Genomic DNA, 103,827 nt, shown 5'->3' on the forward strand with positions numbered 1-103,827 from the left:
GCCGAACTAAATTTGATAAAGCCGTGTTCCCCGGACAGAAGTCCGGGGAATACGGCTTTTTTGTTTTTCTGACGCCGGCCACCCCTCTGCACAGCCGTCTGACAACTGACGGTAAGGTCAGGGGGCATCATTGGCTCGTTCCACACAGGAGGCCCCCGGGTGGAGGTCCAGGAGACCCGCGTCCAGACGGACCGGGTCCTCACCATCCCGAACATCCTCAGCATGGCGCGCCTCGTCGGCGTGCCCCTCTTCCTGTGGCTCATCCTCAGGCCAGAGTTCGGCGGGCCCAAGAGCGACGGCTGGGCGTTGCTCGTGCTCGCGCTGAGCGGAGTCAGCGACTACCTCGACGGCAAGCTGGCCCGGCGGTGGAACCAGATCAGCAGTCTCGGCCGGATCCTGGACCCGGCGGCCGACCGGCTCTATATCCTCTCGACGCTCGTCGGCCTCACCTGGCGGGAGATTCTTCCCCTCTGGCTGACCGCGGTGCTGCTGCTGCGCGAGCTGGTTCTGCTGGTGATGGTCTGGATCCTCCGTCGCCACGGGTATCCGCCGCCGCAGGTGAACTTCCTCGGCAAGGCCGCCACGTTCAACCTGATGTACGCATTTCCGCTGCTTCTGCTCAGTGACGGAAGTGGCTGGATCCATACACTCGCTGCTATTTTCGGATGGGCGTTCGCCGGATGGGGTACAACTCTGTACTGGTGGGCAGGGATCCTCTACGTGGTTCAGGTCCGCCGACTTGTCAAGGCGGATGCCAAGGCCGATTGAGCCTGCCGATATGGCGGCTGTTGAGGCTCGAAGGCCCGTAACTGACTGAACGGGCCAATCCAGGCGGGCTGAGTCGGCTAGATCGTCGTCTATCAAGGAGGACGTTTCCGACATGAAGGCCGTCGTTATGGCCGGGGGCGAAGGCACGCGTCTGCGCCCCATGACCTCCAGCATGCCCAAACCGCTCCTGCCGGTGGCCAACCGGCCGATCATGGAGCACGTGCTGCGCCTGCTGAAGAGGCATGGGCTCACCGAGACCGTAGTGACAGTCCAGTTCCTGGCGTCACTGGTCAAGAACTATTTCGGCGACGGTGAAGAGCTCGGTATGGAGCTCACCTATGCCAATGAGGAGAAGCCACTCGGCACCGCGGGCAGCGTGAAGAACGCCGAAGAGGCCCTGAAGGACGATGCCTTTCTCGTCATCTCCGGTGACGCTCTGACCGACTTCGACCTCACAGACCTGATCCGCTTTCACAAGGAGAAGGGCGCGCTTGTCACCGTCTGTCTGACACGCGTTCCCAACCCGTTGGAATTCGGTATCACCATCGTCGATGAAGAAGGCAAGGTCGAGCGCTTCCTGGAGAAGCCGACCTGGGGCCAGGTCTTCTCCGACACGGTGAACACCGGCATCTACGTCATGGAACCCGAGGTCTTCGACTACGTCGAGGCCGATGTGTCCGTCGACTGGTCGGGCGACGTCTTCCCGCAGCTCATGAAGGAAGGCAAGCCCGTCTACGGGTACGTCGCCGAGGGCTACTGGGAGGACGTCGGCACCCACGAGAGCTATGTGAAGGCCCAGGCAGACGTACTGGAAGGCAAGGTCGACGTCGAGCTCGACGGCTTCGAGATCTCGCCCGGCGTGTGGGTCGCCGAAGGCGCCGAAGTGCACCCCGACGCCGTCCTCCGCGGACCGCTGTTCGTCGGTGACTACGCCAAGATCGAAGCGGATGTCGAGATCCGTGAACACACCGTCGTGGGCTCGAACGTGGTCGTGAAGAGCGGGGCCTTCCTGCACAAGGCGGTTGTTCACGACAACGTCTACATCGGGCAGCACAGCAATCTGCGGGGCTGCGTCGTCGGCAAGAACACCGACATCATGCGGGCCGCCCGCATCGAGGACGGCGCTGTCATCGGTGACGAGTGCCTGGTGGGCGAAGAATCGATCGTCCAGGGCAATGTGCGGGTCTATCCGTTCAAGACCATCGAGGCCGGCGCCTTCGTCAACACCTCGGTCATCTGGGAGTCCCGCGGGCAGGCGCACCTCTTCGGAGCACGCGGTGTCTCCGGCATCCTGAACGTGGAGATCACCCCCGAACTCGCCGTGCGCCTTGCCGGTGCGTACGCGACGACGCTGAAGAAGGGCTCCACCGTCACCACGGCACGTGACCACTCCCGTGGCGCGCGAGCACTCAAGCGAGCGGTGATCTCCGCGTTGCAGGCCAGCGCCATCGACGTACGCGATCTGGAGAACGTGCCGCTGCCCGTCGCGCGGCAGCAGACGGCGCGCGGCAGTGCCGGCGGCATCATGATCCGTACGACGACGGGGGTGCCCGACTCCGTCGACATCATGTTCTTCGACGGGAACGGAGCGGACCTCTCGCAGGCGAGCCAGCGCAAGCTCGACCGGGTGTACGCGCGGCAGGAGTACCGGCGCGCCTTCCCCGGGGAGATCGGAGACCTGCACTTCCCGTCCAGCGTCTTCGACTCCTACACCGGGTCGTTGCTGCGGAACGTCGACACGACGGGGATCGCCGAGTCGGAGCTCAAGGTCGTCGTCGACGCGTCCAACGGCAGTGCCGGGCTCGTACTGCCCAGCCTCCTCGGGAAGCTCGGGGTCGACGCGCTGACGATCAACCCCGGGCTCGACGAGTCGCGGCCCACCGAGTCGGCCGACGCGCGCCGGTCGGGGCTGATGCGGCTCGGGGAGATCGTGGCGTCGGCGCGAGCGGCCTTCGGAGTGCGCTTCGACCCGGTGGGTGAGCGCCTGTCGCTCGTCGACGAGAAGGGGCGGATCGTCGAGGACGACCGGGCCCTGCTGGTCATGCTGGACCTGGTGGCGGCGGAGCGGCGCAGCGGGCGGGTCGCGCTGCCGGTGACGACGACACGGATTGCCGAGCAGGTCGCCGCGTACCACGGCACACAGGTGGACTGGACGACCACGTCGCCGGACGATCTGACCCGGGTGGGACGCGGCGATTCGACGATCTTCGGCGGGGACGGGCGTGGCGGGTTCATCGTGCCGGAGTTCAGCAGCGTGTTCGACGGTACGGCGGCCTTCGTAAGGCTCATCGGACTGGTGGCGCGTACGCAGCTCACGCTGAGCCAGATCGACGCCCGGATTCCGCGGGCGCACGTCCAGCGGCGCGACCTCGCCACGCCGTGGGCCGTCAAGGGCCTGGTGATGCGGCGTGTCGTGGAAGCCGCCGGCGACCGGTCCGTGGACACGACGGACGGCGTGCGGGTCGTGGAGGCCGACGGGCGGTGGGTGCTCGTGCTGCCCGACCCGGCCGAGGCCGTGACGCACCTGTGGGCGGAAGGACCGGACGACGCGTCGGCCCAGGCGCTGCTCGACGAGTGGGCGGCCGTCGTGGACAGCGCCGGGCACTGATGGCGCAAATGTGCCGGACAGCACCCGTAAGTGGCGCTGTCCGGCACGCCGGTGGGGCCATTCGGAGGTAGCGCCCGCGACGTGCGACGATGTGCGGCATGCCGCAGCAGCCCCCCGTTCGGAGCACCGTCTCGCGCCCCAGGCGCCCGGACGCCTCCATGTCGCTGCTCACCACCGTCATGGACCACAGCCTCGACGAGGGGTACGCGGAAGCCGCCGCCCGCAAGAGGGAAACCGGCACAGGTGGCGTCCCGAAGCCGTTGCGGGCCAAGCTGGGGCTCGCGGCCGGTCTGGTGCTCGCCGCGCTCGTGGTGACCGTGGGCGCGGCCCAGGCGCGCGTCGAGGCCCCGGTCCTCGCCAAGGAGCGCTCGGAACTGATCGACCGGGTCGAGTCGGCCACCGCGGACGCGGACAAGCTCGAGGACGAGGTCGACGACCTGCGTGACGACGTGAGCGCGCGGCAGCGGGCGGCCCTCAAGAAACACGGCGGCAGCCAGGCCGAGTTGGTGTCGCTGCTCTCCGGCGCCACGGAAGTGCACGGGCCCGGCGTGAAGCTCGTGGTCGACGACAAGAAGGAAGCCGACCAGGGCGGTGGCGGCCCCCGGGAGAGCTCGGGGTTCTCCGACACCGGCCGGGTGCGCGACCGCGACATGCAGCGGGTCGTGAACGGCCTGTGGGAGTCGGGCGCCGAAGCCGTCGCGATCAACGACCAGCGGCTCACCGCGCTGTCGGCGATCAGGGCGGCCGGTGACGCGATACTGGTCGACAACAAGCCGCTGGTGCCGCCGTATACGGTGCTCGCGGTGGGCGACGGCCAGAAGCTGAGCACCAGGTTCCAGAACAGCCGCGACGGTCAGTATCTGCACGCCCTGCACGAGAACTTCGGCATCCGGACCAGCATCTCCCCGGTGGACGACGTCCGGCTGCCGGCCGCGCCCAGTGTGACCGTACGTACAGCAGAGCCGAAGGCAGGAAAGGGCACAACGTGATCGCCGTACTGGGCCTCGTCGTGGGAGTCGTGGCCGGATTGCTGGTTCGGCCCGAGGTTCCTGCGGTGGTCGAGCCGTATCTTCCGATCGCTGTGGTGGCCGCGCTCGACGCGGTGTTCGGCGGTCTGCGCGCGATGCTCGACGGCATCTTCGACGACAAGGTCTTCGTGGTGTCGTTCCTGTCGAACGTGGTCGTGGCCGCGCTGATCGTCTTCCTCGGCGACAAGCTCGGCGTGGGCGCCCAGCTCTCCACGGGCGTCGTCGTGGTCCTCGGCATCCGGATCTTCTCCAACGCCGCGGCGATCCGCCGCCACGTCTTCCGGGCGTGACGGCGATGAGCCCCATGGACCCCACGAATCCCAGGAACCCCGGCGATGGGGACAACACGCCCGACGACGGCCGGCGCAGGGAACTGCCCGCCGAGGTCCCGGTGCCGCCCCCCGCGTCCGACGACGGGGCGGCACAGACCGAGCAGGGCGGGCCACAGACGGAGCAGAGTGGTGCACAGGCCGGGCCGGGCAAGGGCAAGTCCCTGACCGGCCGTCAGCGGCTCGTGAAGGGACTGTGGCCACCGCGCCTGACCCGCGCCCAACTCATCGTCGCCCTGCTGCTGTTCGTGCTCGGCCTCGGACTCGCCATCCAGGTGCGGTCCACCAACGACAGCAGCGCGCTGCGCGGCGCACGGCAAGAAGATCTCGTACGCATCCTCGATGAACTGGATGACCGTACTCAGCGTCTGGAAGATGAGAAGCGGCGTCTGGAGGACCAGCGCACCGGTCTCGAGAGCAGCTCGGACCAGGCCGAGGAGGCCCGCAAGCAGACGGTCGAGAGGGAACGGCAACTCGGCATTCTCGCGGGCACCGTGGCGGCGCAAGGTCCTGGCATCACGCTGACGATCGACGACAAGAAGGGGACGGTGGAGGCTGACATGCTGCTCGACGCCATCCAGGAGCTGCGCGCCGCCGGCGCGGCGCGCCGCCGGCGCGGAGGCCATCCAGGTCAATGACGTCAGGGTGGTGGCCGGCACCCACCTGTCGGATGCGACGGGCGGTGGTGTGCGCGTGGACGGCCGGAAGGTCGCCGCGCCCTACCGCTTCAAGGTCATCGGCAAGCCGCAGGACCTGGAACCGGCGCTGAACATCCCCGGCGGAGTGGTGCAGACTCTGGAGAAGGAGCAGGCCACGGTCACTGTCGCACGTACGGAGAAGATCGTCGTGGATGCCTTGCGACCGGCGAAGCGGCCTGACTACGCTCGGTCGTCCTCCCAGTGAGGCGGGGGCGCATGGGGGCCGCGGGTCCAGGGCATGAGGTTGCGGGGGGTCGGCGCACCGTAGACGGGGTGCGTGGTGGAAACTGTTTTGCGGCCGCGGACGTTGTGAGGATGTCCGTGGTGCCGCCGTACGAGGGTGTGTGCAATCAGGGTTCGTCCTGCCCCACGGGCGGGTCTGTTTCGGTCAAGGGGAATCGCCCGTGAAGTTGTTTGCGAAGTTGTTCGGCAAGAGCGCACGTGAGGACGCACGTCATCGTGCGCCGCGCGCTGGAGACGTGCCCGAGACACAGGTGGGCGAGCGCCCCCTGTTCCGGGACCAGGTCGGTGGAGACATTTCGGGCGGACAGGGCGCGTCATCTGTTGACCCTGCTACTTCCGGACGCATAGGTTTCGGGGAACCGTCAACCTCAAGTACGGGTGGAGGGTTTACGCCCGACCCGTACGCGTCCCATGCCCCAGCGGGGCAGCCGCGGCAGGAGGATCCGTCCATGTCGGCCCTGGTGTGTACGAGGTGCGGGAACCGCAACGCGCAGGCAAGCCGCTTCTGTTCCAACTGCGGTGCGCCGCTGCGGGCCGGAGCGGTCGCCGAGCGTCCGTCCGAAACCACTTCGACGATCTCCATCTCCGGTCTTGAGGCGTACGACGCCGAGGTCACGGGGCAGACGCCGTCTCCGGCGCTCTCTCCCGAGGCCCAGGCGGCCGTCGACGCGCTGCCGCTCGGCTCGGCGCTCCTTGTGGTGCGGCGCGGCCCGAACTCGGGCAGCCGCTTCCTCCTGGACGGCGAACTGACGACGGCGGGACGCCACCCGCAGAGCGACATCTTCCTGGACGACGTGACCGTGTCGCGCCGCCACGTGGAGTTCCGTCGCCTCGCGGACGGCTCCTTCACCGTCGCCGACGTGGGCAGCCTCAACGGTACGTACGTGAACAGGGAGCGGATCGACTCCGTCGCCCTGTCCAACGGCGACGAGGTGCAGATCGGCAAGTACCGGCTGGTCTTCTACGCGAGCCAGCGGGGCATCTGACCCGTCAGGAAGGTCCATGCTGCACACACCGAGGGGCGGTGCCGGGAGCGGCACCGCCGCTGCGGACCATCGGCTGATGAGCATCGGCACCGTGCTGAACGTGCTGAGTGACGAGTTTCCCGAGGTCACGATCTCCAAGATCAGGTTCTTGGAGTCCGAGGGGCTCATCGAGCCGCAGCGCACGCCGTCCGGCTATCGCAAGTTCAGTCCGGAGGACGTGGAGCGGCTCGCCCACGTCCTGCGGATGCAGCGCGACCACTACCTGCCGCTCAAGGTGATCCGCGAGCAGCTCGACGCCCCACAGGGCGGGGAGGATCCCGCCCTGCCCCTGCCCGCGCAGCAGACCGAGTCGGCGGCCGACGGCGAGCCGGCCGAGGCCGACGAGGAGCGCACGGCCGCGCGGCTGGGGCGGGACGCCCTGCTGGCCGCGGCCGAGGCCGATGAGCGCCAGCTCGCCGAGTGGGAGACGTACGGCCTGGTCACACCCCTGGCGGACGGCAGCTACGACGCGGACGCGGTGACGGTCGCCGCGCTCGTGGTCGAACTCGGCCGATTCGGTATCGAACCCCGCCATCTGCGCGCCATGAAAGCGGCGGCCGACCGGGAGGCAGGTCTCGTCGACCAGGTCGTCGCGCCGCTGCGCAGGCACCGCAATCCGCAGACCAGGACCCACGCGGAGGCCCGAACGCGGGAGCTCGCGGGGCTCACGGGCAGGCTGCATGCGGCGCTCGTGCACAGTGCCCTCGGCGTCCGGGTGCGCTGACTCGATCGGTGCCCGACTACCCAAACCTGCCGGGCACGTCCTAGGGTTGCTGTGTGAACGAGCTCGACGTCGTAGGTGTCCGGGTCGAAATGCCCTCCAACCAGCCGATCGTGCTCCTGCGTGAAGTGGGAGGCGACCGGTACCTCCCCATCTGGATCGGACCAGGGGAGGCGACCGCCATCGCCTTCGCACAGCAGGGCATGGCGCCCGCACGGCCGCTGACGCACGACCTTTTCAAGGACGTGCTGGAGGCCGTGGGCCAGGAGCTCACCGAAGTGCGCATCACCGACCTGCGGGAAGGCGTGTTCTACGCCGAGCTGGTCTTCGCCAGCGGGGTCGAGGTGAGCGCACGTCCCTCCGACGCCATAGCGCTGGCGCTGCGCACGGGAACCCCGATCTTCGGCAGCGACGGGGTGCTCGATGACGCCGGGATCGCCATTCCGGACGAGCAGGAGGACGAGGTGGAGAAGTTCCGCGAGTTCCTCGACCAGATCTCGCCCGAGGACTTCGGCACCAACAGTCAGTGAGCCGCAGCCAGTGAGCCGCCGTCGGCCGTCAGCCGGCAGCCAGTGCTCGCCGTCGTTCAGCCGGTGAGCCCCTTCCGGGAGGCCGTCCCCGGATCATTCGGCTAGCCTTTCCCCGCAGCATGGGAGGGGAAACCACTCGCAGGGTGATTATCACTCGGCGTGCCGAGTGTGGCGTTCGTTGACGAGCCCCTGGTGACTGCCTACCGTCGAGGAGGCAGGTCAAGGACGGAGGTCGGCGTGAGAAGCAGCGGCGACGGCACAGCGGTGGGCGGTCCGTACCCGCTTCACAGCAGCTCGGCCGATCACTCTCCGAAGCGCCCGGTGGCAGTGCCCGGTGGTACCTCCGGACCGGAAGGTCAGGCGGAGGGCCCCGAGCAGGACCGGGTCGGATATCGGGGGCCCACGGCGTGCGCCGCCGCGGGCATTACGTACCGCCAGTTGGACTACTGGGCGCGGACCGGGCTCGTCGAGCCGAGCGTGCGCGCGGCCGGCGGTTCCGGCACCCAGCGGCTCTACAGCTTCCGTGACGTGGTCGTTCTGAAGATCGTGAAGCGGTTCCTCGACACGGGGGTCTCGCTGCAGAACATCCGCACCACGGTTCAGCACCTGCGGGACAGCGGTTTCCGTGATCTTGAGCGGACGACGCTGATGAGCGACGGAGCGACGGTCTACGAATGCACCTCGCCCAGCGAGGTGCACGATCTGCTCCAGGGCGGGCAGGGCGTCTTCGGGATCGCCGTGGGTGTTGTCTGGCGCGACGTGGAGGCCGCGTTGTCGCAGCTTCACGGGGAGCGGGTCGACACGGGGGAGACCCTGGTGGGGAACCATCCCGCGGACGAGCTCGCGAGACGGCGCAACCGGGCCGTCTGAGACCGCACGGCGGTGGGCCGGCCGGTCACGGCGGGGGGATTGTCAGTGGCGTAGGGCAGCATCGGAGATGTGAGAACCGCGCCGACGATTCTGCATCTCGACATGGATGCCTTCTACGCGTCCGCCGAGCAGGCGGCGAAGCCGAGCCTGCGCGGAAAGGCCGTGATCGTCGGCGGGCTCGGGCCGCGCGGCGTGGTGGCCACCGCGTCCTACGAGGCGCGCCGGTTCGGGGTGCATTCGGCGATGCCCATGGGGCAGGCGCGACGCCTTGCGCCGAACGCCGCGTATCTGGTGCCGCGGTTCTCGTTCTACCGGGAGATCAGCGAGCAGGTGATGCGGCTGCTGCGGGAGCTGTCGCCGCTGGTGGAGCCGCTGAGCCTGGATGAGGCATTCGTGGACCTGGAGGCGGGCGGCGTCGCGTCGGACGAGGCGTCGGCGCGGGCCGTGGGGGAGCGACTGCGGGCGGACATCCTGCGGGTCACGGGGCTGAGCGGGTCGGTGGGCCTCGCCGCGTCCAAGATGCTGGCGAAGATCGCCTCCGAGCAGGCCAAACCGGACGGCCTGGAGCTCATAAGACCCGGCACGGAGCGGGAGCTGCTCGGGCCCATGTCGGTGCGGACGCTGCCCGGGGTGGGGCCCGCGACCGGGGACCACCTGCGGCGGGCCGGGATCACGACCGTCGAGGAGATCGCCGAGGCCGGCGAGGACGAGCTGGTACGCCTCCTCGGCAAGGCCCACGGAGGGGCGCTGCACGCGATGGCGCTGGCCCGGGACGAGCGGCCCGTGGTGGCCGAGCGGGACACCAAGTCGGTGAGCGTCGAGGACACGTACGACGTGGACATCCACGACCGGGTGCGGGTCCGGATGGAGGTGGCGCGCCTTGCCGACCGGTGTGTGCAGCGGCTGCGGGCCGCGGGGCACTCCGGGCGGACGATCGTGCTGAAGGTGCGGCGGTTCGACTTCTCGACGCTGACGCGGTCCGAGACGCTGCGGGGCCCCACGGACGACCCAGGGGTGGTGCGGGAGGCGGCCGCGCGGCTGCTCGAGTCCGTGGACACGACGGGTGGGGTGCGGCTGCTGGGCGTGGGGGTCAGCGGGCTGGCCGACTACACGCAGGAAGATCTGTTCGCGCAGGCCCAGGCGCAGGCCGCCGCCGAGGCCGCCGCGGAGGCTGACGCGCAGGCGCAAGCTGCCTCCGAGGCGGACGCGGGGGCCCGGGCGGATATGGCGCCTGGAGCCGCAGAGGACGGCGGCGGGGCGCCGGTGGAGGGCGTCGGTGACGAGAGGGCGGGCGGGGGCGAGGCCGGGAGTGAGGAGGCCGTCTCGTCGGCTGAGCGCCGGTGGCATGCGGGGCATGACGTGCGGCACGCGGTGTTCGGGGCGGGCTGGGTGCAGGGGAGTGGCCTGGGGCGGGTGACCGTGCGGTTCGAGACGCCGGGGTCGGCTCCGGGGCGGGTGCGGACGTTCCGTACGGATGATCCGGAGCTTGAGCCGTCGGAGCCGGTGCCGTTGGTGGCGGCCGTGGCGGTAGTGGAGGGCGCGGCAGCCGTGGAGGACGTCTCACCCGGGGTGGAGCAGGGCGTGGCCGGCGCGGCGGTGGGCGTCGGCCGTGGAGAGCCCGGCGTGCCTCGCGTGGAGGCGGCCGGAGGGAGGCGGCAGGGGGAGCGCGGCTGAGGGGCGCATCGGAGGGCGTGCAGCGGTCTCAGGGGGCATCCCATGGAGTCCTGAGGCAGAGCTCCTGGGGCGCTGGGGCCCGGCCCGTGGGTGGTTGTGAGGCACGGCGACGGTGCAAGCCCCAGCGGCGCAAGGCAGCAGATGTGGCAGTCACCCAGCAGGCAGCGCCTCAGGGCAGCCATCAGCACGGGGTCTCGGCCGCATGTCTCGCCCAGGCAAGCAATCCGACCCTCCGCCGGAGGACGCCTCGGCCGTCACTTGCGTACCAGTCGGCCCCCGCTCAAGCGTCAGAAGAATTGGCCGTATGCCCGAAGTCCACATCCGGAGGCGGGGGCGGCGGGGCCAGATCCAGGCCGTAGTGGCGGTAGAGCTGGAGCTCTTGCTCCGGAGACAGATGGCGGCCGACGCCGAAGTCGGGGGCGTCCTTGATCAGAGACCGGTCGAAAGGGACCCGCAGGCTGCCGTCCTTGACCAGCTCGCTAGGCTCCAAGGGCACGAAGGCATCCCTGCTGAACAGGCCCGTCCGTATCGCGGCCCACTCCGGGGCGCCGGTGGCGTCGTCGAGATAGACCTCGTCGATCGTGCCGATCTTGGCTCCGTTGCGGTCGAACGCCTTGCGGCCGATCAGGTTGCGCGGATCGATATCGGTCTGCACGGGCCCTCCAACTGGTCGCAAGCCGTCGCATACTCGTCCAGCTCATCCAGATTTCGCTCGTAATGACTACGAAAGAGCACATCGGGGCAGGCGGCCACTCGAGGGATCGGGCGGGGTCCTCGCTGGTAGGCTGGCAAGCGGCTGTTGACCCCGTGCGGGAGAGCTCTTCGGTGGAAACGCCGGAGGCGCCGAAGGAGCAACTCCTCCCCGGAATCTCTCAGGCCCCTGTACCGCACGGACGAGGTCACTCTGGAAAGCAGGGCGGGCGTCGGGCGGGCACGTTCGGAACCCTTCCTCACCGACGGTGAAAGCAGTGCTGCCCCCAGGGCGGAGCTGTGAAGCTCTCAGGTTGAGATGACAGAGGGGGAGGCCGTCCGGGTACCCGCGCCGTGGTGCCCCTCGCAGGTCGTGTCAGACCAGGAGGCCTCCGCAATGACCGCCACCCCTCGTACTCCGCTCTCGCAGCTCGAGCAGGGCATCCCCTTCGAACAGCGGCACATCGGACCCGATGCAGAAGCCCGCGCCAAGATGCTCGCCCAGGTCGGGTACGGCTCCCTCGACGAGCTCACGGCCGCCGCGGTGCCGGATGTGATCAAGAACGCCGACGCCCTGGAGCTGCCCGGCGCCCGGACCGAGGCCGAGGTGCTCGCCGAGCTGCGCTCCCTCGCCGACCGCAACCAGGTGCTCGACTCGATGATCGGGCTCGGGTACTACGGGACGTTCACGCCGCCCGTGATCCTGCGGAACGTGATGGAGAACCCGGCGTGGTACACGGCGTACACGCCCTACCAGCCGGAGATCTCGCAGGGCCGCCTCGAAGCGCTCCTGAACTTCCAGACCGTCGTCGCCGACCTCACCGGACTGCCCACCTCCGGTGCCTCGCTGCTCGACGAGGGCACCGCCGCCGCCGAGGCCATGGCCCTCTCCCGGCGCATGGGCAAGGTCAAGGACGGTGTCTACCTCATCGACGCCGACGTACTGCCGCAGACCATCGCCGTGATCCAGACCCGCGCCGAGCCGACCGGTGTCGAGGTCGTCGTCGCGGACCTGAGCGACGGCATCCCGGCCGACATCGCCGAGCGCGGTGTGGTCGGCGTGCTGCTGCAGTACCCGGGCGCCTCCGGAGCCGTGCGCGACATCAAGCCGCTCATCGACCGGGCGCACGAGCTCGGAGCAATCGTTTCTGTCGCCGCCGACCTCCTTGCGCTCACGCTGCTCACCTCGCCCGGCGAGCTCGGCGCGGACATCGCCGTCGGCACCACGCAGCGCTTCGGTGTCCCGATGGGCTTCGGCGGGCCGCACGCCGGCTACATGGCGGTGCGTGAGAAGTTCGCCCGCAGCCTGCCCGGCCGGCTCGTGGGCGTGTCCGTCGACGCCGACGGCAACAAGGCGTACCGGCTCGCGCTGCAGACCCGCGAGCAGCACATCCGCCGCGAGAAGGCGACCAGCAACATCTGTACCGCGCAGGTGCTGCTCGCCGTCATGGCCGGGATGTACGCCGTCTACCACGGGCCCGAGGGGCTCAAGGCGATCGCCCGGCGCACCCACCGGTACGCCACGATCCTCGCCGCGGGCCTCAAGGCCGGGGGCGTCGAGGTCGTGCACGAGGCGTACTTCGACACGCTGACCGTCCGCGTGCCGGGCAAGGCCGCCGACATCGTCACCGCGGCCCGCGAGGGCGGCGTCAACATCCACCTCGTCGACGCCGACCAGGTGTCGTTCGCGTGCGACGAGACCACGACGCGGGCGCAACTGGCCGCACTGTGGACGGCGTTCGGGGTCGAGGCCGACGTCGAGGCGCTCGACGCGTCCGTCGCGGACACCCTGCCCGCCGGGCTGCGGCGCTCCGACGCGTTCCTGGCGCACCCCGTCTTCCACCAGCACCGCTCCGAGACCGCGATGCTGCGCTACCTGCGCCGGCTCGCCGACCGTGACTACGCGCTCGACCGCGGCATGATCCCGCTGGGCTCCTGCACCATGAAGCTCAACGCCACCACGGAGATGGAGCCGGTCACCTGGCCGGAGTTCGGCGCCCTGCACCCCTTCGCGCCCGCCGAGCAGGCGCAGGGCTATCTGACGCTGATCCGTGAGCTGGAGGAGCGGCTCGCCGAGGTCACCGGCTACGACAAGGTGTCGCTGCAGCCCAACGCCGGTTCGCAGGGCGAGCTCGCCGGGCTGCTCGCGGTGCGCGGCTACCACCGCGCCAACGGCGACGACCAGCGCACCGTGTGCCTGATCCCGTCCTCCGCGCACGGCACCAACGCCGCCAGCGCCGTGATGGCCGGCATGAAGGTCGTGGTCGTGAAGACCGCGGACGACGGCGAGATCGACGTCGAGGACCTGCGCGCCAAGATCGAGCAGTACCGCGAGCAGCTCGCCGTCCTGATGATCACGTACCCCTCCACGCACGGCGTCTTCGAGGAGCACGTCGCCGACATCTGCGCGCAGGTGCACGACGCGGGCGGCCAGGTGTACGTCGACGGCGCCAACCTCAACGCCCTGGTGGGCCTCGCCAAGCCCGGCCACTTCGGGGGCGACGTCTCGCACCTGAACCTGCACAAGACGTTCTGCATCCCGCACGGCGGCGGTGGCCCCGGCGTCGGCCCGGTGGCCGTGCGCGGGCACCTCGCCCCGTACCTGCCCAACCACCCGCTGCAGCCCGCCGCGGGCCCCGAGACGGGCGTCGGCCCGATCTCCGCGGCGCCGTGGGGCTCGGCGGGCATCCTGCCCATCTCCTGGTCGTACGTCCGCCTGATGGGCGGCGAGGGCCTCAAGCGCGCCACGCAGGTGGCCGTGCTCTCGGCGAACTACATCGCCAAGCGCCTGGAGCCGCACTACCCGGTGCTCTACACCGGCCCCGGCGGCCTGGTCGCGCACGAGTGCATCATCGATCTGCGGCCGCTGAGCAAGGCCACGGGCGTCAGCGTCGACGACATCGCCAAGCGCCTCATCGACTACGGCTTCCACGCGCCGACCATGTCCTTCCCGGTCGCCGGCACGCTGATGATCGAGCCGACGGAGAGCGAGGACCTCGACGAGCTGGACCGTTTCTGCGAGGCGATGATCGCCATCCGCGGCGAGATCGAGAAGGTCGCGAGCGGCGCCTGGTCCGCCGACGACAACCCGCTGCGCAACGCCCCGCACACCGCCGCCGCGCTCGGCGGCGACTGGGAGCACGGCTACAGCCGCGAGGAGGCCGTCTTCCCGGCCGGTGTGGTGGCCGCCGACAAGTACTGGCCGCCGGTGCGCCGCATCGACCAGGCGTACGGCGACCGGAATCTGGTCTGCTCCTGCCCGCCGCTGGATGCGTACGAGGACTGATGCACGGGCTGCACGGGCGACGCCGGCACCCGGCGTGAGGTGTCGGCGGACATGAGTCAGGGCCGGTTCGGACAGTGCGTCCGGGCCGGCCCTTCGATTCGTGGTGGACGGCTCAGGCGGCCGTCATCACCTGGCTGGTGCCCAGCGGTCGGTGCGGGGCGATGATCTCCCCGTTCGGCAGCAGCTCACCGGTGTCCTCGAAGAGGAGGACGCCGTTGCACAGCAGGCTCCAGCCCTGCTCCGGGTGGTGCGCCACGAGGAACGCGGCTTCCCGGTCGGCGGATTCGGCTGTCGGGCACGGTGGCTGGTGCTGGCACATGGATGGGTTCTTTCGCTGCGTCGTGATGGTGGTGAAGTCTGTTCCGCGGCTCGATGTGTTGGTCATGGCCGCTCCCCCGTTTCGTCGGTCCGGTCCAGTGTTGCCCTACGAGCGCGATTCCGCAGGGATTTTGCTGCAGCGGTTCCTACTGCTTAATGACGTATCACCCGCCCGGACGGTTCAGTCCAACTCCCCTGTCCCTTCGGGTGGTTCGAGGTAGCCGAAGTGGGCTAGTCCGGATGGCCCTGCTCGGAGCCGGACACGGTCAGGCGTCGGGCGGGGCGGGCATGTCGGGCATGGTCGTGCCCCGCGGCCCGGGCGGGGCGGCGGGGCACGAGGAAGCCGGCGGGTGGCCGGGGTGGCCGGGGCGGGCCGCCGGGTCAGGCGGGCGAGCCCAGGAGCGGGGCCGGGGTCAGCCGGTGGGTGAGCAGGGGCAGCAGGTCGGCGGCGCGGTGCGGGCGGTGGGCCGCGATGCCGGGAGGCGCCGGGGCGAGGGGCACCAGGAGGTCGCCGGGGGCGAGCGCGCCGCTCGCGCCGTCGTCGGTGCAGTCGGCGTGCAGCCACAGCGTGAGCATGTAGAGCTCGGGCACGGAGAGGAGTCGGGGCTGGTATGCCTTGGGCATGGCCTCGGCATGGCGCAGAGCCAGCTCGGCGGAGGTGATGTACGGGCCCTCGCAGAAGTGCGAGAAGGCCCAGCCGTCCGGGGTGAGCATCGTGTCCGCCGCGGCCACCGCGCGATCGCCGCAGCGGATCAGGAAGCGCCAGCCGGTGAGCCTGGTCGGGGACGTGCCTGCCGCCGTGACGTGGTCCAGCTCATGGACGGGCAGCGGAAGTTCGGGGCTCGTGGGACCCTGGGCGGCGCGCAGGGTCGGGGTGCGGGCCTCGCGGACGGCGGTCGGGGAACCGAGGGCCGTGAGGACGCTGCGCAGGGCGGGCGCTGGAGCCGGGGGGACATGCAGGGGCATGGTGGGTCGCCTCTCTCATTCGACAGGCACAGTGGAGCGGGGGCAGGTGCGGACGGCGCTGTCAGCTCTGGGTCAGAGGGGCGGGGGCAGGGGGACCGCGAGCGCCAACTCTCTGCCTCAACCGCGGAGTTTATACGACGTGTGTTCAGGGGGTGTTTCAGCTAGCCGCTTCGAATATGGCGGGCAAGTCGCTATCCGGTCGTTCTCATGGGGGTTTTCACCCGATTCCGGATCGCATCCCGAGTGGTGACCTCGGCATTTCCCGTGAACGCGGTCGGCCGATTCTCGTCGGTTTTTTTCACCACAACCGGAGCATCGGAAACCGCCCGCTCAGTCATGCCCGGCGAATGTGCCGCGCGGCAACTCCGTCAAGGGTACCGGTCGATGGTCCCGCGCGGGGCGTTATGGATCACATCGGCTGGGCATCATCCCCCGTACACAGCGGCCGGGCCGCCGGCGGCCCATCCGAGGAGGGACGCTTCGATGGGTGAGAAGGTCGTGGCAGGAACGTTCGACCTGTCCGATCGCCACCAGTACCGGATCAAGCTCCGGCAGTGTCTGGACGGGCTCGGCCGGCTCCTCGAGGAGCAGCGGTTCGACCGGCCCAAGAATCTGATGGGACTGGAGATAGAGCTGAATCTGGCGGGGCCCGACGGCATGCCGAGAATGATGAATGCGGAAGTTCTCGAGCGCATCGCGAGCCGTGATTTCCAGACCGAGCTCGCAATGTTCAATCTGGAAGTGAACATTGCCCCGCACCGCTTGGGCGGGCGCGTTCTCGACCGGCTGGCCGAAGAGCTGCGCACGGGCCTCGCCTATGCCCACAGGAAAGCGAACGAGGTGGACGCGGGCATCGTGATGATCGGTATTCTGCCGACACTCTCGCGCCACGACCTGGTCTCCGCGAACCTCTCCGCCGTCGATCGCTACGCGCTGCTCAACGAACAGATCGTGGCGGCGCGCGGCGAGAGCTTCGCGCTCGACATCGAGGGCGTGGAGCGCCTGACGTGCACGTCCGGGTCGATCGCGCCCGAGGCGGGCTCGATCGCGCCCGAGGCGGCGTGCACGTCCGTGCAGCTGCACCTCCAGGTCACGCCGGGGAAGTTCGCCGATGTGTGGAACGCGGCGCAGGCCGTCGCCGCCGCGCAGGTCGCGGTGGGCGCCAACGCGCCGTTCCTGTTCGGCCGTGAGCTGTGGCGCGAGTCCCGGCCGCCGCTGTTCCTGCAGTCCACCGACACCCGGCCGCCCGAGCTCCAGGCGCAGGGGGTGCGGCCGCGCACCTGGTTCGGGGAGCGGTGGATCTCCAGCGCGTACGAGCTCTTCGAGGAGAACCTGCGGTACTTCCCGGCCCTGATCCCGCTGTGCGAGGACGAGGACCCGCAGCGCGTGCTCGACGTCGGCGGTGTGCCGCAGCTCGCCGAACTCGCCCTGCACAACGGCACGGTGTACCGCTGGAACCGTCCGGTGTACGGCATCGCCGAGGGCGTACCGCATCTGCGCGTGGAGAACCGGGTGCTGCCCGCGGGGCCCACGGTGACCGACGTGATCGCCAACGCCGCCTTCTACTACGGGGTGGTGCGGGCGCTCGCCGAGGAGACGCGGCCGGTGTGGTCGCGGCTGCCGTTCGACGCGGCGGCCCGCAACTTCGACACCGCCTGCCGCTACGGCATCGAGGCCCGCCTGGAGTGGCCGCGGCGCGGGCGGTACGGCGGCATGACGAAGGTGGCGGCCGTCGATCTCGTACGCGAAGAGCTGCTGCCGCTGGCCGCGGCCGGGCTCGACGCGTGGGGCGTGGAGCCGGCCGACCGGGACCTGTACCTCGGCGTGATCGAGGAGCGGTGCCGCAGGCGGGTCAACGGCGCCTCCTGGCAGGCGGCCACCTATCACCGGGCCCTGGAGCGGGGCCTTGAGCGGGACGCGGCGCTCGCGGCGACCACGCGGCGCTACTGCGAGCTGATGCACGCGGGAGAGCCGGTGCACATGTGGCCGGTGGGGCTGCCGGAACCGGCGCTGCCGCTGGGGTAGTCGAGGCGGATGGCCCGCGCCCTCACTGCCGCTGGGGTAGCGAAGCGCCCGGCCCGCGCCCTCACTGTCGCGTGCCCGCCTGCATGATCGCCTTGAGGATCACCGAGTGGATCTGCGCCGGGTCGTCGACCTCGTGGCCGGAGCCGCCCGTGGCGCGGGCCATCTGGTCGACCTCCCGCTCGTCGGCGTCCGGGCCGACCGCGATCGCGATGATCGGCAGCGGCTTCTCGGGGTCGGCGAGGGCGCGCAGGCGGGAGACGAGTTCGGTGCGCGTGATGCTGCCCGGGTCCTGGTTCACGCCGTCGGTGAGCAGGACGAGGGTGTTGAACCTGCCGTTCACATAGCCCTTGCGGGCCTTCTCGTACGCGGCCAGCGTGGTGTCGTACAGACCCGTGGCCCCGCCCGGCACGGGCCGCAGGGCGCCGAATGCCCGGGTGAGCCGGTCGCGCTGGGTGCCGTCGCCTCTGCGGTCGCCGAGGCGGCCGGTGGGCACCAGCTCGCGGTAGTCGCGCGCGCCGTCCAGGCGGGTGGCGAACTCCCACAGGCCGATCTCGTCCTCGTCCGTGAAGCCCGAGAGCGCCTGCAGCAGGGCGGACTTCGTGACGTCCATGCGGGACTCGCCGCGCCCCGGCACGAGCTGCCGCATGGAGTCCGACGCGTCGACGACCGTGATGAACCGGGCGCTCTGCACCGTGATCGTCCACATGCCGAGGGTCTCCTGCACCTCCTTGTCGGAGGGGGTGTCGCCCGGCTCCTGCGTGTACGGCTGCGGGGTGCGGCCGCCCGCCGCCGTGACGAGCGCCGCCGACGGCTTCGACCCGTCCGTACGGAAGCCGTGCTCCCGCAGGATGCGCCGCCCCGCGTCGTCGCTGAACAGCGTCATGAACCGCAGCGCGGCCCGGCTCTGGTCGGTGGAGAGGTCGTTCTCGCGGATCAGCGTGTACGGGTAGTCCAGGACCGGTGAGCCGTCCTTGGGGTAGAAGAGGTCGAGGGCGTGCTTCTCGTCCTCCGCCGCGTTGTGCGCGAACGACGCCTGCTCGGAGAGGATCAGCGCCTGGTTGCGGCGCGGGTTGCCGCTCTCGGTGCCGGACGCGTCGCGGGCCAGTGTGTCCAGGAGCCGGCTGTCGCTGTCGGACGTGCGGGACGACAGCGCCTTGGCCGTGGCGGCGGCCCGGGTGTCTGCATCTTTGGAGCCGGACGCGCGCGCCGAGGCCCCGAGTTTGGTCAGGGCGAGCAGACCGCTCGCGCTGCGCGCCGGGTCGGCCGCGCCCAGGCGCAGCTTGTCGCCGCCGGTCGCCGCGCCCGCCAGCTCGGCCCAGGTGTACGTCTTCCGGGGCCAGCCCAGCGACTCGGCGGCGGACTTCACCATGCCCACGCCGATCGGCGACGAGGCGATGTTGCCCGCGGGCGACACCTCCGTCCGGCCGCCGCCGAGCCCGGCGCGCTGCACCCACAGGCCGGAGTCGGGCACCCACACGTCGTACGCCGGTTTCGCGCCGTCCAGGCGGAGCTCGTCGGCGACCTTGTACGGCTCCCGGGCGGTGACGCGGATGTCCATGCAGTGGCCGTCGGAGGTGACGTCCTTCTCGCGTACGTGGTCGGCGGCGTCGCGCAGGGCGGGGGCCACGGCGGGCGCGGCGACGACGTCCAGGCGCACCGCGTCGTCGCGGCAGTCGTCGCCGAAGGGCAGGAATCCGGCGCGGGCGGCGACCGCCGTGCCCGCCGCGACGCTCAGCACGAGCGCCGTGGCGAGGGCGACGGAGCGGCCGCGCCCGCGTGGTCGCGGGTCGGCTGCTCCCGTCCGGTGCCCATCAGGCAAGCTGTGACGTCCCATGGCGGTGCTGCCCCTCCCGGGGCCGGTCCGCCACGGTCGGCGTCCGTCCCCCTCGGCCTGTCGCGCACGTGGTTCGTAAGTTCTTTCGAGACCCTAGCGGCACGGGGACGGGGATGAGGCGGGATTACTCAACTGGAGGCAGGAGTGCAAGCGGAGCCGGGGCCAATGGCCGGTTCTTTTCCTGAGGAGGGGCTCTCACGACGATTCTTGCGGGACGAGACACTGCTCGTCCTGGCGCTCTCGCTGGGCGCGAGCGGAGTGTCCGCGCTGATCAGCTTCATCGGCTCGGTCACCAGGCCGGGCGGTCTGAAGGATCAGGCGGCGACCCTCAACTCCTCCGCCGCGCCGGGGCGTCCCTGGCTCGATCTCGCGTGGCAGCTGTTCGGTATCTCGACCGCCCTGGTGCCGGTGGCGCTGGTCGCGCACTTCCTGCTGCGCGAGGGTACGGGGCTGCGGGCCATCGGCTTCGACCGGAGCCGCCCCTGGCCGGACCTCGGCCGGGGGGCGGTGGTGGCCGCGGGCATCGGCTCCACCGGTATCGCCTTCTATCTGGCGGCGCGCGGGCTCGGCTTCAACCTCACGGTGGTGCCGGAGGACCTGCCCGACGTGTGGTGGAAGTACCCCGTCCTCGTGCTCTCCGCGCTGCAGAACTCCGTGCTCGAGGAGGTGATCGTCGTCGGCTATCTGCTGCGCAGGCTGGACCAGTTGGGGTGGACGCCGATGGCGGCGCTGGCCGGGAGTTCGGTGCTGCGCGGCTCGTACCACCTGTACCAGGGCGTCGGCGGGTTCGTCGGCAACATGGCGATGGGGGTCGTCTTCGTGCTCCTGTACCGGCGGTGGGGGCGGGTCGGGCCGCTGGTGGTGGCCCATTCCCTGTTGGACATCGGGGCGTTCGTGGGTTACGCGCTGCTCGCGGGCAAGGTGGGGTGGCTGCCGACGGCGTGACGCCCGCGAGCGTGTGCGGCCGCCGTCAGGCCAGCAGGTCGCCCTCGATGACGGTGACGGCTCGTCCGGTCAGGAGGGTGCGGTCGCCGCGGAGGTCCGTGCGGACGAGGCCGGAGCGGGGCGATGCCTGCAGGCCGGTCAGGTCGGTGCGGCCGAGACGCTCGGTCCAGAACGGGGCGAGCGCGGTGTGCGCGCTGCCGGTCACGGGGTCCTCGTCGATGCCGACGCCCGGGAAGAAGCCGCGCGAGACGAAGTCGTAGCCCCGGCTGGGGTCTTCGGCGAGCGCGGTCGCGATGACGCCGCGCTCGGAGTGCTGGGCGAGCGCCCGGTGGTCCGGCGTGAGCGCGCGCACCGTCTTCTCGTCGGGCAGCTCGACCAGCAGGTCGCCCAGGTGCGGGCCCGTGTCGTGGGCGGAGAGCGGCTGGGCGCCGAGGGCCTCGACCGCGCCGGCCGGGAGTTCGGCCGGGGTGAGCGGGGCGGTCGGGAAGTCGAGGGTGAGGTCGCCGTTGTCGTGGGCCGTGGCGACGAGCACTCCGGCGCGGGTGGCGAAGCGCACGGGGCCGGCGGCGGCGCCGGTGGTGTGCAGGACGTGCGCGGTGGCCAGCGTGGCGTGGCCGCACAGGTCGACCTCGGTGGCGGGCGTGAACCAGCGCAGCGCCCAGTCCGCGTCGCCGCCGGCGGGCAGCGGGTGGGCGAAGGCGGTCTCGGCGTGGTTGACCTCCGTGGCCACGTGCTGGAGCCAGGTGTCGTCCGGGAAGGCGTCGAGAAGCACGACACCGGCCGGATTGCCGGTGAAGGGGCGCTCGGCGAAGGCGTCGACGATGCGGAGTCGCGTCCGCGGGTGTGTGGTCATGGGGGAGACGTTAGGGAGCCACGATGCCTGGCTGCCAAGGCCAATTGGGATCGACTGGACTTGTCTGGTGGGTCGAGGTCCGCATTTGGCCATGGTGTGTACGCGGCTGTCGCTGCGTGCTGGGCATGGGCGCTACGGCGCGTTGGTGAAGGAGCGGCGGTAGGAGCGGGGCGGCACTCCCCGGCGGCGCACGAACTGTTCGCGCAGTACCGCGGCGCTCCCGTAGCCGACCCGGCGGGCGATCTCCTCGACCGGCAGGTCCGTGGTCTCCAGGAGCTCCTCGGCGCGGCTCAGCCGCAGGCCGCGGAGCCAGGCGTGCGGGGTGGTGCCGGTCGCGGCGGTGAAGCGGCGGGCGAAGGAGCGTTTGCTCATCATGGCGCGCCGGGCCAGTTCCGCGACGGGGAGCGGTTCGTGCAGGTGCTCGCGGGCCCAGGCGAGCACCTCGGCGAGGCGCTCGTCCTGGTGGTCCTCGGGGACCGGGGCCGCCAGGTACTGGGCCTGTCCGCCGTCGCGGTGGGCGGGCAGCACCATGTCGCGGGCGACGCCGTTGGCCATCGCGGCGCCGTACTCCCGCCGGAGCAGGTGGAGACACATGTCGAAGCCCGCGGCGGCTCCCGCGCCCGTGATGACGCGTCCTTCGTCGATGTAGAGGGCGTCCGGTTCGACGGCGACGGCAGGGTGCCGGCGGGCCAGCAGTTCGGCGAACCGCCAGTGGGTGGTCGCCCGGCGGCCGTCGAGCAGTCCGGCGGCGGCGAGTGCGAACGTTCCGACACAGTGGGCCGCGACCAGCGAGCCCCGCTCGTGTGCGGCCGTCAACGCGTCGAGTACGGCGGGAGCAGGCGGAGTACGGAAATCCGTCCCTGGCAGGGCGATCAGCAGATCGGCGGAGGCCAGCCGATCCAGGCCGCACGGGACCGGTCCGGGCCGGTCGGTGCACAGGGCGAAGTCGAAGTCGGGCAACCCCACTCCGTGCTGGGCGAACACCTCGGTGACGACGCCGACGGCGAGCATGCCGGCTCCGGGCGGGACGTACGCGGCGACGTTCAGGAAGGGCGGCACGAGGGCAGTGTGGCATGAGTGTGGCACGAAACCTGCGATCAGTGGCATCAGTGCCACTCGTGATCGCCCGGCCGACCCGGAAAGCTGAGGGCATGACAGACGCACCGCTCGGCCGCAGCGCCAAGTACACGATCCTGACCACCGGTTACGTCGGCTCCACCGGCCCCGGGGTCGCCGCCACCGTCTCCTACGTGTCCGATGCCGGCCGCCACATGATCTTCGACCCGGGCATGGTGGCCTCCCGCGACCACATCCTCGGCCCGCTCGCGGAACTGGGGCTCGGGCCCGACGACATCACCGACGTGGTGCTCAGCCACCACCACCCCGACAACACCATGAACGTGGGCCTGTTCGGACGGGCCCGGGTGCATGACCACAAGGTGGAATACCTGGGCGACCAGTGGCGGAACCGGGACGCGGAGGGCTACGAACTCACCTCGTCGCTACGGCTGATCCGCACCCCGGGGCACAGCTCCGAGGACATCACGCTGCTGGCGGGCACGGACTCGGGCGTGGTGGCGTTCGCGGGCGACCTGTGGTGGCACGCGGACGGACCGGCGGACGACCCCGTGGCCCCGGACCGCGAGGTCCTGCGCGCCTCCCGGCGTCGCGTGCTGGCCGCCGCCGACCTGATCGTCCCTGGCCACGGCGGCCCGTTCAAGGCCGACGGGGCCGCGCTGGTCTAGGCGTCCGGCCCGCCTGCCGCCGTCCGTCGCCGTGGGTTTCCCGCCGCTGACGCCTGCTCCTGGAGGGCGTTGATCAGGGTCGCGAGCTGGGGGTGGTCGCGGCGGCGGCTGATCGTGGCGATGCCGATGTGCCGAGTCGGACCCGGCTCCTCGACCGGGACGGTGCGTACGCCCGGCACCTCCGGGGCCAGCGCGATGGAGGGGATCAGGGAGATCCCCATGCCCGCGGCGACGAGCGAGCACGCGAAGAAGTAGTCGGTCGTCGTGCCGCGCAGCTGCGGATCGAACCCGGCGCGCCCGGCGTAGCGCAGCAGGTACGCCTCTGTCTTGTGGCAGCCGAGCACCCAGGGTTCGGCTGCCAGCTCGGCGATGTCGAGCGCGGCGCGGTCGGCCAGGCGATGGCCCTCGGGCAGCACGACGTGCAAGGGGTCTTCCAGGAGCGGGGTCCACTCCATGCCGGAGTTCTGGCTCACGTTTCCGGGCAGCGGGCCGTCGAAGTGGTAGGCGAGGGCGAGGTCCACCGCGCCCTGGCGGACCAGAGGCAGGCTGACTTCGGGCTCGCCCTCCCTGACGTGGAGCACCGTGTCGGGATGGGCTGCCGTCAGCCGGGCGAGGGCGCCGGGCAGCAGAAGCCTGCCGCCGCTGGTGAACGTGGCGATGGTGAGCTGCGAGCGGCCCGTGCTGAGCTGGTCGACCTGCTGTTGTGCGTGCGCGAGCTCCGCTGTGACCGACTCGGCTGCCTGGACCATGATCCGGCCGGCCTGGGTGAGGGCGACCCCGCGTGTGCTGCGCGCCACGACCTGGGCGCCGAGGCTGCGCTCCAGGGCTGCCACGTGCTGGGAGACGGCCGAGGGTGTGAGGTGGAGGGCCGCTGCCGCCTGGTTGAAGCTGCCGTGCTCCGCGACTGCCCGCAGGACGCGAAGGCGCTGCACATCGATCAACAGTATTCCTTAATACCCAGCCAGTAAGTGTGCACTTCTGCTGGTGACGTTAGATCCCCAGGATGGGGGCATGCAAAGAATCTGCGTCATCGGCGGCAGCCGGTATGTCGGAAAGCTCCTGGTCCAGCGCCTGTTGGCCGCCGGGCACCAGGTCACGGTGATCAACCGCGGCTCCACCCCGCCACCGCCCGGTGTCGAGCACCTCGTCGCCGACCGCGACGACGAGACCGCCCTGACCGCCGCCCTCGGCTCCCGCACCTTCGACGCGGTCGTCGACCAGGTCTGCTACACCCCCGTGCAGGCCGCAATCGCCGCCCGCGCCTTCCGCGCCCGCACGGCTCGGTACGTCATGACGTCCACGATCGAGGTGTACGACCCGGCGACCGCCGCGCTGCCCGCCGTCCCGCACGGCACCCCCGTGCCGGAAGACGTCGTGGACCCCGCCGCCTGGCTGGTCCGGATGGACCTGCCCTGGCACGACGCGACGTACCTGGAATCCCACTACGCCGAGGGCAAGCGCCAGGCGGAGGCCGTCCTCACCCGGGAGGGCGGGTTCGCCTTCGCCTCCGTGCGCAGCGCCCATGTACTCGGCGGCGGCGCGCGGGAGTTCACCGGCCGCCTGGCGCACTACACCGGGCGCATCGGCCGGGGCGCGGAGATCGCCGTGCACGCCGGGGCACTGCCCACAGTGTTCATCCACCACGAAGAGCTGGCGGACCTGCTGCTGTGGGCGGCCGTGGCCACCGAATTCACCGGGCCCCTGAACGCGTGCTCCGACGAACTGCTCGACGTACGCGGTCTGGTCGCCGTCATCGCGGCGCGGACCGGCCGGGAACCCGTGTACCGGACCGTCGCCGCGGGAGAAGCGGCCTCGCCCTTCTCCTTCGACCGGCACTACGCCATGAGCAACGCCCGCGCGAAGGACCTGGGCTTCGCCTTCTCCCGCACCACCGACTGGCTGCCCGGCGCCGTCGCCGAAGCCCTCGACGCCTCCACCGCCCAAGCCGCCTGAGGAGCTGCCCCGCCATGCAGTACCGCACCATCGGGAACACCACCGTCAGCGCCGTCGGCCTGGGCGCCATGCCGCTGTCCATCGAGGGACGACCGGACGAGGAGCGGGCCGTCGCCACCGTCCACGCCGCCCTCGACGCGGGCGTCACGCTCATCGACACCGCCGACAGCTACCACTGGCACGCCGGCGAGAGGGGTCACAACGAACTCCTCGTCGCCCGCGCCCTCGCCCGCTACGGCGGCGACACCTCCGGCGTCCTCGTCGCCACCAAGGGCGGCCGCGGACGGCCCGGCGACGGCAGCTGGACGGTCACCGGCACCCCCGCACACCTCAAGCGGGCGGCCGAGGCGTCCCGGAAGCGACTGGGCGTCGAGGCCATCGGCCTCTACCAACTGCACAAGCCGGACCCGGCCGTGCCCTGGGCCGACTCCGTCGGCGCGCTGCGCGAACTGCTCGACGCCGGCACGATCCGCGCCGCCGGGATCTCCAACGTCGACACCGCCCGGATCCGTGAGGCGCACGCGATCCTCGGCGACGGGCTCGTCTCCGTCCAGAACCAGTACTCACCCGCCGTGCGCGGCAGCGAGCCCGAACTGCGGCTGAGTACGGAGCTGGGCCTGGCCTTCCTGCCCTGGAGCCCGCTGGGCGGCATCGCCCGCAGTTCCCTCGACGGACCCTCGGGCCCGACCTCCGCGGGCACCGCCTTCCACCGCGTCGCGGCCGAGCGCGGCGTCAGCCCGCAGCAGATCGCCCTGGCATGGCTGCTCACCCGCTCCCCGGCAATGATCCCGGTGCCGGGAGCGAGCCGCCCGGCATCCATCCAGGACTCGGCCCGGGCCGCCGGACTCGAGCTGAGCCCGGCGGAGCTGGCGCGGCTCGACGCCGTGCCGCCGAGCTGACGGGCTCTCAGCCCTCGACGGCCTCCGCGATGCGCAGAGCGGCCTGGGCGGGCGTGAGGTGCGTGGTGTCGACGACCTCGGCCTCGGCGTGCAGCCACGTGCGGGCCGCCTCGGCGTAGGGCTCGAGGTAGCGGAGGCGGAAGGGGGAGGGGCCAAGAAGAGTGTCGCCCTCGATACGCCCGCGGAGGGTGTCCTGGTCCGCGTGGAGGACGAAGTGCCGTACCGGGATGGCGTGTTGGGCGAGGCCGGCGCTGATCTCGCGCCAGTACTGCTCGACCAGGACCGTCATGGGCATCACCAGGGTGCCGCCGGTGTAGTCGAGTACGCGGCGGGCGGTCTCGACGACGAGCGGCCGCCACGGCGGCCAGTGCTGGAAGTTGTCCGTTCCCGGCAGCCCGGGCGTGATGTCCATGAGCGTCTCGCCGACCTTCTCGGCGTCGAACACCCGTGAATCCGGGATCAGTTGCTGCACGAGTGGGCTGGTCGTCGTCTTGCCCGCGCCGTGGGTGCCGTTGAGCCATACGATCATGCGCCCGACGCTAGCGGTGTGCGGGCCGGGGCCGGGGGCCGGGTGCCCGCAGTCTCGCTGAAGGTCTCGGCGGTGTCAGATCCGCGCTGTCGGCCCGGGGCTTGTCAGCCGAACAGTTCCGATATATCGTTGAAGCATCGCGACTGATCAAGACTGATCATTCAGGGCTGATCCGAGGTCGCGAAAGTTCCTCGACGGAACGACGAAGGCGCAGACGAAAGGGATGATCGACATGCGTTCCCACGGTTTTGAACACGAGCACAGGCACGGCCACGGACGCGGGCGCGGCCCGTACGGACCCGGTCCCGAGGGCCGGGGCGGTTTCGAAGGGCGGCGCGCGGCGTTCGGACCCTTCGGGCCCGGCTTCGGCGGCGGCGGCCCTTGGGGCGGCGGTCGCGGTGGCCGGGGCGGTCCCCGGGGCAGGGCGCGGCGCGGCGACGTACGAGCGTCGATCCTGGCCCTCCTGAAGGACCGGCCGATGCACGGCTACGAGATGATCCAGGAGATCGCCGAGCGCAGCGGCGGGGCGTGGAAGCCCAGCCCCGGCTCGGTCTACCCGACCCTGCAGCTCCTGGAGGACGAGGGCCTGATCACCAGCGAGAGCGAGGGCGGCAAGAAGCTCTTCTCGCTCACCGACTCCGGCCGCGAAGCGGCGGACGAGGGTCCGGACGCGCCCTGGGAAGAGGCCGGGCGCGGGGTCGACTGGGAGGCGCTGACCGAGATCCGGCAGGCCGGCTTCGGTCTGATGGAGGCGTTCGGCCAGGTCTGGAAGACCGGCTCCAAGGAGCAGCGCGAGAAGGCGCTCACGGTCATCAACGACGCCCGCAAGAAGCTGTATCTGATCCTCGCCGATGAGGACTGAGGTGGTGCGGGCTCACCGCCCGCACCGCCGCTGAGGCGCCTCGCGCGAAACGCGCGGGGCGCCTCGCTGCCGTACGGGCGCCTGCCCCCCCCCGGGCAGACGACGGGGGTTCGGAAACCGGCGCTCAGGTCACCAGGGTGCCCAGCTTGCGGAGCGACTCCTTCATGGCTGCCGTCGCCGAGTCCTTGAGCTTGCCCGCCATGAGCGACACCGCGGCGCCGGTGAACTCGCCGTCCGTGCGGATCGTCGTCGCGCCGCCGTCGGGTTCGAGCGTGTAGCGGGTGCCGACGTCGACGCCCATCGGGCCCTTGCCCTTGATGGCGAACGTACGGGCGGGCTCCAGTTCCACGATCGTCCAGGCGACCTCGGCCGGGAAACCCATGAGCTTCATGTTCTCCGTGAAGGTACCGCCCACTTCGAGCGCCGCGGGGCCGCCCTTCGGGAAGCTGGTGTGCGTGGTGTTCCACTCCCCGTACGAGGAGAAGTCGATGAGCCGCGCCCAGACCTTCTCCGCCGGTGCCTCGATGCGTGCCTCCGCGCTGACTTCGGCCAATGCGACCACCCCTTCTCGTCGGGTGCTGCGGCGGGCGCGCAGCCACGGTGTCGCGGAACGTATCCGTGGGATGCGGAACATTCAATACTGATGAGCCGTCAGATCTGTGCGGCCGGGTAGGGTTGGCTTCTTTGCCGTGAGCGTGGGAAGGCTCTTGATGACCCTGTCGGTCCACTCCGCCGTCGTCGAACGGCTGCGCGCCGCGGGCTGTGTGTTCGCCGAGGACGAGGCGGACCTGCTGCTCGCCGCCGCGGCGGGGCCGGACGAGCTTGACGCCATGGTGGCGCGGCGCGCGAGCGGGCTGCCGCTGGAACACGTCGTCGGGTGGGCGGAGTTCGGGGGGCTGCGGGTCACCGTGGACCCGGGCGTCTTCGTGCCGCGCCGCCGCACCGAGTTCCTGGTCCGCGAGGCCGCCTCGCTCGCCGGACCCGGCGCCGTGGTCGTCGACCTGTGCTGCGGGTCGGGCGCGCTGGGCGCCGCCCTCGCCGCCTCGCTCGGCCGGGTCGAGCTGCACGCGGCCGACGTCGACCCGGCCGCGGTCGCCTGCGCGCGCCGCAATGTCGGGGCCGCCGGGGGCCGGGTGCACGAGGGCGATCTGTACGCGGCGCTGCCCGAGACGCTGCTCGGCCGCGTCGACGTGCTGCTCGCGAACGTTCCGTACGTTCCGTCGGACGAGGTCGCGCTGCTGCCCGCCGAGGCCCGCGAGCACGAGGCGCGGGTGGCGCTCGACGGGGGCTCGGACGGGCTCGACGTGCTGCGGCGGGTGACGGCGGACGCGCCGCGGTGGCTGGCGCCGGGCGGCCGGCTGCTGTTCGAGACGAGCGAACGCCAGGTGCCGGCGGCGGTCGCGGCGGTGACGGCCGCGGGGCTCGTGCCCCGGGTCGTGACCGACGAGGAGCTGTACGCGACCGTGGTGGTGGGGGCGCGCACGGGGGCGTAGGGGTTCGGTTCCCGGCGTCGGGGCTCGCGTCCCGCCCACCAGCTCACGTCGCCCGCCTCACCTCACGTCGCCCCGCCTCAGCTCACGCGCCGTATCACCGCTGCGTCGAAGAGGTCCAGGGCGCGCGGGAACGGGCCCTCGTCATGGCAGTGCCAGGCTTCCCAGAACAGGTCGGCGAGCAGTGCGTCCGCGGGGGCGTACACGCGGTACACGTACTGTCTGCCGTCGATGGCCGGCAGGTCGACCATCCAGCACCTGCGCTCCATGTCAGGGCAGACGAGCGCCGGTGCGCAGCGGTTGCGCACCCGGCGCGAAGCAAGACGGCGCGCGCCCCACCTGCGGGAACGGTGAGATGTCATCCGTAAGGAGGACAACCCGCTCGTGCGTGCCCAACCTGTGTCGGACGCGGAAATGCTTCCCGCCGCCGATGCCGATGGCCCCAGAGGTTGATGAGGTGGGGGATGTGCAAAGCCGTACCCCCCAGGGCGCCGAACCCGGCCCTACCCGAGCAGACATCGAAGCCGGCCTGAGCGAGGAGCTGGCCTCGGTGATGTCGGGCGCGCGCCGGCGGGCCGTGCGTGACGGCGACCGGCAGGTCGACACGGCGCATCTGCTGCACTCGCTGCTCGAGCACGAGCCGCGGGTGCGGGCCGTCTTCGACGGGGGGCCGCAGCTCGCGCGGCTGCTCGGCTATCTCGTCCAGCGCAGCATCGGATACGGACTTCAGTGGCAGGGCACGGTCGAGGACTCCGGAGCCGTGCCGCTCGTGGCCTCCGCCAAAGAAACGGTTCTCTCGCCCGCGGCCGCCGGTGCCATGGAAGCCGCGATCGACCGCGCCGTGCTGCGCGGCGAGCCGCAGGCCGGCGGCGTCGACCTGCTCGCCGCCCTGGCCGCCGACGCGGAGTGCCGGGCCGTCGAGGTGCTGCGCAGCGCGGGCGTCGACGTGGCGGAACTGCTGCGGCGGACCGAGGGCGCAGAGGGCGCCGATGGCGGCGCCGGGCGCGAGACGGGGTGCGAGTCCGGCTGGACGTCGGCTCGCTGAGGGCGTCCGGGGCGTCCGGGGCCTCCGGGAGGGCGTCCGCCCCCTGAGACAGTGGTCATCAAGGGTGACGCTCATGACTTCGGCTGTCATCATGTGCCGGTGTTCGGGTCCAACGAGTCGTCTCAGGGAAAAACGCAGGGCACTTCGCAGCCGAACCTGTCGGGGCGCGCGGAGGGCGCGGAGCGCGGCCGAGGATTCGGCCTGGGCCTCGCGCTGGTCTCGGCGTTCGCGTTCGGCGGCTCGGGCGTCGCGGCCAAGCCGCTGATCGAGGCGGGCCTCGACCCGCTGCACGTCGTCTGGCTGCGGGTGGCGGGCGCCGCCCTGGTGATGCTGCCGGTCGCCTGGCGCCACCGCGCGCTGGTGCGGCGCAGGCCCGCGCTGCTCGCGGGCTTCGGCCTCCTCGCCGTCGCCGGCGTACAAGCCTGCTACTTCGCCTCGATCTCCCGCATCCCCGTCGGCGTCGCCCTCCTCATCGAGTACCTCGCGCCGGCGCTGGTCCTCGGCTGGGTGCGGTTCGTGCAGCGCAGGCCCGTCACCAGGGCCGCCGCGTTCGGCGTGGTCCTCGCGGTGGGCGGGCTCGCCTGCGTCGTCGAGGTGTGGTCCGGACTGAGCTTCGACGCCGTCGGCCTGCTGCTCGCGCTCGGCGCCGCCTGTTGCCAGGTCGGCTACTTCGTCCTGTCCGACCAGGGCAGCGACGCGGGCGCGGAGGCGCCGGACCCGCTCGGCGTGATCGCGTACGGACTGCTCGTCGGCACGGTCGTGCTCACGGTGATCGCGCGGCCCTGGGGCATGGACTGGCAGGTGCTGGCCGGCAGCGCGGACATGGACGGCTCGGCGGTGCCCGCCTGGGCGCTGCTCGGCTGGATCGTGCTGGTCGCGACCGTGATCGCGTACGTCACCGGGGTGGTGTCCGTGCGGCGGCTCTCGCCGCAGGTGGCGGGCGTCGTGGCGTGCCTGGAGGCGGTCATAGCGACACTGCTGGCCTGGGTCATGCTCGGTGAGCGGCTCTCGGCGCCGCAGCTCGCCGGGGGCGCGATCGTGCTCGTGGGCGCGTTCATCGCCCAGTCGGCGACGGCCGCGAAGGCGGAACCCGCGGGGGCGGGCGTCTCAGATTCCGAAGAGGAGTTGTCGCCCAGCGGCAGCTCCGCCTAGGGTGCCGATCATGCACGCACGCGCACTCGTTCTTCCGCCGCCCGCCGCCTAGCGCGGGCCTCTCACGGATCATGTCCGGCCACCGGCCGGGCGGAACGGTGCTGCCCGCAGACGCCAGTCCAGGACCGGCGTCACCGGCCGTCCGCCGGTGCGTGCCCGCACACCCGTGAACTCCTGACACTCGTCAACTCGTGACACCCGTGAAGGTGTCCGTGTGTGCCCGCACGCCCCGCTCGCCCGTGACGCGGTCTTCTTCCTGAACTTCTGCGGAGATTTCCACGTGTCCAGCGTGTCCAGCATGTCGAGCGCGGCCGCCGCGCCCGCCGAGTCAACTGCCGTGTCCGGGCTGCCCGTCGGGCGCGGCCTGGTGTATCTGGGTATCGCCGGTGCCGCCTGGGGCACCGCCGGCGCCGCCGCCTCACTGGTCTTCGCGGCCGGCGACATGGGCCCCGTCGCCCTGTCCTTCTGGCGTTGCGCCGGAGGATTTCTGCTGCTGCTCGCCGCCCGGCTCCTGCGGCCGAAGCGCGCGGCACGCGCGGCGGTGCCCGTGCCGCGCCGCAGCAGGGTGCTGCGGATCACCGTCACCGGCCTGACCCTCGCCGTCTTCCAGACCGCCTACTTCGCCGCCGTCGAGGCCACCGGGCTTGCCGTCGGCACCGTCGTCACGCTCGGCGCGGGGCCCGTCCTCATCGCGCTCGGTGCCCGCATCGCCCTGGGGGAGAGGCTCGGGCTCGGCGGGGTCTGCGCGGTGGGCGGCGCGCTGGCCGGGCTCGGCGTGCTGTTCGTGGGCGGCGGGGACGCGGCCGTCCGCCCGTGGGGCGTCGCCTTCGCGCTGCTGTCGGCCGCCGGGTACGCCGCCATGACGCTGCTGACGCGGTGGTGGGGGCGCGACGGCGGCGCGGACGCCTCCGAGACGACGGTGTGGGCCTTCGCGGTCGTGTCGCTGTGCCTGCTGCCGCTCGCCGCCGCCGAAGGGCTCGTGCCGCACACCGGCCAACCCGTCCGCGTCCTGGGCTGCTTGGTCTACATCGCCGCCGTGCCGACGGCCCTCGCGTACGCGCTGTACTTCGCCGGGGCCGCGGCCGTCCGCTCCGCGACCGTTTCCGTGATCATGCTCCTTGAGCCGGTGAGCGCGGCCGTCATCGCCGTCGCCCTGCTCGGCGAGAAGCTGAACGCGGCGACCGTCGCGGGCACGCTTCTGATGCTCTCGGCGGTCACGGGACTCGCGGCGGCGGAGACGCGGGAGGCCGCGAGGACGCGGCGGGGAGCGGGGGCCGGCTGACGCGTGCGGGGCGGGCCGATTCGCGGCGGCCCGCCCGGCATGCCCGCTACCCCGTCAAGCGCCCACGCAGCTGGTGCGCGAGGGCGGCCTCGTCGCGCGGCCCTCCGCGCTCCTTGAGGTTTGTCGCGATGCGGTCCTGCACCTCCAGCGGCTTGTGGTGGGCGTACTTGAACTTCGCCTGTACGTCCACGACTTCGAGGGACAGGCCCCGGATGCCGGACAGCAGCCTGCCGAACGGCGCCTCTCCCACGGCGGTGGCCGCCGAGCCGCCGTCCGGCTGGAAGTGGCCGACCTGGCGGTTCAGGAGGGCGGCCTTCTCGGCGGGGTCGTCCACGACATGGGCGGTGCAGCGGAGCTGGACGGCGGCGTAGAAGCTGGTCGGCACGCCGTGCTCGGGCGGCGCGTCCACCGCGGCGCCCCACGGCCCCGGCACGAAGACGTAGTCGTCGACGACGCTCAGGACGACGTCCGGGTCCGCGTCGAGCGCGGCCCACAGCGGGTTGGGGCGCGCCAGGTGGAGCAGCACGCGACCGCGTGGGCCGGCGTCGGCGTCGTACACGAAATGCGTCGGCTGTATGTGCGGCGGCTCGCCCGGCAGGCCGTTCACGGCCAGCTGCCCGAAGTCGTGGTCGGCGAGCCACGCCTGCCATGCGGCGTCGGACGCCGGCGCGTCCCAGGGGTGGACGAGCATCGCCACGTCACACCTCGATGAGGTAGTCGGGGACCTCGATGCCCGGGGCGAGGTCCTCCGACGGGACGACGGGGTCGTAGCCCTTGCGGAGCGGGACGATCCCGGACCAGTAGGGCAGCTCCATGTCCTCCGGCTCGTCGTTCGGCGCGCCCGTGCGCATCTTGGCCGACACCTCGTCCAGGTCCAGGTAGAGCACGGCGGTCGCGGCGAGCTCCTTGGCGTTGGCGGGGCGCGAGTCGGTGGAGCGGCCCGGCACGACGTGGTCGACGAGGGCGTCCAGCGCGGTGCGCTTCTCCTCGGGGTCCGTGACCTGGCGCGCTATGCCGTGCACCATCACGGAGCGGTAGTTGATGGAGTGATGGAAGGCGGAGCGGGCCAGCACGAGGCCGTCGACATGCGTGACCGTCAGACACACCGGAAGCCCCGGGTCCGCCTCCTCGGCCGGTGCCGCGCCCGCCATCCGCAGCGGCCGCGAACCCGTCGAGCCGTGGACGTAGAGCCGCTCGCCGACCCTGCCGTACAGCGTGGGCAGCACGATGGGGGCGCCGTCGCGCACGAACCCGAGGTGGCAGACGTACGACTCGTCGAGGATCGCGTGCACCAGCGCCCGGTCGTACGCGGCGCGTTCGCGGGCCCGGGTGGGGACGGTGCGGTCGGTCGGTTCGTAAGAAGCGCTGTCCGGCGTGGCCGGCTGCGTCGTCGTCTCCATGGCCTTTTCCCTCTCCCTCGTCGCACGAGGTTCCCGTGGACCGCACATGGTCCCGCGGGAGCCTCGGCTGCGGCTTGCGTCTGTGACTTGCCTCAATATTGCACTAGTGCATAATGTTCTTTGTGCTAGGAGACTATCCGATCGAAGGGCGGCGCGCAGCCGAGATCGCGACCAGCGTGGAACGCGCGGTGGGCCAGGGCACCCTGGAGCCGGGCCAATCGCTGCCCCCCATGCGGGAGTTGGCGATCCACCTGGGCGTCAATCCCAATACGGTCGCGGCGGCGTACCGCACCCTGCGCGAGCGCGGTGTCATCGAGACGGCCGGGCGGCGCGGCAGCCGCGTGCGCAGCCAGCCGGCCACCACGGCCCGTGAGTACAGCCGCCTCGAGGTGCCCCCTGGCGTGCGGGACGTGGCGAGCGGCAATCCGGACACGGCCCTGCTGCCCCCGCTCACCGACGCCTTCACGACGGCCGCGGCGCAGGCGGACAAGGAACCCACCCTGTACGGGGAGGCCGCCGTCGTGCCGGAGCTCGGCCGCGCCGCGCGCGCCGCGCTGGACGCGGACGGGGTGCCGGACGGCCCCCTCGCCGTCACCTCCGGGGCGCTCGACGCCATCGAGCGGGTGCTCGCCGCGCGCCTCAAGGTCGGTGACGCCGTGGCCGTCGAGGACCCGGGCTGGGGCAGTCTGCTCGACCTCGTGTCCGGCCTCGGGCTGCGGCCGGTCCCGGTCCGCCTGGACGACGACGGGCCGCTGCCCGACGACGTGGAGCGGGCGCTGCGGTCCGGCGCGCGCGCCCTGATCGTCACCAGCCGCGCCCAGAACCCGACCGGCGCGGCCGTCGGCGCCGCACGCGCGCGTGCCGTCCGGAAGGTCCTTGCCGCGCACAAGGAGACGCTGGTCGTCGAGGACGACCACGGCCACGGCATCGTCGACCTGCCGCTGCACACGCTGGCGGGGGTCACGCACACCTGGGCCTTCGTCCGCTCCACCGCCAAGGCGTACGGCCCGGACCTGCGGCTCGCCGTGCTCACCGGGGACGCGGAGACCGTCGACCGGCTGCAGGGCCGGATCAGGTTCGGGCCCGGCTGGGTCAGCAAGGTGCTGCAGCGGGCCGTGCTGCACCTGTGGGAGAGCGGCGCCGTGGACGCGCGGCAGGTGGCGGCGGCGTACGGCCGCAGACGCGACGCGCTGATCGCGGCGCTCGCCGAGCGGGGCGTCGCCGCCCGCGGCCGCAGCGGGATGAACGTGTGGGTGCCGGTGCCGGACGAGACCGGCGCGGTCGCGCGGCTGCTGCACGCGGGCTGGGCGGTCGCCCCGGGGGCGCGGTATCGACTGAGCGCGCCCCCGGGGATGCGGATCACTGTCTCCACGCTGTCCGGCGACGACATCGACGCGATGGCGGACGCGGTGGCGGCGGCGGTCGGGCCGGCACCCGCCCGGCGCTACGGCTGACGGCGGGCGGCCCGCGGCCTGGACTGGGTCAGCGCGGCACCGGCAAGGATGATCACGGCGCCCACCGGAGTCGTCCAGGCCAGCGACTCGCCGAGCACGGCGACACCGGCCGCGGTCGCGATGACCGGGGTGAAGTACGTGACCATCTGCGCGGTCGTCGGGCCGACCTCGGAGACGATGTCGTACTGCACGAGGAAGGCGAGCCCGGTGCCGAGCGCGCCCAGAGCGACGACGGCCAGCAGCGGCACCATCGGGAAGTGACTCGGCATCGACGTGAACAGCGGGGTCACCACGGCCAGTTCGACCGTGGCGACGAGGAGCTGGGCGCCCGTCAGGGCGATGTTGGAGTGGCCGGAGCCCGCCAGCGTGCGGCGTACGTAGATCCAGCCGATGGGGTAGCAGAGCGAGGCGAGCAGGGCCAGCGCCGTGCCCCGCGCGTCCACACCGCTGAAGCCGTGCCAGGCGCCGAGGACCGTGAGGACGCCCAGGAAGCCGAGGCCGAGCCCGGCGACCCGGCGACGCGTCGGCCGGTCCTCGGAGAGGGCCACCAGCGACAGGGCCATGCCCCACAGCGGCGACGTCGCGTTGCAGATCCCGGCGAGCGTCGAGGGGATCGTCAGCTCCGCGTACGCGAAGAGCGAGAAGGGCGCCGCGTTGAGCAGCAGGGCCGCCACCGAAAGATGCGCCCACGTGCGCGGGGAGCGGGGCAGCCGCTCGCGCTTGACGACGAGCACGACCGCGACCACCACCGTGCCGAACAGCAGGCGGCCCAGCGTGACCTGGAAGGGCGCGTACCCCTCGGTGCCGACCTTGATGAACAGGAAGCTGAAGCCCCAGACCAGGGACAGGAAAGCGAACCGAACGCGCCAATCCACCTTCCGGCGAGCGCTCCCCGGCGTCTCCTGGTGTGTTGCGGAAGCGGCGGCGGCCTGTTCCTGTGACGCGGCGGAAACCGGTGCTTCGGGGAGTGCCTCTGGGGTGGCGGAGGTGGTCATGGTGCCCACCATGGATCAGCCAACGTCTTAGTACAAGCGAGTTTCTGTGCCCAGTAGCGCGTAGCATTGCTTACATGTTGAATTTGGAGCGCCTGCGGACCCTCGACGCCCTCGCCCGGCACGGCTCGGTGAGCGGCGCCGCGGCGGGGCTGCACGTGACCACGTCCGCCGTCTCCCAGCAGATGACCAAGCTGGAGCGAGAGGTGGGCCAGCAACTGCTCGCGAAGAACGGCCGGGGCGTGCGCCTCACCGACGCCGGACGGCTGCTCGCCGACCACGCCGCGCGCATCCTCTCCCAGGTCGAGCTCGCCCAGTCCGATCTGGAGCAGCAGCGCGGCAAGGCGGTCGGCGAGCTGCGGATCTCCGCGTTCCCCACGGCGATGCGCGGCCTGCTGCCCGCCGCGCTCTCGACCCTGCGCGCGCAGCACCCGGGCCTGTCGGTGAGCGCCGCGGAGCTGGAGCCGCAGCAGGCCGTCAACGGCGTCGTGCGCGGCGACCTGGACCTGGCGGTGGTCCTCGACTGGTACAACAAGCCGCTGCCCGTGCCCGACGGACTCATGAAGGCGCCCCTCCTCGACGACCCCGCGGACGTCGCGATGCCGACGGCCCACCCGATGGCCGACCGCGCGGAGGTGGACCTGGAGGACTTCGCGGAGGACGAGTGGATCACGTGGGCGGAGGGCGAGTTCTGCCACGAGTGGCTGATGTTCACGCTGCGCGCCAAGGGCTTCGAGCCGCGCATCGCCCACCGCGCGGAGGAGCACCACACCCAGCTCGCGCTGGTCGCGGCCGGGCTCGGGGTGTGCGTGGCGCCCCGTCTCGGCCGCGACCCGATGCCGACGGGCGTGCGGACGGTGCCGGTGCGGCACCGGGTGCGGCGGCATGTGTACGTGCTGTGGCGGGCGGACGCCGACCGGCGCCCGTCGATCAGGGCGGCGGTGGAGGCGCTGCGGGTGGCGGGGGCGGGGCTGGGGTGACCTCGCCCGGACGCTCGGCTGCGGCCGGGGTGGGAGCTACGGCCGGGGCTGCGGCTGCCCCAGCTTGCGGAAATCCCAGGAGACGACCGCGTCCGGAGTGAGCCGCAGCCACGCGTGGCGGCCGTCGTGCACCATCTCCTCCAGGCCGAAGATCTTGCGGGCGAACAGCCGCTCCGGCGCGTCGAGTTCGGGGCACGGCTCCCCGGTGCGCGGCGCCTCGCCCACGAAGCGCGCGGTGCCGGTCAGCTCCACGCCGCGCAGCTCCCCGTACTGCTCGCCCGCGTCCACGACCACGGCGATCCGCGGGTCGCGCCGCAGCTCGGCCCAGCGCTTGCTGCGCGTGACCGAGTACAACCACAGGGACGTGCCGTCCCACGCGAACCACAGCGCGCTGACGTGCGGGGCGCCGTCGGCGGACACCGTCGCGACCCGGCAGGTGCGCTCGGCGGCCAGAAAGGTGTCCAGCTCGCCCGGCGTCATCATGATCCTGCGGCCGCGGCGCTGTGTGGTGGCCATGCGTCGTCCTCCCCTTGCCCGTACGGAAACTGACCGGACGTCATAACTGACTAAGCGTCAGAAGAGCATGGAGCGTCTTCCGCCGCGACGCAATGCCGGTTAGCCTCCGCGCGCACCGCGATCGCCCCCACCGTGAGGGAGAGCCATGCCGTCGTACGAACAGCTCAGGGAGATCCTCGACCCCGCCACCACCGTCCTGATGACGGTCGAGTGCCAGCAGGGCGTCGTCGGTACGGAGAGCGCGCTGCCCGAACTCGCCGACGAGGCACGCTCGTCGGGGGCTCTCGTCAACGTCGCCCGCCTGGTCGCCGCGGCCCACCTCGGCGGCGTCCAGGTCCTGCACGCCGTCGCCGAGCGGCGCCCCGACGGACGCGGCGCCAACCGCAACGCACGGCTCTTCCGCGCCGCCGAACGGCTTCCCGTGCAGCAGCTCTCCGGCACGACGGCCGTGCGGATCGCGCCACCGATCGAGGTCGCGGAGGAGGACTTCGTCGTACGCCGTCTGCACGGCCTGTCGCCGATCGCGGGCACCGACGTGGACGCGCTGCTGCGCAACGTGGGTTGCCGCACCCTGATCGTCACGGGCGTCTCGGCCAACGTGGCGATCCCGAACGCGGTCTTCGACGCGGTGAACCTCGGCTACACCGCCGTCGTGCCCGCCGACGCCATCGCGGGCGTCCCCGCCGACTACACCCCCGCGATGGTCCGGAACACCCTCGCCCTGGTCGCCACCGTCACCACGACGGAAGAGGTGCTGGGCGCGTGGAAAAGGCCGCGCCGCGCCGGGTGAGAGCCCGGCACGGCGCGGCCCGGGGCCCGTCGCGCCCGGAGAGAACGCGGGTCGGCGCGCGTGGCGCGTCAGGCCGGCTTGGCGGCACGTCAGGCCAGCTTGATGGAGTCCCCGTCGACCGTGATGTCCTTCGCGGGCAGCGGCTTCGGCGCCGGATTCTGCTTCACGCTGCCGTCGGTGATGTCGAACTTGCTGCCATGGCAGGGGCAGTTGATGGTGCCGCCCTCGACGCTCGTCACGGGGCACTGCTTGTGCGTGCAGCGATTCGAGAACGCCTTGAACTGACCCTCCGTCGGCTGCGTGACCACCACGCCCTCGTCCTTGAAGATCTTGCCGCCGCCCACCGGGATGTCCGCCGTCCTGGCGAGAACGGCACCGCCGGCACCGCCGCCCTCCTCCTTCTCCGAGGCGTCGCCGGCGGGCTCCGAGTCCTTGTCGTCGTCCGAGCCGCAGGCGGCGAGCGCGGCGGCCAGGCCCGCGGCGCCGACCGCGGTGACGACGGTGCGGCGGGTGGGGCTCGGGTCTTCCCTGGAAGCAGTCATGCCGGATGGTACGGACGGCGGTTCCGCGTTGTTCAGGCGTTCAAGGACTTTTGCAGGAAGTCGAGCTCCAGATTCAGCAGATTGGCGGCAACGTCCTCCCGATCGACCAGGTGGCTCGCCCCGGGCAGCGGCAGGACGGTGTGCGGGCGGCCCGCGGCGAGCAGCGCCGCCGAGAGCCGCAGCGTGTGCACCGGCAGGACGTTGTCGTCGGCCAGGCCGTGCACCAGCATCAGCGGCCGCGCCAGGCGGTGCGCGTCGGCGAGCAGGGAGCAGCGGTCGTAGTGCTCCGGCTGGAAGCCGGGGTGCCCCAGGAAGCGCTCCTTCCAGTGGGTGTCGTAGAGGCGCAGGTCCGAGGGCGCCGCCCCGGCCACCGCCGCGTGGAAGACGTCCGGCCGGCGCAGCACCGCGCCCGCCGCCAGATAGCCGCCGAACGACCAGCCGCGGATGCCGACCCGACCCAGGTCGAGATCCGGGTGCAGCGCGGCCGCGGCCCGCAGCGCGTTCACCTGGTCGTCGAGGACGGGCGTCAACTGATCGCCGTACACCGCGTGTTCCCAGCCCCGGCCGCGCCCCGGCGTGCCCCGCCCGTCCGCGATCAGCACCGCGAAGCCCTGCTCGGCGAACCACTGGGCGACAACCGTCCACCACGCGCGCGCGTGCACCACGAGCTGGATCCCCGGCCCCGAGTAGGGACACAGCAGGACCGGCAGCTTCCCGGTCCCCGGGGTGTGCCAGGACGGCAGGAACAGCGCACCGCGCACCGCGCGCTCCCCGAGCGTGAGATGACGTGGCGCGGGCTTCACGACGGGCTCTTCGGAGAGCACGGCTATGTGCCCGTCCGGCTTCCCCGCGCGCAGCACGGTCACCGTGTGCCCGTCCGGCGTCCTGCTGTCGAGGACCACGGTGTCGCCGCCGACGGCGGCGGTGTGCACGCCCGGGCCCTCGCTGATGCGCTCCGGTTCGCCGGTACGAGGGCTGCCCGGTTCGCCGTCCTCGTCGAGCGCCGAGAGCGACCACACGTGGACGTCCGTAGGTTCGTCCGACGCGGTGAACCACACGCGCTCGCCCACGGTGGCCAGCACCTCGCGCACGTGGAGCCCCGGTGGAGTCAGTACGTTCCCCACGCGCAGGCCCGCGGTGTCGCGGTCGGCGTGCCAGTGCTGCACGGGCTTGCCGCCGGCCAGCCGGACCGGGGTGCCCGGCACGAGGTCGAGCCACGGGCTCTCCCGCTTGTGGCCGACCATCCGCGACTCGCCGCTCTCCGGGTCGACTTCGAGGATGTACGCCGCGCGCTGGTCGCGGGTCTGGAGCGTGACCAGCGGTCCGTACGCGTCCCAGCGCGCCCGCAGGACGTACTCCAGCGTGGTGTCCGTCCACGCGCCGTCCGTGGGGTGGTACTCCTCCGGCACCTTCTCCGGCGTGCGGACGGCCACGCGCGAGCCGTCCGTGCGCAGGATGTGCAGCGTCGTCTCCGCGTTGGCGGTGCCCGCCGCCGGGTAGGGCACGGAACGCGGAGGCCGGTCCGGCCGGGAGGGGTCCGACAGCCACCAGCGCCGCACGCGCGCGGTGTTCACGCGCGCGACGAGCAGGGCGTCGCCGTCCGGCGACCACCAGAACGCCCGGTGCCTGCCCATGGATTCGGCGGCGACATGATCCGCGAGTCCGTACGTGACGTCGTCGCCCTCGGGCTCGGCGAGCGCCCGGTCGCCCGTGCCGTCGGCGCCCACCACGCGCAGGGCGCCCCCGGTGACGTACGCGACGAGCGAGCCGTCGGGCGACGGGCGCGGGTCGACCACCGGCCCCGGCGTGTCGATCCGGCGCGGCGCGCCGCCGTCCGTCCGCACCGTCCACAGGGTGCCCGACAGCGCGAAGGCGACCACGCGCGCGTGGTCGTCGGCGGCGAAGGCCACCACCCCTTGGGATGCCTCCCGCGCGCGTTCCCTGCGCACGAGTTCGGCCTCGGGCAGCGGGCTGGTGCCGGTGCCGGTGCCGCCGAGCGTCAGCGGGTCCGCGAGCATCCTCTCGGTGCCGTCAGCGCCGTCAGCGCCGTTGGAGTTGCCGGTGTTGCCTTCGTACAACCAGAGCCTGCTGACCGGGTCGTCGCCCGCCGCCGAGCGCAGGAACAGCACGCGGGCGCCGTCCCGCGACACGGTGAAGCCGCGCGGGACGCCGAACGCGAAGCGGTGCGTGCGGGCGAACTGGGCCGGGAGATCAGGGGAGTTCATGGGGTGACTGTAGGCACCACGGAGGTGGTGCGGCAGGGGCGGGCGGCCGCCGCGCGGCGTCCGGGCGGATCGCCGACGGCGTCCCGGGGGAGCGGGCCGGAGTGTCCGACCCCCGCAGTAACCTGGGGCAATGCTCACCGAAGTCACCGCCGTCCGCTATGTCACGCCCCTGCGCGAGGGCGGATCGCTGCCCGGACTCGTCGAGACGGACGACGGCCGGGGGACGTACGCGACGTACGTCATGAAGTTCACCGGCGCGGGCCAGGGCCGCAAGACGCTCGTCGCCGAAGTGATCTGCGGGCAGCTCGCGCGCCGCCTCGGCCTGCGCGTGCCAGGGCTCACCGGGATCCGGCTCGACCCCGTGCTCGGCCTGGGCGAGCCGGACCAGGAGGTGCAGCAGCTCCTGAAGTCCAGCGGCGGACTGAACCTGGGCATGGAGTACCTGCCCGGCGCCCTCGGCTTCGACCCGCTGGCCTTCGTGGTGGACCCGCTGGAGGCCGGACGCGTCATCTGGTTCGACGCGCTGATCAACAACGTGGACCGCTCCTGGCGCAACCCCAACCTCCTGGTCCGGCACGGCGACGTCTGGCTCATCGACCACGGCGCGAGCATGATCTGGCACCACAACTGGCCCACGGCCCCGACCGCGGCCGCCAGGCCGTACGACGCCACCGACCACGTCCTCGCCCCCTACGGCCCCGACATCGCCGCCGCTGCCGCCGAGCTCGCCCCCCGGGTCACCAAGGAACTGCTCGCCGAGGTGACGGCCGACGTCCCCGACGCGTGGCTGGCCGGCGAGGCGGGCTTCGACAGCGCCGACGCCGTGCGGCGCGCGTACGCCGACGCGCTGCTCCCGCGCGCGGAGAGCATCCACGAACGGATCACCCTGGAAGGCGCCGCGAAGTGAGCGACATGACCGAGACGAACGAGGCTTCCGCGCGGGACGCCGCCCAGAGCCAGGCCCCCGCGCGGGACGTCTTCGAGTACGCGCTGCTGCGCGTCGTGCCGCGCGTGGAGCGCGGCGAACAGTTCAACGCGGGCGTCGTGCTCTACTGCCGCGCCAAGTCCTTCGTGGCCGCCCGCACCCATCTGGACGAGGCGAAGCTGCGGGCCCTGGACCCGGCGGCCGACGCGGCCGGCGTGCGGGCGGCGCTGCGGGCCGTCGAGGGCGTGTGCGCGGGCGGCGACGCGGCCGGGCAGGCGGCGGGGGACGACGCGGGGCGGCGCTTCCGGTGGCTGATCGCGCCGCGCTCCACCGTCGTCCAGCCGGGCCCGGTGCACACCGGCCTGACCGCGGACCCGGCGGCGGAGGTCGAGCGCCTCGTCGAGCTGCTGGTGCGCTAGCGCTTCGCTGGATGTGCGGTGTCGATCCTGCGGGCCGGTGGGGGCTGGGCGCGCCCGCGCGGCGGAGCCGCATATCGATACAGCCCCGCGCCCCTTACGGGGCGCGGTACCGCACCGGACTTCAGTGCGCTTCCGGGCCTCCGGGTGACGTAATGAGTCACAGTGCGCCGGGCTGCCGTTGACACCGCGTGCCAAGGCTTCTAGCGTCTCGTCTGCTGAAGGTACTAAGCGGTCGCTCACCAGGGGGCATGCCGCGGAACCGAGCCTTCGGGAAGACCGGAACCGCACCTCCAGAAGATCCGCACCGCACAAGAGCCGCATCCCAAGGGCGAGGAGAGCCAGCATGTCCACCACTGAGCAGCGCGTCGCGGTCGTGACCGGAGCAGCGCGAGGCATCGGCGCGGCGACCGCCGTCCGGCTCGCCGCCGAGGGCCGCGCCGTCGCCGTGCTCGACCTCGACGAGGCCGCCTGCAAGGACACCGTCGAGCAGATCACCGCCGCCGGCGGCAAGGCCGTCGCCATCGGCTGCGACGTGTCCGACGAGGCCCAGGTCGAGGCCGCCGTCACCCGCGTCGCGGCGGAGCTCGGCGCGCCGACGATCCTGGTGAACAACGCGGGCGTGCTGCGCGACAACCTGCTGTTCAAGATGAGCGCGAGCGACTGGGACACGGTCATGAACGTGCACCTGCGCGGCGCCTTCCTGATGTCCCGCGCCTGCCAGGCGCACATGGTGGACGCGGGCTTCGGCCGCATCGTGAACCTCTCCAGCTCCTCCGCCCTCGGCAACCGCGGCCAGGTGAACTACGCGGCCGCCAAGGCAGGCATGCAGGGCTTCACCAAGACCCTCGCCAAGGAGCTCGGCAAGTTCGGCATCACCGCCAACTCCGTGGCCCCCGGCTTCATCGTCACCGAGATGACCAAGGCCACCGCCGAGCGCGTCGGCATGGGCTTCGAGGACTTCCAGGCCGCGGCCGCCACCCAGATCCCGGTGCAGCGCGTCGGCAGGCCCGAGGACATCGCCAACGCCATCGCCTTCTTCGCCGGCGACGCGGCGGGCTTCGTGTCCGGCCAGGTCATGTACGTCGCCGGCGGCCCGCTCAACTAGCGCCCCCGCTCGAACCAGCCACCAGCACCAGCGCAAAGGACAGCACAGATGGCAGTGCAGGACAGCGGCAAGGCGGCGCTCATCACCGGCGCGAGCCGTGGCATCGGCTATGGCATCGCGGAGGCCCTGGTCGCCCGCGGCGACCGCGTCTGCATCACCGGACGCAACGAGGACGCGCTCAAGGAGGCCGTGGAGAAGCTCGGCGCCGACCGCGTCATCGGCGTCGCCGGCAAGGCCCACGACGAGGCGCACCAGGCGGTCGCCGTGGAGCGCGCCATGGAGGCGTTCGGACGGGTCGACTTCCTGATCAACAACGCCGGTACGAACCCGGTGTTCGGGCCGATGGCCGACCTCGACCTGAACGTCGCCCGCAAGGTCTTCGAGACGAACGTGGTCTCCGCGCTCGGCTTCGCCCAGCTCACCTGGAAGGCATGGCAGAGCGAGCACGGCGGCGCCATCGTCAACATCGCCTCGATCGCCGGGGTCGCGCCCTCGCCGTTCATCGGGGCGTACGGCATGAGCAAGGCCGCCATGGTCAACCTGACCCTGCAGCTCGCGCACGAGTTCGCGCCGAAGGTGCGGGTCAACGCGATCGCTCCGGCGGTGGTCAAGACCAAGTTCGCGCAGACGCTGTACGAGGGCCGCGAGGAGGAGGCCGCGGCGGCCTACCCGCTCGGCCGGCTCGGTGTGCCGTCCGACATCGGGGGCGCGGCGGCGTTCCTGACCTCGGAGCAGTCCGACTGGATCACCGGTCAGACGCTCCAGGTCGACGGCGGCATGTTCCTCAACGCGGGCGTCGGCTGACCGACTCCGGACAGACCCTGACGAGCCCTGACGAACCCTCGCAGGGGTCGATGTTGCGGACGTATGTGACGTTCTCGCCCATGAAGTGCCCCGCCGGTGAGCCGAGTTGGCACGGCGGGGCACTGCGGTATGGTCTGCCGATCCATGGCACGGCGGACCGAGGAGCGTGCACGTGTTCAGAAGAGTTCACCCGCGGTGCCTGCGGCCGTTCACGCTGCTGGCGTCCCTGTCCCTGGTCGCGGGATGCGGTGTGCTGTCCTCCGAGGGCGCGGACGGCGAGGACGCCATCACCGTCGGCACCACGAGCGCGCCGAGCACCCTCGATCCCGCCGCGGCCTACGACGGCTCCTGGGAGCTGTACCGGAACGTCTTCCAGACGCTCCTGAGCTTCCCCTCGGGCGCCACCCAGCCCCAGCCCGACGCCGCGGAGCGCTGCAGGTTCACGGACGGCTCCAGCATGGTCTACACGTGTACGTTGCGCGACGGCCTGAAGTTCTCCGACGGCGACACGCTGGACGCGCGGGCGGTGAAGTTCTCCATCGACCGGATGCGGCGCATCGACGTCAAGGGCGGTCCCGCCGGGCTGCTCGGCGCGCTGCGGACGGTCGAGACCAAGGGCGACCGGACCGTCGTCTTCCGGCTGCGCAAGCCGGACGCCACGTTCCCGTTCGTGCTCGCGACACCCGCGATGTCGATCGTCGACCCCAGCGAGTACCCGGCCGACAAGGTGCGCGAGGGCAACGAGATCAGTGGCTCCGGGCCGTACGCGCTCAAGGACTACCGCCCCGGGGACCGGGCCGAGCTCGTCAAGAACACCCACTACGAAGGCGCGGCCGACCGCAAGAACGACGCCGTGACCATCCGCTACTTCCGCGACTCCGACGCCATGGTGGACGAGCTGCGCGCCAAGGAACTGGACGTCACCTTCCGCGGCCTCGGGGCGCAGGACATCGTGGAGCAGCAGGGCCCCGACAAGAAGAGCGGCATCCGGCTCGTCGAGGGCGCCGGCGCCGAGATCCGCTACCTGGTGTTCAACCCCGAGGACCCGTGGGCGCGCCGGCCCGCGGTGCGCAAGGCGTTCGCCCAGGTCATCGACCGCGGTGCCATAGCCCACAAGGTCTACAAGGACACCGTGGAGCCGCTGTACTCGATGGTCCCGCGCGGGGTCACCGGGCACGGCACGGGCTTCTTCGACGAGTACGGCAACCCCAGCGCGGCCAAGGCGAAACGAATCCTCAGGGCGGCCGGGATCACCGAACGCGTACCGCTCACCCTCTGGTACACCACCGACCGCTACGGCTCGGCCACCGCGCCGGAGTTCGCGGAGATCAAGCGGCAGCTGGAGGACTCGGGCCTGTTCCGGATCACCATCAAGGGCGTGCCGTGGCAGCGGTTCGACAAGGAGTACAAGAACGGCGAGTACCCGGTCTTCGGGCGCGGCTGGTTCCCGGACTTCCCGGACGCGGACAACTTCATCGCGCCCTTCGTGGGCGAGCGCAACGTCCACAACCTGCCGTATCCGTCCCCGGAGCTGACCGAGGAGGTGCTGCCGCGCTCCCGCCGCGAGGCCGACCGGAGCAACGTCGTCGACCAGTTCAGGCAGGCACAGCGGATCCTCCTCGACGACGTGCGGCTGCTGCCGCTGTGGCAGGGCAAGCAGTACGTCATGTCGAGCGAGGAGATCTCCGGCGGGGAGCGGGCCCTCGACCCCTCGGCGATCATGATGATGTGGGAGCTGGGGCGCAAGACCAGCTGGTAGCTCCCGGGGGGCCCGCTGATTGTCAGTGGCCGCCGGTAGGTTCTGAGGTGCAGAACTGAACGCACCTCGGAGGTTGTTGACGTGACCGACATCGCCATGCTGCCCGCGTCCTGGCGCGGAGTCCTCGGCGAGGAACTGCAGAAGCCCTACTTCAAGGAGCTCACCGAGTTCGTCGAGGAGGAGCGGGCGAAGGGGCCGGTCTTCCCGCCGCGCGAGGAGGTGTTCGCCGCCCTGGACGCGACGCCGTACGACCAGGTGAAGGTCCTCATCCTCGGCCAGGACCCGTATCACGGCCAGGGCCAGGGCCACGGCCTGTGCTTCTCGGTCCGCCCCGGGGTGAAGACCCCGCCCTCCCTGCGGAACATCTACAAGGAGATGAAGGAGGAGCTCGGTCACCCGGTGCCGGACAACGGCTATCTGATGCCGTGGGCCCGCCAGGGCGTGCTGCTTTTGAACGCGGTCCTGACGGTCCGCTCCGGCGAGGCCAACTCCCACAAGGGCAAGGGCTGGGAGAAGTTCACGGACGCGGTGATCCGCGCGGTGGCCGAGCGGCCCGACCCCGCGGTCTTCGTCCTGTGGGGCAACTACGCCCAGAAGAAGCTCCCCCTCATCGACACCGAGCGGCACGTCGTGGTCAAGGGGGCGCATCCCTCGCCGCTGTCCGCGAGGAAGTTCTTCGGCTCCCGCCCCTTCACGCAGATCGACGAGGCGGTCGCGGCCCAGGGCCACGAGGCCATCGACTGGCGCATCCCCGACCTGGGCTGAGCAGGCGGGAGCGCCCCGCTCCGCACCGCGCCTGACCGCGATTGTCAGTGCTGCCCGCTAGCGTCGGCATCGGTTGGTGGGACTGCCCTCCGGCAGCCCCACGGCCGACGGACGACTGACATCCGATGGCGGACGCGGAGGGCCACGCGGTGGCGGAGCAGCAGGAACAGACGGCGGAAGACGAAGACGCCATGATGACCCGGATCGGGCAGGCGGTCATGCTCCAGCACGCGGGCGACCGCGAGGAGGCGCAGACACGCTTCCTCGCGCTCTGGTCGGAGATCGGCGAGGAGGGCGACCCCCTGCACCGCTGCACCCTCGCGCACTACATGGCCGACACGCAGGCCGACCCCGCCGACGAACTCGCCTGGGACCTCAGGGCGTTGTCGGCGGCGCACGAGCTGACGGACGAGCGCGTCGGCGCCCACCACCAGTCCCTCGCGGTGCGCGGCTTCTATCCCTCGCTGCATCTGAACCTGGCGGCGGACTATGTGAAGCTCTCCCGCCCGGAGGCTGCCCGCAGCCATCTGCGGCAGGCGCGCGGCGCGGTGGGCGCGCTCGGCGACGACGGCTATGGGGACGGCATCCGGGCGGCCCTGGAGCGGCTTGAGGCACAGGTGGGGGAGGGGGCTGTGGAGGAGTAGGGGGAGCCTGGGGTGCCGGGTGCCGGGTGCCGGGTGCCGGGTGCCGGGTGCCGGGTGCCGAGTGCGGGTTGCCGGATGCCGGGCCGCCGGGCGCCGGAGGTCGGCTCGGTGGCGCCCGCCCCTGGCTCAACGCCCGTACGCCTCCACGCAGATGACCGCCTCCCTGCTGTCCGGCTTCCATCCTCCGTGCCTCTTCCCCAGGGCGCACAGCTCGACCGCGGTGTGCGTGTGCGCGTGTGCGAGCGGAGGCGCGGCATGCGGGGATGTCGACTTGTCGCTGTGGCCATGGTGGCGACCCCGGTGGCCGTCGCCGTGCCGCGGCCGGTCCGGGCGTTCGCGGCGGGCGGGGCTTGTGCGCGTGGGGCTGGCTTCGGTGGTGGGCGAGGCGGACGGGGCCGAGCGGCGGGCGTCCGGGGCGGCAGTCGGCGGGGACGCGGTGGGGAACGGCGCGCCTGGAGGGCCCACGCGCTCCAGGGAGTCATGGGCCGGAGCCTCCACGGCCCGCGACGGCCGGGTTGACGGCGTGGGGGAGGGAATCGCCGGATCCGCGGCCGCCCTGCCGTCGACCGGGCTTCCGTCGACCTCCCTTCCGTCGGCCGCCGCGCCCCGCCAAGTCGTCCGCTCGGCGCCGGTGCATCCGGAGAGCGCCAGCACGGCGACGGTCACGAGGAGCACCGCTGTGGCCGTCTGAAACACCGCCGTGGCGGCTCGAAGCGGTGCGGTGGCCGTTCGAAGCGCTGAGGTGGTCGCTCGAAGCGTGACGGTGGTCGTCCGAAGCATGGTGGTGGTCGTCCGAAGCGCTGCTGTCGTCGTCGATCGCTGCACCCGCGCCACTCTGCTGCCCCCGGCGCACCCCGGGGCGGCGAACCAACCCGCGTCCTCCGCACGGGTGACACCGGCGCGCGCGACACCGGATCACGCGCGCCCCCTGGCGGCGCGACCGCCCCGGTGCGGGCCCTCACTCCTGGGCGTCCCCGTCGAGCATCCCCCGCAGCAACTCCGCCGCCCCGGCCCGCAGTTCGTCCAGTGTCGGTGTCGCCGCGTGGTAGGAGCCCGCGACGCACGAGAACATCATGCCGTCGCACCACGCCACCAGTGACAGCGTGTGCCGCTCCGGCTCCTTGGAGCCCGCCGCAACCATCAGCGCGGTCAGCGGCTCACGGAACTGGGCGCCCGCCGTGTCGTAGTACGTCCGCAACTCGGGGCGCCGGGTGGCCTCCAGGGCCAGCTCGTAGCGGGACAGGAGCAGGTCGCGGTGGGTGTCGCCGGCCAGGAAGCGGTGCAGGGCCAGGGCGAGGCCGGTGACCAGGGAGTCACGGTCGTCGGCCGGGCCGGGGAGTTCCCTCGGGGTGAGGACGTCGTTCTCCCGCTCGGCCTGCCGGCGCACCGCGGTCTCCAACAGGGCCTGCCGCGTTCGGGCGTGGTTCGAGGTCGACCCCAGAGGCAGCCCCGCCGCCTCGTCGACCGCGCGGTGGGTGAGGCCCCGCATCCCGCGCTCGGCGAGCAGGGCCAGGGCGGTGTCGGCGATGAGTTCGGTGCGGGCTGACCCCGTGGCACGTACAGGCATGAGGCCCACCCTACCGCCGTCACTACGGATGTAGTACGTTCGGTATCGCGGGCACTACATTTGTAGTTGCCGAGCTGGTGCCCGTGCCAAGCGTGCGCGACAAGGAGAGATCATGGCCGAAGCAGCGAATCCTCCCGAGCTCCACGCCGTCGTCATAGGAGGCGGCATAGGCGGGCTCACCGCGGCCATCGCCCTGTACCAGTCCGGCTGGCGCGTCACCGTCCTGGAGCGCGCCGGGACCCTGGAGCCGGTGGGCTCCGGCATCGGCCTCGCCCCCAACTCCCAGCGCGCCCTTGACGTTCTGGGCCTCGGCGACCGGGTGCGCGAGCTCGCCGCCTGGCAGGGGGCGGGCGGGATGCGGGCGCAGGACGGCCGCTGGCTCGTGCGGACCAGCGCCGCCGCGACGGCACGGGCGTTCGGCGGCTCGCTGGTGCTGCTGCACCGCGCCACGCTCATCGACCTGCTCGTCGGCGCCCTGCCCGCCGACTGCCTGCGCACCGGCGTCGACGCCCGCCTCACCGATCGCGGCGGCCCCGGCCGCAAGGCCGTCGTCACGACCGGCGACGGCGCCATCGAGGCCGACCTCGTCGTCGGCGCCGACGGCATCAACTCCGCCGTACGGACGGCCCTGTTCCCCGCCCACCCCGGGCCCGCGTACACCGGCTTCACCGCCTGGCGGCTCATCGTGCCCGCGCCCGGGCGCCCCTTCGAGCCGCACGAGACCTGGGGCCGCGGCGGCGTCTGGGGCACCCAGCCGCTGAAGGACGGCCGGGTGTACGCGTACGCCACCGCGCTCGTCCCGGAGGGCGGCCGCGCGCCCGACAGCGAGAAGGCCGAGCTGGAGCGCCGGTTCGCGCGCTGGCACGACCCGATTCCCGAGATCATCGCCGCGGCCCGGCCCGAGGACGTCCTGCGCAACGACGTGCGCCACCTCATCGAGCCGCTGCCCGCCTACCACCGGGGCCGCACGGCCCTCCTCGGCGACGCCGCGCACGCCATGGCGCCGACGCTCGGCCAGGGCGGCAACCAGGCCATCGAGGACGCCGTCGTGCTCGCCCACCACGTGCCCCCGCGCGGCGACCTCGCCACGGGCCTCGCCGCGTACAGCGCCGTACGGCTGCCGCGGACCACGGCCATCGTGCGGCAGGCCGCCCGCACCGCCCGCCTCAACCACCTCACCAACGGCGCGCTGCTGGCCGTACGCGACACCCTGATGAGCACGGCCCACCGGCTCGGCCCGAACATGATCATGCGAGGGTTCGCGTCGATCGCCGACTGGCAGCCGCCGGGGCCCCCGTATGCTGCGGGAACGGACGCGGGGGCGCAGGAGCGTCGCGTCGCACGACGGTAGGGAGACAGTGGTGAAGGTCGGCTGCATCGGACTCGGAGACATCGCGAGGAAGGCGTACCTCCCTGTGCTCGCCACGCAGCCCGGCGTCGAACTGCACCTGCAGACGCGCACGCCGGCCACCCTGGAGCGGGTCGCGGCGGCCCATCACGTTCCCGGGGCCCGCCGCCACACCGACCTGGACTCGCTGCTCGCCCAGGGCCTCGACGCCGCCTTCGTGCACGCGCCGACCGCCGTCCACCCCGAGATCGTCACGCGCCTCCTGGAGGCGGGCGTGGCGACGTACGTGGACAAGCCGATCGCGTACGAACTCGCGGATTCCGAGCGGCTCGTGGCCCTGGCGGAGGAGCGCGGTGTCAGCCTCGCCGTCGGCTTCAACCGCCGCCACGCGCCCGGCTACGCCCAGTGCGCGGAGCACCCGCGCGAGCTGATCCTGATGCAGAAGAACCGCGTGGGCCTGCCGGAGGACCCGCGCACGATGATCCTGGACGACTTCATCCACGTCGTGGACACGCTGCGGTTCCTCGTGCCGGGACGGGTCGACCACGTGGCCGTGCGCGGGCGGATGGACAGGGGCCTGCTCGAACACGTCGTGCTGCAGCTCGCGGGCGACGGATTCACCGCGATCGGCGTGATGAACCGGCTGAGCGGGTCCACGGAGGAGGTCCTCGAGGTCTCCGGGCAGGACACCAAGCGGCAGGTGCTCAACCTCGCCGAGGTCGTCGACCACAAGGGACAGCCCAGCGTGCGGCGGCGCGGCGACTGGGTGCCGGTGGCGCGGCAGCGCGGCATCGAGCAGGTCGTGCTCGCCTTCCTGGACTCCGTGCGCGCGGGCAAGGTGCTCAGTGCCCGGGATGCGCTGGAGAGCCATGAGCTGTGCGAGCGGGTGGTGCGGGCTGTTCAGGAGCAGGCCGCCTGAAGCGATACGCCCGGGCGCCCTCCGCCAGGCACAGCAGGGCGAGGACGCCGAGCGCCGCGTGCACCGGCCAGTCGCCGAACCGCACGTACAAAGTGGTGCCCGTGGCCAGCGGAACCTCGTACTCGGCTGTGGTGGACGCGGACGTGCCGAGGGGCTTCCCGACGCGTTCGCCGCTCGGGCCGTAGACGGCCGAGACGCCGGTGAGCGTGGCGTGCACCATGGGGCGGCCGGTCTCGGCGGCCCGCACCGCGGCGAGCGACGCGTGCTGCTCCGGCGCCCAACTGCGCTGGAACGACGACGTGGCGGACTGCGCGAGCAGCACCTGCGCGCCCTCGCGGGTGAGGTGGCGGCTCATGTCGGGGAACGCCGACTCGAAGCACACCAGCGGGCCCACCCGCAGCCCCTGCCCGACGTCCATCACGACGGGCCGCTCGCCCCGCCTGCGGTCCTCGCCCGCGGCCTTGCCGACGGACGTCGCCCAGCCGAGCAGGGAGCGGGCCGGCACGTACTCGCCGAAGGGGACCAGGCGCATCTTGTCGTAGCGGTCGCCCGTAGGTCCTTCCGGGCCCACGAGCACCGTGCTCTTGAAGATGCCGGGCCGGTCCGAGCGGCGCGCGTCGACGTTCACCAGGATGTCGGCGTCGATCCGCCGGGACAGCGCGGTGATGCGCTCGGCCAGGTCGGGCCGGTCGGCCAGGTCGTGGGCGACGCTGCTCTCGCCCCACACCACCAGGTCCAGGTCGTGCCCCGCCAGTGACCGGGTCAGCTGCTCCTCGCGGGCGAACCGCTGGTCGGCGGCGCCCAGGCCGTTCATGACGCCGGGCTGGACGACGGCCACGCGGACGTGCCCGGCGGGGTCGGGGCGCGGGGACCAGGTCCAGGCCGCGGAGGTGGCGGCGGCCACGGCGAGGAGGCCCGCGAGCGCCGGTACACGGGCTGCGCGGGCTGCGCGGTCGGCGACGAGCGCGGCGACGCCCGTGTTCACGGCCACCACCAGGGCGCTGACCAGCCATACGCCGCCGACCGACGCGAGCCGCAGCGCGGGTTCGACCTGCCACTGGCTGGAGCCGAGCAGCCCCCAGGGCCCGCCGAGGCCCTCCCAGGACCGCACCAGTTCCACCATCAGCCAGCCGGACGGCAGCACGAGCAGCGCGGCGCCCGCCCGCCCGGGCGACGGCGTGCCGCCCAGGAGATGGCGTACGAGCCAGCCCCACGGCGCCCACAGCAGGCCCAGCAGCGCGGCGATGACGAGCGTGAAGACGTGCAGGCTCGGCAGCAGCCAGTGGTGCACGGCCACCATGAAGCCGAGCCCGCCGAGCCAGCCGTCGAGGGCCGCGCGGCGGCCCGTCGGCGCCGAGCGGGTGAGGAGCAGCCACGGCACCCAGCCACGGCACGAGCGCGACGTACGCGAACCACCACCACGACGGGGCCGGGAACGCGAGGGCGGGCAGCGCGCCGCACAGGGCGGCGAGGATGCCCCGCCGCCACGGTGAGGCGAGCGCCGCGGTGTGCGCCGCGCGCCACCGGCGTTTGTCGAGGGCGGGCCCCCGGCGCCGGGCCCCCGCGTCCGTCCGGAACGGCACCCACCGGTGCCGCCGGTTGCCGCCCAGCACATCCATGCAGCGCGCCTCCCTGCCCGACTCGGCTCCGACACCGCCGTAGGTCCAGTGTGCGCGCCCCCGACGATCTAGGACAGGGGGCGCCCGGTTCGCGTCGCCGGGGCGGGCCGGTGCTGTCTGCGCCACTTTTCCTGTACGACGACTTGGCGCAGCTGCCAGCCGCTGCGCGTGCGCACGGCGGTGAACGCGTAGCGGCCGCCGCACTCGAAGTCCGGTGCGGTGTCGGCCGGGGCGTCGGACCCGGCGGCGCTCTCGGCGGCGTCGGCCCCGTCCGTTCCTTCGGCCCCGTCCGGCCGGTGCCGGTCCGCGAGCCGCATGGGGTTGGCGTAGTCCGCCTGTACGCGCGCGAGGTCGCCCACGTCCTGATCGCGGACGTCGAAGCGGATCCTGCGGTTGACGATGAGGTGCTGGCGCATCGCGAACATCCGCAACATCTGGGCCAGCCAGTCGGCGACCTCCGCGCCGGTTCCTTCGATGCCGCCCGCCGACCGGTAGTCGGCGCGGCCGTCGGGTGCGAACAACTGGCGGTATCCGTCCCAGTCGCCGTCGTCGACGGCGATGGCGTAGTCGGTGATGAGGCTGTCGATGGCCAACCGGTCAAGCACTGCGGCGAGTTCCACGCGCTGCGTCATCGGCTCAGTCTTGGGCACCGGGAGGGTGGAGCCAAGAGGCCGTACGACAGTCGTCGTTCCGGTTGCCGTGGGGTGGCTTGATGTGCCGGGAGGGCATGCGCGCACGAGCGTGTGGGGCACGCTCGTGCGCGTGGACGAGTTTCTCGACGAGCAGTGACCGACCTCGGGGTCGACCGGCGGCCCGCACAAAGACGTTGTGACTGTTCCCCCGCCCGCCGCTTACGCGGCCTGCACGATCTCCGCGCGAACCGCCTCGGCCCACTCGGTCACGAGCTGCTCGTACTCCCGGCGCTGCTCGACGGAGAGTCGGCCGCCGGCGCGCAGCCAGAGACCTCGTATCCGCTCGTTCAGCTCGGATGACGACCGCACGGAACCATGGGGTTGAGGGGTTAAGGGCATGCGGTCAAGCCTAGGGGATAGCTCTGACAATCGGAACTGTCAGCTACCGCACACCTGCGGCACGTGATCGCGCCGAGGCGCCGCAAGGCGCGCGAGCCCGGCGCGAGTTGACGCTTGCGCGCTGGTCAGCGGGGCAAGTGGGGGCCACTGGGGCCGGCTGTGCGCCGGCCCGGCTGCCGTGTGTCGCCGTTTGCCAGTGACGGATGGCACGTCTACTCGTGGGGCGGCACCGCGTCGGGTGCGGGGGCGGCGGAGGCGCGTCCCGTGAACGGCAGGTGGATGAACAGGAGCACGATGCCGCACAGGGTGAACACGCGGGTGGCGGCGTCGACGCCGTTCCAGTCCTTCGACTGCCACATGGCGAACCACTCGCCGCCGATGCCTATGAAGCCGCCGCCGAACAGCAGCATGAGCATCAGCAGGCCCACGGTGCTGAGCCGCCGCGCGCGGGCGTGGCCGCCGCCCCGGCTGCGCAGCGCGCCGCACCACAGGACGGTCGCGGTGACGAGGACGAGTGCGGCCACTGTCTCCCAGGCGACGATGGCGACGTACGCGGTGTCCTGGAGGGCGCGCGACTCGATGGCGCGCCACATGATGTCCTCGTCCTTGAAGGTCGTGTCCATCGCCAGGACGTGCCGTACGTACTGCTGGTTGGTGCCGAAGTCGGTGATGTTGCCGAACGCGACGAGGGCGATGTACAGGGCGATGACCCCGGTCAGCACGGCCGCCGCCACGGTCGGCGCGCCCAGGGTGAGGCCCCGGTCGTCTCGCTGTTTGCGGTTGGCAGGCGTGGGGGTCATGCCGGGGCTCCCTCTGGGGATGGTCGGTGCGGCTGCGGCTGCGGGCGGTCGGCACATGATCTCAGGAGCCCGGGAACGGCACAGAGGCACGCTCCAGTTTCGCGTGCCCCTCTGGTAACGCCCCCTGAATCATTGAATCAAGCCGCGTTGGGCCGGATGCGTCGCGCCGCGAGGATTCCGGCGGCGGTGAGCGCGGCGGTGAGCGCGAACGTCGCCGTCAGGGCGACCGACACCGAGCCGCCGTGGGCCGCGGACAGGGACACGGCCGCGCCGCCGAGCCCGCTGAGGACCGCGACCGCGAGGGTCTGCGCGAGCTGCATCGAACCGCTGGCCTCGCCCTGCCGGTCGGCCGGCGCCTGCTCCATGGCGTCGGTGGTCGCGGCGTTGAAGGCCACGCCCATGCCCGCGCCCCCGATGGCCCACCCCGCCACCGCCGTCAGCGCGGGCACCGCGTCGACGAGGACGCCGAGTGCCATGACGACGATCCCCACGAGCAGCGCCGCGAACCCGGCCGCGATCGGCACGGCACGCGAGCGCCCGCTCCACCGGCTGTCCGCCCTGCCCTGCCACGCCGCCCCGAGCACCCAGGTGATGGCCCCCGCGGAGAGCCCCAACCCGGCCTCCGTGGCGCTCAGTTCGCGCAGCCGGACCAGCCCGAGCGGCAGGAACGCCTCGCTGCCGAAGTAGGCCCCGCAGAGCAGGAAGCGGAGCACGACGCCCGCGGGAACGCCGCGGCGCACGGAGAGGGTGCCCGCCGGTGTGACCCGGCGCAGGGCGACGACCGCCGTGCCGGCGCCCACGGCGACCAGCGGCACCAGCAGGGCGAGTTGGCGCAGTTGCAGGCCCGCGAGGAGGATGCCGGTGCCGGTCGCGAGCAGGACGCTCCGCGCGACCGGTGTGGACCACCACGGGTCCTTCTCGGCGGCCGGAGCGGCAGCCGAGGAGGCGGCCGGACTCGGGTGCCCGGCGCCGCCCGGCTGCCCGAGGCGTCGGAGCTGCGGCAGCGCGAGCACGGCGGCGACCGCGATCAGCGGCAGCAGGAGCACGAACACGCCCCGCCAGGAGACATGGTCGGAGATCACGGCCGCGATCGTCGGGCCGACCAGTGACGGGACGGTCCAGCCGCCCGACACGAGCGCGAACATCCGCGCGCGCAGGCGCTGCGGATAGGCCAGCGAGATCGCCGTGTAGGCCAGCGCCATGACGGCTCCCACGCCGAGCCCCTGGAGGAACCGCCCGGCCAGGAAGAGCGGCCAGTTGGCCGCGGAGCCCGCGACCGCGCAGCCGACGGCGAACACCGCGAGGCCGGCGGCCAGCGGCCGGGCGGGGCCGCCGCGGTCGGCGGCGCGGCCGGCGGCGACGGTGCCGATCAGGTTGGCCAGCATCAGCGCGGACAGCCCCCAGCCGTAGGCGTTGAGGCCGCCGAGCCGGCCCGCGATCTCCGGCAGCACGGTGGCGACGCCCATCGACTCGAAGGCGACAAGCGCGACGGACAGCACGATGCCCCAGGTCAGCGCGGTGTATGGGGCGGCGAAGACGCTTTCGGGGCGGGTGCCGGACGCGGGCGGGGACATGGGTGCGGCCGCTTCGTGCGCGGTCGATTCCCGCTCGGACGGCAAGTCGGTCGGCAAGTCGGACGACAAGGCGAATCACTTCTTTCGTTTCGATCCGGAACGGAACGAAAGAAGATGCTACCTATACTTGCCGTCATGGCAACCCCGGACCTCGCAGCGAGCGCCACCCACTCCTCCCGCACGACGGGACGGACGGGACGTCCCCGAGACGCGCGGCTCGACGAGGCGATCCTGAAGGCGACGCTGGAACTCCTGGAGGAGGCGGGTTATCCGCACCTGACGATGGAGGGCGTCGCGCGCCGCGCCGGCACGACCAAGCCGGCCATCCGCCGCCGCTGGCCGTCCCGGCAGCACCTGGTGATCTCGGCCCTCGCGGAGAGCATGGGCACCGCGCCCACCCCCGACACCGGGTGCACGCACTGCGATCTCATCCTGGGCATCGAGACCCTGAGCCAGGCGTTCGGCGGCACGCTGGGGCGCCGTACGCTGCCCGCGCTGGTGGCCGAGCTGGCCGACGATCCGGAGCTGGACCGCGTCTTCACCGAGACGCTCTTCCGCCCTCGCAGGGCCACGACCGAGGCGGCGCTGCGGCGGGGCATCGAGCGGGGCGACATCCGGCCCGACGCGGACATCGACCTGCTCCTGGACATGCTCGGCGCCACCACGTACCACCGGGTGCTGTTCGGGCACCTGCCCGTCACGGACTCCCTGGCCCACGACGTCGTGATGGCGGTCATGGAGGGGGCGGCGACCCCCCGTTGGCGCGGTCACTACCAGCAGCATCACGAGGCGTAGCGGTCGCGGTCTCGCGCAGGGCCTGGAGGAGTTGCCGCAGCGGCGGGCCGGGCGGCCCCGGTGGGGTGGCCAGTGACGTGGTGAGGGCCGGGGCGGCGAGGCGTCGTACGGTCACGTGGGGGACCGTCGGCAGGCCCGTGACCTCGTAGAAGACCGTCCAGGACGGGGAGTCGGCGCTCTGCTCGGCGAGTCCGGTGAGGGTCTCCTGGAGGGTGGTGAACGGCGGGCCGAGCAGCGGTTCGGCTCCGGTCGCCGCCCGCAGCGCGCCGGTCACGAGGTCGTGGAAGGGCGGGTTGTGCTCGCGCGGGGCGAGGCGCAGGGGCAGGCGGGCGAGTTGTTCGAGGCGCAGCGGCGAGGCGGTTCCCGTGGCCGGTGCGTGGCCGGACGTGGTTTCCTGCCCGTCGCCGGACTCGGCGGCCACCGGGTGCTCCGCTGGCAGCGCCACGTACAGCGGATCGCTCCACACCGGCAGCAGTTCGACCCCCGGTGCCCTCCGCACCGCCCGCACCAGCGCCGCGTCAAGTTCACCGGAACGCACCGCCGCGAGCCGCTCGGTGAGGGGCAGTCTCCGCAGGCGTACGCGGAGTTGAGGTGCCGTACGCCGCAGCGTGGCGAGGAGGCGGTACGTCCGGTCGCCCGGCCCCTGGACGGTGCCCAGGCGGAGCAGTCCCTCGGTGCCGGACGCGAGGGCGGACGCGACGTCCCGGGTGCGGCGCGCAGCCGCGAGCACGGCGTGCGCCTCGGGCAGCAGCCGCTCACCGGCACCGGAGAGCCGGACGTGCCGCGTGGACCGGTCGAACAGGGAGACCCCGAGTTCCCGCTCCAGGCGGCGGACCTGCTGGCTCACCGCCGACTGCACGATGCCGAGGCGCTCGGCGGCACGGCTGAAGCCGCCCTCTTCGGCGACGGCGGCGAAGTACTGGAGCTGGCGCAGTTCCACGGGGTCCCTTCTGCGGCACCGACGCGTGATTCATCGCGATCGGTGATTTCTGCAGGGGACAACTGCTTCTGGTTCGCGTCTTCTTCCCGGCCTTGAATGGGAGCCGTGGACAGACAGCAGACAGACAACGAGATGACGGCCCCGGCAACCCCGGGCGTCCCCGCCCTGATCGTGCCGCCCGGCGCGGCCGAACACGTCCCCCTGCCGCACGGCGGCGGCTTCGACCTGCTGGCCGACGCCTCGGCCACCGGCGGCGCCCTGGGCGCCAACCGCCTCACCCTCGGCGAGGGGGCCGACGGGGCCAGGCCGCACCACCACGCGAGGTCGACGGAGCTGTTCTACGTGCTCGACGGGGTGGTGGAGTTCTTCCTGGGAAGCGGGATGACGACGGTGGCGCGAGGCGGACTCGTCGTCATCCCGCCCGGGATGCCGCACGCGTTCGGCGCGGCGCCCGGGGCGACCGCCGATCTGCTGGCGGTCCTGACACCGGGTGTCGACCGGTTCGGCTACTTCCGTGCCCTGGGCCGCATTCAGCACGGCCTGGACACGTTCGAGGGCCTCCTGCCCGAACAGGACCGGTACGACGTGCACTTCCTCGGCGGCGCGGCCGCCGCGGACTGGGAGTCCGCGCGCGGCCGCGCCACGATCCGGGCTACGACGGGTCGCGCACCGTCCCCGTGACCTCCGGGCCCGGGTGCGGCTCCCACGCCTGGTCGTAGGTGACCAGGCGCAGCCGCACGGACTCCTTCGGCTCCCGCACCCGGTCCTTGACCGTGGGCACGGTCACCTCGGCACTCCGCTTGCCCGCGGCGATGCCCGCCGGGATGTACGGCATCTCCGAGACCTTGGACAGCCGGCGGGCCGGGTTCGGCGAGCTCCCGAAGGTGTCCTTCAGCCAGCGCTTGTCGACGTCCTTGGTGGACAGCTCCTTGCCGCCGCTCACGCGCCGGATGTCGAAGCCGGTCTCGATGTCCACGTCGGCCGTGGCGGACAGCGTGACGCGCCACTTCAGGGCCTTCCCCTCCGTGACGCGGTCCGCGACCGGCTTCACGGTGACCTTGGGCATCGGGTCGTCCTCGGTCACCTGCACGCCTCCGTGGTACGAACCGACCACCGCGCCGCGGACCGCCTTGGCCAGCACGTCGTGCGAGACGTCGGCGCCGTAGCGCTTGTTGCCCCGCACGGTGACCGGCACCTCGACGGGCTCGCCGCCCGGCCGCACCGTGACCGTCTTGTGGGTCGTCTTGTGCGTCCTCGGGTCCGTCACGAACAGGCGGACCTTGCCGCTGCCCTGCCCCGAGACCCGGATCGGCACGCGGTAGTTCCGGACTCCGGAGTCGCCTTCCTTGACCTTGAGCCGGCCGATGTCGACCCGCGCCAGCTCGGCGGCTCCGGCGTCCGGAGTGCCGGGGCGCCAGCCCCACGCGTCCATCAGCCAGGCACGCCCGGACCGGTTGCGCGGGGTCAGCTCCAGGGACGTCACCTTCTTGAGGTCGAGCCCCGCGCGGGCGGCCGCCGACAGCGGCACACGCACCTCGCGCCCCCAGTAGGAGGCGGTCACCTCGGTGCCGGGCAGGCCGTCGACGCGGACCTCGCCGAGCGTCACCCGCTTCCCCGACGCGTCGGAGACGGCGACGTCGAGCCGCGTTCCGGTGCTGTTGGGCGGCACGATCACGCGCAGCGCCAACGCGTCGGCGCCGTCGAGGGAGACGGCCTTCGCGGGACGTACCTTCGTCGCGGCACCCGCCTGCGACCAGCGCATGGCGACCGCGTGGCGGCCGGGCTCCGGTGAGGTCTCCCAGGCGGCGAAGTGCGGCGAGGCACCCCGCGTGCTGGAGGGGAGACAGGCACGGGAGTTCCTGCTGTCCACCTGTGCGCACAGCCGGCCGCCGGACACGGCGAGCGAGGAACTCGGCACGAACGCGGGCGTACGGTTGCCGCCGACGGCGTGGGTCAGCACGCGCGCGGGCTTCGCCGAGGGGGCGCGGCGGCCGGAGCCGTCGAGGAGCGGGCGCACCCGGTCGTCACCGCCGACGAAAAGCCGTGCCGCCGCGGCGATGTACGTGGAGCCCGCGGTCTGCTGCTGCTTGGCGGTCAGGCGGGTGTCCTTGCCCGGCGCGCACACCGGGTCGGGGCGCTCGCCGGACTGGAAGTCGTCGTCGGCCGGGGCCTGCGCCTGTCCCGGCGTCCACTCGCTGTTGAAGAAGTTGTGGTTGGCGCCCACCACATAGACCGCGCTGTGCAGGGCGGTGCCCCGGCCGACGCCGCGCGTCCCGTCGGCGTAGATCTGGCCCTGGAGGTCGGACACGTCGCCGTCGCAGCCCGGCAGGATCGTCATCGACGGCACGTCGGGAACGGGGTTCTGGCCGAAGATCGTGGGGCCGATGAGGACGGTGCCGCGGATGTTCCAGCGCGCCGGGCCCGGGGCGCCGTCCTCGGCGGCCGGCGGCGGCGTCAGGCTGTCGAGCGCGGCGCGGTTGACGCCTTCGCCGCCCCGGGAGTGGCCCACGAGCAGCACCTTGGACAGATCGGCCGGGGCGGTGTCGCGCACGGCCTTCGGCGCGTCGCCGCGGCCCGCGGACCAGTCCGCCCAGCGGGCGAGGTGCTGACGCACCAGCGACGAACGGGCCTGCGCGCCGCCGTCCTGGGCGACGTCGTCCTGGCCGTTGATGCCGTTGGCGGAGATCGACACCGTCACATAGCCCTGCGAGGCGAGGAGCTTCTGGTCGTGCAGATAGCCGCGGTGGCTGGGCACCGGCTTCATGCCGGACTTGCAGGGCCAGCCGCCGTCCTGGGCGCCGCCGGACTTGAAGCACGTGTAGTGGCGGCCGTGCAGGAACAGCGCGAGGGGCCGCTTCCCCGGGGCGTCGACCGGGCCCACCACGGCGGCCCGCATCTCCACGGGGTTGGGGAAGCCGGGCAGGCGCACCGACTTCTGCGTGTACTCACCGCTGACGGTGCGGTACTTGCCCGGGACGCCGGGGTCGACGCGGTTCGCGGGCTGGGGAGCGGCGGACTCGGCGGGCGGCGAGACCCGCGGCGGCGCGGGCGTGTCCTTCGCGCCTTCGTCCAGACGGCGGCCACCGGCCTGCGCCTGAAGCTCCGCGGCCTGTCCGATGCTCGCGCCGTCAAGGCGCAGTCGGAACGTCCGCTGGTCGTCAGTGGGCTTCGGGACGCCGATGAGCCGGTCGCCGGCGTAGAACTCGACGCGCGCGTCACCCATGGGTACGGGCTCGGGGGCGCGCCAGACCAGGTGCTTCCCGGCGCCGGACCCGTCGATCCGCCAGCCCTTGGGGAGTTGGCCCTCGGCTTCCCCGGGCGGTGCGGGGTCCCCCGGTGACGCGGGGTATGTCGACGGCAGGGCGTCTCTCGGTGACGCGGACGGTATTCGGTCGGCGGACGGCTGCGCGTGCGCCAGGCCCGGCACCCCCACCGCCAGCGCGAGGACCGCCGAGGCGGCGGTCACCGAGCGCGGGACATGGATCAAGACGTTCTCCCGTTCATCCAGTTGCTTTGGTCCCCCGGACCTGGAGGATGACGAGGGACGCGCAAGGGTTGCTTCGTGGGGTTTCGTACGTTGCCTCATGGGGCGTGCGGGATGGGGAATGCCGGATAAATGGGGCAAGTTGAGGCTCGGGACGGCCCTTGTGAGGCGAGTGTGGCGCCGCGCATGATGCCGGTATGGCTGATCATCTTCCCGCACCCACATCCACCTCCACACTCACGGCCGAGCCGCTGCCCATGCCTCTGGCCGCGGTCCGGCTCACCGCGTACACACCGGCCGATCTGGTCGAGATACTCGGCGACGCACCCGACCCTTTCGGCGTGGACGACGCCGGTCTGACGTGGCTGCCCAAGGAAGTTCACTTCGGCGTCAGGGCCGAGGGCCGACTCGTGGCCCACGCGGGCCTGTTGAGGGTGCCGGTGTCGATCGGCGGCACCGAGGCCGAGGTGATCGGCGTCGGCGGCGTGGCCGTCGCGGCCGACCTGCGGGGCCGCGGCCTCGCCCGGACCGTCCTGACGGCGGCGCTCGACCACGCGCGCACGCTGGGCCCCCGGCACGCGCTGCTCTTCTGCCGCCCGCCCCTCGTCGCCCTCTACGAGCGGCTCGGCTGGCGCACGCTGGAACAGGACATCCGCGTCGAGCAGGCGGGCGGCCCGGTGGTCATGCCGCTGCGGACGATGCGCACGCCGCTCGTGGACGGGGCCGAGTGGCCCCCGGGAGAGGTGCGGCTGCTGTCGTTCCCGATGTGACGGGCCGGAGTCGGAGCCGTAGCCCGAGCCCGGCCGGGGCGGGGCACGGCGCGACGCACAGGGCGCACGGGCGGGGCAGGCGGCGCAGGGCCGGGAGCAGGAGCCGGGCCTGCCTGCGCCCTGGCAGGGTGTCCGGCCCGCGCTTACAGTGTGGGCCCAAGGCTCTGCGGCACGGCAAGGCAGGGCCTCGGCCCTGCGGCACGGATCGCGGAAAGGGCGCGGAAAGGGCGCAGCCCCGTCCCGTGGTCACCAGCACCCCCGGGCGGGCGTCGCCCCGGCCCGCCACCGCCGGGACGACCAGCGGGCGCGGCCGACGCGGCGCCGCACGGGGTGCGGTGGCCTCCTGCCGCTGGGCAGGCACCATCCCGCCCTGAACTCCACCCGGGTCCGCGCCGCGACGTGCGCGCGGGCCGAGTGCGCGTCGAGAGCCGCTGGAGGCAGCCGTGTCCGGACCGTGCGTCGCCCTGATCGCCGACCCCACGTCCCCAGAGGGCTGCCGGGAGTACCTCGCCCGGGCCGTCGAAGTGCTCACGGGCGCCCCGCCCCACCGCATCGACGCCCGGCACTTCGCCCCGTGCGGCACCGGCCGCGTGCGGGACCGCGACGGCGTCCGCTTACGCCTGCACGTCCCCGACCAGGGGCTGGAGGTGGTGCCTGACGTGGTGGTCCTGTACGAGATCCCGCCGCACCGGCGCCGCGCCCTCGCCGCCTTCCAGCGCCTCCTCGCCCACCACCACGCGGTGACGCTGGGCGCCGGCGTCGCGGCGTGGCGTACGGCCACCGAGAAGGACCGCACGGTCGCCCACTTCGAGCGGGACGGCGTCGCCCACATGGACACCGTCGTCCTGTCGCGGCCGGGCGCACGCGAGGCGGCCGCCGCTTTCGAGCGGCTCGGACGGGACACCTGGGCCCGGCCGGTCGTCGGCACCGGCGGCAGCGACACCTTCCACGTCACCACCGAGGCCCAACTGGCCGAAGCCACCGACTACTACGCGCGTCGGCGCAGCGCGTGGCTGCTGTCGCGCGACGCCGGCAACGTCACCGCCGACGGCGACCGGCACCAGTTCCGTGTGTTCGTGCTCGGCGGCCGCGTCATCCATGCCCGTGAGCACATCCAGCCCGCGACGGACACGCCCTGCAACACCTGCCAAGGGGCGACGGCCGTCCCCATCGCCCCGGCCGACCTGCCGCGGCGCCTCGCCGAACTGTCCGTCGCCGCCACCGCGTCGATGGGGCTGCCCTTCGCCGGGGTCGACCTCGCGATCGAGAACGGCGGGGTCGTCTTCGAGGTCAACGTCCAGCCCGCCTTCATCGACGGCGAGTTGGAGACGGTGGCCGTCCCCTACATCCAGGCCCACCTCGACGCGCTCGCCCGGACGGCGGGCAGCCGCCGGGGCCACCGTCCGGCGCGGAGCCGCCCGGGGGCCGCGGTCCGGGCCGCGTAGGCCGGGAGGAGTAGGGCGCGTAGGGCCGGAGCCCCATGTGCGGCGCAGGGAGCGCCGATTAGGGTCGGCGGTCATGCAGACCACCGGAAGCACACGGCGCGACCTGCGGGAACGTACCCGCGACACCCTGGAGCGGCTCGACCGCGAACGGGACATCTGGCTGGCGACCGCCCATCCCGGGCATGGCCCGCACCAAGTGCCGCTGTGGTTCTGGTGGGACGGGGAATCGGTGTGGATGTGCACCGGCGAGACGTCCGCTACGGCACGCAACGCGCGGGCGGAGCCGCGGGTGCGGCTGGCGCTGCCCGACACGTTCGACGTGGTGGTGCTGCGCGGGGAGGCGGAGTGCTTTCCCGCGCCGGACGTCCCGGCGGAGGCGGCGGACGCGTTCGCCGGGAAGTTCGGGTGGGACCCGAGGGCGGAGGACGGGCCGTTCCTGTACATCCGGGTGGTGCCGCGGACGGTGCTCGCGTGGCGCGGGGAGCCGGAGTTGCGGGGGCGGGTCATCGTGCGGGACGGGGAGTGGCTGGACCGGGACCGGGGCGGGGCGTGGGTGGACCGCGACCGGGACAGGGAGCGGGTGGACCGGGACCGCGGCTGAGCCGTCGGGTGCGCCGTGCGTGAGCCCGTCGCGGGCCCCTACCTCCTCGTATGCGAGGAAAGGCTTCTTCCGACCCGGTTTTACACCTTTGGGTGAACAGCCGCATGCGCGGATCCGCGCGGGGGCAGCCTGGCGGCCTGACGGTGCTCGTCGGCCGAAAGCCGTGCGCCGCACACCCGAAGCACACCACGCAGAAAGGCCACAGCCCGACATGACGCTGAAGCACTCCTCCGCCACTCCTGAGTCCCCCCTCGCAACCGCCCCGCAACCCGCGTCCGCACCGAGGGCGAGGAACGTCAAGCGGGCTCTCCTCGGCATGGCGGCGGCGCTGCTCGTGGCCGGAACCCTCGCCGTGGCCACCCCGGCAGGCGCCGCCGACTGTCCCAGCGGCCACTTCTGCGCCTGGGAACACTCCAACTTCGACGGTCAGCGCGCCAACTGGTCCGGCGACGACGGCTGGTGGGAGAGCTACATCGCGGACGAGGACTCCTCGTGGGCCAACCACGGCATCTCGGGCCCCGGCGTCAAGGACCACGTCAAGGTGTACTCGCGGGCCCACCAGGGCGGACACATGACCATCTGCCTCACCCCGGGCCAGGAGGTCGGCTACAACGGCGCGGCCAACGACGACGGCGACTCCCACACGTGGGCCATGAGCTGCTGACCCGAAGCGTCCCGTACGGGCCTGCCGCCTTCGGGTGGCGGGCCCGTACGTTTGCCCCAGCACAGGTCCTCCCGCAGTCGTCGCGAGAAGGAGCGTCCCCGCGTGAGCACGCTCGACATCCTGCCCCCGGACGAGCAACTCGTCGTCGCCACGGTGCGCGACTTCGTGGACAAGGAGGTGAAGCCGGTCGTACGGGAGCTGGAGCACGCCGACACCTACCCGGAGGCCCTGATCGAGCGGATGAAGGAGCTCGGCGTCTTCGGTCTCGCCGTCCCGGAGGCGTACGGCGGCACTCCCGTCTCCACCTTCTGCTACGTCCTGCTCACCGAGGAACTCGCCCGCGGCTGGATGAGCCTGGCCGGGGCGATGGGCGGGCACACCGTGGTCGCCAAGCTGCTCCAGCACTTCGGCACCGAGGAGCAGCGCCGCCGCCATCTGCCGCGGATGGCCACGGGCGAGACGCGCGCGACCATGGCCCTCACCGAACCGGGCGGCGGCTCCGACCTCCAGGCCCTGCGCACCGTCGCCCGCAAGGACGCGGACGGCTACCTCGTCAACGGTTCGAAGACGTGGATCACCAACTCCCGCCGCTCGGGGCTGATCGCCCTGCTGTGCAAGACCGACCCCGACGCCACCCCGGCGCACCGCGGCATCTCCCTCCTCCTGGTCGAGCACGGTCCCGGCCTGACGGTCTCGCGGGACCTGCCGAAACTCGGCTACAAGGGCGTCGAGAGCTGCGAGTTGACGTTCGCGGACCACCGTGCCCCGGCCGAAGCCCTGCTCGGCGGGGTCGAGGGCCGCGGCTTCGCCCAGATCATGAAGGGCCTGGAGACAGGGCGGCTCCAGGTCGCCGCCCGCGCGCTCGGAGTCGGCCGGGCGGCCCTGGAGGACGCGCTGGCCTACGCGCGGACGCGGGAGTCGTTCGGCAAGCCCATCTGGCAGCACCAGGCGATCGGCACCTACCTCGCGGACATGGCCACCTCCCTCACCGCCGCCCGCCAACTCACCCTGCACGCCGCCCGCCGGGCCGACGCCGGACACCGCGTGGACATGGAGGCGGGCATGGCCAAGCTCTTCGCCTCCGAGACCGCCATGCAGATCGCCCTCAACGCCCTGCGCATCCACGGCGGTCACGGCTACTCCACCGAGTTCGACATCGAACGCTACTTCCGCGACGCGCCCCTGATGATCGTCGGCGAGGGCACCAACGAGATCCAGCGCAATGTCATCGTGAGCCGGCTCGTGGAGCGGGGCGGCCTGGACGTATGACCTGGAGTGCGGGGGCGGGCGGCGCACCGGGGGAGTCGGGCCGCGCACAAGTGGAGTCGCGGCGCGCATAAGCGGAGCCGGACCGCGCATAAGAGAAGTAAGGCGTCGTGGCCGACCCCTGGCCGGCCGACGGCGCACCGTGCCCCGGACCCTGGCGCGCCCCCCTGGTGGGGGCGTCATCCCTGTCCGCCCGCAGCCCTTCCGGGACGTGGCGGCAAGAGGAGGTCGGCTGTGGGGAACGTGCGCTGCATGACGGAGGCGGAGTGCCGTGAGGTGCTGGCCCGGGCCTGGGCGGGGCGCCTGGCGGTGGCCCGGCGCGGGCGGCCGTATGTGGAACTGGTCAGCCTGGTGGTCAGCGACGGGGCGCCGGTGGCGCTGGTCCCCGACGCCGGCCCGGTCGCGCGGGCGCTGCCTCCCGTGGTGGCCCCCCGGCAGTGGGTGGTCCTGGAGGCCGACGACGCCCAGGACATGGACGGCGCCCACCGTGCGGTGCGGGCGGTCACGGCGCTGGGCAGGCCCCGCTGGCTCGTGGCGACCGACGAGGTCGGCGCGTGCCGCCGGGCCGCGAGCGCGCGGGGCCTGGACGTCGCGCCGGACATCGGGTTCCTGACGCTGACCGGGCCCGTCCTGAGCGGCGAGCGGCATCTGCTGCGCTGTGGCCCCGGCCAGGAACCACTCGCGAGCGAGGCACCGGTGCGCGACGACGGCACAACCGCCGCTCCGCCCACGGGAGTTGGCGCCCGCGACGGGGTGGGAGCCCACCAGGAATCGACAGGACTGCACCGGCGCGGCGGCCCCCGGCGGGGGATCGCCTCCCGTATGCGACCGCGCTCTTCACCGCGCGGCCCTGGGTGACTGCCGTGGGCACCGGCATGGTCAGGAAGCGGCCACCAAGGCATCGGCACAGCCAGGAACGCCCCCTTGGACTTCTGGACTTCCCATGGACTTGTCGACCCGCACGCAGACCGTCCGACGTCGACCGCAGCCGTGCCCACTCTCCTCACCGCCGTGCCACGGCCGGTCGTGCCGTCCGGCATGTGGCGGCCGCGCCTGACGCGGTCGTAGGCGAGGGGTGACAGGCAGCCGGGGCCGCGCTCCAAGGCGGCGGACACCGCGGTCCCGGCTCCTCCTCTCCTCGGGGGTGGCTCCCGCCCGCCCCCGAGGAGAGGGCAGCGGTGCGAGGACGCCCGGCGGAGGGGGAGCCGCCACGTCCTCGCACCTGCGGCCGCCGCCCCCGCCGACGAACCGGCGGCGGCCGACCGGGGGATACGCCCGTCCCCCCAGCGTGCACCCATCTGACGGAAAAAGCGCCACCCTTGCCTACACAACGTGCCGAGACGGCCGTTTTAGGTAACACAGGGGTTGATGGGGCGTAAGTGACTACGTACCGTGACTAGTTGGCGTCTCGCCCGGCGGCCGGGCCGTCCGCGACGACTCGTACGGAGTCCAGGCCCGGGTCCGCGGCGTCGGGAACGTTCATGCCGGCGGCGACGCCCGAGCGGAGGTAGTTCAGGACGGGCGGGGTGAGGCGTTCGCCGGGCAGGACGGCGGGGATGCCGGGCGGGTAGGGGGTGAGCATCTCCGCGGCGACGCGCCCGTCCGCCTTGCCGATCGGTACGTCCTCGACGGGCCCGAAGAAGGCGTCGCGGGGCAGCACGGCCTGCTCCAGACGCAGCTCGGCCGGGGAGGGGACCTCGACGGGGACCGGGCGCGGCAGCCGGGACGCGCCGCGGGCGAGCGCGGTGAGCGCCTGGATCAGCGGGCGTGTGGTGTCTTCGCTGTCGGCGTGCGTGAGCTGTGTGCTGACGCGCCGGTGGTCGGCGATGTGGGCGTCGATCGCGTGGTGTTCGCGGAGCCAGTCGGCCGCCTGATAGCCGCTGATGCCGAGGCCCGTGACGTCGATGACCACGGGCAGCGGGTCGAAGTCGGCGGCGAGGCCGGGGCCGCAGAAGTCGGCCCGGTCGTTGACGTGCAGGCCGTCGATGTTCTCGATCGCCGCCCGTACCTCGTGGGCGAGGTCCAGGGCCCGGCCGATGAGTTCGCGGCCGTGCAGCGCCATCTGGCGGCGCCAGCCGTCGAGCCCGGCGTAGATGAGGACGGAGGGGCTGGTGGTGCCGAGCAGGTCCGCGCGGCCCTCCAGGAGATGGGGCTCGATCAGGTCGCCCTGGAGGTGGAAGACGGATCCCTGTTCCAGGCCGCTGCCCATCTTGTGGATGCTGGTCACGCACACGTCCGCGCCCGCGTCCATGGCCCAGGCCGGCAGCTCGGGGTGGAACGGCAGATGCGCGCCCCATGCCTCGTCCACGATGAGGGGCAGGGAGCGGCGGTGGCAGACCCGGGCGATTCCCTCCAGGTCGGCGGCGCCCCCGTACGGAGTGGGGCTGGTGACCAGGGCGCCCCGCGCGTCGGGGTGGGCGTCGAAAGCCTTCTCGAAGTCGGCGGGCCCGGGCGGATGGGCCAGGTGGCGCTCCGCGTCCCAGCGGGGCTCCACCCACACCGGCCGGATTCCGGACAGGACCAGGCCGGACACCACCGACTTGTGGGCGTCCCGGCCGATGAGGAGCTCGGTGTGCGGGCCCGCGGCGGCGAGCATCGCGGCCTTCACCGACAGCGAGCTGCCGCAGGTCGAGAAGAACGTGTGGGACGCGTGCACCGCGTGCGCCATCAGCTCCTCCGCGCGCCGCAGCACCCCCGCCCGGGTCAGCCGGTCGTCGAGACCGCCGGAGGCCAGCAGGTCGCCGTGGAACACGGCGTCGCCGAGCACCGCGCGGACCGCGGGATCCGCGCCCCGGGCCTGCTTGTGGCCCGGGGGCGTGAACGCCATGTGCCCGTGCTCGCGGTAGTCGGTGAGCGCTTCGAGGACAGGGGCCTGCGTGTGATCGACCGGCATGACGTACGCCTTCCCGCCATCGCCGCGCACAACCGGTCCGTCACTCCGCCGCCACGGCGGACGCCGCCGTCGGTGCGTCGGTCAGGACAGCCCTTAGCCCGCCGACTCGCCCGCGTGCGGGCTCAGCGTGCCCGCACCGACGAGGATGAACAGCACGATGCCGAGCAGGATCCGGTAGTACACGAAGGGCATAAAGCTCTTGGTGGTAATGAAGCGCATGAACCACGCGATTACGGCATATCCGACCACGAACGCGATGATCGTGGCGAAGATCGTGGGGCCCCAGGAGACATGGCCGCCCTCGCCCGCGTCCTTCAGCTCGAAGACACCCGAGGCGAGGACGGCGGGGATGGCGAGCAGGAAGGAATAGCGGGCCGCGGCCTCGCGGGTGTAACCCATGAGCAGGCCGCCGCTGATGGTGGCGCCGGAGCGGGAGACGCCGGGGATGAGCGCCATGGCCTGGCAGACGCCGTAGATCAGGCCGTCCCTGACGCCCAGTTCCTTGAGCCCCTTGCGCTCGCGCACGGCACGGTGCTTGCCGCCGGTCTCGTCGCGCGCCGCGAGGCGGTCGGCGATACCGAGGACGACGCCCATGACGATCAGCGTCGTGGCGATCAGGCGCAGATCGCGGAAGGGCCCCTCGATCTGGTCCTTGAACGTGACGCCGAGGACGCCGATGGGGATCGAGCCGACGATGACGAGCCAGCCCATCTTGGCGTCGTGGTCGGACCGCGGCACCTTGCCGAACAGCGAGCCGAACCACGCCGAGATGATCCGCCCGATGTCCTTGCGGAAGTAGATCAGGACGGCGGCCTCGGTGCCGATCTGAGTGATCGCGGTGAAGGCGGCACCCGGGTCGTGCCAGCCGGCGAACGCCGCGGTCAGTCGCAGATGCGCGCTGGATGAGATCGGAAGGAACTCGGTCAGTCCCTGGACGAGTCCGAGAATGAACGATTCGAGCCAAGACATGAAAACTGCGCCGTCCAGTAACTGATCGTGCGCTGACCCGGGAGGTGGCGGTCAGAGGCGTTGGAGGGGGACCAGGAGCGGCGAGGCGTGGTGCGTGCGTGCGCGGGGTCGGTCGGTGGGCCGGGAGGGGTGATCACGTGCCTCGCCGGGGGCAGCGTAGCGTCACAAGATGAAGCCCCCGCGCGAGGGCCGCCGGATACGGTCTCCCGCACCGCGGCGGGCTAGCCCGCGCGGCGGAGCGTGAGGACGGCGTCGGCGCGTGAGCCGGGCCGGCCGTCGGGGCCGGGCAGCTCGCGGGTGAGGAGTTCGTCGGTCTCGACCGTCCACTCCCGCCCGGCCGGGCCGAGCTGGGCGAGCATCTCGGCGTTGGTCTGGAAGTGGTACGCGAACGGCGGCTCGTCCTGCCAGGAGGGCCAGCCCGCGTGGCTCCCGATGACCAGCACCCCGCCGGGCGCGACCGCGTCGGCCGCCCGGCCGAGGATGCCCTCGCGCTCGCCGTCGCGCGCCACGGGCGAGTGCAGGAACTGCGCCGACACGAGGTCGAAGGAGCCCTCCGGGAACGACTGCGACAGGTCGTGCCGCTGCCAGTCGATCAGCTCGTCGAGCCCGGCCCGCGCGGCGCGGCCGGCGGCCCGGCGCAGCACGGTCGCCGACACGTCGACGGCCGTCACGCGCCAGCCGCGTTCGGCGAGCCACAGCGCGTCGCCGCCCTCGGCGCACCCGAGGTCGAGCGCGGTGCCGGACGGCAGCCCCGCGACCTCCCGGACGAGCAGTTCGTTGGGCCTCGGGCGGTCGGGCGCGGCGTCGCGGTCGCGGTCTCGGTAGAAGTCCTCCCAGTACGCCTGGGCGCTGCGGGGCGAAGAGGTGTCGGTCATCGGTCGTCCTCCTGGGGGCGCGTGGGTGCTCGTACGCGGCAGAGCGTGTGCCCAGGAGGGACGGACCGGCAAGGAACTTTGCGGATCTGGCAAAGGGGAGGCGAGGGGAAGGGGGGAGAGGGGAGAGGGGAGAGAGGTGGCGCGGAAGAAGCCGGGTGGCCGTCCGGCCTCAGTGCCGCCCCCGCAGGCGATGCCGCTTGCACCACGCCACCACCGCGCCCGCGACACCCGTCACCACGATGAACCCCATCGCGATCAGGAACGCGGGCGACGTGGGCGTGGACGCGCGGGCGCCCGCTATGACGTAGGCCGCCGTGTTCGGGATCGAGCCGATGGCCGTGGCGAGCAGGAACGGCAGCCAGCCCATGCGGGACACCGCCGCGCAGTAGTTGGCGGCCGCGAACGGCACGCCCGGGAAGAGCCGGGCCGCCAGCATCGAGCGGAACCCGTGCCTGCTGAGCTGGCCGTCGGCCGCCTTCAGCCAGCGGCCCCGCAGCAGCGGCCGCAGCGCGTCCTGCCCGAGGAACCGGCCGAGGCCGAAGGACACCCCGGCCCCGATGACCGTGCCCGCGATCGCCGCGGACAGCCCGGCCGCCGAGCCGAACAGCGCGCCCGCCGCCAGGTTGAGCAGCGGCCGCGGGACGAACGCGACCGTGCACGCGCCGTACGCCACCGCGAACACGCACACCGCGGCGGCGCCGCCGAACTGCGGCGGCCAGCCGTCCGCGAGCAGCCGCTGCGGCTCGAAGAACAGCACGCCCGTCGCCGCCGCGGCGAGCAGCAGCACGAGCAGGGACAGCCGCGCCCACGGCGAGAGAAGCACCCGCGTGCAGCGCACGGCGAGGCGTGGCGTCGGGGCGGCGGCGGTGTCGAGCATCCGGAGAGACTAACCGGCACATGTGTCTGATCGCCGTATGGTGCGTCTCATGGGCGTCACAGTGCCAGTCGCAGTGCCGAGAAGTGCTCTCGCCGACACCGTCGTCGGGCGGCTCACGGCGACGTACGCACCAGCGGCCGATCCGGTGCGGGCCGCGGACATGCGGGCGTACATGAAGGACATCGCGCCGTTCCTCGGCCTCGCGTCGCCGGTCCGCCGGGACTTGGCCCGCGCCGTCCTGGCGGGAACGCCGCGGCCCGACGAGGCGGACTGCGCCGCGATCGCGCTGCGCTGCTGGGAGCTGCCGGAGCGCGAGTACCAGTACTTCGCCGTGGACTATCTGCGGCGGCACGTGAAGCGGTGCTCGTCCGCGTTCCTGCCGGTGGCCCGGCATCTGGTGACGACGCGCTCCTGGTGGGACACCGTCGACGCGCTCGCCGCGCACGTAGTCGGCGGGCTCGTCGCCGCCGACCCCGGGCTGCGGACGGCCATGGACGAGTGGATCGAGGACGACGACCTGTGGGTCGCCCGCACCGCGCTGCTCCATCAGCTCCGCTTCAAGGACGCCACCGACACCGGCCGCCTCTTCGCGTACTGCGCACGGCAGGCGCGGCACCCCGACTTCTTCGTCCGCAAGGCGATCGGCTGGTGTCTGAGGGAGTACGCGAAGACGGATCCGGACGCGGTACGGGACTTCGTGGGGCGGCACCGGGACGTGCTGGCGCCGTTGTCGGTGCGGGAGGCGCTGAAGAACTGCGGCGGCTGACGGGGCGCGCCGGACCTCAAGTGACGCGTGCGTCAGGGAAATTCATTCGACGCCGGGCAGGGCGTCGGCAATGATCGGCGACATGTTCCGGCACGCCTTTCACACAGCTTTGTCCGCAGTCGCGGACGCTGTTCGGGCTGCCGTCCTCCCGCTCGCAGCACCGCTCGCCGCCCTCGCGGTCGCGGCGCGGCTCACCGCCCTTCCTTCCGACGGCGCCCGAAGCTGACCCTCCCCGGACATTCCGGCGGACCCCGCAGGGGGAGGGTCGGCCAGGCCCCAGGGGTCCCCGTCCGCCGGCCGTCCGTGCCGCGCGGGCCTCACCTTTCGAGTTCCGGAGCAGGAACCGCCATGTCCAAGACGGCTTACGTCCGCACCAAGCCCCACCTCAACATCGGCACGATGGGCCACGTCGACCACGGCAAGACCACCCTGACCGCCGCCATCACCAAGGTCCTCAGCGAGCGCGGCACCGGCACCTTCGTGCCCTTCGACCGCATCGACCGCGCGCCGGAGGAGGCGCAGCGCGGCATCACCATCAACATCGCGCACGTCGAGTACGAGACCGACACCCGGCACTACGCCCACGTCGACATGCCCGGCCACGCCGACTACGTGAAGAACATGGTCACCGGCGCGGCCCAACTGGACGGCGCGATCCTCGTCGTGTCCGCGCTCGACGGGATCATGCCGCAGACGGCCGAGCACGTCCTGCTCGCCCGCCAGGTCGGCGTCGACCACATCGTCGTCGCGCTCAACAAGGCGGACGCCGTCGACGACGGCGAGGACACTGTGCTGACGGACCTGGTCGAGCTGGAGGTCCGCGAGCTGTTGTCCTCCCACGGGTACGGCGGCGACGCGGTGCCCGTCGTCCGGGTCTCGGGGCTCAAGGCCCTTGAGGGAGACCCGCGTTGGACGGCGGCGGTCGAGGCGCTCCTGGACGCCGTGGACACGTACGTCCCGATGCCGGAGCGCTATGTGGACGCGCCCTTCCTGCTCCCGGTGGAGAACGTCCTCACGATCACCGGCCGGGGCACGGTCGTCACCGGCGCCGTCGAGCGGGGGATCGTGCGGGTCGGCGACCGGGTGCAGGTGCTCGGCGGGGACGACGCCGAGACGGTCGTCACCGGCCTGGAGACCTTCGGCAAGCCGATGGACTCCGCGCAGGCGGGCGACAACGTGGCGCTGCTGCTGCGCGGCATGCCGCGCGACGCCGTGCGCCGCGGCCACGTCGTCGCCGCGCCCGGCAGCGTCAGTCCCAGTCGTCGCTTCACCGCGCAGGTGTACGTCCTGTCCGCCCGCGAAGGCGGCCGCGCCACCCCGGTGTCGACCGGCTACCGCCCGCAGTTCTACATCCGCACCGCGGACGTGGTCGGCGACATCGACCTGGGCGAGGCGGCCGTCGCCCGGCCCGGCGACACGGTCACCATGACCGTCGAGCTCGGCCGTGACCTGCCGTTGGAGCCGGGGCTCGGCTTCGCGATCCGCGAGGGCGGGCGGACGGTGGGGGCCGGGACGGTCACGGAGGTCGGCTGACGTTCCGCTCCGAAGGCGGCGGCGGGCGCTGACGCCGTCGTGGCCCGTCGCGGCCCGCCTGCGCTCGGGGCCCGTTGCGGCCCGCCTCCGCCGGGGCAGCAGTCCCGGTGGAGGCGGGCACAATGGACCGGTGAACGAGCCAGCCGAGCGATCCGTCCCCGAGGAGCCCGAGTCGCCGACCGACGCACCGTCCCCGGCGGCGCCCGAAGCGCTCCCCGACGCCGAGCCGATACCCGTCACGCGCACCGTCGACCACGGCATCGCCAAGCTGCTCCCCGACGTGGACCGGCCGCGCGCCTGGCTGCTCACGGTCGACGGGGCGCCGCAGTCGTACGTCGACCTGGACGCGCCCACGTACCTGGAGTTCGAGTACGCCCGCAGGCTCGCGCACGTACTGGATACCGTCGCCGCCCCCGGCCGGCCGCTGGACGTCGTGCACCTCGGCGGCGGCGCGCTCACGCTGCCCCGCTATGTCGCCGCGACGCGGCCAGGTTCCCGGCAGGACGTGGTCGAGGCGGACCGGGGGCTGCTCCGGCTCGTCGCCGAGCAGCTGCCGCTGCCCGCGGACTCCGGGATCACGGTGCACGGCGCCGACGCCAGGAGCTGGGTGGAGGCGGCGCCCGCGGACAGCGCCGACGTGCTCGTGGGCGATGTGTTCGGCGGCTCGCGGGTGCCCGCGCACCTGACGTCGGACGCGTACGCCCGCGCGGTGCGCCGCGTCCTGCGCGCGGACGGCTGCTACGCCGCGAACCTCGCCGACGGCGCGGGCAGCGGGGCCGGCGCGCCCTTCGCCTTCCTCCGCTCCCAACTGGCCACCTTCGCCGAGGTGTTCGAGGAGCTCGAGCTCATCGCCGAGCCCTCCGTGCTGCGCGGCCGCCGCTTCGGCAACGCGGTGCTGCTGGCCGCGCGGGCGCCGCTCGACGTGGCCGCGCTCGTCCGCCGCACCGCCGCGGACGCGTTTCCCGCACGGGTGGTGCACGGCGACGCGCTGCGGAGCTTCATCGGTGACGCCCGTGCCGTACGCGACGCGGACGCCGTGGCCTCGCCGGAACCGCCGGACGGGGCGTTCAGCGTCGGCTGAGGGGCCGCCGGCTGATACGTCATGTGACGCATTGACCCCACAGCGCCGTCGCGGTTGCATGCTTGTGGTCCTCCGGTGCGGAATCGGAGGAGGGACTGCGTCCTGCCTGGGGGGAAAATGAGGGGAAACGTCAACGGGAGCGCCACCGCACGTGCCAGACGTGTGCGGGCCGCCCTGAGCGCGGCCTTCGCGGCCTGCGCGGTCACGGCGGTGCTGCCCGGATCCGCCTCGGCCGAGGCGGGCGTCGTGGGCGCCCGCGGAGCCGGTGTCGAGAGGGTCAGTGCCGCGGCCGACGGCACCGAGGCCGACGGCAACTCCGCCGGCGCCTCGATCACGCACGACGGCCGCCGCGTCGTCTTCTCGTCGTCGGCGACGAACCTCACGCCCGACGCCGCGACGGAAGGCGACAGCGTGTTCGTCCGCGACCAGCGGACGAAGCAGATCCAGCGGATGGGGAACCTTGCCCCGATCCAGCCCCCGGTCATCAGCGGCGACGGGGAATACCTCGGCTATGCGCATCAGTGGATCACCAACGTGCGGATTCGCCAGTATCAGGTGGGCACGGGACGCACGGCCTCCCTCAACTGCTCGGCCTACAGCTGCGACCAGCCGTCGCTGAGCGCGGACGGCCGCTACACCGCCCATGTCGTCCGCTCGCCCCGGCAACCGACGTTCGGCCAGCGCATCGAGGTCCAGGACTGGAACGACGGCGGCAGCAACCAGACCGTCGCCGCCCTCGACCACACCCAGCCGTCCCGGCCGTCCATCAGCGGCGACGGCCGCCATGTCGCCTACCAGGACGGCAAGGCGAAGGACGTCTTCGTATGGGACCGGACGGGCGGTACCACCTCCGGCCCGATCGAGGGCCCTGCCGCGCAGGCGACCCTCGTCCAGCTCAGCGACGACGGCGGCAAGGTCGTCTACCTCTCGGGCTCCGACACCTACGTCCACGACGTGCGCACCGGTGCCGCCCAATCCCTGCCGAACGTGCGGGGCGTGGCCATCGATCCCACCGGCCGATATCTGCTGTACGCCCCGCACGACACCACCGGACCGTCGCTCACGCTGCGCGACCTGCGGACGGGCACCGAGGAGATCGTCGCGGACCAACCGGCCTCGGCCGGGACCGACGCGGTCAGCGCCGGCGGCCGCGACGTGGTCTTCCAGTCCACGGCCGACGACATCGTGCCCGGCGACACCAACGGCAAGTCGGACGTGTTCGTACGCCACTTCTACTGATCGGCACTTCTACCGATCGGCACTTCTACCGATCGGCCCGCACGAACTCCTCGGCACCCGCGTCTCCCTGTTCCCGCGAGGCCATGACTTCCTTCGTACGCCGCGTGAGATTCCGTACGTCCGGAACGAACAGCACCGCCGCCGTCACCACGACCACCAGCACGGCGCAGCCCCACAGCGACGCGGACCGGCCGAAGGTCTCCTCGGCGGGGCCCGCGAGCGCGGTCGCGAGCGGCACCATCGCGATGGAACCGAACCAGTCGTACGCAGCGACGCGCGACAGCTTCTCCTCCGGGATCTCCTGGTGCATGGCCGTCATCCACGAGACGCCGAACACCTCGACGGCGACGCCGCTGACGAACATCACCGCGGCGAGCCCCGCCACCGGCAGCGGCACCGCGAGCGCCGCGGACGGCGCGGCGAGCGGGAAGACGCACAACGTACCGGCGAACAGCAGCCGCCGCGGCTTCCAGCGCATCATCAGCAGCGCCCCGCAGACCGTGCCCCCGCCGAACGCCCCGAGCGCGAGCCCCCACGGCCCCGCGCCCCCCAGCTCGTCCTCGGCGACCAGCGGCCCGAACACCGACTCGGCCGCGCCGACGACCGCCACCACCACCGAGAACTGCGCCACGATCGACCACAGCCAGGGCCGTCCGGTGAACTCCCGCCAGCCGTCCCGCAGATCGGCGAGCAGACCGCCGCCCGGGGCGCGCCGGGGTATGTGACCGACGTCGAGGAAGGCGCGCAGCGCGCCCGCGGCCGCGAACGCGACCGCGTCCACGGCAAGTACCCAGCCGGGCCCGATGACCGCGACCATCAGTCCGCCGAGCGCCGCACCGCCGAGGCCCGCGCCCTGCATGGCCATGCGGTACAACGCGAAGGCGCGGCCCGCCTGTTCGCCGCTGACGGACGAGAGCAGCATGCCTTCGGACGCGGGCCCGAAGAACGCCTGGCCGGTGCCGCCGAGCGCGGTGAGCAGCATCATCTGCCACAGCTGCGGATCCCCGGCGAGCACCACGGCCGCGAAGGCGGCCTGCGACACGCAGTTGAGCGCGTTGGCGGCGACCATGACGTGGTGGCGCGGCAGCCGGTCGGCCACCGCGCCGCCGATGAGCAGGAACAGCACGAGGGGCAGCGTGCGGGCCGCCGCGACCAGGCCCACGTCACCGCCGTCCCCGCCGGCGTCGAGCACCGCGAACGCCGCCGCGATCAGCGCACCGTGGCCACCCAGGTTGGTGATGATCGCGGCGGCGGTGAGAAGCGTGTAGTTGCGGCCGGCCCAGGAGGGGCGGCGGGAGGCGGCGGGAGAAGTCACCACGGGACTATCGCCGCAGGACAGCGGCCTTGCCAAATGATTTCCCCGGCCGCGGAACGGCGGCCGGGGCGAACCGGCTCACGACTCAGGACCCCCGAGCCGTGAGCGCCCGCTCACGACTCCTCGGGTTCCCCGTTCAGCCGCACCGTCGCGAGGATCTTCCGCACCTGGGCGTCGGAGACCTCTTCCTTCACGTCCTTGGCGCCGTGCAGCGTCCACGCCACGTAGTCGCCGGCCGCGTTCTTGAACGCGAACGTCGTCGCCTTGCCCTCGGAGTCGCACTTGTCCGAGCCCTTGGCGCCGGACGTCGTGGACGTCGTGACGCTGCCCTTGATGCCGGACTTGGTGGTGTACGACTCCACCTTGCCGATCTTGATCTTCTTCTTGTCGGCCTTCGCCTGGCCGGTGTAGCCGCCGAAGACCCACCACGCCGAGTCGTTGCGGGACACGTCCTTGGTGTTCTTGGCGCCGTTCTGGCCCTTGGTGCCGACGGTGGCGAGCGAGGTGTCGTCCATCTGCCCGTCCTTGTCGTCGTCGGACGTGCACCACTTCTCTTTGAAGACGGCGGGCGCGGACATGATGATGAGCGGCTTGGTGCCGTCACCCTTCTTGCTCTCGAAGCCGATGAACGTGTCCGGGGACTTCACCACCCAGTCCGGCGGTACGTCGAAGGCCGTGCCCCACTTGGGGTTCACGACGACCTGCCAGCCGGGGATGGTCGGCTTGGGGTCGCCGCCGGTGCCGCGCGGGTTGTCGTCGTCGTCCGACGGCTTGGGGCTCGGCTTCTTGGAGACCGACTTGGACGGCTTGGTGTTGGCCTGGTCGGACTTGCCGTCCTTGTCGTCGCCGTCACCGCCGAGGACCAGGAAGCCGGTGACGCTCGCGGCCACGACCACGGCCGCGGCCGCGACGATGGCCGTGATCTTCGTCTTGTTGCCACCGCCGTTCCCGCCGCCGCCCGCGTCGCCCCCGCCGGCCTGGGGCGTACCCATCGGGAACGTGGGCGCGCCCCACTGCGGCTGCCCTCCCGTCGGCTGCCCCGGCTGCCCGGGCTGGCCCACGGGGGGCTGCCCGGCGGGCGGCTGCTGGTACGGGTTGGGCTGCTGGTACGGGTTGGGCTGCTGGTATCCCGGCTGCTGCTGGTATCCAGGCTGCTGGTACGGATTCGGCTGCTGGTACCCGGGCTGCTGATACGGGTTCGCACCCTGGTCCTGCGGGTTCTGCTCGCCCCCGGGCGGCTGCTGTTCTGGCCACATGGCCAGTAACCATAGAGGGGCGGGGGTCCGGGTGCCACGCCCGGTCACCAGCCGGACGGCCTCCGGGGCAGGGGGCGGACGAAGCAGTGACGAAGTGGTGAAGAAGTGGGGTGGGTGGTGCGGGGGCGGGGGTGCGCCCCCTCCCTGAGTCCGTGGCCCGCCGCCCCGTCAGGCGCTCCGCCGTCAGCCCGTGGGCTCGCCGTACAGCCGCACCGTGGCGAGGATCTTCATGATCGTCGCGTCCGGGACCTCTTCCTTGACGTCCCTGGCGCCGTACAGACTCCAGGACACGAAGTCGCCCTCGGAGTTCTTGAAGCCGAAGGTGATCGCCTTGCCGTCCGAGGCGCACTTGCCCTTCTGCGGCGTGTTCGTCGAGCGGCCCCAGGCGATGCTGCCCTTGACGCCCGACTTGGTGGTGTAGGGCTTCGCCTTCTCGTCGTACGTCATGGTCTTCTTGTCCGGCTGCGTGTAGGCGCCGTAGATCCACCAGCCGACGGTGTTCACCGCGACCTCGTCGGTGTTCTTGCCGCCCCGCGCGCCCTTGGTGCCCGCCGCGCTCAGCTCGACGTCCTCGGACCGGCCGTCCTTGTCGTCGTCGGAGGTGCACCACTTCGGCTTGAGGACCGCGGGGGAGCCCATCGTCGTGATCGGCTCGCCCGTCTTGTGGTCCTCGAAGTTGATGGCCCGGGTCGGCCCCTCCACCTGCCAGTCGGGCGGTACGTCGAAGGCGGTGCCCCACTTGGGGTTCACCACGACCTGCCAGCCCGGGACGGTCGGCTTCGGCCCGCCGCCCGTGCCCCGGCCGTCGTCGTCGCCGTCCGACGGGGCCGACGGCTTCTCGGACGCCTGCTCCGAGGAACCGGCCTTGTCACCCTTGTCCGCCTTGTCGTCCTTGTCGCCGCCGAGTATCAGAAAGCCGGTGACACCCGCGGCCACGACCACGGCGGCCGCAGTGGTGATGGCGATGACCTTGGTCCTGTTCCCGCCGCCGCCTCCCCCCGACGGCTGGGGCGCGCCCGGGGCGGTCGGCGCGCCACCCCACTGCCCCTGCTGCCCGACAGCGGTCGGCTGCTGGTACGGGTTGGGCTGCTGGTATCCCGGCTGCTGTTGGTATCCGGGCTGCTGGGCAGGCTGCTGGTATGGATTCGGCTGCTGGTATCCGGGCTGCTGATACGGGTTGGCGCCCTGGTCCTGCGGGTTCTGCTCGCCCCCGGGCGGCTGCTGTCCTGGCCACATGGCCGACAACGATACGGGTGCTGTCCGGGGGTGATCACAACGCCCCTCTGGAGGCGCTCAGTTCTCGTCGGACGCCCTGTACTCGCGTACGGTGCTGAGGATTTTCCGGACCGTCGCGTCCGGAATCTCCTCCTTCACGTCCTTGGCGCCGTGGAACGCCCACGAGACGAATTCGCCCCCGGCGTCCTTGAACGCGAAGACCGTCGCCTTGCCGTCCGTGTCGCACTTGCCCTTCTTTGTGACACCGGACGACTCGGCCGTCGCGAGGCTGCCCTTGATGCCGGACTTGGTGGTGTAGGACTCCACCGCGCCGGCCTTGACCTTCTTCTTTTCCGGTTGCGCGTACGCGCCGTACACCCACGCGGTCGAGCTCTCGCGCGCGATGTCCTCGGTGTTCTTGGCGCCTCTGTTGATCCTGGTGCCCGCGCCGCCGAGGGGCGCGTACTCGCTGGTGCCGTCCTTGTCCTCGTCGAAGGCGCACCACTGCTCCTTCAGGTAGGCGGGCGCGGCCATCGCGGCGAGCTTGTTGTCCTCGGGGCCCGCGTCGTCCGAGACCCACGAGACCCAGTGGACGGACTTCGGCGACCACTGCGGAGGCACGTCGAACGCGACGCCCCTCTTGGGATTCATCACGGCCTTCCAGCCCGGGACCGTGGGCTTCGGGCCGCCGTCCGTGCGGCGCCGGTCCGCGTCCGCCGGGGTCGGGGACGCACTCGACCGGGCCGGGCCGGGCTTCGCGGAATCGTCCTCGTCGCCGCCCAGCAGCACGAAACCGGTGACGCCCGCGGCGACGACGACCGCGGCCGCCGCGATCACCGCGATGGCCGCCGTCCTGTTCCCCCCGCTTCCGCCGCCCTCGGGCGGTTGCAGATAGGGATTGGCCTGCTGGTACCCGGGCTGCCGGTACGGGTTCTGATCCTGCGGGTTCATGGCGGTCCACCCTACGGCCGGGCGCGGCAGGGGAGTTGGAAGGGTCGGCCGACGACTGATGGGCCGGAGGGGCCGGGGGCTGGCAGGAGAGGCTACTCATGGGTAACATCTGGGTATGAGCGCAGACCAGATGTCGATCGGCGAGATGCTCGCCGCCACCGTGCCGATGGCCCGGACCCTGAATCTCGAGTTCCTGGAGACCACGCCCGAGCGGGCCGTGGTCGTGCTGCCCGATCAGGGGGAGTACCACAACCACGTGGGCGGTCCGCACGCCGGAGCCATGTTCACGTTGGGGGAGTCCGCGAGCGGCGCCATCGTGATCGCGGCCTTCGGGGCGGAGCTGGCGCGGGCCGTGCCGCTGGCGGTGCGTGCCGACATCGCGTACAAGAAGCTCGCGATGGGCACGGTGAAGGCCACCGCCACGCTCGGCAGGCCCGTCGCCGACGTGGTCGCCGAGCTCGACGCGGGACAGCGGCCGGAGTTCCCCGTCGCCATCGCCATCACGCGCGAGGACGGTGCCGTGACCGGAGAGATGACCGTCGTGTGGACCCTTCGGCCCAACGACCCGAAGTAGTCCGGGCGGTTGAAGCAGTTGCAGGCCGCCTGAGTACGCGTACTCAGGCGGCCTGAGGCGTTCGCGGTGAGTATGGCGGCATGAGCCCGAGTGGTCTGCCGTCCGCGCCTCCCGCCTTCGACGCCTCCGCCGACTCCCGTGCCGACCTCGGCCCGGACGTCGCCACGGCCGTGGGGCTCTTCCTGCTCGAAGGGGCCTTCCTCTGCGTGGTGTTCGGGATGTGGTTCCTGTCGGGCTTTTCGCTCGACCCCGCCGCCGACACCGAGCCCGACCGCCTGGGTGGCTATCTCGTCGCCGCCGGGGCGGCCGGGCTCTTCGCCGTTCTCGCCGTCGTCGCCGCCCGGCGCATGCGCGCCGTCGTGACCCTGTGGACCCAGGCGCTCATGGCGGCGCTGGTCACCGTCGCCGTGTTGGGCGGCATGGAGTACCAGGAGCGGGTGGACCGGCGGTCGGAGCCGGTCCCCGCCTCGACCTGGACGGGACCGGTCGGGTGCCGCAGCGGCGGCGGCAGCGACGAGTGTGCCTCCACAGGAGGCTGACCCTCGCCCCGTCGAATCGGCCTTGCGTTCAAGGCTTTTGCTCAGGTCATTGACACGCGTCACCTCCGGTCATAGTTTTCCCGCCGCACCGGTGGTGTCCCTCGGTGCGTCCACTCCACTTCTTCGCAGAGTTCGTTCAAGGTCCGAAGACCTGCCCGGTACTGGCACGTGTACATCGTTCGCGCACCGAAGGAACCGACGGAACCGAAGGAAGTGACGGCCCATGTCCGACACCGTGTCCCGGCGTACCACCCTGCGGCTGATGGGAGGGGCGGTCGCGGTGGCAGCCGCGGCCACCTCCGGACTGCCGGTCCCGGCGCACGCGACCGCCCACCGCCGGCCGGGCCCCGGCGCCGGGCCCCGCGTGGAGTCGCTGGTCCGCAGGCTCACCCTCGACGAGAAGATCTCCCTGCTGCACGGCGCGAACGACCCGAGAGGGCTCGGACAGGCGGGATACGTGCCCGGCGTGCCGCGCCTCGGCATTCCGGAGCTGCGGCTCGCGGACGGCCCCGCGGGCGTACGTGTCACGGCGCACGCCACCGCGCTGCCCGCGCCCGTGCTGCTCGCCGCCGCGTTCGACCCCGAACTGGCCCGCCGCTACGGCCGGGTGATCGGGCACGAGGGGCGTGCGCTCGGTCAGGACGTCCTGCTCTCGCCGATGGTCAACCTCATCCGCACCCCGTACGCGGGCCGGAACTTCGAGACGTTCAGCGAGGACCCGCTGCTCTCCGCCGACCTGGTCGCCCAGGAGATCAAGGGCATCCAGGAGGAGGGGCTCATCGCGACGGTCAAGCACTTCGCCATGAACAACCAGGAGAAGGACCGCATGTCCGTCGACGTGCGGGTCGACGAACGGACCATGCACGAGACGGAGCTGCGCGGCTTCGAGGCCGCGGTCGCTGTGGGCGTGGGCTCGGTCATGGGGGCGTACAACAAGGTCAACGGGGCCTTCGCCTGCGAGAACAAGGTGCTGCTCGACGAGGTGCTGCGCGCGCGGTGGGGGTTCGGCGGGTGGGTGATGACCGACTGGTTCGCGGCCCATTCGACGGCCGCCGCGATCGGCGCGGGCCTGGACATGGAGATGCCGGACGGCACGTACTTCGGCGCGGCGCTGAAGCGGGCCGTCGAGGGCGGCGGCGTGCCCGAGGCGTACGTGGACCGGTCGGTGCGGCGGCTGCTCGGTGTGCTCGACCGGTTCGGGCTGCTCGACGGGAGCGCGCCGCCGCGCCCGGACCGGGACGCCAGGGCCGGGGCGGCGGTCGCCCTCGAGGTCGCCAAGGCCGGCGCCACGCTGCTGCGCAACCGGCGCGGCGCGCTGCCGCTGACCGGCCGCGCCGCCCGCTCCCTCGCCGTGATCGGCCCGACCGGCGCGCTGCCGTTCGTCAGCGGCGGCGGTTCCGATCTCAGCGGCGGCGGCAGCGCGCACGTGATCCCGGACCGTGCCGTGAGCCCGTTGGACGCCGTCAAGTCCCGTGCGGGGCGCGGCGCGCGCGTCCACTACGCGCTCGGCGAGGACCTGTTCGGCAAGGCGATTCCCGGCGGGGTGCTCTCGCCCGGCGGCTTCGACCCGGAGGGGCAGCGCGTCGGCGCGGGTGAGCAGTGGACGTACGAAGGGGCCCTGACCGCCGAGGCGGCGGACGAGTGGACGTTCGTCATCCACTACTCCGGCGCGCGGCCGACGGTGCGGCTCGACGGAGTGGAGCTGTTCCCGCCCGCTCCGGGCTTCGGTGAGTACTTCACCGGCGGCCTGGTGTCGACCGCGCCCGACGGACTCTCCGTACGCAGGAAGACCGTGGCGCTGACGCGTGGCGGGCACCGCCTCCAGATCTCCGCGAAGGGCGGGGAGAAGGGACAGACGTTCCGGCTCCGCCGGGTCACCTCCGCGACCCGCGCGCGCGACGTCGCCGACGCGGTGCGCGCCGCCCGGTCCGCGCACTCCGTCGTGCTGTTCGCGTACGAGGACGCCACCGAGGGCCAGGACCGCACGACCGTCGCCCTGCCCGGCCACCAGGAGGCCCTGATCGAGGCGGTGACGGCCGCCAACCCCCGGACCACCGTCGTCCTCAACACCTCGTCGGCCACCTCGATGCCCTGGCTGGAGCGCACCGCCGCCGTCCTGCAGATGTACTACCCGGGGCAGGAGGGTGCGGCCGCCACCGCCGCCGTCCTGTTCGGCGACTGCGATCCGGGCGGCCGGCTCACGCAGACCTTCCCCGTCGACGACGACCGGCATCCGACGGCCGGCGACCCGCGCCGCTACCCGGGTGTCGACGGCGTCGAGGAGTACTCGGAGGGCATCCACGTCGGCCACCGCTGGTACGACGCGGAGGGCGTGCGGCCGCTGTTCCCCTTCGGGCACGGCCTTTCGTACACCACCTTCGCCTACCGGGATCTGACGACCCGCCCGGCGGCGCGCGACGGCGGGTTCGACGTCGGCTTCCGGGTGCGCAACACCGGGCGGCGCGACGGGATCACCGTGGCTCAGGTGTACGTCGGGGCCTCGCCGGACGTGCGCCTCGACCAGGCGGTGCGCGTGCTCGGGGGCTACCGGCGGGTCGCGCTGCGGGCGGGGGAGGAGCGGCGGGTGACCGTGCGGGTCGCGGCGCGGACGCTGTCGCTGTGGGACGCGCGGCGGCACGACTGGGTGCTCGGTACGGGGCGGCGGTCCGTTCAAGTGGGCGTGTCGTCAGGGGAGTTGCTGCTTTCGGGGTCCGTTCACGTGAAGGAGGTGCGCGGATGAGGGGCGGGTGCGGGCACGGGTGGCGCGGCCGGGGGCGGCGTCTCGTGGCGGTCGTCGGCGTGCTGGCGGCGGCCGCAGTGGCGGGGATCGCGCCCCAGACGGCCCAGGCGGGCCCCGGGGTGCGGGCCGACCGCCTCGCGGCAGGCGAGAGCGGTGCGGCGCTGGTGCGCACCGACGCAGGCTGGGTGCGCGGGCAAGTCACCCGTGAGGGACGGCAGTTCCTCGGGATCCCGTACGCGCGTCAGCCCGTCGGCGAGCTGCGCTGGACGGAACCGCGCCCCGTCGAGCCGTGGCGCGGCGTGCGCGAGGCCACGGAATTCGGAAACCGGTGCGTGCAGACGGCGAGTTGGGATCCCGGGTACGAGCAGCCGACGCACACCGAGGACTGCCTCGATCTCAATGTGTACGTCCCCGAAGGGCGCGCCGGGTCCGGTGCGGCCGGAGGCGGTGAGGGGAAGCGGCCCGTCATGGTGTGGCTGCACGGTGGCGGGCTCACCGCCGGCGCCGGTGCGGACATCGTGCCGGACCGCTTCGCCCGCACCACCGGCACCGTCGTCGTCACCGTCAACTACCGCCTCGGCGCCCTGGGTTTCCTCGCGGGCCCGGAACTCGACGGCGAGGCGTCCGACGGGGTGTCCGGCAACTACGGGCTGCTCGACCAGCAGGCCGCGCTGCGCTGGGTGCGCGCCCACGCCGGGCGGTTCGGCGGGGACCCGCGCCGGGTGACCGTCGCGGGCGAGTCCGCGGGCGGCCGCTCCGTGTGCACCCACCTCGCCTCGCCCACCGGCCGCGGCCTGTTCCGCTCGGCCGTCGTCGAGAGCGGCGCGTACGACGACTGCGCGGGCCGCGAGCGGCGGCGGGCGGCCGGGGACGGCGCCGCGTTCGCCAGGAAGGCGGGCTGCCCGGACCCGGCGACCGCGGTGGCCTGTCTGCGCGCCAGGCCCGCCAAGGACCTGCTCGCCGCGCAGGCCGGGTTCGACTGGGGGCCGGTCGTCGGCGGGAGCTTCCTGCCGGTCCAGCCGAAGGTGGCCTTCGCGCGGGGGAGCGCGGCGGGCGTGCCCGTCCTTAACGGCGCCAACACCGACGAGGGCACACTCTTCGCCTTCGCACAGTACGACGGCCGGGGCCGGCCGCTCACCGCCGAGCAGTACCCGGCCGCGCTCGACCGTACGTACGGCGCCGAGCTCGGGGAACGGGTGCTGCGGCGCTACCCGCTCGCGGGGTACGCCACCCCCACGCACGCCCTCGCCGCGACCCTCGGCGACGAGATCTTCGCCTGCTCGGCGCTGCGCCTCGGCGGCTCGCTCGCACGGCGCGGCCCCGTCTACGCCTACGAGTTCGCCGACCGGACGTCGCCGCCGTTCGCCAGCCTGCGCAAGCTCGGCACGGACTTCGCCTTCGGCGCGACGCACGTAAACGAAGTGCAATATCTCTTCAAACACTTCGGCCTCGAAACGCCGCTGAACGCCGAACAGCGTGTCCTCGCCCGGCAGATGACGCGCTACTGGAGTTCCTTCATCCACTCCGGAGTGCCCCGCGCGGACGGCGGGCCGGACGCTCCCGACCAGCGGACTCGACCCGGCGACGTGCTCGCGCTGCGCACCGCGTCGGCCGGCGGGAACGCAGTCGTCGGCACCGCCCACCGCGCGCACCACTGTGATCTGTGGGACGCGGCCGCACGTCGCTGAACAGGTAGTCTTCCCGGCGTGCGTGATCGACCAGGGCGCGCACGCCGGGGGATCACCCACAGCGGAAGGAAACGGGTTGCACGTCCAGGAGTGGCTGGAGAACGTACCGGCCGTCAGCGTCTACGCGCTCGTCGGACTGGTCATCGGCCTGGAGTCACTGGGCATCCCGCTGCCCGGCGAGATCGTCCTCGTCTCGGCCGCGCTGCTCTCGTCGCAGCACGGTGACGTGAACCCGGTGATCCTGGGCGCGTGCGCCACCGCGGGCGCGGTGATCGGCGACTCCATCGGGTACGCGATCGGGCGCAAGGGCGGCCGGCCGCTGCTTGCCTGGCTGGGGCGGAAGTTCCCCAAGCACTTCAGCGAGGCGAACGTCGGCAGCGCCGAGCGGTCCTTCCAGAAGTGGGGCATGTGGGCGGTCTTCTTCGGCCGCTTCGTCGCGCTCCTGCGCATCTTCGCCGGGCCGCTCGCGGGCGTCCTGCGCATGCCGTACTGGAAGTTCGCGATCGCCAACGTACTCGGCGGAATCGTGTGGGCGGGCGGCACGACGGCCGTCATCTACTACATCGGCGTGGTCGCGGAGGACTGGCTCAAGCGCTTCTCGTACGTCGGCCTCGGCATCGCCGTCCTGATCGGCGTCGGCTCGATGCTGCTCGTCAAGCGGCGGGCGAAGAAGGCGGCGGAGGAGCACGCGGCGCGCACGGAGGCCGAGGCGGCGGCTGCGACGGACGCGGCGGAGGCGGCCCTCGGGTCCGCCGTCATGGAGGGCGAATCGGCGGCCGCGACGCGGTGAACCACCGTGCGCGTGGCCGGTCCCTTCGTGTGCGGTGGAGCCTGCCCCCGTGGCGATGCGGGGGACCGGCCCCCGGGGGATTCGGGTGCAGGCCCCAGTGAGTGCGGGGCCTTGCGCCTCTAGCGTCGAACGACATGACATGTGTACGACGCATCGGTAGAAGTTCCCTCTTAGCAGGGCCTGCGAGGTCCCGGCGGTCCCGGCGGACACGGCGCGGAGTCGTGCCGGTTGTGGTGTCGGCGGCGACGCTGACGCTCCTCGCCCCCGTGGCAGCCGCGTCGGACGCGGCCGCCGGTCCGGGATCCCCGCTCCGCCCGGCTGCTCCGCTTCGCCCGGCGGCGCCCGCCGGCTGCGATGCCACGCGCGGCGCCGTGACCGACTCCCTCGGCGTCCTCGTCGACCGCCACGGCATACCGGGTGCCGCCGCCGCGGTGGCCGACCCCCGCTGCGGCCGCTGGTCCGCCGCCAGAGGCGTCGCCGACCTGGACACCGGCCGCCCGATGGCCGCGCGGGACCGGCTGCGGATCGGCAGCGTCAGCAAGACCTTCACCGCCACCGTCGTCGTACAGCTCGCCGCGCGGGGCCGGATCGGGCTCGACACCCCGGTCGAGCGCTATCTGCCGGGCCTGATCCGCGGCAACGGCCACGACGGCCGCACGATCACCGTGCGCGAACTGCTCCAGCACACCAGCGGGCTCCCCGACCACGTCGAAGCCTTCGCCGACCGGCCCGTGAACGAGTGGCGGTTCCGCCACTTCGAGCCCCGCGAACTGATCGCGACCGCGCTCAAGATGCCACCCCCGGACAAGAAGTGGCACTACTCCACCACCAACACCCTCGTCGCCGGGCTCATCGTCGAGAAGGTCACCGGGCGCGGCATCGAGGCGGAGGTGAAGCGCCGGATCCTGCGGCCGCTCGGCCTGCGCGACACCTACTGGCCCGGTGACCGCACCCACATCGAGGGCCCGCACTCGCGCAGCTACTTCCCCGCGGCCCAGGAGAAGGACGGCACGCCCGGGCCCAGGGTCGACGGCACCGAGTGGAACGTGACGTTCGGGGGTGCGGGCGGCGCACTGATCTCGACGCCCGCCGACGTCGACCGGTTCTTCGGCGCGCTGTTCGGCGGGAAGCTGCTGCCCGCGCGCTGGCTCGCCGAGATGCAGCGCACCGTCCCCGCCGACCCGGACCGGCTCTGGCCGGGCGCCCGGTACGGGCTCGGTCTCATCGCCACCCCGCTGGAGTGCGGCGGCCGGTGGTGGGGGCACAGCGGGACCGTGCCCGGCGGGCACCGGGCGCTCGGCGCGATCGGCCCCGGCGGCCGCACCGTCTCCCTCGCCCTCAACCAGGTGCCCGACACCGACCGGGCCGAACAGGACTTCCGCGCCGTCGTGGACAGCGCCCTCTGCGGCTCCGACCGCACCGAACGATTCAAGGAGACCCCGTGATCGCCCCAAGCGCCGCCGTGCGCCGTACCTCAGCGGTGGGCCTCGCCCTCGCCGCCTGCTTCACCGCCGTCCCCGCCGTGGCCTCGGCTCCGGCGACCACGCCCTCCGCCACGGCCCGCGAGGGCGGCGCGCAATCCTCCGGGACCGGCCTCGCCCGCTACTACAACCAGCGTCCGGACTGGCGCAGTTGTGTCATCGGGCCGGACGACGAGACGGGAAAGGACCTGGAGAAGGCGGGCGCGCGCTGCGCCGACGTGACCGTACCGCTCGACTACTCCGACCCGGGCGGCCGGACCATCACCGTCGCGATCTCCCGGCTCAAGGCCACCGACACCCGCCACCGGGTCGGCCCGCTGCTGCTGAACGGCGGCGGCCCCGGAGGCCCCTCCCTCGGGGACGGCCCGGACATCCGCAAGGCGATGAAGGGAGTCGGCGCGCGCTACGACATCATCGGCGTCGACCCGCGCTTCGTCGGCCGCAGCACGCCGCTGGACTGCGAGTGGCCGGTCAGCTCCTCCATCTTCTCCTCCGGAACCGGCCGGGCGGGCTTCGACCGCCAGGTCGCCCTGCACAAGGACCTGGCCGCCAAGTGCCGTGCCACGAACGGTCCGGTGCTGCCGCACGTCACCACGCGCAACACGGCCCGTGACATGGACGTCATCCGGGGCGCCCTCGGCGAGAAGAAGATCTCGTACCTGGGCTACTCGTACGGCAGCTACCTGGGCACCGTCTACACGCAGATGTTCCCCGGCCGCCACGACCGGGTGGTCCTCGACGGTGTCCTGGACCCGCGCCGCTACAGCCCCCGCCTGCTGCGCGGCACGGAGGCCGAGAACGAGCAGGCGCTCGCCGGGTTCGCCACCTGGGCGGCGAAGCGGCACGGCACCTACGGCCTCGGCCGCACCCGCGCCCAGGTGCTCGCCACCCTCGACCACGCCATCGACGTCTCGGCGCGGCGCGGACTCACCGTGGGCACGTCCCCGGACGTCTTCCGGCTCGACGACACCCACGTGCCGACCCTGCTGGTCATGGGGATATCCGACGACACCGACGAGGCGCGGGCGGCCTTCGGCGAGCAGATGTCCGTCCTGGCCAAGGCGGCGGACGGCCGGCCGACGCGCATCCCGGCGGAGTTCAAGGCGGTCCTGGAGAACATGACGACCGGCAAGGAGTCGCAGTACGGCAGCGTCCAGAGCGCCATCCTGTGCGGTGACAGGGCCGCCCCGCGCGACCCCGAGCGCTACTGGCGCGACATCCAGCGCAGCCGCGCCGCCCACCCGGTCACCGGCCCGCTGACCAACAACATCGGCCCGTGCGCCTTCTGGGACCGTCCGAAGGAGCGGCCCACCCAGGTGCGGCACGACACCCCGGCACTGCTCGTGAGCGCGACCGGCGACCCGCGCAGCGACCACGAGGGCGCCGTGGCGCTGCGCGGCCTGCTGCCCAGCTCCAAGCTGATCACCCTGAAGGGCGCCAACCGGCACGGGGTGTACGGCTACTACGGCAACGCCTGCGTGGACGCCAAGGTCAACTCCTACCTGGCCACGGGCAAGCTGCCGGGCGAGGACCGGACCTGCGTGAAGCGGGACGGCTGACCGGTCAGGCGGAGGCCCCCGCCTCGCGGTGGGCCTTCGCCAGCTCCACGTACAGCGTGCCGTTGAGGGAGATGCCCGCGCGCTCCTCCTCGGTGAGCTCCCGCTTGACCTTCGCGGGCACGCCCGCGACCAGCGAGCCGGGCGGCACGACCATCCCCTGCGGCACCAGCGCCTGCGCGGCGACGAGCGAACCGGCGCCGATCACCGCGCCGTTGAGCACCGTGGCACCCATCCCGATCAGGCAGTCGTCCTCGACCGTGCAGCCGTGCAGGACCGCGTTGTGGCCGACCGAGACGCGCTCGCCGACGGAGATCGGGAAGCCCGGGTCGACGTGCAGGCTGCAGTTGTCCTGGATGTTGCTGTCGGCGCCGACCTCGATCGGTCCGCAGTCGGCCCGCAGCACCGCGCCGTACCAGGTGCTCGCGCCCGCGCTCAGCGTCACCTCGCCGATCACCACCGACGTGGGTGCCGTGAAGGCTCCCGGGTCGACCTTCGGGTCCTTGCCGCCGAAGCCCATCACGAGTGCCTCGTGGCTCATCGGCTCTCTCCTTCTTTCCCGTGCCGCCATGGCGTCTGCCCTCGCCGCCCGCGGCATCGCGTCGTCACCTCGTCGCGCCTGAGCGAACCGTACGGGACGGCGGGGCCGGCGCCGCCGCGTGGGGTGAAGATCACAGCCGGTGGGTGTGCTGGGTGCGCGCCGGGCTGAGTACGGTGAGCGGGTGCCCAGAAACAAGAACGTGTTCTCATCGCTGGCCGCCTGGCGGCGCGGCGCGACGCAGCGCGCCGTCCACGCCGGGTGGGAGTGGGTGCGGCGCACGGGCGCGGTGACCGCGCGGCGGCCCGGACGGCTGCGGTTCGGCGCGATCGGCGAGGGCACGAAGCTCGCGTTCCCGCAGGGCACGATCTTCGGGGCGCCCTGGATCCGGCTCGGCGCGCACTGCGTCGTCGGCGAACAGGTCACCCTGACCGCCGGGTTGATGCCCGACCTCGACCTCGGCCCGGACCCGATCCTGCGCATCGGCGACGGCGTTGTCCTCGGCCGCGGCAGCCATGTCATCGCGGACACGACGGTGACCATCGGCGACGACTGCTACTTCGGGCCGTATGTGTACGTGACCTCGACGAACCATTCGTACGACGACCCCGAGACGCCGATCGGCAAGCAGTGGCCGCGGATGGAGCCGGTGGAGATCGGGCCCGGCTGCTGGATCGGCACGGGCGCCGTGATCCTGCCCGGCGCGCGGCTCGGCCGCAATGTGGTGGTGGCGGCCGGAGCGGTGGTGCGGGGCGCTGTGCCCGACCACGCGGTGGTGGCGGGGGCGCCCGCCCGGGTCGTGCGGACGTGGTGTGCGGAGCGGGGGTGGGAGCCGCCGTTGCGTACGCCCGCCCCTGTGCCGATCCCCGAGGGGATCACCCCGGAACAGCTGCTCGCGCTGGGCGAGTTGACCGACCTGGAGGTCGCGCGGTTGGCCGACGTGGAGGGGAACGTCTGAGCCCCCTCGCTGGTTGTGCGGTGTTTTTCCTGCGAGTCGGTGAGGGCTGGTCGCGCAGTTCCCCGCGCCCCTGACGGGGCGCTTCGTACCGCAGACTTCGTCGCGCCCGCTGCGCGGCGCGGAACCCGCCGTGACTCAGCCCGTCGCCAGCAGCACCGTGCCCACCAGCGCAAGGCCCGCCCCCGCCGCCTGTATCCCGCGCAGTCGTTCCTTCAGGACGCCGCGGGCCGCGAGGGCCGTCACGACCGGGTAGAGGGAGGCGAGCACCGCGGCCATGGTGACGGGGCCGCGCTGCGCCGCGATGGCGTACGTGCCGTTGGCGGCGACGTCCGCGAGGCCGACGAAGGCGAGGGCGGGGAGCGAGGCCCAGATCGCCCGCATGTCCGCGCCCTCGGGGAGGGCCGCCGCGCCGCGCCGCACGGAGACGTACAGCGCCGTGCCACCCGCCACCACGTTCGTCACGCGCTGCACGAACAGCGCCAGGAACAGGCCGGTGACGGTGCTCGAAGCCTCCGCGATCAGGGCCATGACGGCGCCGAAACCGAACGCCGCGAGCAGCGTGAGCAGCACCGCCTGGCGCTGCACCGGGGCGCCGCGCAGCTCCGGGCCGCCCGCCAGGACGATGCCCGCCACGGCCACCGCGATGCCCGCGAACTGCGCGAGCCCCGGCCGCTCGCCGAGGAAGAGCCCGACACTCACCGGCACGGCGACGCCCAGCGAGCCGAGCGGCGAGACGACGCCCATCGGGCCGAGGGCGAGGGCCTTGTAGAAGGCGAGCATGGCGACCGGGCCGACCAGACCCGCGCCGACCGCGAACCAGAGCTGCGGCCCCCACTCCGTCCACCCGCCGGTCGCCACCACGATCGCACCGAGGACGACGACGGCGACGCACTGCGAGGCGACGACCACCGTGAGGGCGGGGAAGCGCCGGGTCAGCAGTCCGCCGCCGAAGTCGGCCAGGCCCCACATCAGGCTGGTGGCCAGGGCGAACAGTGCTGTCATCGGAGCCTCGCAGTACAGTGTGGTGAACCTTCGGGAACCATCAGGTGCACCACACCGTAGTTCAGTACAGTGAACTCTGTCATCCAAAATATTGGACGGAATGTGTCGGACCTCGACCAGCTGACTCAGTCGCTCGCGCGCAATCTCAAGCGCTGGCGCACCGAACGGAACTTCACGCTCGACGCGCTCGCGGCCCGCGCGGGCGTCAGCCGAGGCATGATCATCCAGATCGAGCAGGCCCGCACGAACCCCAGCGTCGGCATCACGGTCAAGCTCGCGGACGCGCTCGGCATCAGCATCACCACGCTGCTCGACTACGAACAGGGGCCGCACGTCCGGCTCGTGCCGCCCGAGCAGGCCGTGCGGATGTGGTCCACGGAGGCGGGCAGCAGCACGACCCTCCTTGTCGGCACGGAATCGCGGGGGCCCTTCGAGCTGTGGTCGTGGCAGCTGATGCCGGGCGACGGCAGCGACTCCGACGCGCACCCGCCGGGGACGCTGGAGCTGCTGCACGTCAGGACGGGCGAGCTGACGCTGGTCGTGGACGGCGAGGAGCACCTCGTCGCGGCCGGGTCGGCGGCGTCGTTCGAGGCCAATGTGGCGCACGGGTACCACAACAAGGGCGCGGAGCCGGTCGAGATGACGATGGCGGTGTCGGTCCCGCCCGCTCACGCGGGTGCGTACTGAGCCCCCCGACCTCGTGGCCCGCGTGCCCGTGCCCTGCGTTACCGTGCGGGCATGCGCGCTCCCCTAGGTGATTTCGACGTCGTCCGCCCCGCCCCGGAAGCCCTCGACCTCCTGGTCGCCCCTGTGGCCGACGCCGTACGCGGCTGGAACGGGCCCGTGCCCGCCGACGAGTTGATCCATGTCGACACCGATCCGGCGTGGGCCGACACGGCCACGTTCGTGGAGCACTACGGCCCCGAACTGCTCGCGCAGTCCGCGAACTGCGTCGTCGTCGCCGGGAGGCGGGCGGGCGAGACGACGCTCGCCGCCTGCGTGGTCCTGTCCGCGACCCGCGTCGACGTGAACGGCGTCGTGCGCCGCCAACTCGGCGCCCGCAAGGCGTCGTTCGCGCCCATGGACACCGCCGTCGGCGAGACCGACATGGAGTACGGCGGCATCACCCCCATCGGCCTGCCCGGCGGCTGGCCGATCCTCGTCGACGCCGCCGTGGCCGACCTGCCGTACGTCCTGATCGGCAGCGGCAGCCGCCGCGGCAAGCTGATCGTGCCGGGCAAGGTGTTCGCCGGGCTGCCGACCGCGGTCGTGATCGAGGGCCTCGGCGTCTGACCGTCCCGCGACCGGGCGGCCTGGGCCGCCCTAACTCCCGCTCCGCCGCGGGGAGATGACGCCCGCCTCCCGCAGCCGCTCGACGTCCGCCGCCGCCCGGCCGAGCTCCGCCAGGATCTTCTCCGTGTGCTCGCCCACGTCCGGAACCGGGTCCATGCGCGGGTCCACGCCGGAGAGCTGGGCGGGCGGCAGCAGCGCCTGGACGCCGGGCGCCGCTCCCGGCAGGCCGACGTCCTGCCAGCGGCCGCGTTCGGTGAGCACGGGGTGCGTGAGGAAGTCCGTGACGGTGTTGACGCCCGCGTTGGCGATGTTCGCCGCGTCGAGCAGCGCCGTCGCCTCCGCGCCGTCGAGCGCCGCGAACCGCGCCGCGATGACCGCGTCCAGCTCCTGGCGGTGCGCGACCCGCGCGGACCCGGTGGCGAAGCGCGGGTCGGCCACCAGTTCCGGGCGCCCCAGGAACGTCTCGCACAGCGCCGCCCACTCCGGCTCGTTCTGCACGGAGAGCAGCACCTCCTTGCCGTCGGCCGCGGTGAACACGCCGTACGGCGCGACCGTGGCGTGCCGGGCGCCGACGCGCGGCGGCTGCGTGCCGCCGTACCGCGTGTAGTACGCGGGCTGGCTCATCCACTCCGCGAGCGCGTCGAACAGCGACACCTCCACGGCTGGCGCGCGGCCGGTCGTCGCGCGCGTGAACAGCGCCGACAGGATGCCGCTGTAGGCGTACATCCCCGCCGCGATGTCGGCGACCGAGATGCCCACGCGCACCGACTCCTCGGGCGTGCCGGTCAGCGAGAGCAGGCCGGTCTGGCACTGCACGAGCATGTCGTACGCCTTGCGGTCCGCCCACGGCCCCGTGGTGCCGTAACCACTGACCGTGCAGGTGATCAGGGAGGGGTGGCGGGCCTGGAGGTCCGAGGCCGCGAGACCGAGGCGGTCGGCCGCGCCCGGCGCGAGATTCTGTACGAACACGTCCGCACCGGCGAGGAGTTCGCGCAGGATCTCCTGGCCCTCCGGCGACTTCACGTCCAGGGTGAGCGACTCCTTGGAGCGGTTCAGCCAGACGAAATAGCTGGCCTCGCCGTGCACGGTGGTGTCGTAGCGGCGGGCGAAGTCGCCCCCGCCCGGGCGCTCCACCTTGATCACCCGGGCGCCCAGGTCCGCGAGCTGGCGGGTGGCGAAGGGGGCGGCGACGGCCTGTTCCAGGCTGACCACGGTGATGCCGGCCAGCGGCAGCGGGTGCGGCACGGTCAGCCCCGCCCGCCCCGGTACTCCTCGTGGAACTGCTCGAACGACACCTCGTAGCCGTCCGGGTCCAGGCCCACGAAGACCCGCGCCCAGTCCGTGTCCTCCGGCTCCGACACGACGGGGAGACCCTCGGCGCGCCACAGGGCGTGGGCCGCGTCGAGGTCGGGCGTCGGCACGGCCAGCGTGAAGCCGAGGCCGAGCGGGCCCCGGCGCGTCGCCTCGCCGTGCTCCTCGTCGTAGTACCCGTGCGCGTGCAGGGCGGACAGGATCAGCCAGGTGTGGCCGAAGGTGAGATAGCGCAGGTTCGGCTGCTCGTCGTTCGGCAGCTCGCGGAACCCGAGCTTCAGATAGAGGTCGCCGGAGACCTTGAGGTCGTTGACCCGCAGGCCGATTTTGAGCTGCTTGCTGCCCATCATGTGCTGCGCTCCCTCCCGTGGCGCCGCCGGGCGGGGCGGCGGCCGGCGTGCGACGACCGTACCCGGCGTGCCCGGCCGGGGCACGCGGCGCCCGGGCCGGGCGGGGGGCGCGCGACGCGTTCCGGTCACCGCCGTTCACCTGATGCTCACGAGGGTCGGCACGATCGGTCTCGCGGACCTTGTGCGCAGTTCAGCCGGGGCGGTCACCGTGCTGAACAGGCGCCCTTCCCGTTGTCGGCCGCAGTCTCCCCGTCCGTCCGCGCTTCCGCTCCCGGCTCTCCGGCACCACCGCTCCCCACCGGCTCCCCGGCACCACCGCTCCTCACCGGCTCCCCGCTCCCGGTTGTCCCGCTCCCCGCTCCTGCCCGTCGGTTCCAGCGGACTCCCCGTCCGTCCCCATCGAACGGAGAACATGTCATGCCCGCGACACCCGTCACTCCCGCCCCCGCGGCCGCTCCCGCCACCCCGGCCCCCGCTCCCGCTCCCGCCATCGGCGTACCGGGCGCCCCAGGGACCCCGGACGCGCCCCTCTACGTGCCGTCCATCGCCGACTCCGAGGAGCAGATCCGGGCCGCCCAGCGCCTGCGCTTCCAGGTCTTCGGCGAGGAGATGGGCGCCTCGCTCGACACGCCCCTGCCCGGACACGACATCGACGCGTACGACGAGCTCGCGGACCACCTGATCATCACCGACACCACCAGCGGCGACGTCGTCGGCACCTACCGGCTGATCCCGCCCGGCCGCACCGACCTCGCCTACTCCGACGGCGAGTTCGACCTCACCGCGCTGCGGTCGCTGCGCTCCGCCACCATCGAGGCCGGGCGTTCCTGCGTGCACCCCGACCACCGCTCCGGCGCCGTGATCAACCTGATGTGGTCGGCGCTCGCCCGCTACGTCCTGCTCTCCGGGCACCGCTACCTGGCCGGCTGCGCCTCCGTGCCGCTGAGCGACGGCGGCACCGCGGCCGCCAGCGCCTGGCTGCTCGGCGATGCCAAGCACGCCTCGCCGCCCGAGCTGCGCGTCCACCCGCACCACCCGTGGACGCCCGGCGACCGTTCGGGGCACCGGCCGGCCTACGCCGACCTGCCGCCCCTGCTGCGCGGCTATCTGCGCCTCGGCGCCTGGATGTGCGGGGCGCCCGCGCACGACCCGGAGTTCGACTCCGCCGACTTCTTCGTGCTGCTCGACACCGAGCGGCTGAGCGAGAGGCACCGCCGGTTCTTCCTCGGGGACGCGGAACGCGGGGACGCTGCGCGCGGGGCCGCCGTGCCCGGGAGGAGCGCGTGAACCCCTGGGCCGTGGACGCGGGCTGTCCACGGTCCTGCGCGGTGCGGCCGGTGCGGCGGGTGGGGCCCGCCGTCGCCGCGGGGCGGTACGCGGCCCTCGCCCGCGAGCTGACCCGGAGCCTGCTCCTGGGCGAGCGCCTCGCCGGGGACGTCGCGCCCCGCGTCCAGGCGCGGCGCGTGCTGCGGGCGCTCGGCGTGGCACTCGAGGCGGGCCGCTGGCCGCTGAGCGTGCCGGCTTCCGACGCCGGCACGCTGATCGTCGCCAACCACATCTCGTGGCTGGACGTCGTCGCGCTGCTGGCCGTCGAGCCGGTGTCCTTCGTGGCCAAGAAGGAGGTGGGCCGGTGGCCCGTCGTCGGCACGCTCGCCCGCCGCATGGGCACGCAGTTCATCGATCGCGAGGGCGGCCGGCGTGAACTTCCGCTGATGGTGGGTGAGTTGGCCAAGGCGCTGGCGTCCGGCCGGTCCGTGCTCGTCTTCCCGCAGGCCACGACGTGGTGCTCGGTCTCCGCCGGACGGTTCCGCCGGGCCGCGTTCCAGGCGGCGGTGGACGCGGGGGTGGCGGTGCGGCCGGTGACGGTGGGGTACCGGCAGGGCGGGACGGTGAGCACGTCGGCGGCGTTCCTCGGGGACGAGGGGTTCGGGGGCTCGCTGCGGCGGGTCGCGGTCGCGCGCGGACTGACCGTACGGGTCACGGCGCACCCGCCGCTGTACGGCAACGACCGCAAGTCGCTGGCGGCGGGGGCATGGGCGGCGGTGTGCGCGGGGGAGGCGAAGGCCCACGGATGAGGCGGCCACGGGCGGGCCCGCCCCCGCCGCCACGATGTGTGACTGCACACGTTCAACTCGTGTTCACGGCCCGCTCGCGCACCGCTGGCACGCTCATCCCGCTTCTACCTGCCCCTACGGCGAACTCGCCCGGCCCCGGCGAACTCCCCCCGCCCCCGGCGAATTCGCCCCCGACGAAGAGGACACACCGGTGCCCGTCACCCGCAAGCTCCGTACCTCGCTTCTCTCCGCGAGCGCCCTGGCCGGCGCCGCCGCACTCCTCCTCCAGGCCGCGATACCCGCGCACGCGGTCGCGGACTTCGACGTCACCGCGACCGTGGAGACGGCGCCGGTCTCGGGCAGCGGTGACGCGGCCGACGACCCGGCGATCTGGGTGCACCCGGGCGACCCGGCCAAGTCCGTCGTGGTGGGTACCGACAAGAAGGGCGCCCTTGAGGTGTACGACCTGAAGGGCGCCCGGATCCAGCGGATCAGCGGGGACTACGGCAACAACGTCGACGTACGCGGCAATGTCGTCGTGTCCGCCGACGACGAGGCGGCGGGCGGCGACGGCGCCATGCGCGTGTACCGGATCGACCCGGCCACGCGGCGGCTCAAGCACCTCAAGGACGTGCCGACCGAGGTCACGGCGCACGGCATCTGCCTCTACACGTCACCGGAGTCCGGCAAGCTCTACGCCTACCCGAACTCCACGTCGGGCCGCGTCGAGCAGTGGGAGCTGGCCGTCAGCGGAGACGCGGTGACCGCGACCTCCGTGCGGCTCTTCGACGCCGGGTCCGCCGTCGAGGGCTGCTACGCCGACGAGACCACCGGCAAGCTGTACCTCGGCGAGGAGGACGTCGGCGTGTGGGTCTACGGCGCCGAGCCCGGCTCCGGCACCGCCCGCACCAAGCTCGACTCGACGGGCTCCGGCGGCCACATCACCGCCGACACCGAGGGCATCACCGCCGCCGGGAACCGGCTCTTCGTCTCCTCGCAGGGCAGCAACGACTTCACGGTGTACGACCGTCGCAACGGCTCCTACCTCGGCCGCTTCGGCGTGGCCTCGGGCACCGTGGCCGACGACTGCGAGGACACCGACGGCATCGACGCCACCGCCACGGCCCTCGGCTCCGCCTTCCCCAAGGGCGTGTTCATCTGCCAGGACGGCTCCAACGGCGCGCCCGGCGGCAGCGGCAACCAGAACTTCAAGTACGTACCGCTGGAGCGGATCACCGACAAGGTGTGACCCGCTCCGGGCCCCGCACCGGGCTCACCAGCCCGTGAACAGCAGGTGGTTGACGGCCAGGGCGAGCACCGCCTGCGCCGTCAGCCACGCCCGCGCGGCCGGGCGCGGCAGCAGCGCGGCGGCCGGGAGCAGGAAGAGGGCGAACGGCAGCCAGATGCGTTCCGTCTCCGCCTTGCTCATGCCGGACAGATCGGCGGCGGCGACCGCGAGCAGGGCGACGAGCACCACGCCCACCAGCCGGTCCGCCGCCGTGGTCTCCCGCGCACGCCAGCGACGTACCGCGCCCGGTGACGCCACGATCGTCCGCCGCAGGCCCGCCACCGTCGCGAGCCCGACGACGAGGACGGTGCAGGCCGGATTGGCCCAGATCCAGTACCAGTAGGGGCGCACCCCGGCCGCCCCCTGGTAGTAGCGGTCCACCAACAGGTGGTACGCCTCCCACCAGTTGAAGCCGAGCGCCGTGAACACCAGCGGCACCACCACCGCGCCCGCCACGAAGTACGGCAGCGGCCGCACCGTCCGGGCGATCAGCAGGACCCCGGCGACGACCACCGCGAAGAGCGTCAGGCCGTACGACAGATAGCAGGTCAGGCCGAACAGCAGCCCGGCGCCGGTCGCGGCCAGGGCGGGACAGCGGACCGCGCGCGTCGCGGCCAGCGCGAGCAACGCCGTCATCCAGGCCGCGACGGCGGCGAAGTAGCCGTCCGCCGACGCCCCCATCCACACGGCGGCCGGCGCGAGCACCAGGAACGGCGCCGCACGGCGGGCCACCGCCTCGTCCCCGAGGGCCCGCAGCGTGATGAGCACCGCCAGCACCGCCGTACTGCCCGCCGTGATGACGAACGCGCCCGCCCACCCGCCGCCGCCCAGGCCGATCCGGTCCAGGAAGACGAAGGTCAGCGGGGCGGCGGGCGGATGGCCCGCGGTGTGCGCTGGCCAGTGGTACTCGCCGGGCACCTGCACGATGTGCTGGGTGAAGTCGCGCAGCGCCGCCGGGATGTCGTCGAAGCGGTCGACGACCCGCAGGTACTCGTACTTCGTGGTGAGGCGCTCGGCGACGCCCCGGTGCCAGCCGTCGACGAGCGCGAGCGACCAGATCCAGGCCGTGGACGCCGCCCACGCCGACCCGAGCAGCGCCCGCCAGGGCAGACGGGCGGCGAGCACCGGCCCGTGGGCGACGACGGCGACGGCGACGGCGAGCGCGGCCGGAGTGCCCGGGCCGACGTGCGGGTCCCACTTGGCGTACAGGGGCGGCCAGTTGACGTGCAGGCTGCCGTCACGGTCCTCCATGACCCGGCCGACGACGACGGCCGCGGTGACGAGGAGGACGGCGAGCCCGGCGGCGACGAGGTCCCGTCGGGGGCCGGGCGTGCGTGGTTCTTGGCGGTTCACGCTGGCACGGTAGGCCGCCGAAGGGTGCCACGGGCGGCTGCGCGGCCCCGCGTCACCGAACCGTCAGATCTCCCGGGACACACGGTGGCCGCCGACGCGACCGTCAGCGTTTCGTCATGAGTTTCGGCGGCCGAACCGCAGGTCGCGCGCCATACGGTCGGGGCAAGGCGACGGACCCACGTCGCGCGGACCGCCGAGGACGCATCCATGGGCCACCCACCCACTCCTTCCTTCCTGAGCAGACTCAGGGCCCGTATCCCGTCGGCGCCGGTGTCGCCGTCGTCCCCGGGCTTCTGGCGCAGCCCGGTGCGCGGGACCTGGTTCACCGCGGTGCTCGGCACGGTGCTGCTGTTCGGGATGACACTGCTGTTCGTCACCGGACTGCTGTCGTACGCCGCGTACAACCCGGATCTCGCGGCCGTCAACGACAAGACGCCCGACAAGGGCCTGCTCGGCTTCTACCTCTTCGACTGGCCCACCGACCCGCACTGGCTGTACCGGCTCAACCAGGGCCTGCACGTCACCGTCGGGATCGCGCTGATCCCGGTGCTGCTCGCCAAGCTGTGGTCGGTGCTGCCGAAGCTGTTCGCGCTGCCGCCGGTGCGATCCGTGTCGCACGCCCTGGAGCGGCTCTCCCTGCTGCTGCTCGTGGGCGGCGCGCTCTTCGAGTTCGCGACCGGCGTCCTCAACATCCAGCTGGAGTACCTCTTCCCGGGCTCGTTCTATCCGCTGCACTTCTACGGCGCCTGGGTGTTCTTCGGCGCCTTCGTCGCGCACGCGGCGCTGAAGCTGCCCCGGACCGTGCGGGTGCTGCGCGAACGCGGACTGCGGGAGCAGCTGCGCACCCACGACAGGCCCCCGGCCGCCGAGCCCACCGTGTCCCGGCGCGGCGCGCTCGGCCTGGTCGGCGGCGGCTCCCTGCTGCTCTTCGGCACGACCGCGGGGCAGAGCTTCGACGGCTGGCCGCGCGCCACCGCCCTGTTCGCCCCGCACGGCGGCGCCGAGCCGGGCAAGGGGCCCGGCGCCTTCCAGGTCAACAAGACCGCCTTGTCAGTGGGTGTCGGCGCGGACCGCACCGGCGAGGCATGGCGGCTCGTCGTCGAGGGCCGCGGCCGCACCGTGCGCCTGACCCGCGCCGACCTGCTCGGCCTCGCCCAGCACTCCGCCGACCTGCCCATCGCCTGCGTCGAGGGCTGGTCGACGTCCGACCAGGCGTGGAGCGGCGTACGGCTGCGGGACCTCGCCGCGCTCGCCGGATACGAGGACGAGCCACCTGCTGTCCTCGTGGAATCCCTCCAGCTGCGCGGCGCCTTCCGCAAGGCGGCCCTGCGCGACAACCAGGTGCGCGACGCCCGCTCCCTGCTCGCCCTGCGCGTCAACGGCGCCGACCTGACGCCGGACCACGGCTACCCGGCCCGCGTCATCGTGCCCGCCGCACCGGGCGTACTGAACACCAAATGGGTGACCCGGCTGACCTTCGGAGAACTGTGATGAAGCAAGTTTCCGCTCGGCTGCGGCGCTGGTACGGCGCGGGGCCGCTCCATCTCCTGCTGCTGCTCGCCTCGTTCGCGCTCGCGCTCTACGCGGGCGTGCGGCTGCCGGCCGACGACTGGTTCCTGGTCGCGGTGTGGTTCGTGGGCGCCGCGCTGCTGCACGACCTGGTCCTTGTGCCGGTGTACGCGGCGGCCGACCGGGTGGTGACGGCGCTGCTCGGCGGGCGCCGCCGGGCCTGGACGGTGTTCGTCCGGGTCCCGGCGGCGCTCTCGCTGCTGCTCCTGCTCGTCTGGTATCCGCTGATCACGCGTCAGGTCCCGCGCTACGAAAGGTCGACGGCCCTGCCGGCCGATGTGTTCCTCACGCGCTGGCTGCTGGTGACGGCGGCGCTGTTCGCGGGCTCGGCGCTGTGGCTGTCGCTGCGCATGTGGTCGGCGTCGCGCGCGGGGCGGGTCCCGGGGACGGGGCGGTCTTGGCGTACGGCACGCGTGTCACGTACGCCGCGTACGTCCCGTGCGTCCCGGCGGCGCAGCGCCACGAACGAGCGGCCGCCCGCCGACCACTGATCGGCGACCTGCCAGCCCGCCGCGCGGGCGTACGTGAGCAACGCGGGCGTGCCGAGCCGGGCCCAGGGGAACACCTCGTCCGGCGCGGCCCGCCCGCTTCCGTCGTCGACGTGGACGCACACCCGCTCGTCGATGTCGACCGGGGCGGTCTCGGCGATCAACAGGCCGCGCGGCGCGAGGAGTTCGGCGACCCGGGCGAGCAGCGCCGTCGGGTCGCCGCCGATGCCGATGTTGCCGTCCATGAGCAGCGCGGTGCCCCAACGGCCCTCGCCCGGCAGCGTCTCGAACACCGAGCGGCGCAGCGCCGTGCCACCCAGGCCCAGGGTGTGCCGGACGGCCGCCTCGCTCACGTCGATGCCGAGCGAGCGGTGGCCGAGCGCGGCGAGCGCGGCCACCAGGCGGCCCGGGCCGCAGCCGATGTCGAGTACGGGCCCCGCGCAGCGGCGCAGCGCCGACAGGTCGGCCGGGTCCGGCGCCGCGCACCAGCGCTCCACGTCGAGGGGGAGCAGCCAGCCGTCCGCGCGGCGCAGGAACAGCGGTCCGCGGCCGGTGCGGAGCGCCTCCGCGTACGGTCCCGCGCACCAGGAGGGCGCCGCGTCCGGGGGCGGTACGACCGTGCTCATCGGCGCCCGGCCCGGGCGAGGCGGGCGAGTTCGGCGGCGAACCGGGTGTGTGTGGCCTCGGCCGCGACCGCCGCCGCGTCCGCCGCGGAGTCGACGTCCCGCAGCACCGGCAGGTCGCGCACGCGCAGGCCCGCGGCGGTGAGGCGGG

The 103,827-nt window shown here is 72.7% G+C and carries 96 protein-coding genes, 3 pseudogenes and 1 riboswitch; of the genes and pseudogenes, 59 read left to right on the forward strand and 40 right to left on the reverse strand.

Annotated features, from left to right (window positions below; all coding sequences use genetic code 11):
* Positions 1–159 precede the first annotated feature (159 nt).
* The 10 genes and pseudogenes from STRAU_RS00630 (at position 160) to STRAU_RS00675 (ending at position 10,494) form a co-directional block, all read left to right on the forward strand.
* Positions 160–768 carry a cardiolipin synthase ClsA gene (locus tag STRAU_RS00630; protein ID WP_016638260.1) on the forward strand — a complete coding sequence of 203 codons (609 nt, stop codon included), beginning with the start codon at positions 160–162 and terminating at the stop codon, positions 766–768.
* A 112-nt stretch (positions 769–880) separates the two neighbouring features.
* A complete protein-coding gene (locus STRAU_RS00635; RefSeq protein WP_037656830.1) occupies positions 881–3,376 on the forward strand; it encodes a mannose-1-phosphate guanyltransferase in 2,496 nt (831 codons plus the stop codon).
* An 89-nt stretch (positions 3,377–3,465) separates the two neighbouring features.
* A complete protein-coding gene (locus STRAU_RS00640; RefSeq protein ID WP_078620870.1) occupies positions 3,466–4,365 on the forward strand; it encodes a DUF881 domain-containing protein in 900 nt (299 codons plus the stop codon).
* Positions 4,362–4,694, forward strand: coding sequence for a small basic family protein (locus STRAU_RS00645; RefSeq protein WP_003988855.1), 333 nt, complete (start codon positions 4,362–4,364; stop codon positions 4,692–4,694). The genes STRAU_RS00640 and STRAU_RS00645 overlap by 4 nt, the downstream gene beginning before the upstream one ends.
* Positions 4,695–4,699: 5 nt before the next feature.
* Positions 4,700–5,636 (forward strand): annotated as a pseudogene (locus tag STRAU_RS00650) (DUF881 domain-containing protein).
* A gap of 82 nt (positions 5,637–5,718) precedes the next feature.
* Positions 5,719–6,660, forward strand: coding sequence for an FHA domain-containing protein (locus STRAU_RS39775; RefSeq protein WP_078620872.1), 942 nt, complete (start codon positions 5,719–5,721; stop codon positions 6,658–6,660).
* 16 nt (positions 6,661–6,676) lie between these two features.
* A complete protein-coding gene (gene ftsR / locus STRAU_RS00660) occupies positions 6,677–7,423 on the forward strand; it encodes a transcriptional regulator FtsR (protein ID WP_016638266.1) in 747 nt (248 codons plus the stop codon).
* A gap of 53 nt (positions 7,424–7,476) precedes the next feature.
* The gene (locus STRAU_RS00665; protein ID WP_005475662.1) at positions 7,477–7,950 is read left to right on the forward strand and encodes a bifunctional nuclease family protein; all 474 of its coding nucleotides are present in this window, start codon (positions 7,477–7,479) and stop codon (positions 7,948–7,950) included.
* A 237-nt stretch (positions 7,951–8,187) separates the two neighbouring features.
* Positions 8,188–8,820: a MerR family transcriptional regulator gene (locus STRAU_RS00670; protein WP_037656833.1), complete on the forward strand. Its 633-nt coding sequence runs from the start codon at positions 8,188–8,190 to the stop codon at positions 8,818–8,820.
* A 69-nt stretch (positions 8,821–8,889) separates the two neighbouring features.
* Positions 8,890–10,494 carry a DNA polymerase IV gene (locus tag STRAU_RS00675; RefSeq protein ID WP_016638268.1) on the forward strand — a complete coding sequence of 535 codons (1,605 nt, stop codon included), beginning with the start codon at positions 8,890–8,892 and terminating at the stop codon, positions 10,492–10,494.
* Between the two features lie 280 nt (positions 10,495–10,774).
* Here STRAU_RS00675 and STRAU_RS00680 read toward each other — a convergent pair whose 3' ends face one another.
* Positions 10,775–11,149, reverse strand: a complete 375-nt coding sequence (locus tag STRAU_RS00680; RefSeq protein WP_016638269.1) for a PRC-barrel domain-containing protein — start codon at positions 11,147–11,149, stop codon at positions 10,775–10,777.
* A 145-nt stretch (positions 11,150–11,294) separates the two neighbouring features.
* Positions 11,295–11,392, forward strand: a riboswitch (glycine riboswitch).
* A gap of 189 nt (positions 11,393–11,581) precedes the next feature.
* Between STRAU_RS00680 and gcvP the strand changes: the two genes are divergently transcribed.
* Positions 11,582–14,470: an aminomethyl-transferring glycine dehydrogenase gene (gene gcvP / locus STRAU_RS00685; protein WP_016638270.1), complete on the forward strand. Its 2,889-nt coding sequence runs from the start codon at positions 11,582–11,584 to the stop codon at positions 14,468–14,470.
* Positions 14,471–14,582: 112 nt separating this feature from the next.
* On the opposite strand, the gene STRAU_RS00690 is transcribed toward gcvP, so the two are convergent.
* Together STRAU_RS00690 and STRAU_RS00695 are read right to left on the reverse strand one after the other, a co-directional pair.
* Positions 14,583–14,789, reverse strand: a complete 207-nt coding sequence (locus STRAU_RS00690; RefSeq protein ID WP_037656835.1) for a DUF5999 family protein — start codon at positions 14,787–14,789, stop codon at positions 14,583–14,585.
* A gap of 380 nt (positions 14,790–15,169) precedes the next feature.
* Complete coding sequence (locus STRAU_RS00695; protein WP_016638272.1) at positions 15,170–15,754, reverse strand: hypothetical protein; 585 nt, start codon at positions 15,752–15,754, stop codon at positions 15,170–15,172.
* Positions 15,755–16,237: 483 nt separating this feature from the next.
* Between STRAU_RS00695 and STRAU_RS00700 the strand changes: the two genes are divergently transcribed.
* Positions 16,238–17,779, forward strand: a complete 1,542-nt coding sequence (locus STRAU_RS00700; RefSeq protein ID WP_016638273.1) for a glutamate-cysteine ligase family protein — start codon at positions 16,238–16,240, stop codon at positions 17,777–17,779.
* 61 nt (positions 17,780–17,840) lie between these two features.
* On the opposite strand, the gene STRAU_RS00705 is transcribed toward STRAU_RS00700, so the two are convergent.
* Positions 17,841–19,613 (reverse strand): substrate-binding domain-containing protein, encoded by a 1,773-nt coding sequence (locus STRAU_RS00705; RefSeq protein ID WP_037656838.1) that lies wholly within the window; start codon positions 19,611–19,613, stop codon positions 17,841–17,843.
* A gap of 144 nt (positions 19,614–19,757) precedes the next feature.
* Here STRAU_RS00705 and STRAU_RS00710 point away from each other — a divergent pair, with 144 nt between their 5' ends.
* Complete coding sequence (locus STRAU_RS00710) at positions 19,758–20,558, forward strand: CPBP family intramembrane glutamic endopeptidase (protein WP_037656842.1); 801 nt, start codon at positions 19,758–19,760, stop codon at positions 20,556–20,558.
* A 25-nt stretch (positions 20,559–20,583) separates the two neighbouring features.
* Here STRAU_RS00710 and STRAU_RS00715 read toward each other — a convergent pair whose 3' ends face one another.
* Together STRAU_RS00715 and STRAU_RS00720 are read right to left on the reverse strand one after the other, a co-directional pair.
* A complete protein-coding gene (locus STRAU_RS00715; RefSeq protein ID WP_016638276.1) occupies positions 20,584–21,411 on the reverse strand; it encodes a PhzF family phenazine biosynthesis protein in 828 nt (275 codons plus the stop codon).
* A gap of 132 nt (positions 21,412–21,543) precedes the next feature.
* The gene (locus tag STRAU_RS00720; protein ID WP_052028904.1) at positions 21,544–22,422 is read right to left on the reverse strand and encodes a GlxA family transcriptional regulator; all 879 of its coding nucleotides are present in this window, start codon (positions 22,420–22,422) and stop codon (positions 21,544–21,546) included.
* 140 nt (positions 22,423–22,562) lie between these two features.
* Here STRAU_RS00720 and STRAU_RS00725 point away from each other — a divergent pair, with 140 nt between their 5' ends.
* The gene (locus STRAU_RS00725; RefSeq protein WP_037656844.1) at positions 22,563–23,156 is read left to right on the forward strand and encodes an MBL fold metallo-hydrolase; all 594 of its coding nucleotides are present in this window, start codon (positions 22,563–22,565) and stop codon (positions 23,154–23,156) included.
* On the opposite strand, the gene STRAU_RS00730 is transcribed toward STRAU_RS00725, so the two are convergent.
* On the reverse strand, positions 23,153–24,097 hold the full coding sequence (locus STRAU_RS00730) for a LysR family transcriptional regulator (RefSeq protein ID WP_016638279.1): 945 nt from the start codon (positions 24,095–24,097) through the stop codon (positions 23,153–23,155). The two genes, STRAU_RS00725 and STRAU_RS00730, sit on opposite strands and share 4 nt — an antisense overlap.
* Positions 24,098–24,167: 70 nt before the next feature.
* Between STRAU_RS00730 and STRAU_RS00735 the strand changes: the two genes are divergently transcribed.
* Both STRAU_RS00735 and STRAU_RS00740 read left to right on the forward strand, forming a co-directional pair.
* The gene (locus STRAU_RS00735; RefSeq protein WP_016638280.1) at positions 24,168–25,109 is read left to right on the forward strand and encodes an NAD-dependent epimerase/dehydratase family protein; all 942 of its coding nucleotides are present in this window, start codon (positions 24,168–24,170) and stop codon (positions 25,107–25,109) included.
* Between the two features lie 14 nt (positions 25,110–25,123).
* The gene (locus tag STRAU_RS00740) at positions 25,124–26,008 is read left to right on the forward strand and encodes an aldo/keto reductase (RefSeq protein WP_016638281.1); all 885 of its coding nucleotides are present in this window, start codon (positions 25,124–25,126) and stop codon (positions 26,006–26,008) included.
* A gap of 7 nt (positions 26,009–26,015) precedes the next feature.
* Here STRAU_RS00740 and STRAU_RS00745 read toward each other — a convergent pair whose 3' ends face one another.
* Complete coding sequence (locus STRAU_RS00745) at positions 26,016–26,537, reverse strand: tunicamycin resistance protein (RefSeq protein WP_016638282.1); 522 nt, start codon at positions 26,535–26,537, stop codon at positions 26,016–26,018.
* A 232-nt stretch (positions 26,538–26,769) separates the two neighbouring features.
* On the opposite strand from STRAU_RS00745, the gene STRAU_RS00750 reads away from it, so the two are divergent.
* Positions 26,770–27,399, forward strand: coding sequence for a PadR family transcriptional regulator (locus STRAU_RS00750; protein WP_037656876.1), 630 nt, complete (start codon positions 26,770–26,772; stop codon positions 27,397–27,399).
* 124 nt (positions 27,400–27,523) lie between these two features.
* Here STRAU_RS00750 and STRAU_RS00755 read toward each other — a convergent pair whose 3' ends face one another.
* On the reverse strand, positions 27,524–27,952 hold the full coding sequence (locus tag STRAU_RS00755) for a type II toxin-antitoxin system Rv0910 family toxin (RefSeq protein WP_016638284.1): 429 nt from the start codon (positions 27,950–27,952) through the stop codon (positions 27,524–27,526).
* Between the two features lie 157 nt (positions 27,953–28,109).
* Here STRAU_RS00755 and STRAU_RS00760 point away from each other — a divergent pair, with 157 nt between their 5' ends.
* Positions 28,110–28,892, forward strand: coding sequence for a putative protein N(5)-glutamine methyltransferase (locus tag STRAU_RS00760; protein ID WP_016638285.1), 783 nt, complete (start codon positions 28,110–28,112; stop codon positions 28,890–28,892).
* 77 nt (positions 28,893–28,969) lie between these two features.
* On the opposite strand, the gene STRAU_RS42815 is transcribed toward STRAU_RS00760, so the two are convergent.
* A complete protein-coding gene (locus tag STRAU_RS42815) occupies positions 28,970–29,140 on the reverse strand; it encodes a hypothetical protein (protein WP_016638286.1) in 171 nt (56 codons plus the stop codon).
* A gap of 215 nt (positions 29,141–29,355) precedes the next feature.
* On the opposite strand from STRAU_RS42815, the gene STRAU_RS00765 reads away from it, so the two are divergent.
* The 3 genes from STRAU_RS00765 to STRAU_RS00775 all read left to right on the forward strand — a co-directional run bounded on the left by STRAU_RS00765 (position 29,356) and on the right by STRAU_RS00775 (position 32,368).
* A complete protein-coding gene (locus tag STRAU_RS00765) occupies positions 29,356–29,934 on the forward strand; it encodes a Clp protease N-terminal domain-containing protein (RefSeq protein ID WP_037656846.1) in 579 nt (192 codons plus the stop codon).
* Positions 29,935–30,090: 156 nt separating this feature from the next.
* Complete coding sequence (locus tag STRAU_RS00770) at positions 30,091–31,086, forward strand: EamA family transporter (protein ID WP_037656878.1); 996 nt, start codon at positions 30,091–30,093, stop codon at positions 31,084–31,086.
* A gap of 298 nt (positions 31,087–31,384) precedes the next feature.
* Complete coding sequence (locus tag STRAU_RS00775; RefSeq protein WP_037656880.1) at positions 31,385–32,368, forward strand: DMT family transporter; 984 nt, start codon at positions 31,385–31,387, stop codon at positions 32,366–32,368.
* A gap of 46 nt (positions 32,369–32,414) precedes the next feature.
* Here STRAU_RS00775 and STRAU_RS00780 read toward each other — a convergent pair whose 3' ends face one another.
* Complete coding sequence (locus tag STRAU_RS00780) at positions 32,415–33,059, reverse strand: FMN-binding negative transcriptional regulator (RefSeq protein WP_037656882.1); 645 nt, start codon at positions 33,057–33,059, stop codon at positions 32,415–32,417.
* A 7-nt stretch (positions 33,060–33,066) separates the two neighbouring features.
* Positions 33,067–33,768, reverse strand: coding sequence for a pyridoxamine 5'-phosphate oxidase family protein (locus STRAU_RS00785; RefSeq protein WP_016638291.1), 702 nt, complete (start codon positions 33,766–33,768; stop codon positions 33,067–33,069).
* A gap of 122 nt (positions 33,769–33,890) precedes the next feature.
* Between STRAU_RS00785 and STRAU_RS00790 the strand changes: the two genes are divergently transcribed.
* Complete coding sequence (locus STRAU_RS00790) at positions 33,891–35,222, forward strand: aminotransferase class I/II-fold pyridoxal phosphate-dependent enzyme (RefSeq protein WP_037656848.1); 1,332 nt, start codon at positions 33,891–33,893, stop codon at positions 35,220–35,222.
* Here the strand turns inward: STRAU_RS00790 and STRAU_RS00795 are convergent.
* Positions 35,213–36,229 carry a DMT family transporter gene (locus STRAU_RS00795; RefSeq protein WP_016638293.1) on the reverse strand — a complete coding sequence of 339 codons (1,017 nt, stop codon included), beginning with the start codon at positions 36,227–36,229 and terminating at the stop codon, positions 35,213–35,215. The genes STRAU_RS00790 and STRAU_RS00795 overlap by 10 nt on opposite strands.
* A 62-nt stretch (positions 36,230–36,291) precedes the next feature.
* Between STRAU_RS00795 and STRAU_RS00800 the strand changes: the two genes are divergently transcribed.
* Positions 36,292–37,194 (forward strand): LysR family transcriptional regulator, encoded by a 903-nt coding sequence (locus STRAU_RS00800; RefSeq protein ID WP_037656850.1) that lies wholly within the window; start codon positions 36,292–36,294, stop codon positions 37,192–37,194.
* Positions 37,195–37,230: 36 nt separating this feature from the next.
* Here the strand turns inward: STRAU_RS00800 and STRAU_RS00805 are convergent, their stop codons facing one another.
* The gene (locus tag STRAU_RS00805) at positions 37,231–37,710 is read right to left on the reverse strand and encodes a pyridoxamine 5'-phosphate oxidase family protein (protein WP_016638295.1); all 480 of its coding nucleotides are present in this window, start codon (positions 37,708–37,710) and stop codon (positions 37,231–37,233) included.
* Positions 37,711–37,855: 145 nt separating this feature from the next.
* On the opposite strand from STRAU_RS00805, the gene STRAU_RS00810 reads away from it, so the two are divergent.
* Positions 37,856–38,500, forward strand: coding sequence for a cysteine hydrolase family protein (locus STRAU_RS00810; RefSeq protein ID WP_016638296.1), 645 nt, complete (start codon positions 37,856–37,858; stop codon positions 38,498–38,500).
* Between the two features lie 89 nt (positions 38,501–38,589).
* On the opposite strand, the gene STRAU_RS00815 is transcribed toward STRAU_RS00810, so the two are convergent.
* Both STRAU_RS00815 and STRAU_RS00820 read right to left on the reverse strand, forming a co-directional pair.
* Complete coding sequence (locus tag STRAU_RS00815) at positions 38,590–39,042, reverse strand: Rieske (2Fe-2S) protein (RefSeq protein ID WP_016638297.1); 453 nt, start codon at positions 39,040–39,042, stop codon at positions 38,590–38,592.
* Between the two features lie 32 nt (positions 39,043–39,074).
* The gene (locus tag STRAU_RS00820; protein WP_016638298.1) at positions 39,075–41,267 is read right to left on the reverse strand and encodes a S9 family peptidase; all 2,193 of its coding nucleotides are present in this window, start codon (positions 41,265–41,267) and stop codon (positions 39,075–39,077) included.
* A 130-nt stretch (positions 41,268–41,397) separates the two neighbouring features.
* On the opposite strand from STRAU_RS00820, the gene STRAU_RS00825 reads away from it, so the two are divergent.
* The 7 genes from STRAU_RS00825 to STRAU_RS00855 all read left to right on the forward strand — a co-directional run bounded on the left by STRAU_RS00825 (position 41,398) and on the right by STRAU_RS00855 (position 47,688).
* Complete coding sequence (locus tag STRAU_RS00825; protein ID WP_016638299.1) at positions 41,398–42,174, forward strand: HipA family kinase; 777 nt, start codon at positions 41,398–41,400, stop codon at positions 42,172–42,174.
* Between the two features lie 5 nt (positions 42,175–42,179).
* Positions 42,180–42,611, forward strand: coding sequence for a DUF3037 domain-containing protein (locus STRAU_RS00830; protein ID WP_052028906.1), 432 nt, complete (start codon positions 42,180–42,182; stop codon positions 42,609–42,611).
* 343 nt (positions 42,612–42,954) lie between these two features.
* Positions 42,955–43,716, forward strand: a complete 762-nt coding sequence (fabG, locus tag STRAU_RS00835) for a 3-oxoacyl-ACP reductase FabG (protein ID WP_016638301.1) — start codon at positions 42,955–42,957, stop codon at positions 43,714–43,716.
* 48 nt (positions 43,717–43,764) lie between these two features.
* Complete coding sequence (locus tag STRAU_RS00840) at positions 43,765–44,520, forward strand: SDR family oxidoreductase (protein ID WP_037656853.1); 756 nt, start codon at positions 43,765–43,767, stop codon at positions 44,518–44,520.
* A 172-nt stretch (positions 44,521–44,692) separates the two neighbouring features.
* Entirely contained in the window at positions 44,693–46,279 is a 1,587-nt protein-coding gene (locus tag STRAU_RS00845) for an ABC transporter substrate-binding protein (protein WP_016638304.1), read from the forward strand.
* Between the two features lie 81 nt (positions 46,280–46,360).
* Positions 46,361–47,044, forward strand: a complete 684-nt coding sequence (ung, locus tag STRAU_RS00850) for a uracil-DNA glycosylase (RefSeq protein ID WP_016638305.1) — start codon at positions 46,361–46,363, stop codon at positions 47,042–47,044.
* Between the two features lie 125 nt (positions 47,045–47,169).
* Positions 47,170–47,688 carry a hypothetical protein gene (locus STRAU_RS00855; RefSeq protein ID WP_016638307.1) on the forward strand — a complete coding sequence of 173 codons (519 nt, stop codon included), beginning with the start codon at positions 47,170–47,172 and terminating at the stop codon, positions 47,686–47,688.
* A gap of 958 nt (positions 47,689–48,646) precedes the next feature.
* On the opposite strand, the gene STRAU_RS00865 is transcribed toward STRAU_RS00855, so the two are convergent.
* Positions 48,647–49,255: a TetR/AcrR family transcriptional regulator gene (locus tag STRAU_RS00865; protein WP_037656893.1), complete on the reverse strand. Its 609-nt coding sequence runs from the start codon at positions 49,253–49,255 to the stop codon at positions 48,647–48,649.
* Between the two features lie 112 nt (positions 49,256–49,367).
* On the opposite strand from STRAU_RS00865, the gene STRAU_RS00870 reads away from it, so the two are divergent.
* Both STRAU_RS00870 and STRAU_RS00875 read left to right on the forward strand, forming a co-directional pair.
* Positions 49,368–50,606 carry an FAD-dependent monooxygenase gene (locus STRAU_RS00870; protein WP_016638310.1) on the forward strand — a complete coding sequence of 413 codons (1,239 nt, stop codon included), beginning with the start codon at positions 49,368–49,370 and terminating at the stop codon, positions 50,604–50,606.
* Between the two features lie 10 nt (positions 50,607–50,616).
* Positions 50,617–51,522 (forward strand): Gfo/Idh/MocA family protein, encoded by a 906-nt coding sequence (locus STRAU_RS00875; RefSeq protein WP_037656856.1) that lies wholly within the window; start codon positions 50,617–50,619, stop codon positions 51,520–51,522.
* On the opposite strand, the pseudogene lnt reads toward STRAU_RS00875, so the two are convergent.
* The 5 genes and pseudogenes from lnt to STRAU_RS00895 form a co-directional block, all read right to left on the reverse strand.
* Positions 51,446–53,141, reverse strand: a pseudogene (gene lnt / locus STRAU_RS00880) (apolipoprotein N-acyltransferase). The gene STRAU_RS00875 and the pseudogene lnt overlap by 77 nt on opposite strands.
* Before the next feature lie 68 nt (positions 53,142–53,209).
* Entirely contained in the window at positions 53,210–53,773 is a 564-nt protein-coding gene (locus tag STRAU_RS00885) for a nuclear transport factor 2 family protein (RefSeq protein WP_016638313.1), read from the reverse strand.
* A 219-nt stretch (positions 53,774–53,992) separates the two neighbouring features.
* The gene (locus STRAU_RS39785) at positions 53,993–54,142 is read right to left on the reverse strand and encodes a hypothetical protein (protein WP_016638314.1); all 150 of its coding nucleotides are present in this window, start codon (positions 54,140–54,142) and stop codon (positions 53,993–53,995) included.
* Between the two features lie 242 nt (positions 54,143–54,384).
* Positions 54,385–54,972: a DUF2165 domain-containing protein gene (locus STRAU_RS00890; protein WP_016638315.1), complete on the reverse strand. Its 588-nt coding sequence runs from the start codon at positions 54,970–54,972 to the stop codon at positions 54,385–54,387.
* A gap of 137 nt (positions 54,973–55,109) precedes the next feature.
* Positions 55,110–56,615 carry an MFS transporter gene (locus STRAU_RS00895; RefSeq protein WP_259299792.1) on the reverse strand — a complete coding sequence of 502 codons (1,506 nt, stop codon included), beginning with the start codon at positions 56,613–56,615 and terminating at the stop codon, positions 55,110–55,112.
* A 66-nt stretch (positions 56,616–56,681) separates the two neighbouring features.
* Between STRAU_RS00895 and STRAU_RS00900 the strand changes: the two genes are divergently transcribed.
* Positions 56,682–57,341 carry a TetR/AcrR family transcriptional regulator gene (locus STRAU_RS00900; protein ID WP_016638317.1) on the forward strand — a complete coding sequence of 220 codons (660 nt, stop codon included), beginning with the start codon at positions 56,682–56,684 and terminating at the stop codon, positions 57,339–57,341.
* Here STRAU_RS00900 and STRAU_RS00905 read toward each other — a convergent pair.
* Positions 57,280–58,281: a LysR family transcriptional regulator gene (locus tag STRAU_RS00905; protein ID WP_063890309.1), complete on the reverse strand. Its 1,002-nt coding sequence runs from the start codon at positions 58,279–58,281 to the stop codon at positions 57,280–57,282. The genes STRAU_RS00900 and STRAU_RS00905 overlap by 62 nt on opposite strands.
* A 96-nt stretch (positions 58,282–58,377) precedes the next feature.
* Between STRAU_RS00905 and STRAU_RS00910 the strand changes: the two genes are divergently transcribed.
* Entirely contained in the window at positions 58,378–58,962 is a 585-nt protein-coding gene (locus STRAU_RS00910) for a cupin domain-containing protein (protein WP_016638319.1), read from the forward strand.
* On the opposite strand, the gene STRAU_RS00915 is transcribed toward STRAU_RS00910, so the two are convergent.
* Entirely contained in the window at positions 58,934–61,768 is a 2,835-nt protein-coding gene (locus STRAU_RS00915) for an alpha/beta hydrolase (RefSeq protein ID WP_016638320.1), read from the reverse strand. The two genes, STRAU_RS00910 and STRAU_RS00915, sit on opposite strands and share 29 nt — an antisense overlap.
* 194 nt (positions 61,769–61,962) lie before the next feature.
* Here STRAU_RS00915 and STRAU_RS00920 point away from each other — a divergent pair, with 194 nt between their 5' ends.
* The 6 genes from STRAU_RS00920 to STRAU_RS41205 all read left to right on the forward strand — a co-directional run bounded on the left by STRAU_RS00920 (position 61,963) and on the right by STRAU_RS41205 (position 67,369).
* The gene (locus STRAU_RS00920; RefSeq protein ID WP_016638321.1) at positions 61,963–62,535 is read left to right on the forward strand and encodes a GNAT family N-acetyltransferase; all 573 of its coding nucleotides are present in this window, start codon (positions 61,963–61,965) and stop codon (positions 62,533–62,535) included.
* Between the two features lie 443 nt (positions 62,536–62,978).
* Positions 62,979–63,980: an ATP-grasp domain-containing protein gene (locus tag STRAU_RS00925; protein WP_016638322.1), complete on the forward strand. Its 1,002-nt coding sequence runs from the start codon at positions 62,979–62,981 to the stop codon at positions 63,978–63,980.
* A gap of 73 nt (positions 63,981–64,053) precedes the next feature.
* A complete protein-coding gene (locus tag STRAU_RS00930; RefSeq protein WP_016638323.1) occupies positions 64,054–64,581 on the forward strand; it encodes a pyridoxamine 5'-phosphate oxidase family protein in 528 nt (175 codons plus the stop codon).
* 316 nt (positions 64,582–64,897) lie between these two features.
* Positions 64,898–65,245, forward strand: coding sequence for a peptidase inhibitor family I36 protein (locus STRAU_RS00935; RefSeq protein WP_016638324.1), 348 nt, complete (start codon positions 64,898–64,900; stop codon positions 65,243–65,245).
* Positions 65,246–65,347: 102 nt separating this feature from the next.
* Positions 65,348–66,514, forward strand: coding sequence for an acyl-CoA dehydrogenase family protein (locus tag STRAU_RS00940; protein ID WP_016638325.1), 1,167 nt, complete (start codon positions 65,348–65,350; stop codon positions 66,512–66,514).
* 249 nt (positions 66,515–66,763) lie between these two features.
* Positions 66,764–67,369, forward strand: a complete 606-nt coding sequence (locus STRAU_RS41205) for a hypothetical protein (RefSeq protein WP_016638326.1) — start codon at positions 66,764–66,766, stop codon at positions 67,367–67,369.
* Between the two features lie 538 nt (positions 67,370–67,907).
* On the opposite strand, the gene STRAU_RS00950 is transcribed toward STRAU_RS41205, so the two are convergent.
* The 4 genes from STRAU_RS00950 to STRAU_RS00965 form a co-directional block, all read right to left on the reverse strand.
* On the reverse strand, positions 67,908–69,404 hold the full coding sequence (locus STRAU_RS00950) for an aminotransferase class I/II-fold pyridoxal phosphate-dependent enzyme (RefSeq protein ID WP_037656900.1): 1,497 nt from the start codon (positions 69,402–69,404) through the stop codon (positions 67,908–67,910).
* 93 nt (positions 69,405–69,497) lie between these two features.
* Positions 69,498–70,373, reverse strand: coding sequence for an undecaprenyl-diphosphate phosphatase (locus STRAU_RS00955; protein WP_016638328.1), 876 nt, complete (start codon positions 70,371–70,373; stop codon positions 69,498–69,500).
* 221 nt (positions 70,374–70,594) lie between these two features.
* On the reverse strand, positions 70,595–71,248 hold the full coding sequence (locus STRAU_RS00960; protein WP_016638329.1) for an SAM-dependent methyltransferase: 654 nt from the start codon (positions 71,246–71,248) through the stop codon (positions 70,595–70,597).
* A 169-nt stretch (positions 71,249–71,417) separates the two neighbouring features.
* Positions 71,418–72,125, reverse strand: a complete 708-nt coding sequence (locus STRAU_RS00965; RefSeq protein WP_016638330.1) for a TVP38/TMEM64 family protein — start codon at positions 72,123–72,125, stop codon at positions 71,418–71,420.
* Positions 72,126–72,162: 37 nt separating this feature from the next.
* Between STRAU_RS00965 and STRAU_RS00970 the strand changes: the two genes are divergently transcribed.
* From STRAU_RS00970 to STRAU_RS00985, 4 genes are all read left to right on the forward strand, one after another.
* On the forward strand, positions 72,163–72,891 hold the full coding sequence (locus STRAU_RS00970; protein ID WP_106967764.1) for a DNA alkylation repair protein: 729 nt from the start codon (positions 72,163–72,165) through the stop codon (positions 72,889–72,891).
* Positions 72,892–73,239: 348 nt separating this feature from the next.
* Complete coding sequence (tuf, locus tag STRAU_RS00975) at positions 73,240–74,424, forward strand: elongation factor Tu (protein WP_016638333.1); 1,185 nt, start codon at positions 73,240–73,242, stop codon at positions 74,422–74,424.
* 229 nt (positions 74,425–74,653) lie between these two features.
* On the forward strand, positions 74,654–75,505 hold the full coding sequence (locus tag STRAU_RS00980; protein WP_037656903.1) for a spermidine synthase: 852 nt from the start codon (positions 74,654–74,656) through the stop codon (positions 75,503–75,505).
* A 117-nt stretch (positions 75,506–75,622) separates the two neighbouring features.
* A complete protein-coding gene (locus STRAU_RS00985) occupies positions 75,623–76,744 on the forward strand; it encodes a TolB-like translocation protein (protein WP_052028900.1) in 1,122 nt (373 codons plus the stop codon).
* Positions 76,745–76,769: 25 nt separating this feature from the next.
* On the opposite strand, the gene STRAU_RS00990 is transcribed toward STRAU_RS00985, so the two are convergent.
* The 4 genes from STRAU_RS00990 to STRAU_RS01005 form a co-directional block, all read right to left on the reverse strand.
* Positions 76,770–78,062 (reverse strand): MFS transporter, encoded by a 1,293-nt coding sequence (locus STRAU_RS00990; protein ID WP_016638337.1) that lies wholly within the window; start codon positions 78,060–78,062, stop codon positions 76,770–76,772.
* Between the two features lie 110 nt (positions 78,063–78,172).
* Positions 78,173–79,315: a DUF8017 domain-containing protein gene (locus STRAU_RS00995; protein WP_016638338.1), complete on the reverse strand. Its 1,143-nt coding sequence runs from the start codon at positions 79,313–79,315 to the stop codon at positions 78,173–78,175.
* A 183-nt stretch (positions 79,316–79,498) separates the two neighbouring features.
* Positions 79,499–80,551 carry a DUF8017 domain-containing protein gene (locus STRAU_RS01000; protein WP_016638339.1) on the reverse strand — a complete coding sequence of 351 codons (1,053 nt, stop codon included), beginning with the start codon at positions 80,549–80,551 and terminating at the stop codon, positions 79,499–79,501.
* A 57-nt stretch (positions 80,552–80,608) separates the two neighbouring features.
* The gene (locus STRAU_RS01005; protein WP_016638340.1) at positions 80,609–81,481 is read right to left on the reverse strand and encodes a DUF8017 domain-containing protein; all 873 of its coding nucleotides are present in this window, start codon (positions 81,479–81,481) and stop codon (positions 80,609–80,611) included.
* A 130-nt stretch (positions 81,482–81,611) separates the two neighbouring features.
* Here STRAU_RS01005 and STRAU_RS01010 point away from each other — a divergent pair, with 130 nt between their 5' ends.
* The 7 genes from STRAU_RS01010 (at position 81,612) to STRAU_RS01040 (ending at position 90,852) form a co-directional block, all read left to right on the forward strand.
* Positions 81,612–82,055 (forward strand): DUF4442 domain-containing protein, encoded by a 444-nt coding sequence (locus STRAU_RS01010; RefSeq protein WP_063890310.1) that lies wholly within the window; start codon positions 81,612–81,614, stop codon positions 82,053–82,055.
* Positions 82,056–82,135: 80 nt separating this feature from the next.
* The gene (locus tag STRAU_RS01015) at positions 82,136–82,594 is read left to right on the forward strand and encodes a DUF6234 family protein (protein WP_016638342.1); all 459 of its coding nucleotides are present in this window, start codon (positions 82,136–82,138) and stop codon (positions 82,592–82,594) included.
* A 223-nt stretch (positions 82,595–82,817) separates the two neighbouring features.
* Positions 82,818–85,334: a beta-glucosidase family protein gene (locus STRAU_RS01020; RefSeq protein ID WP_016638343.1), complete on the forward strand. Its 2,517-nt coding sequence runs from the start codon at positions 82,818–82,820 to the stop codon at positions 85,332–85,334.
* Entirely contained in the window at positions 85,331–87,022 is a 1,692-nt protein-coding gene (locus tag STRAU_RS01025) for a carboxylesterase/lipase family protein (protein ID WP_052028901.1), read from the forward strand. The genes STRAU_RS01020 and STRAU_RS01025 overlap by 4 nt, the downstream gene beginning before the upstream one ends.
* A gap of 76 nt (positions 87,023–87,098) precedes the next feature.
* Positions 87,099–87,812, forward strand: coding sequence for a DedA family protein (locus STRAU_RS01030; RefSeq protein ID WP_052028902.1), 714 nt, complete (start codon positions 87,099–87,101; stop codon positions 87,810–87,812).
* A 371-nt stretch (positions 87,813–88,183) separates the two neighbouring features.
* On the forward strand, positions 88,184–89,257 hold the full coding sequence (locus tag STRAU_RS01035) for a serine hydrolase domain-containing protein (RefSeq protein ID WP_016638346.1): 1,074 nt from the start codon (positions 88,184–88,186) through the stop codon (positions 89,255–89,257).
* Positions 89,254–90,852, forward strand: a complete 1,599-nt coding sequence (locus tag STRAU_RS01040) for an alpha/beta hydrolase (protein WP_037656870.1) — start codon at positions 89,254–89,256, stop codon at positions 90,850–90,852. Before STRAU_RS01035 ends, STRAU_RS01040 begins: the two co-directional genes overlap by 4 nt.
* Positions 90,853–90,856: 4 nt before the next feature.
* On the opposite strand, the gene STRAU_RS01045 is transcribed toward STRAU_RS01040, so the two are convergent.
* Complete coding sequence (locus STRAU_RS01045) at positions 90,857–91,390, reverse strand: gamma carbonic anhydrase family protein (protein WP_016638348.1); 534 nt, start codon at positions 91,388–91,390, stop codon at positions 90,857–90,859.
* Positions 91,391–91,571: 181 nt separating this feature from the next.
* On the opposite strand from STRAU_RS01045, the gene STRAU_RS01050 reads away from it, so the two are divergent.
* Positions 91,572–92,345 (forward strand): acyltransferase, encoded by a 774-nt coding sequence (locus STRAU_RS01050; protein WP_016638349.1) that lies wholly within the window; start codon positions 91,572–91,574, stop codon positions 92,343–92,345.
* A gap of 135 nt (positions 92,346–92,480) precedes the next feature.
* Here the strand turns inward: STRAU_RS01050 and STRAU_RS01055 are convergent, their stop codons facing one another.
* A complete protein-coding gene (locus tag STRAU_RS01055) occupies positions 92,481–93,347 on the reverse strand; it encodes a DMT family transporter (protein WP_016638351.1) in 867 nt (288 codons plus the stop codon).
* Between the two features lie 102 nt (positions 93,348–93,449).
* Between STRAU_RS01055 and STRAU_RS01060 the strand changes: the two genes are divergently transcribed.
* On the forward strand, positions 93,450–94,034 hold the full coding sequence (locus STRAU_RS01060) for a helix-turn-helix domain-containing protein (protein WP_016638350.1): 585 nt from the start codon (positions 93,450–93,452) through the stop codon (positions 94,032–94,034).
* A 51-nt stretch (positions 94,035–94,085) separates the two neighbouring features.
* Positions 94,086–94,640 carry a YbaK/EbsC family protein gene (locus STRAU_RS01065; RefSeq protein WP_016638352.1) on the forward strand — a complete coding sequence of 185 codons (555 nt, stop codon included), beginning with the start codon at positions 94,086–94,088 and terminating at the stop codon, positions 94,638–94,640.
* Positions 94,641–94,670: 30 nt separating this feature from the next.
* On the opposite strand, the gene STRAU_RS01070 is transcribed toward STRAU_RS01065, so the two are convergent.
* Complete coding sequence (locus tag STRAU_RS01070; protein WP_037656910.1) at positions 94,671–95,891, reverse strand: CaiB/BaiF CoA transferase family protein; 1,221 nt, start codon at positions 95,889–95,891, stop codon at positions 94,671–94,673.
* The gene (locus STRAU_RS01075) at positions 95,888–96,301 is read right to left on the reverse strand and encodes a VOC family protein (protein WP_016638353.1); all 414 of its coding nucleotides are present in this window, start codon (positions 96,299–96,301) and stop codon (positions 95,888–95,890) included. Before STRAU_RS01075 ends, STRAU_RS01070 begins: the two co-directional genes overlap by 4 nt.
* Before the next feature lie 417 nt (positions 96,302–96,718).
* On the opposite strand from STRAU_RS01075, the gene STRAU_RS01080 reads away from it, so the two are divergent.
* The 3 genes from STRAU_RS01080 to STRAU_RS01090 all read left to right on the forward strand — a co-directional run bounded on the left by STRAU_RS01080 (position 96,719) and on the right by STRAU_RS01090 (position 99,604).
* Positions 96,719–97,588 (forward strand): GNAT family N-acetyltransferase, encoded by an 870-nt coding sequence (locus STRAU_RS01080; protein WP_016638355.1) that lies wholly within the window; start codon positions 96,719–96,721, stop codon positions 97,586–97,588.
* Positions 97,585–98,376 carry a lysophospholipid acyltransferase family protein gene (locus STRAU_RS01085; RefSeq protein WP_259299794.1) on the forward strand — a complete coding sequence of 264 codons (792 nt, stop codon included), beginning with the start codon at positions 97,585–97,587 and terminating at the stop codon, positions 98,374–98,376. Before STRAU_RS01080 ends, STRAU_RS01085 begins: the two co-directional genes overlap by 4 nt.
* 190 nt (positions 98,377–98,566) lie before the next feature.
* Positions 98,567–99,604, forward strand: a complete 1,038-nt coding sequence (locus tag STRAU_RS01090; protein WP_016638357.1) for a phytase — start codon at positions 98,567–98,569, stop codon at positions 99,602–99,604.
* Between the two features lie 24 nt (positions 99,605–99,628).
* Here STRAU_RS01090 and STRAU_RS01095 read toward each other — a convergent pair whose 3' ends face one another.
* Positions 99,629–100,996: a hypothetical protein gene (locus STRAU_RS01095; RefSeq protein ID WP_016638358.1), complete on the reverse strand. Its 1,368-nt coding sequence runs from the start codon at positions 100,994–100,996 to the stop codon at positions 99,629–99,631.
* A gap of 207 nt (positions 100,997–101,203) precedes the next feature.
* On the opposite strand from STRAU_RS01095, the gene STRAU_RS01100 reads away from it, so the two are divergent.
* Entirely contained in the window at positions 101,204–102,487 is a 1,284-nt protein-coding gene (locus STRAU_RS01100) for a molybdopterin-dependent oxidoreductase (RefSeq protein ID WP_078620881.1), read from the forward strand.
* An 88-nt stretch (positions 102,488–102,575) separates the two neighbouring features.
* Here the strand turns inward: STRAU_RS01100 and STRAU_RS44620 are convergent, their stop codons facing one another.
* From STRAU_RS44620 to STRAU_RS43360, 3 genes and pseudogenes are all read right to left on the reverse strand, one after another.
* Positions 102,576–102,797 (reverse strand): hypothetical protein, encoded by a 222-nt coding sequence (locus tag STRAU_RS44620; RefSeq protein WP_037656872.1) that lies wholly within the window; start codon positions 102,795–102,797, stop codon positions 102,576–102,578.
* 15 nt (positions 102,798–102,812) lie between these two features.
* Entirely contained in the window at positions 102,813–103,679 is an 867-nt protein-coding gene (locus tag STRAU_RS01110) for a class I SAM-dependent methyltransferase (protein ID WP_016638361.1), read from the reverse strand.
* Positions 103,676–103,827 (reverse strand): annotated as a pseudogene (locus tag STRAU_RS43360) (glycosyltransferase); the annotation flags it as partial. The pseudogene STRAU_RS43360 and the gene STRAU_RS01110, both read right to left, overlap by 4 nt.

This window comes from Streptomyces aurantiacus JA 4570 (assembly GCF_000414115.1).
GTDB classification, from domain to species: Bacteria; Actinomycetota; Actinomycetes; order Streptomycetales; family Streptomycetaceae; genus Streptomyces; species Streptomyces aurantiacus_A.

Coding starts and splice junctions, on each gene's coding strand:
- STRAU_RS01000 (WP_016638339.1), bottom strand. CDS start 80,551: ATGTGGCCAGGACAGCAGCCGCCCGGGGGCGAGCAGAACCCGCAGGAC.
- STRAU_RS00815 (WP_016638297.1), bottom strand. CDS start 39,042: ATGACTGCTTCCAGGGAAGACCCGAGCCCCACCCGCCGCACCGTCGTC.
- STRAU_RS00690 (WP_037656835.1), bottom strand. CDS start 14,789: ATGTGCCAGCACCAGCCACCGTGCCCGACAGCCGAATCCGCCGACCGG.
- STRAU_RS00775 (WP_037656880.1), top strand. CDS start 31,385: ATGTCGAGCGCGGCCGCCGCGCCCGCCGAGTCAACTGCCGTGTCCGGG.
- STRAU_RS00745 (WP_016638282.1), bottom strand. CDS start 26,537: ATGATCGTATGGCTCAACGGCACCCACGGCGCGGGCAAGACGACGACC.
- STRAU_RS00855 (WP_016638307.1), top strand. CDS start 47,170: ATGGCGGACGCGGAGGGCCACGCGGTGGCGGAGCAGCAGGAACAGACG.
- STRAU_RS01025 (WP_052028901.1), top strand. CDS start 85,331: ATGAGGGGCGGGTGCGGGCACGGGTGGCGCGGCCGGGGGCGGCGTCTC.
- STRAU_RS00820 (WP_016638298.1), bottom strand. CDS start 41,267: ATGAACTCCCCTGATCTCCCGGCCCAGTTCGCCCGCACGCACCGCTTC.
- STRAU_RS41205 (WP_016638326.1), top strand. CDS start 66,764: ATGACGGAGGCGGAGTGCCGTGAGGTGCTGGCCCGGGCCTGGGCGGGG.
- STRAU_RS00830 (WP_052028906.1), top strand. CDS start 42,180: ATGACCGAGACGAACGAGGCTTCCGCGCGGGACGCCGCCCAGAGCCAG.
- STRAU_RS00870 (WP_016638310.1), top strand. CDS start 49,368: ATGGCCGAAGCAGCGAATCCTCCCGAGCTCCACGCCGTCGTCATAGGA.
- STRAU_RS00810 (WP_016638296.1), top strand. CDS start 37,856: ATGCCGTCGTACGAACAGCTCAGGGAGATCCTCGACCCCGCCACCACC.
- STRAU_RS00930 (WP_016638323.1), top strand. CDS start 64,054: ATGCAGACCACCGGAAGCACACGGCGCGACCTGCGGGAACGTACCCGC.
- STRAU_RS00760 (WP_016638285.1), top strand. CDS start 28,110: ATGACCCTGTCGGTCCACTCCGCCGTCGTCGAACGGCTGCGCGCCGCG.
- STRAU_RS00725 (WP_037656844.1), top strand. CDS start 22,563: ATGACAGACGCACCGCTCGGCCGCAGCGCCAAGTACACGATCCTGACC.
- STRAU_RS00840 (WP_037656853.1), top strand. CDS start 43,765: ATGGCAGTGCAGGACAGCGGCAAGGCGGCGCTCATCACCGGCGCGAGC.
- STRAU_RS00780 (WP_037656882.1), bottom strand. CDS start 33,059: ATGCTCGTCCACCCCTGGGACGCGCCGGCGTCCGACGCCGCATGGCAG.
- STRAU_RS00825 (WP_016638299.1), top strand. CDS start 41,398: ATGCTCACCGAAGTCACCGCCGTCCGCTATGTCACGCCCCTGCGCGAG.
- STRAU_RS00965 (WP_016638330.1), bottom strand. CDS start 72,125: ATGCTCGACACCGCCGCCGCCCCGACGCCACGCCTCGCCGTGCGCTGC.
- tuf (WP_016638333.1), top strand. CDS start 73,240: ATGTCCAAGACGGCTTACGTCCGCACCAAGCCCCACCTCAACATCGGC.
- STRAU_RS00705 (WP_037656838.1), bottom strand. CDS start 19,613: ATGGGACGTCACAGCTTGCCTGATGGGCACCGGACGGGAGCAGCCGAC.
- STRAU_RS00635 (WP_037656830.1), top strand. CDS start 881: ATGAAGGCCGTCGTTATGGCCGGGGGCGAAGGCACGCGTCTGCGCCCC.
- gcvP (WP_016638270.1), top strand. CDS start 11,582: ATGACCGCCACCCCTCGTACTCCGCTCTCGCAGCTCGAGCAGGGCATC.
- STRAU_RS01100 (WP_078620881.1), top strand. CDS start 101,204: ATGGGCCACCCACCCACTCCTTCCTTCCTGAGCAGACTCAGGGCCCGT.
- STRAU_RS00935 (WP_016638324.1), top strand. CDS start 64,898: ATGGCGGCGGCGCTGCTCGTGGCCGGAACCCTCGCCGTGGCCACCCCG.
- STRAU_RS00700 (WP_016638273.1), top strand. CDS start 16,238: ATGGGTGAGAAGGTCGTGGCAGGAACGTTCGACCTGTCCGATCGCCAC.
- STRAU_RS00910 (WP_016638319.1), top strand. CDS start 58,378: ATGGGAGCCGTGGACAGACAGCAGACAGACAACGAGATGACGGCCCCG.
- STRAU_RS01045 (WP_016638348.1), bottom strand. CDS start 91,390: ATGAGCCACGAGGCACTCGTGATGGGCTTCGGCGGCAAGGACCCGAAG.
- STRAU_RS00985 (WP_052028900.1), top strand. CDS start 75,623: ATGAGGGGAAACGTCAACGGGAGCGCCACCGCACGTGCCAGACGTGTG.
- STRAU_RS00695 (WP_016638272.1), bottom strand. CDS start 15,754: ATGCCCCTGCATGTCCCCCCGGCTCCAGCGCCCGCCCTGCGCAGCGTC.
- STRAU_RS00865 (WP_037656893.1), bottom strand. CDS start 49,255: ATGCCTGTACGTGCCACGGGGTCAGCCCGCACCGAACTCATCGCCGAC.
- STRAU_RS01005 (WP_016638340.1), bottom strand. CDS start 81,481: ATGAACCCGCAGGATCAGAACCCGTACCGGCAGCCCGGGTACCAGCAG.
- STRAU_RS00715 (WP_016638276.1), bottom strand. CDS start 21,411: ATGACCACACACCCGCGGACGCGACTCCGCATCGTCGACGCCTTCGCC.
- STRAU_RS01080 (WP_016638355.1), top strand. CDS start 96,719: ATGCCCGCGACACCCGTCACTCCCGCCCCCGCGGCCGCTCCCGCCACC.
- STRAU_RS00740 (WP_016638281.1), top strand. CDS start 25,124: ATGCAGTACCGCACCATCGGGAACACCACCGTCAGCGCCGTCGGCCTG.
- STRAU_RS01110 (WP_016638361.1), bottom strand. CDS start 103,679: ATGAGCACGGTCGTACCGCCCCCGGACGCGGCGCCCTCCTGGTGCGCG.
- STRAU_RS00995 (WP_016638338.1), bottom strand. CDS start 79,315: ATGTGGCCAGAACAGCAGCCGCCCGGGGGCGAGCAGAACCCGCAGGAC.
- fabG (WP_016638301.1), top strand. CDS start 42,955: ATGTCCACCACTGAGCAGCGCGTCGCGGTCGTGACCGGAGCAGCGCGA.
- STRAU_RS00960 (WP_016638329.1), bottom strand. CDS start 71,248: ATGACCGACACCTCTTCGCCCCGCAGCGCCCAGGCGTACTGGGAGGAC.
- STRAU_RS42815 (WP_016638286.1), bottom strand. CDS start 29,140: ATGGTCGACCTGCCGGCCATCGACGGCAGACAGTACGTGTACCGCGTG.
- STRAU_RS00900 (WP_016638317.1), top strand. CDS start 56,682: ATGGCAACCCCGGACCTCGCAGCGAGCGCCACCCACTCCTCCCGCACG.
- STRAU_RS00955 (WP_016638328.1), bottom strand. CDS start 70,373: ATGTCTTGGCTCGAATCGTTCATTCTCGGACTCGTCCAGGGACTGACC.
- STRAU_RS01075 (WP_016638353.1), bottom strand. CDS start 96,301: ATGATGGGCAGCAAGCAGCTCAAAATCGGCCTGCGGGTCAACGACCTC.
- STRAU_RS01010 (WP_063890310.1), top strand. CDS start 81,612: ATGTCGATCGGCGAGATGCTCGCCGCCACCGTGCCGATGGCCCGGACC.
- STRAU_RS00950 (WP_037656900.1), bottom strand. CDS start 69,404: ATGCCGGTCGATCACACGCAGGCCCCTGTCCTCGAAGCGCTCACCGAC.
- STRAU_RS00750 (WP_037656876.1), top strand. CDS start 26,770: ATGCGTTCCCACGGTTTTGAACACGAGCACAGGCACGGCCACGGACGC.
- STRAU_RS01055 (WP_016638351.1), bottom strand. CDS start 93,347: ATGACAGCACTGTTCGCCCTGGCCACCAGCCTGATGTGGGGCCTGGCC.
- STRAU_RS01020 (WP_016638343.1), top strand. CDS start 82,818: ATGTCCGACACCGTGTCCCGGCGTACCACCCTGCGGCTGATGGGAGGG.
- STRAU_RS00890 (WP_016638315.1), bottom strand. CDS start 54,972: ATGACCCCCACGCCTGCCAACCGCAAACAGCGAGACGACCGGGGCCTC.
- STRAU_RS00795 (WP_016638293.1), bottom strand. CDS start 36,229: ATGGTGGGCACCATGACCACCTCCGCCACCCCAGAGGCACTCCCCGAA.
- STRAU_RS00800 (WP_037656850.1), top strand. CDS start 36,292: ATGTTGAATTTGGAGCGCCTGCGGACCCTCGACGCCCTCGCCCGGCAC.
- STRAU_RS00970 (WP_106967764.1), top strand. CDS start 72,163: ATGGTGCGTCTCATGGGCGTCACAGTGCCAGTCGCAGTGCCGAGAAGT.
- STRAU_RS01065 (WP_016638352.1), top strand. CDS start 94,086: ATGCGCGCTCCCCTAGGTGATTTCGACGTCGTCCGCCCCGCCCCGGAA.
- STRAU_RS00885 (WP_016638313.1), bottom strand. CDS start 53,773: ATGACGCAGCGCGTGGAACTCGCCGCAGTGCTTGACCGGTTGGCCATC.
- STRAU_RS00640 (WP_078620870.1), top strand. CDS start 3,466: ATGTGCGGCATGCCGCAGCAGCCCCCCGTTCGGAGCACCGTCTCGCGC.
- STRAU_RS00805 (WP_016638295.1), bottom strand. CDS start 37,710: ATGGCCACCACACAGCGCCGCGGCCGCAGGATCATGATGACGCCGGGC.
- STRAU_RS00735 (WP_016638280.1), top strand. CDS start 24,168: ATGCAAAGAATCTGCGTCATCGGCGGCAGCCGGTATGTCGGAAAGCTC.
- STRAU_RS00785 (WP_016638291.1), bottom strand. CDS start 33,768: ATGGAGACGACGACGCAGCCGGCCACGCCGGACAGCGCTTCTTACGAA.
- STRAU_RS00720 (WP_052028904.1), bottom strand. CDS start 22,422: ATGCTCGCCGTCGGCGTCGTCACCGAGGTGTTCGCCCAGCACGGAGTG.
- STRAU_RS01015 (WP_016638342.1), top strand. CDS start 82,136: ATGAGCCCGAGTGGTCTGCCGTCCGCGCCTCCCGCCTTCGACGCCTCC.
- STRAU_RS00920 (WP_016638321.1), top strand. CDS start 61,963: ATGGCTGATCATCTTCCCGCACCCACATCCACCTCCACACTCACGGCC.
- ftsR (WP_016638266.1), top strand. CDS start 6,677: ATGCTGCACACACCGAGGGGCGGTGCCGGGAGCGGCACCGCCGCTGCG.